Origin of the sequence: Pasteurella testudinis DSM 23072 (assembly GCF_900176075.1) — a bacterium.
Lineage (GTDB): Bacteria > Pseudomonadota > Gammaproteobacteria > Enterobacterales > Pasteurellaceae > Chelonobacter > Chelonobacter testudinis.
Genome location: NZ_FWWV01000002.1, coordinates 1 through 115,343 on the forward strand (window position 1 = coordinate 1; position 115,343 = coordinate 115,343).

A 115,343-nucleotide genomic window follows, 5' to 3' on the forward strand; every position below is an offset into this window, starting at 1 on the left:
CCCGTCCGCCGCTCGTCGGCAGAGTAGCAAGCTACCCCCCGTTACCGCTCGACTTGCATGTGTTAAGCCTGCCGCCAGCGTTCAATCTGAGCCATGATCAAACTCTTCAATTCAAGTTCAATCGCTCAACGAATCTCTGACTATAATTTTTGAAACTCCAAAAAGTTTCAATTATGAATTTACTATCAGCACTCATTAAGACTTTAGTTTTTAAATCTTTTTTAATTACCAATGCCTTGCACAAGTGCCCACACAGATTGTCTGATATATTGTTAAAGAACAGCTTCCTTGTTTTCAAGGAAAGGATTGTTATTCTACACAATCCCAGTTTTTCGTCAAGCAATTTTTATCTTAACCGCTTCACTTTCACCAACTCGCCAAGCTGTTTTGCTTTGTCGTCGTCAGTGGAAGCGCATTATAGGGCGGCAAAATTTTTTGGCAAGATCTTTTTTAAAAAAAGATCGTTATTTTTGAGGAAAAAAGAACGATTGCTAGTTTCTTAAGCGAAATGCCGATTTAACCGACTTTTTAGGCTTAAAATTTCAACATCAGGTCGGCTTATCTTCGCTTAACAGTTTCCACTCACTAAAGCCGTAACGCTGCATCATACTTTGGAAACCAAAAATATGATTAATCGCCGCAGTAGAAAAAATCCGTTTTTCAGCTGCTTGCAATCGGCTATGCTCTGCAGGGTACAGCCGTTTTTCCTGTAACAAATGTTTAACCCGTTTTGCTACCGCTTTACCGGAATCGACAAAATACTTCACATGCGGCAAGCAAAGTTTGAGTTCATTTTCCAGTAGTGGGAAATGCGTGCAGCCCCAAATGACCGTATCCAACGTTTTCAATTCGACCCAAGGCTTGACGATATTGTGCAACCGCCCCAAATCCACCGAGTCGCCGCGCATTTTCTTTTCTGCCAGTTCGGCTAATTCTGTTGTACCGATTTTCTCGACAATACAATCGGCAGCATAATTTTGGATTAATTCTTCGGTATAAGCCCGTTTCACCGTACCTTTGGTTGCCAACAAACCAATATGTTTCGTTTGCGAAACCTGTGCCGCCGGTTTGATCGCCGGTACTGTACCGACAATGCCGATATGTGGCGGTAAATTTTCCCGCAGCGTCGGCAACACCACCGTACCAGCGGTATTACAAGCAATGACGATCAGATCGATCGGATATTGCGCCACCAACTGGCGACAAACGAGCAAAGTGCGGTCGATAATCTGTTGTTCGCTCTTTTCCGAATAAGGAAAAAAGGCGTTATCCAAGCAATAGAGGTAATGGCAATTTGGCAGTAATGCCTGAATTTCGGCATAGACCGTCAATCCGCCGACACCGGAATCAAACACCAGAATGGTCGGTAATTTTTCTTCTTTTTTCATGATAAATAACCAAAATCATCTAAAAACAGTTCGCAGACCAACAAGCCGCTGTCTTGCACTGTAAAAACAGAGCGTCTGGCGGCTAAGTCACCCATTTTACTCCATTCTAATTTACCGCGTGCGAATTTTTGTTCAAATAAAAATTCACCTAACGGCTTATTGCCTAATGCCAATAACTGCGGAAATTGTTGGCAAAGTTGCGCAGGTATCACCGTCCGTGCGAAGATCCAGCGCTGTTGATCACCGTATAAAAACACTTCGCGCAGCCAATACGTTTCATCTGCCGACAGAACCGCACTTTCATTGCCGAACAGCTCGTTTTGCCAACCTTGTTGCAACAACTCCACTTGAAACAGATTGCAGTGTTGCTTCAATTTTGCGGTTAAGGATTGCTCGCCCAGCAACCAATCCCGTTCCGGCGATGAAAGTGCGGTTGCCCCCTGTTGCCAAACCGCACTTTGCAATAAAGTGCGGTATTTTTTCACCATATCAAGCATGGCTATACATCGTCCGTTGATCGAGCCAGCGTTTAATCAAGCCGTCCACACAACTCGGATAGCGTTCAATAATTTGGCGTGCGTTGTGTTGTACCAAGGGGATCAACTTGCGATCACGCATTAAATTCGCAATTTTAAATTCGGCAATACCGGTCTGTTTTGTACCCAAAACTTCGCCCGGGCCGCGGATTTGCAGATCTTTTTCGGCGATCACAAAGCCGTCTTGGCTGTCGCGCAGCACTTGCAGGCGTTGGCGCGAAACCTTGCCGAGCGGCGGTTTATACAGTAGCACGCAGTAGGAATCAATGCTGCCACGCCCGACCCGCCCGCGCAGTTGGTGCAGTTGCGACAAGCCCAAGCGTTCGGCATTTTCGATGATCATCAAACTGGCATTCGGCACGTCCACGCCGACTTCAATCACCGTCGTCGCCACCAGTAAATTCAGATCACCGTCTTTGAAACGCTGCATAATCTGTTGTTTTTCTTGCGCTTTCATTCGTCCATGCACTAAGCCGATGGCGAGATTCGGTAACGCCCGTTGCAGATCCTGCATAATCGCTTCCGCCGCCTGCGCCTCCAGCACTTCCGACTCTTCGATTAAAGTGCAGACCCAATACGCCTGCCGTTTTTCATTGCTGCACGCCCGATTGACCCGTTGCACAATTTCATCACGCCGCTCTTCAGAAATCACGATGGTTTGAATCGGGGTGCGACCGGGCGGCAATTCGTCGATAATTGAAGTATCCAAATCGGCATACACCGTCATCGCCAAGGTGCGCGGAATCGGGGTTGCAGTCATAATCAGTTGGTGCGGATAAAATTCATTTTTTAGTCCTTTCTCACGCAACATCAAGCGCTGATGCACGCCAAAGCGGTGTTGCTCGTCGATGACCACCAATGATAAGTTGTCAAATTCGACATCTTCTTGAAACAAAGCATGTGTACCGACAATCATTTTCGCCTGACCGCACTTTATCCGTTCCAGCTCGGCTTGACGGGCTTTTCCTTTCACTTTGCCCGCTAACCAGCCGACCCCGATTCCCAGCGGCTCAAACCAGCGGCGGAAATTTTGCGCGTGCTGCTCGGCTAAGATTTCAGTCGGCGCCATTAACGCCACCTGCTTGCCTTGCCCAATCGCCACCAACGCTGCCAATGCCGCCACCAGCGTTTTGCCGGAACCGACATCGCCCTGTACCAAACGCATCATCGGCTCGTTTTTTGCCATATCCTGTCGAATCTCCGCTACCACGCGCTGTTGTGCTTTGGTCGGTTGAAACGGCAGTTGCGCCAGAAAAAGTGCGGTCAAGTGCGGATCAATCCGCAGGCTTTCCGCATTCAAGCGTTTGGTTTCCACCCGGCTTCGCTGCATAGCTAAATTGTGCGCCAATAACTCTTCATAAATCAGCCGTTGCTGCGCAGGATGATTGCCCTGTTCCAGTTGTGCAAAAGAAATATCCGGCGGTGGACGGTGCAGGCAGCTCAGAGCGTCTTTTAGGCTGATGCGGTGCGGATTAAATTCCAACGGCAACAGTTCGTTCACCGGCGTACTATGCAACAATTTTAACGCTTGTTCGGTCAAATTACGCAGTGCGGTTTGGCGCAAACCGTCGGTGGTTGGGTAAATCGGGGTAAGATTTTCTTCCAAGACAACCGGCTGATCGTTGCGGATAATTTGATATTGCGGGTGGTGCATTTCCGCCATAAAACGCCCACGTTTAATTTCGCCAAAGGCTTTTACGCGCGTGCCGGCTTGCAGACTATTTTTCATGCCAGCATTAAAATTAAAAAAGCGTAAGGAGATTTTACTGCTGCCGTCCGACAAGGTGACGCTTAAAATCGGACGTTTGCCGAATGTCACTTCGCAAGTCTGTACCACACCTTCAATAGTGGCGTAGCTGTCGGGACGAATATCACTTAATGGCGTAATGCGCGTGCGGTCTTCATAACGGCTCGGCAGGTGAAACAATAAATCCTGCACGTTGTTAATATTGATTTTGGCGAGCTTTGCCGCCACTGCCGCGCCCACGCCGGCAAGTGCGGTCAGCGGAATGGCGTCCAACAACTGCTCTTTCATTTCTCAACTCGGTTTATTCGTTGATGTTACGTACAATCTCAGTTACACCAGAAACCGAGCCGAGTTTTTTGATGACGCCATTCAATTGTTGTACATTGTGAGTCGCAATCAGCAAGGTGACGACATAAACCCGCCCCTCTTTTTCTTCAGTGGAAATACTCTTGATATTGCAGCCGGTTGCCGCAATCGCCGCCGTTAAATTCGCAAGAATCCCCTGCTTATTCACCATCTCAATCCGCAATTCGGCATCGAATTCGGCGCTGTTTTCACTCTTTTCCCACTCAACCGAAGTGAAATGTTCCGGTTGGTTTTGGCTTTCCCGCACGATATTGGAACAAGACGCATGGTGTACCACCAAGCCTTTGCCCGGGCTGACAAACGCGATAACCGGATCGCCCGGCACCGGATGGCAACATTTGGCGCAACTGATCAGCAAGCCCTCTGCGCCTTTGATAATCAAATTATTAGAATCTTTATGGTTATTCGGAATGCCGTCAGTATCAATCGCAATTTTTTCACCCAGCAAACTGTGCGCAATCACCGCACTCATTTGGTTACCCAAGCCGATCTCCGCCAAAAGATCGTCAAAATCACTCAGTTTTAACTCTGCCAATAAATGTTGCAAGCGCTGCTGATCAATATCTTCCAGTTTGTACGGTGAAAGTGAATGAATCAACTGGCGTTTGCCTAAAATAACCGATTCGTCACGACGTAAACTTTTGAGGGTTTGGCGGATTTTAGAACGCGCTTTGGCGGTGACCACAAAATTGAGCCAACCCGCACTTGGGCGTGCCGACGGCGCGGTGATCACTTCGACGGTTTGCCCGCTTTCCAACGGTTGCGACAACGGATACGGCACGCGATCAACACGTGCACCGATACAGGTTTGTCCAATGTCTGAATGCACCGCATAGGCAAAATCAATCGCGGTTGCGCTGGTCGGCAGCTCGACGATCCGCCCTTTCGGAGTGAAAACATAAATTTCATCCGGAAACATATCGGATTTCACGCTTTCGATAAACTCCAGCGAATTCCCCGAACTTTGTTGCAGTTCAATCAGACTTTGCAACCAGCGCTGCGCACGGATTTGCGCAGTGGTGTTTTTGACCTCGCTGCCTTGCTTATATGCCCAATGCGCAGCGACCCCCATTTCCGCCATTTGATCCATATCTTCGGTGCGGATTTGTACCTCGACCGGCACGCCGTGCGGTCCGATCATCGAAGTATGCAGCGATTGATAGCCATTGGCTTTCGGAATCGCGATATAATCTTTCACCCGACCCGGACGCGGTTTATACAGCCCGTGCATTTGCCCCAGCACGCGGTAGCAGGTATCGACATCATCGACAATCGCACGGAAGGCATAAATATCCATAATCGAATGGAAGCGCTGCTCTTTCAGGCGCATTTTTTGATAGATCGAATACAGATGTTTTTCCCGTCCAAAGACGCGCGAGTGGATACCGGCATCGTCCAACCGCCCTTTGATCTCATCGGCAATACGCTGAATCATCTCTTTCCGGTTGCCGCGTGCGGCTTGGATCACTTTTTGTAACACTTGATAACGGTTTGGGTGCAGGGCTTCAAAGCCCAAATCCTCCAACTCGTTCTTAATATGCTCAATCCCCAAACGGTGCGCCAACGGACTGTAAATTTCCAAGGTCTCTTTAGCGATCCGACGACGTTTGTCTGGACGTAGAGAACCAAGGGTGCGCATATTGTGCGTGCGATCTGCCAGCTTAATCAACACCACCCGAATATCTTTGGTCATCGCCAAAATCATCTTACGGAAATTCTCGGTCTCCGCTTCTTTGCGTGTTCTGAATTTCAATTTATCCAGTTTTGACACGCCTTCGACAATTTCGGCAACACTCTGCCCAAAGGCTTCAGTCAGTTGCTGTTCGGTGTAAGGCGTATCTTCGATGACGTCATGCAACAACGCCGCCATCACCGCTTCGTGATCCAGTTTCATCTCGGCGATAATCGACGCCACCGCCACCGGATGGGTGATATACGGCTCGCCGCTGGAACGGGTTACGCCTTCGTGGGCATCACGGGCGATCACATAGGCTTGCTTCACCAGTTCAATCTGTTCCGGCGGCAAATAGCCTTGGATAATGCGGTTTAGGCTCTCGAATAGATACAAATCACACCTGCCTGTTTTTGCTTATTGCTCTTCAGACAGCAGGGAAACGGCGTGAATTTCCGCAGTTTCTTGTTCCAATTGTTCGTAACGATCCTGTTTGTCCATGATCTCGTTGTTGATCAAGCCTTTTTCGATTTCACGCAACGCAATCACGGTCGGTTTGTCATTTTCCGGCTCGACTAACGGCTCGCGAACATTGGACTGCAATTGTCTTGCACGACGCGATGCGGTCAAAATCAAATCAAAACGGTTGCCGATTTTCTCTACGGCGTCCTGCACTGTAACTCGTGCCATATTTTTTCTCCACTAGACTAAATTGGTTCAAACTTTTTTACCACGTTTTTTGTTAAAAACATCGTATGATACTAAAGCTACCGCTATTTCGCCAGTAATTGCTGAATTAATAATTGACGCGCTCGTTTTTGCGCCTTCAACGTCACTTTCTCCGCGATTAAAATGGCATTGATTTCAGCCAACGACTGCTCGAAATTATCATTAATAATCAAATAATCATACTCGTCATAATGTTCCATCTCGCCAATCGCCTTTTCCATACGGGCAGCGATCACTTCGGCGGAATCCTGCCCGCGCCCGATTAAACGCCGTTCCAATTCGGCTAATGACGGCGGCAGAATAAAAATGCTTTTGCAGTCGGGCATCTTCAACCGCACTTGCTGCGCGCCCTGCCAGTCGATATCCAAAAAGACATCGATCCCCTGCGCCAAACTCTGTTCAATCATCGGAATCGACGTACCGTAATAGTTATCGAAAACTTTAGCGTATTCCAAAAATAATCCCCGTTCAATCAGGCTTTCAAACTCGGCGACACTGCTAAAATAGTAATGCACTCCGTGTTCTTCACTCGGACGTGGTTGGCGCGTGGTGTGGGAGATCGAGACTTGCGCCTTATTCGCCGTCACCTGTTTTAACAACGCCGCAATCAGCGAGGACTTACCCGCACCGCTCGGCGCGGAAACAATATAGAGTTGACCTTGTTGCATAATTTTCCTTATTGCTTGTTATCGTTTGATTATGTCGCAAAACGCAAAAAAAAGCAGTCGGAAAATACATTGTTTAGCAAGAAAATAGACAAGTGCGGTTCAAATAAACCGCACTTCGGTAAAATACGGCTAAATTACAACACCTGCCGTTGCAATTGTCCGATAATTTGCGGGTTTTCCAGCGTGGAAATATCTTGGGTGATCATTTCGTTTTTGGCAATCGAACGCAATAAACGGCGCATGATTTTGCCGGAACGGGTTTTCGGTAGGTTTTCGGCAAAGCGAATGTCTTCCGGTCGCGCGATTTTGCCGATCTCTTTCGACACCCACTGTTTCAACTCGTCGGCTAAGGCTTTGGCTTCTTCGCCCTCAGGTAGCGGCGTGTTCAGCACCACGAACGCTACCACCGCCTCACCTTTGATTTCGTCCGGTTTGCCGACTACCGCCGCTTCCGCCACCTGCGGATTGGCGACCAACGCCGATTCGATTTCCATCGTGCCTAAACGGTGTCCCGACACGTTCAGCACATCATCGGTGCGCCCCAGAATCCAGAAATAACCGTCTTCATCGCGGTGCGCCGAATCGCCGGCAACATAATATTTGCCGCCGAGTTCCGTCGGGAAATAGGTGGATTGATAACGCTGATCATCATTCCAAATCGTACGCAACATTGATGGAAACGGACGCTTGATCACCAATATTCCGCCGCTTTGATCGCGAATTTTCTGCCCCTGCTCATCAACCACATCCGCCATAATGCCCGGTAGCGGCAAGGTACAAGAACCCGGTTTCATTGAGTTAATCCCCGGCAGCGGCGACAACATGATTGAGCCGGTTTCGGTTTGCCACCAAGTATCGACAATCGGGCAACGTGCTTTACCAATCACATCGTACAGCCACATCCATGCCGATGGGTTAATCGGTTCACCGACACTGCCCAGCAAGCGCAACGAAGAGAGATCGTATTTGTGCGGAATCCAATCGCCGACGCGAGTCAAAGAGCGGATCAAGGTCGGCGAAGTATAAAACACGCTGATTTTATGGCGCTGAATAGTCCGCCAAATCCGTCCCGGATCAGGATAACTCGGCACGCCTTCATAAATCACCTGCGTGGCGCCGTTCGCCAATGGGCCGTAACAAACATACGAATGTCCGGTAATCCAACCCACATCGGCGGTGCACCAATAAATATCGTCCGGTTTATTATCAAACACATTGCGGAAAGTATTGAGCGCGCCTAACAAATAGCCTGCCGTGCTGTGCACAATTCCCTTTGGTTTGCCGGTCGAACCGGAAGTGTAAAGAATAAACAGCGGATCTTCCGAATTCATCCATTCCGGTTCGCAAAAATCCGGTTGGTGTTTTGATAATTCATGCCACCAAAGGTCACGTCCGTTTTTCCACGGCGTATCAATATTCAAACGATAATAGACCACCACGTTTTGTATGGTCGGGCAACCCATCTCCAAAGCTTCGTCCACGGTCTCTTTCAACGGAATAATTTTGCCGCCGCGCAAGCCGCCATTGGCAGTGATCACCAATTTGGCTTCGGCATCTTCGATCCGATCTTTCAAAGCACCGGCGGAAAAACCGCCGAATACCACCGAATGAATCGCACCGATTCTGGCACACGCCTGCATAGCGATCACCGCTTCCACCAACATCGGCATATAAATCACCACCCGATCACCTTTACCGATGCCCAGTTCGCGCAAGGCATTGCCGAAACGGCAAACCCGATTATGCAATTGACTGTAGGTGAAACTGTTGACCTGCCCGAAGTCGGACTCAAAGATAAGTGCGGTTTTGTTGCCTTTGTCCGGCAAATGCCGATCGAGACAGTTATAGGAGGCATTGAGTTTACCGTCCGGAAACCATTTGTAGAACGGTGCATTGCTGTCATCAAAAATGGTCATAAACGGCTTTTTCCAACTGATTAACTCGCGCGCCAAATCCGCCCAGTACTGCAAATAGTCTTTATCGGCGAACTCCCACAAGTCTTGATACGTTTCCAGCTGCCCGATATTGGCGGCTTGGCGGAAATCATCACTCGGTTTGAAAATACGGTTCTCTTTTAATACGGAGTCAAGGTGTTGCATATCGGCGTTCCTCTTAACGAAGTTACAGGAAGCGAAAGAAAGCAAACGATCGCTATATATGAGACAAGCTACCGTTTACCCTATATGAAGTTAAAAAAATGAGCAAGAGTTGTTAATAATTTGTTTCAAGACTTAGATCACAAAATCGAGGAATTTATCGCGGTGTCGTATGCAAAATGATACCTTGATCACAAATAAAACGGCATGGAGTATTAACTGATCGCCATGCCGAATTCTGATTAAACTATGCCGATACTCGCCAAGCCAATAACAGTGATTAACGAAATCGTAGGAATGATTAAAGACACCATCGCAATATCAAAGTAACTCTGGCGATGACTCATGCCCGTTATCACTAAGAGGGTTAATACCGCCCCGTTATGCGGCAAGGTGTCCAATCCGCCGGAAGCAATGGCGGCAACACGGTGAAAATGTTCAATATTCAACCCTTGTGCCATTGCCAATTCATAATATTTCTGCCCCAAACTTTCCAGCGCAATCCCCATGCCTCCGCTGGCGGAACCGGTTGCACCGGCTAAAGCGGTGACGGATATGGCTTCTGAAATAAGCGGCGAACCTTTGATATTTAAAAGAAAATCAGATAACAGCGCAAATCCGGGAACCGCTTTGACCACCGTGCCGAAACCAACTGCGGCCGAAGTGTTCATGATTGCCAAGACCGAGCCGTTTGCCCCTTCATTAATCGCCTTGATAAACGTTTTATAACGCGGCACACTCAGCACTAAAATCAACATGATCCCGATCAGCAGTGCAATGATAATCGACAGTTTGGTCACATTCAGCGCCACGACAACGGAAACCAGCGGTAACATCGAAAACCAGAAATTCGGGTTTTTATTTTCAATCGGCTGCATTGCCTTTTCCGTCTGTTCTGAGGCTTTTTCCAAATTTTCTTCATCTCCGCTTTGCACCGGTTGTTTCGCTTCAAGCTCGATAAATACCTGCCCTTTGGCGCGAAGTGCGGTTTCACGATAAACCAACCAATAATAACCCAATACCGCCATAATCAAAGCGGATACGATCCCCATCAACGGCGCTGCCGCCGGTGTAGTATGAAAATAGTTGGTCGGGATTAAATTTTGAATTTGCGGCGTGCCGGGAATAGCCGTCATGGTGTAGGTGAATGCCCCCAGCGCAATCGCGCCCGGCAAGAGCCGACGGGAAATATTCGCCTGACGGAACAGCGACACACCAAGCGGATAGACGGCAAAAACCACCACGAACAGGCTTACGCCGCCATAAGTTAAAATCGAGCAGGCGACAACGACGGCTAAAATTGCCCGTTTTGCACCAAGCCATCGGCTGATCGTTGCGGCAATGGCATTCGCCATTGCGGTGACTTCCATCAACTTGCCGAAAATAGCGCCCAACATAAAAATCGGAAACCATGTTTTGGCAAAACCGACAAAACCGCTCATATAATCACCGGTATAAGCGGTCAATAAATCCAAGCCGCCAAACAACGCAACGACACCGGCGGCTATCGGTGCGACCCAAATAATCGACCAACCGAGAAAAGCCAAAACAATAATGATAGTAAGACCAAGCAAAATACCCAACATATTACTTCTCCTATAAATGAATCGATTCTTGGCGCTAAACGCAACAAACCGACTGCATATTGCAACATCTTGTGGGGTCAAAAAAAGCGGGTTTCGTCCTTGAAACCTGCTTTTGATCTGTCCTGTTCAGGGGCAGTGTGCAGAAAAATGCCCGACTCTGCCCTGAGGTTCTTGTTATTGCGCGGTATAACCGGCATCGATCACCAAGTTGGTTCCGGTAATATGCTTCGCACAAGGGCTGGAAGCAAAGAGCACTAAACTGGCGATATCATCAATATCAATTAAGGTTTTTTGCGGAATTAACGGATAGAGCACCTCTTCCAACACATTTTCAAGGCTGACATTGCGTGTTTTCGCCAAATCTTTCATTTGATTCAACACTAACGGCGTTTCAATATAACCCGGGCAAATCGCATTAACGGTAACGCCGTCTTTGGCGCACTCTAAAGCGGCAACCCGTGTAATCCCGATAATCCCGTGCTTAGCGGCGTTATAGGCGACTTTACCGGCAAAACCGACCAACCCGTTAATCGACGAAATATTGATAATCCGTCCGAATTTCTGCGCTTTCATGAGCGGCAAACAGTGCTTTATACTCAAAAAAGAGGCTCGCAACATAATCTGCAACATCAGATCGAATTTTTCAGTAGGAAAATCCTCTATCGGTGCAACATGTTGAATACCGGCGTTATTGACAAAAATATCCAATCTGCCGAAGTGGCGTTGTGCCGTCGCAATCAAATTTTCAATCTCTGCTTCTTTGGTCACATCGGTTTTAACCGCCAATACATTCGGGTGATCAAATTCTTTCAACCGTGCTGTCAATGCTTCCTCATTGACATCGCTGATCACGACTTTCGCTCCGTTTGCTAAAAATTTCTTCGCCATATGCAAGCCGATACCGCTGGCTGAACCTGTAATCACAGCGACTTTTCCATTTACATCAATCATCTTTAACCTCTACTTGTTATTATTAATCGGACTGTTACCACTAAAAGAGAAAATCTACACCCGTTCAAGAACCATCGAAATGCCCTGACCTCCTCCGATACACAATGTTGCCAAACCCAATTTCGCGCCTCTTGCCCTCATACCGTACAATAACGTCACCAAAATACGCGCGCCACTTGCGCCGATCGGATGTCCAAGCGCAATTGCCCCGCCATGGACATTGGTTTTATTCATATCAAAATGCAACGCTTTCCCCACGCCCAAAAACTGAGCGGCAAAGGCTTCGTTTGCCTCGATCAGATCCATATCGTCTAAGTTTAAATTAGCTTTTTGCAAGGCGTTTTGCGTTGCTTGAATCGGCCCCAGCCCCATGACGGCAGGATCGTTGCCTGCACTGGCATAGCTTCTAATCCGCGCCAACGGTTGCAAGCCCGCTGCAAGCGCTTGACTTTCCCGCATTAACAACAGTGCCGCAGCGCCGTCATTAATTCCGGAAGCATTGCCTGCCGTGACCGTTCCCTCTTTTTTAAATGCCGGTTTCAATGCCGCAAGTTGTTCGAGCGTGCTATCAAATTTCGGATGTTCGTCACGACTGAAGAGTGTTTCGCCTTTTCGTGTTTTCACCGGCACCGGAATAATTTCCGCATCAAATACGCCCGATCGCACCGCTTGCGCAGCAAGTGTTTGCGAACGCAGGGCAAACTCGTCTTGCTGTTGCCGGCTAAGCGCGTAGTGCTCAGCGATATTTTCAGCGGTAATCCCCATGTGATAATGGTTAATGGCACAAGTCAGACCGTCTTCAATCATGGTATCCTGCAAGGTTAAATTACCCATTCTTGCCCCTAACCGCACTTTACTGCTCAGCAGATACGGCGCTTGGCTCATATTTTCCATGCCGCCGACCACCACCACATCTGCATCACCGCTGCGAATGGCTTGTGCGCCCAACACCACGCTTTTCAGTCCCGAACCGCACACTTTATTAATCGTCAATGCGGCAGCTTGCTGTTGAATACCGGCTTTTAACGCCGCTTGCCGCGCCGGATTTTGCCCCAGACCGGCTTGCAGCACATTGCCCATGATCACTTCGTCAACCTGATCCGCTGCAACATTTGCCCGTTTTAAAACCTCTTCGATCACTAACGCACCGAGATCAACCGCACTTACCGTCGCAAGCGCACCGTTAAAACTGCCGATCGGCGTTCTGACGGCGCTGACAATAACAATATTTTCCATACCTGTTTCCTTTTATATGACTATCGGTTACATAGATTGACGGCTGATCACCATCTCTTTAAAATCGTCCGCCACAATAAAATCAGCGTCGGTTTTGGCTTTAATCGTCTCCAAATCGACGTTTGGCGCGTGTTCTTGCAAAATTAATCTGCCGTCAACAAAACTAAATACCGCTAATTCGGTCACCACCATATGTACTTTATTTCTGGCTGTTAAAGGCAAAGTACATTTTTTCAGAATTTTTGACGAACCCGATTTGGCACAATGTTCCATACCAATAATGACCTTGCGTGAACCCGTAACCAAATCCATCGCCCCCCCCATACCCGGCACCATTTTGCCCGGCACCATCCAATTCGCCAGATTTGCTTCCTGATCGACTTCCAACCCGCCCAAAACACAGGCATCAACATGTCCTCCGCGAATAAGCGCAAAGGAAAACCCACTGTCAAAAAACGCGCCGTCAGCCTTAATTGAGCAAGGCTGTCCGCCTGCGTTAACAATATTCGGATTCGCCGTTTCACTATCCAAAGCGGTCAATCCCAAAAAGCCGTTTTCAGACTGCAACGTGATGTTCACATCATCAGGCAGATAATTTGCCACCATTGTCGGCAAACCGATTCCCAAATTGACGACATCCCCGTTTTTAAGTTCCATTGCAATACGGCGCGCAATTAATTCTTTTGCATTCATATATTTTTCCTTCTGATTGCTTCACTTAACTGATCAAAGTGCGGTTTTCAACACAATATGGTCTACCAACGTTGCCGGCGTGATCACCTGATTCGGCTCTAATTCCCCTGCCTCAACCAAATAATCCGCCTCGACAATCACTGTTTTACAAGCCAACGCCATTAACGGATTAAAATTTCGGGCGGCACCGTCATAGATCAAATTGCCGCAAGTATCCGCCGTATGCGCTTTAATCAACGCCAAATCGGCTTTCAACGGCAGTTCTAATAGATAATCGACCTGATCAATTCGTATCTTTTGTTTTCCCTCTTCCACCACCGTTCCTACTCCGGTTGGCGTTAGAATTCCGCCCAAACCGGCACCACCGGCACGAATACGCTCTGCAAAAGTGCCTTGCGGCACCAACTCCACCTCAATTTCTCCGGCAATCATTTTTTTGCCGGTTTCCGGATTAGTGCCGATATGGGAAGCAATCACTTTTTTAACCCGATTATTCACAATAAGCGGCCCTACGCCGCTATCAACCAATGCGGTATCGCTACTAATCAGCGTAATATCTTTAGTGCCGGCCTCTAAAATCGCCTGCACCAGCGTTTCCGCCGAACCGATCCCCATAAAGCCGCCGGACATAATCGTCATACCGTCAAACAGATAATTTTTAATCTCGGCAATAGCAATAACTTTAGACATAATGACTCTCCAAATGATATATATTTTATTTATACATAATTAATTGCACGCTTAATCCGTAGAAAATAGAACAAGCTACTTCTAAATCTTTTATATTTTTCACATTTCTTTTTTATTTAAAAAAATTCATAATTTTAATTATTTTTCATAAAGTTATAAGAAACCCCTCTATTGCCGTTATGATTTGAATTGAGCATAACAAGAAAAAAACAGAAAAAGAAATACCGATTTTTTAGACATCTATCAATTTTATTTATAGATTTTTAAGATAAAATGGGAATCGTCAAGCACGTTAACGGGAGAATGATATGGATATTCGACATCTGCGCTATTTCATCGCGATTGTGGATAACGATTTTAATTTAAGCCGCACTTCACAACATCTGTATATTTCACAGCCGGCACTCAGTATGATGATTAACGACTTTGAAAAACGGGAAGCCATTCAATTATTCAAGCGCGCACAGGGAAAAATAATCGGTTTGACTTACGTTGGAGAAAATTATTATCACGATGCAAAAGAGATTATCGAAAAATATAATAATATGAATCACAATCTCCGCAAAATCACTAATAAAATTATCGGAAATATTACTATCGGCATTCCGCCATTGGTTCTATCCGTTGTATTTTCTGAAATTATGCCGCATTTAATTCTTAATAATCCGACCATTAACTTCAGTATTAAAGAACAAGGCGCATATGTATTAAAAAATGAATTATTAATGGAAAATATTGATTTGGCCGTGTTGCTTTATCCGGAAGGTATTTCTAAAAATATCATTGATTCTTTTGAAATTTCACATTCCGAACTGGCGGTTTTCTTCTCGCCACAACACCATCTGGCACAAAAATCAATCTTAACATGGCAGGATTTGCATAATGAAAAAATGGCGATCTTTGACAAAACGTTTATGATTTATCACCAGCTAAGTGAACATTTCGAACGGCACAATAGTTATCCGAATATTATTTTAGAATCCAGCTCTTGGGACTTTTTATTAAACTCAACCAAAATCAATAAAGAATTATTCACAATTTTACCATTCCCGATTGCGGAAATTTACCCTGCAAGCGATTATGTCTGCCGAAGAATTAAAGATCCGGTGCCTTGGCGAGTAACATTATGTCGATTGCGAAAAAATAATTACAGTAATATTGAAAGTTATATTTTAGATTCGCTACTTAACGCATTTAAATCTTAAAGGATAATATGCAAAAAAGAGGAAAAGTTAAACCGCACTTTTGGATCGGATCAACCCTAAAAGTGCGGTTTGGAGATTTAACATAAATCAAGCGGCATTCTGCGTTTCAATTTGATCTTGTGCCCGACACATCGTGCCGTCATCTTCCATTTGTTTGAACGTGCCGACGACTTCATGGATTTTTTCGCCGTCTTTGAACATCACGCAGCCGCCGTGTTCCATTTTGACCCACTCTTCGTTTTTGGTCAGCGGAAAGGTCGAGATGATGTTCACCCGATCATTCGGTTGGGCGAAGTCGTTAAAGTCAATCACACCGTCGTCGTCAATACGGAACGCTTTGCCGAACGGCGCTTTGCGCATCACATAGTGCAGGTTGGTCGAGCAGTGCGCCAGCATGATTTGTCCGTTGGAGAGGATAAAATTAAACGTACCCAATTCCGCCAATTCGCTTGAAATATCACGCACTGCATCAAAGATCGCCTGATCGTCCGGCTTCTTGTGATAGCGCACTTTAAGTTTTTCCACCATGTAACAGAACGCCGCTTCCGAATCGGTGCTGCCAATCGGTTGCGCGCGGCTTTCGGACAGATCCGGCATGGTTTTCAAATTGCCGTTGTGGGCAAACACCCAGTTTTCGCCCCAAATTTCGCGCATAAACGGGTGGGTGTTTTCCAGATTCACCAAGCCTTGCGTTGCTTTGCGGATATGGGCGATCACGTTCAGCGATTTGATATGATATTGCTTGACGCAATCGGCGATCGGCGATGAACTGCACGGTTTATCATCACGAAAAACACGCACGCCTTTACCTTCAAAAAAGGCGATACCGAAGCCGTCGGAATGGTGGTCGGTGATCCCCGCACGGCGGCGGAAACCCTCAAATGAAAAAACAATATCGGTCGGGCTGTTACAGTTCATGCCCAAAAGTTGACACATAAAATGCGATCCTGCAAAACTCAAAAATAATGCTTCTTTAAAGAAGCGAAAAGATAAGTGAATGGTGCAGAATTATACGCTTTTTTTATCAATATAAAATAGGGGGATATTCTTTTTCGCAGATTTTTTATCCGTTTTCACGCTGCCAGCGCAAAATCGGCCAACCGCACTTTTCCGCGTACTGGCGCAAAGTGCGGTCAGGATTGACCACTTTCGGACAACCCACTTCGTTCAGCAGCGGCAAATCGTTACGCGAATCGGAATAAAACGTTGCTGTGCGCATTAAATCAGGGTAATCCTCGCCTAAATAATCCTGCAAACGGGTGACTTTGCCCTGTTGATAACTTAACACGCCAACGGTGTTACCGGTGTAATGTCCGTCCACCAACTCGGTTTGAATGGCAATCACCTCACGGATTCCCAAACGTTTCGCCGCCGCCTGCACCACAAAATCGGCAGTCGCCGAAATCACGATCAACCGTTGTCCGGCAAGTTGCGCCTGTTTGACGGTCTCTTTTGCCGCCGGATAAACACGCGGCTCAATCTCATTCAAGGCAAAAAGTGCGGTCTGTTTGGCAATCTCCGTTTGCGACATTCCCCGCAGCGGCGCGAGGGTGAATGCCATATAATCATCCATCGACATCTCACCGGCGGCATATTTCTGCATCATCGCCTGTTCCTGCTCGACAAAATCCTGATCCGCCAAACCGCGATGCAACATAAATTCGCTCCACAAAGAAGCGCTGTCGCCGTCGATCAGCGTATCGTCCAGATCAAATAGCACTAAACTCATTGCAACTCCCTGATTTGCCCCTGTTCAAAACTGACACTGACCGGCGTGCCCAACGGAAAAAAATGTTCGCGCGACAAATTGAGTTTATCCACCGTCAGATCCACGCCGTCCAACCGCACTTTATAACGGATAATATTGCCTAACAGACTACGCTCGACAATCACGCCGCGGCCATGCTCGCGATCAGCCTCCAGACTGATGGATTCGGGACGGATCGCAATGTCGGACCGCACTTCGCACCCCAGAAGCCGAGCCGCATCTGCGGCACTGAGAATATTGTAACTGCCGATAAAACCGGCGCTGAAATGGGTTTGCGGCGCGAGATACAAGGTTTCGGCATCGCTGTGTTGCTCGATCCGCCCCTGATTCATCAACACGATTCGATCCGACATAGTCAAGGCTTCTTCCTGATCATGAGTGACGAAAATCGTGGTTAAATTCAGTTCCTGCTGAATTTGGCGGATTTGTTGACGCAGGTGTTTGCGAATCCGTGCGTCCAGCGCCGACAGCGGTTCGTCCAACAACAGCAGATCAGGCCGCGTGACCAACGAACGCGCCAGTGCCACCCGCTGGCATTGTCCGCCGGACAGTTGTTGCGGATAACGATCGCGGTATTTTTCCAGTTCGACCAGTTCCAAAATCTGCCCGACCCGCTGTCTGATCTCTTCCGACCGCACTTTACGCATTTTCAACCCGAACGCCACGTTGTCATACACCGTCATATTCGGAAACAGCGCATAGCTTTGGAACACCATCGCGATATTGCGTTTTTGCGGCGCGGCGTGGGTAATCTCCTGCCCATTGAGCACGATCTGTCCGCTGTCAATCTCGGTCAAACCGGCGATACAGCGCAATAAGGTGGATTTGCCGCAGCCGCTCGGTCCTAACAAAGTGACGAATTCCCCTTGATCGGCATGAAAACGGATATTTTCGAAAATCGTGTTTTCGCCGTATTTTTTATCCAAATCAATTACGTTCAAATAAGACATCAGCTTTTCCTTTTCTCTCGGCTCAAGGTGTTCGCCAGCAAGGTGGCGATTAAAATCAGTAAAAAATAGGACACCACCAGCGCACTGGAATAGTGACCGCTGCGGTTACGGATATTGTATAAATAGACCTGCAACGTTTCGTATTGTCCGCCGACCAACATATTGGCAAACAGAAATTCGCCGATCAGGAAGGAAAAAGAGAGGAAAATTGCCGATAACATGCCGTTTTTCAGATTGGGCAAAATAATCTGCCATACCGCCTGCAAAGTGCTTGCGCCCAACAAATGGGCGGTATCGACCAGATCGCGCAGGTTAATCGCACTTAAATTATTTTCAATCGCCCGATAGATAAACGGCAAGGCGATCATGAAATAGCAACCGATTAAAATCCACGGCGTGCCGGTGATCGCAAAAGGCTCATCGGAATAGAGCTGCAACAGCCCGACCGACGACACCACCGGCGGAATGGCAAACGGCAAAATCACCACCAGATTCATCAACGGTTTCAGTTTCGGGAAGTAATAATCCACCACAAAAATCACCGGAAAGGTGAGCACAATCGCCACCAAAAGTGCGGTAAAACAGATCCACAGCGAGCGGAAAAGTGCGGTCAGGAAACGTTCATCAGTCCAGAGCTGGACATACCAATCAAACGTCAGTCCGTCCGGCAGCAAGGTCGCGCCCCAACTGGTGGAGAGCGAATAAAGTGCGGTTGCTAAAATCGGCGCCGCCAAAATTACCATCAGCAATGCCAACACCAGATAATGATAAAGGCGATCGATTTTTATCTTTTTCATCATATTATCCCTTATCTTGGTAGTTGTAGCGTTTGCTCAACCAACGGTGAATAACCGTCACCAGCAACATCAAGCCGATGAGGAACAGCGATAGTGCGCTCGCCAAATACGGATTGAGGAAAATATCGCCCGACACCAGCGCCCCGATCCGGATCGGTACTACGTTGAAATTGCCGCTAGTTAAGGCATAAATCGTGGCGTAAGCGCCAATGGCATTGGCAAACAGAATCACCAGCGTGCCGAGCAACGCCGGCATCAGCACTGGCACGGCAATGCGGCACCAATACGCCGCCACATTCGCCCCCAATAACGCCGCCGCTTCCTGCCACTCTTTTTTCAAGCCTTCGAACGCCGGATACAACAGCAACACCGCCAGTGGAATCTGGAAATAGGTGTAGATGATGATAATCCCGACTTTGGAATAAATATCAATCGTTTCAAACTGATAGTGGCGCAACAGCAGGTTAACCGCACCGTTCGCCCCTAACAGGATAATGAAAGCAAACGCCAACGGAATGCCGGAAAAGTTACTGGTCATGCTATTAAACGACAAAATAAAATCGCCTATGCGCGAGGGGCGCACCGCACTTAACGAATAGCTGCCGAACAGCGCGATAACCAGCCCGAACAGGCTTGACCAGATCGCGATTTCAAGGGAATAACGAATCGCCTGCAAGTAAAACGAGGAATTTAAAATTTCACTGAAATTTTGCAGCCCCCAGCCGCCGTCTTCAATTTGGAAACTGTTCAACACAATCCAAATCAACGGCACGATTTGAAATGCAAAGAAAAAAAGCAAAAACGGTAGTGTTACTGATACGGCGAGCCACTTACCTTTCATACAAGCCTCTTAGTTTAATCATTCCGTTATTTTAATAATGCGGCACAAAACGGTTTGTCGTGTTCAACCGCTAAAATTTGGCAAATCGTGCCGCAAATTTCGGTTTGTAAAAGTGCGGTATCCGCCAAGCTAAACGCCTCGCCGAATACATAAAACGGCACTCTTGCCTCCGTTTCGGAATCGGCACAATGGTTGCCGTCATCGTTCATGCCGTGATCGGCGGTGATAATCACCTGATAGCCCTCTTGCAACCAATTCGCCAGATAATCAGACAGAATATTATCGGCACGACGGGCGGCGTCACGGTACTGCTTGCTGTCCTGACCGAATTTATGTCCGATATCATCAATATTCATCGAGTGAAACAGGATAAAATCCGGCTGTTGATGGTGACGCAAGCTGTCGCCGTCGGCGAACAAATGCGAATCGGGGTAATCGTCTTCATAATAAAAATGGGCGTGCTGAATCGGCAAATGCGGTTCATGCACATGGCGATCCAGCACCGGATTAAACGGGGTGCGGTTATACAACTCACTCACCCAATGGTAAGCCGCAGCCGCCGTTTTCAAACCGGCAGCCGAAGCATAATGAAAAATACTCCGATTATGCGACAAGCGGGTGATGCGATTATTCACCACGCCGCTGTCAATCGGCGCAACACCGGTGAGCAGACACTCGTACAATGGACGCGACAGCGCCGGCAGTTCGCTTTGCACTTGATACAATTTGCCCATGCCGCGCCGACATAACGCCTGTAAATGCCCCATGGTTTGCACGGCGGTGGCATAATTCAAGCCGTCTAAAATCACCAGAATTGCTTTCATTATCAAACCCTTATTTCATGTTAATAATGACTTTTTCCTGCCATAAACGCGGCAGCTGTTTCGAGGATTGTTCCCACGCTTTGGCGTCTTGGATCGGACGGGCGTTTTGATACTGCTCCGCCGGCAACAGTTTCGCCACCACATCTTGCGGCAATGTGAGTTTTTCGGCGCGGATCGGGCGGGCGTAGCCGCGTGCCAAGTTGATTTGTCCTTCGTCAGACAAGATATATTCGCGAGCCAACTTCGCCGCATTCGGGTGTTTGGCATATTTATTGATGATGGTGGTGTAACCGGAAACCACCGAGCCGTCGGACGGAATCAGCACTTCAAAGCGGTTCGGATCGATTTGATCACGGTAGTTCAAGCCGTTGAAATCCCAGACCACGCCGACTTCCACTTCGCCTTTTTCCAAGTTGGCAATGCTTGGATCAACCATACCCAAACGGCCTTGTTTCGCCAGTTCGGCAAAGAAATCCAGCGCCGGCGTTAAATCTTTTTCATCGCCGCCGCGCGCAAAGTTCGCCGCCAGCACGCCGTTCACCGCTTGCGCCGCCACGCTGACATCACCGACCGTCACTTTGTAGTTGCCTTGCAACAAATCGTTCCAGCTGCGCGGACTCTCTTTCACCGTATCCTTATTGATGATAAACGCGATTGTGCCGGTATACGCCAACATCCAGTGGCCGTCTTCATCTTTCGCCCATGCCGGAATGTCGTCCCAATAGCTGGTTTTATACGGCTGGGTCACGCCTTTTTGCACTGCAATCGGTCCGAAAGACGCACCGACATCACCGATATCCGCAGTGGCATTTTTCTTCTCCGCATCAAACTTGGCGATTTCCTGCGCCGAGCTCATATCGGTATCAGTGTGTTTCAAACCGTATTTTTCGCCCAACTGCACCCAAGTATCTTTCCAGTTCGCCCAAGTGTCCGGCATACCGACACTGTTGACTGTCCCCTCTTGTTTCGCTGCCGCTTCCAACGCCGCCAAATCCCCTGCGGCATACGCAGATGACAAGCCGACGCTAAGTGCGGTTAAAGCAATGGCTAAACTTTTTTTATTAAAATATGACAAGCCCATTTGAGTCTCCTTTTGTGTTTGACGTAATCTTCACCTTGAAGAGACATGAGTATAGCGAGGGAATGTTACAGAATGATGACAGCTACTTCTAATCATCTTTTTTATTTAAGTATAAACACTATGGTTTTTTATAGTATAATTCGACAATTTTATTTAAAAATATGTCGAGTAATTATTATGTATAAAGTTATTGATTTATTCGCTGGTGCTGGAGGATTGAGTCTAGGTGCGGCAAGAGCTGGATTTAAAATCCAAGCAGCAATAGAAATCGATAGTATCGCGCTAGAAACTCATTCAAATAATTTTTTAGAAACATTGCATTTTCAAAAAGATATAAGCGAACTATCAGGCGATGAGCTACTAAAAATGAGCAATCTAAAATCTGGAGATTTAAGTGGATTGATCGGTGGCCCACCTTGCCAAGGCTTTAGCACCATAGGAAAAGGAAACGTTGCTGACTCAAGGAATACTTTATTTCAACATTTTTTTAGATTAGTGGATGAAATAAAACCTGAGTTCTTTGTTGCTGAAAATGTTGTAGGTATTTTAAATCCGAAATACGATTCCATTCGTATAGCTGCATTAGAAAAAATAAAAAATGAATATACAATATTAAACCCAATTAAAATTAAAGCAAGTGAATTAGGGGCCCCCACAACTCGGACTCGAATTTTCTTTATTGGTTATAAAAAAAATACAAAAAACAATTTATCAGTCAAAGATTTTAGCTATAAAGAAACTGAAATAATCAATGTGGAAAATGCATTATTTGGACTGCCAATTAATATAAATCCAAACTGGCAAACCCCTGAGAAAAGTTGGCAAAAAATCAAATTATCTGAATTTCCAAACAATAAATTTTTTGATAATGTAATTGGCAATATCCCAAGTGGAATTGGAAATCCAATGTATATAAAACGTTATTTAGAACAAGAAGAGGTGTCAGGTTGCTCTGGAACAAGACATTCAAAAATAGTTGAGCACAGATATAAGCAGCTCAAATATGGGCAACAAGATAAAATATCTAAATCACAACGGTTAAATCCTAAAGGATTTTGCCCAACATTACGGGCTGGCACCGGCAGTGACAAAGGGAGTTTCCAAGCAGTTAGACCTATACACTATAGCCAACCTAGAGTTATAACACCTCGTGAAGCTGCTCGTTTACAAGGCTTTCCTGACTGGTTTGTATTTCATAATACAAAATGGCATAGTTTTCGCCAAATTGGCAATAGTGTTAGCCCTATTGTAGCTGAAAAAATATTATCAACTATTATGAACAAATTATTAATAGGAAACATTTATGACTAAAGTACAATTAATACCAACAAAAAGATTTTTTGTAGAAATGCTTACAAGAGATATTGAATTAGAAGATGCAATTCTAGATCTATTAGATAATTGTTTAGACGGAGTAATTCGACAGGGAGAAAAAAATGATATTAGCAAACCATATGATGGATATTGGGCTGAAATAACTTTTGATAAAAATCATTTTAAAATTAAAGATAATTGCGGAGGAATAGAAAAAAAACTTGCTACTGAATATGCATTTAGGATGGGAAGACCTGAAAAATATGATGATCAAGATAAAAACTTACCTACCGTTGGTGTCTATGGAATCGGAATGAAAAGATCTATTTTTAAAATGGGGAATAATGCAAAAGTAGAGAGTTATACCAAAACCGATGGCACTTTTAAGGTCGTAATTGATGAACCCTGGATGAAAAATGATACTGAGTGGCAATTAGATCTAATTGAACTAAATAGCTCTAACGACCTAAAAGGAAATCAATATGGAACTATGATCTATATTGATAATTTGCATGAAGGAATTTCAAAACAGTTTGATAAAACCAGTAACAGCACCTTTGAACAATTATTAAAAGACATAATTTCTACCCATTATTCTTATATTATAAGAAAAGGATTTAGCGTAAAATTGAATGGATTAGATATTCAACCTCAAATCACTCAAATAGTTTACCAAGAGGATTTTGCAACTTTATCTAACACAGATAAAGTTATTGCACCATATATATATAAATCAGTTAAAAATGATGTGGAAATATCAGTAATTGTGGGGTTTTATAGAGACTTATCGACAGAAAAAGAAGAAAATGACGCCTTATCCGGTAAACCAAATGCAAGTTCTAAAAATGCAGGCTGGTCTATTATTTGTAATGATAGAGTAGTTGTGTTTAATGACAAAAGTATATTAACAGGTTGGGGAGAAGCAGGTGTCCCTCAATATCACACTCAATTTATTTCAATAGCAGGAATTGTAAATTTCAAAAGTAATGACCCTTCTAAGTTACCACTAAAAACAACAAAACGTGGAGTTGATGCTAATTCACCTTTATATATGGAAATTAAAGCAAGAATGAGAGAAGGCCTGAAAATATTTACTGATTTTACAAATAAATGGAAGTCAAAAACTCAACGCAATATTATTTCATCATTAGATAATAAAAAAATTACTGATACAATTGATTTTCTTATTGAAAATCCCAATATTAAATTTAGCAAATCGAGAAATCATGATAACGGAGAAATTTACAAACCAACCTTACCAAAACCAAGCGGAATATCCTCTCTTAAACAAATTACATTTCACAAAGAGAGCTCTGATATTAGAATGATTTCTGAATACTTCTTTGAAGAAGAAAGATCACCTAAAGATATTGGAGAAAAATGTTTTGATGAAATATTAAAAAAAGTTAAGGAGTAAATTAAATGAGCTCAGGTGGGACATTACCTTATCACTTAAGGCAAAATAAGGCTATAGATAGAATTTTATTTATTGACATTTTAAATAAAATTAATAATTATAAGAACATTTCTGATTATGAATATATTGGATTTGGAGGACCTTTCCTTGAAGATTTTAAGATTATTCATAGAGAGCTAAAAATTAAGAATATGATTTCTATCGAAGAAGACATCAATGTCCATAGGCGACAACTTTTCAATAAACCTCTATCATGTATAAGATTTGAACACAAATCTTCAGCTGATTTTATCAGTAGCCATGATTTCGATCAAAAAAATAGTGCATTAATAATCTGGTTAGATTATACAAAACCAGATTATGGCAATCAGTTAATTGAAATTCAAAATCTTATTGAGAAACTCAGCCCAAATGATATTTTTAAAATAACCCTAAATGCTCATGTAAGTAATTTAGGAAAACCATCAAACCAAGAAGCTAATGATGATCTACAAGAGTACCGACTCAAAGAATTTAAAGAAAAAATAAATGAAGCTGAATTTCTACCATCCAACCTTTCACCACAAGATATGACTACCAAATACTTTCCTAGTTGTATTTTGAAAATTTGTGAAAATGCTATTAAGAAAGGTTGCCAAGCTCATGATCTCAATCCTCACATTATTTTATATTGTAGTTATAAAGATGGACAAGAAATGGTTTCTTTAACAGGAATATTATTAGAAAATAACAGCAATAAACTAAATAATTTTAAAGAAAGAAGTAGATTACCTCACTGGAAGTTCTATGCTGAAGGAAAATCTATCAATGATCCAAACTATACGAATGAAGTGCTGCACAATATTAACTTACCTGTTTTATCCATCAAAGAAAGGTTATTAATTGAAGAAAACTTACCCGAATGTGGTGATCCCAAAAAAATTATTGAAAAATTAAAATTTCAAATACTTTCGAATCAAACTGAAAATGAGCAACAAATTCAGAATTTTCTCGATTACTATAGAACTTTTCCATGGTTTGCTAAAATTTCATTATAACAGAGGTATTATAGTAGTTTTTCATATAAATCTTATAGGGCCGAATCTCAAAAATACCAATAATTTTGTCTACTACGCCTAAAAAACCGAAAGACAAATGCCTTTCGGTTTTGATTAGAAGATAAAAGTGCGGTCTTAATGCTTAGAACACACCTTGCGCGAGCATCGCGTCAGCCACTTTGACGAAACCGGCAACGTTGGCACCGACCACATAGTTGATATTGGCTTGACCTTCGCTTGTGCCGTATTTTTTACAGTTGGCGTGGATATCCAACATAATCCGTTTTAATTGCGCATCAACTTCTTCACGCGTCCAGTATAAACGCTGTGAGCTTTGCGCCATTTCCAAACCGGAAGTTGCCACGCCGCCGGCGTTGGCGGCTTTGCCCGGTCCGAACAACACATTTGCCTCTAAGAAACGGTCGGTCGCTTCAATCGTGGTCGGCATGTTTGCGCCTTCCGCCACTAATTGTACGCCGTTGGCAATTAAGGTTTCCGCGTCGGCTAACTCTAATTCGTTTTGCGTGGCGCACGGCAGGGCGATATCCGCTTTCACGCCCCAAGGACGCTGACCGGCGTGGTATTCCAAGCCAAATTGTTCGGCATAATCTTTCACGCGACCACGTTTCACTTCTTTGATCTCTTGCAATGCCGCTAATTTTTCCGTGGTAAAACCGTCTTTGTCATACACATAACCTGCGCTGTCGGAACAAGTCACCACTTTCGCACCCAATTCCAACGCTTTTTCAATTGCATATTGCGCTACGTTGCCCGAGCCGGAAACGGAAACGGTTTTACCGGCAAAGGATTGTCCTTTTTCTTCCAACATCGCTTGGGCGAAGTAAACCAAGCCGTAGCCTGTCGCTTCAGGGCGAATCAATGAACCGCCGAAAGACAAACCGCGGCCGGTGAATACGCAGGCGGCTTGGTTGGATAATTTTTTCATATAACCCGCCAAGTAACCGACTTCACGTCCGCCTACGCCGATGTCGCCTGCCGGTACGTCGGTGTCCGGTCCGATATGACGGTATAATTCGGTAATTAACGCTTGGCAGAAACGCATCACTTCTGCGTCGGATTTGCCTTTCGGATCGAAGTCGGAACCGCCTTTACCACCGCCCATCGGCAAGGTAGTTAACGCATTTTTGAAGATTTGTTCGAAGCCTAAGAATTTTAAGATTGACAGGTTGACTGAAGGGTGGAAACGCATGCCGCCTTTGTACGGTCCGATCGCGCTATTGAATTGTACACGGAAAGCACGGTTGACTTGCACTTGTCCGTTGTCGTCCGTCCACGCCACTCGGAACTGGAACGCACGCTCCGGCTCAACCAAGCGCTCCAATAAACCTTGCGAAGCATATTTCGGGTTCGCTTGGATAAATGGCCATACTGAAGTGAAAACTTCTTTTGCCGCCTGCAAAAATTCCGGTTGGTGTCCGTCGCGTTTCGCCAGTTGTGCCAAAAAATCGTCAAGGGAGATTAAATTGCTCATGGGTTTTCCTTCTTTGTTTCAATATGTGTTGTGTGTGTTTTATGAATATTATAGTTGTAATAAAAAATCCTCTATGGTCTTTTTGCCGTAGAGGATTTTTATTCTAAACTATATTTTTTCTAAAGAATAGCCAAATCTTCCCATATTTCGTCTATTTTTTTCACAATATCTTGATTTTTTGTGATTGGATTGCCCCATTCTCTGTTAGTTTCACCTTGCCACTTGTTGGTGGCGTCAATACCCATCTTCGATCCCAAGCCGGCGATCGGAGAAGCAAAATCCAGATAATCAATCGGCGTGTGCTCGATAATGGTGCAATCGCGCGCCGGATCGCTGCGGGTGGTGATCGCCCAGATCACGTCTTTCCAGTCACGCGCGTTAATATCGTCATCGCACACAATCACGAATTTGGTGTACATAAATTGGCGTAAAAACGACCAAATCCCCATCATCACCCGTTTGGCATGTCCCGGATATTGTTTTTTGATGGTCACCACTGCCAAGCGGTAAGAGCAGCCTTCCGGCGGCAGATAGAAATCGACGATTTCCGGAAACTGTTTTTGCAAAATCGGGATAAACACTTCATTCAACGCCTCGCCCAGCACCGCCGGTTCATCAGGCGGACGGCCGGTGTAGGTGGAGTGGTAAATCGGATTTTGCCGCATGGTGATATGGGTGACGGTGAACACCGGAAAATATTCCTGCTCGTTGTAATAACCGGTGTGATCGCCGTAAGGACCTTCAAGTGCGGTTTCGTCCGGATCAATATAGCCCTCCAGCACCATTTCCGCCCCCGCTGGTACTTCCAAGTCATTGGAAAGTGATTTCACCACTTCGCTTTTATTGCCGCGTAATAAACCGGCGAAGGCATATTCCGACAAGCTGTCGGGAATCGGTGTGACCGCACTTAAGATAGTCGCCGGATCGGCGCCCAATGCCACCGACACCGGAAACGGCTCGTTCGGGTGCGCCTCTTTCCACTCGTGGAAATCCAACGCGCCGCCGCGATGGGACAACCAACGCATAATTAATTTGTTTTTAGCGATTAATTGCTGACGATAAATGCCCAAATTCTGCCGTTTTTTATACGGACCCTTGGTCACGGTTAAGCCCCACGTCACAAGCGGCGCGATATCCTCCGGCCAGCAATGCATAATCGGCAGTTTATATAGATCGACATCTTCTCCCTGCCAAACCACCTGCTGACAATCAGCTTTGCTCAGCACTTTAGTCGGCATATTCAACACCTGTTTGAACTGCGGCAGTTTGTCGATCAGATCTTTAAAGCCTTTCGGCGGATCCGGCTCTTTTAAAAAAGCCAGCAGTTTACCGACATCACGCAAGGCGGTGACATCTTCCTGTCCCATGCCCAGCGCCACCCGCCGTGCCGTGCCGAACAGGTTGCACAACACCGGAATATCATAACCAACCGGATTTTCAAACAGCAGCGCCGGTCCGCCCAAGCGCAAAGTGCGGTCGGCAATTTCGGTCATTTCCAAATGCGGATCAATCGGATATGAAATGCGTTTCAACTCGCCCTGTTGTTCCAATAAATCAATAAAATCGCGTAGGTTTTTGTATTTCATAGTAAATCCTATTAATGCGCTTCGTCCCAATTATCACCGATACCGACTTCGGCAATCAGTGGCACGCTGAGTTCGGCGGCTTGTTCCATCAGGGTTTTAATCCGTTCGGCGTAGAAATCCACTTTATCCGACCGCACTTCGAACACCAGTTCATCGTGTACCTGCATGATCATTTTGATTTCGTCGCTGTGGCGGATTTCGTTGTCGATCAATAACATCGCCCGTTTGATAATGTCCGCCGCCGTACCTTGCATTGGGGCGTTGATCGCCACGCGCTCGGCTCCCTTGCGCCGCATAGCGTTGGACGATTTGATCTCCGGCAAGTATAAACGGCGTTTAAACAGGGTTTCGACAAAACCTTGCTCGCGCGCTTTTTGCTGAATCTCACTCATAAAGGTCTGCACGCCCGGATAACGCTGGAAATAGAGATCGATATATTGTTGTGCCTGTCCGCGCGCAATGCCCAGTTGGCGTGCCAAACCAAAGGCGCTCATGCCGTAAATCAAACCGAAATTTATCGCTTTGGCACTGCGGCGTTGTTCGCTTGTTACTTGCTCCAAAGGCACGCCGAAAATCTCGGCGGCAGTGGCACGGTGAATGTCTTTGCCTTCCGCAAACGCATTGTTTAAACCGGCATCGTCGGAAAGATGCGCCATAATGCGCAATTCGATTTGCGAATAGTCGGCGGCGATGATTTTATTGCCTTTGTCGGCGATAAACGCCTTGCGGATACGCCGTCCCTCTTCGGTGCGAATCGGGATATTTTGCAGATTCGGATCGCTCGACGACAAGCGTCCGGTGATCGTCACCGCTTGGTGATAAGAGGTGTGTACCCGTCCGCTGTCTTTGTCCACCATCAACGGCAATTTATCGGTGTAAGTCGATTTCAGCTTGCTCAAGCCGCGATGTTGCACCAAAATTTTCGGTAATTCATGTTCATACGCCAGCTCCTCCAACACCTCTTCGTTGGTTGACGGCGCGCCTTTCGGCGTTTTTTTCAGGATCGGCAGTCCCAATTTGCCAAACAGAATCTCTTGCAGCTGCTTGGTTGAAGCCAAATTGAAGCTCTGCCCCGCCAGTTCGTGCGCCTGTTGTTCCAGTTGGGTTAAGCGCGCGGCAATTTCATTCGATTGTTGGAACAATAAATCGCTGTCGAGCAACACGCCATTGCGCTCAATGCTGGACAACACCGACACCAGCGGCATTTCCAATTTTTCAAACAGCTCGACCAAGGTCGGCTCGGCTTGCACTTTTTGCCATAAGGTTTGGTGCAGTTTCATGGTGATGTCGGCATCTTCCGCCGCATATTCCGCCGCCTGTTCCAGCGGAATTTGATCGAACGTCAGCTGGTTTTTGCCTTTGCCCGCCAACATTTCAAAGGTAATGGTATCGTGTCCCAGATAACGTTTCGCCAAATCATCCATATTGTGCCGACCGGTGCTGTCGAGGGTGTAAGATTCGAGCATGGTGTCATAGGCGATCCCTTGCAGGCGGATACCATGACGATAGAAAATGGTTTCATCGTATTTGATATTCTGCCCGACTTTTTGAATCTTCGGATTTTCTAAAATCGGTTTTAAGGCGGCAAGTGCGGTCTGCAAATCCAGCTGTGGCGGTGCGTCTAAATAACGGTGCTGCAACGGTAAATACGCCGCCTCGCCGTTTGTCAGCGCAAAGGAAATGCCAACCAGATTGGCTTGCATATAATCCAAACTGTCGGTTTCGGTATCGATTGCAATCAAATCGGCTTGGTTTAATTTGTTTAGCCAAGTTTGCAATTCCGCTTCACTGAGCAGGGTTTGGTACAACGTGCGGTCGATTTCAATCGCTGGCGGCGCTTGCACCGCACTTTCGGCGGCTTTCGGCGTGGCTTGGTAGCCGTTGAATTTGCCTGTCGGCGCTTCCGCCGCAGTCACCGAGCTGCTGCCGTTTTGCAGAATATCATTCAGCCAACGCTTAAATTCATAACGCCCGAAGGCTTCGATCAGCTCGTCGGTTTGCGCCGCTTGCATGGTCAATTGGTCGTAAGACAGCGCCAATTCAACGTCGGTTTTAATCGTGGCAAGCAGATAGGATAACTCCGCCATCTCTTTGGCTTCGGCTAATTTATCGCCCAATTTTTTCGCACCGCGAATCGGCAGATCGGCGACTTTATCCAAGTTGGCATAAATCTGCTGCATACTGCCGATGCCTTGTAGCAGCCCAAGTGCGGTTTTTTCGCCCACGCCGGCAACACCCGGAATATTGTCCGAACTGTCGCCGCGCAACGCCAGATAATCAATGATCAATTCCGGCGGAATGCCATATTTTTCGATCACGCCGTCGCGATCCAACAACGTGTTGTTCATGGTGTTGATCAACATAATGTTGTCGTCCACCAACTGCGCCATATCTTTATCGCCAGTGCTGATCAACACTTTCTGACCGCACTTTGACGCGCGCAACGCCAGCGTGCCGATCACATCATCGGCTTCCACGCCGTCGATCACCAGCAACGGAATGCCCAACGCTTTGATAATGCCGTGCAGCGGTTGAATCTGTTTACGCAAATCGTCCGGCATCGGCGGACGGTGCGATTTATACTGTTCGAACAGATCATCGCGGAAGGTTTTGCCTTTGGCATCAAACACCACCGCCAGATAACGCGGATTGGCTTGTGAAATCAGGCTTTTCAGCATATTCAACACGCCGTACATCGCCCCCGTCGGCTCGCCGAGCGAGTTGGTCAACGGCGGAAAGGCGTGAAAGGCACGGTAGAGATAAGAAGAACCGTCGACTAAAATAAACGGATTTTCGGCAATTTTGGCTGTCATAAATGATCACTTTTCTATTTGATGAATTTGAACGGTATTGTAGCAAAAGTGCGGTTGAAGTGCGGATTAAATTATCACTCGCTGCAATCAAACCGCTCTTCGCCGCAATACACCGTGGCGCGATTTTCACGGGCGAAGCCGATCAGGGAAAGGTTGTGTTGTTCGGCGAGGTTGACAGCGAAGTCGGTGGCGGCAGAGACGGCGACTAAGATTTCGATGCCGCAGGCGACGCTTTTTTGTACCATTTCGTAACTGGCACGGCTAGTCACCAGAACAATACCTTGCAGCTGACCGCACTTTTGTTTTTGTTGCGCGTGCCAACCGAGCAGTTTATCCAACGCCACATGTCTGCCGACATCTTCACGGATTGCCAGTAATTCGCCGTTTAAGTTAAAGAAGGCGGCGGCATGAGTAGCGCCGCTTTGTTGTGCCAGTCGTTGCGCTTGTTGCAGCTGTTGCAGACAGTCGTTGAGTTTAGTCGGATCAAACTGCAAAGTGCGGTCAAGCGCCGGCAATGGACGGGTGACGTGCTGCAACTGCTCCACACCACACAAGCCGCAGCCGGTGCGTCCGGCAAGGGTGCGGCGTTTTTCTTTCAGTTGTACGAAACAGCGGCTTGCCATCTCGATTTGCACTTCAATGCCGTTGCTGACAGTCTTGACTTCTATTGAATAAATCTCACTCGGTTTTTCGACAATGCCTTCCGCCAGCGAAAAGCCTAAGGCAAAATCCGCCAAATCCGCTGGGCTGCACAGCATTACGGTATGGGCAATACCGTTATACACCAAGGCAACCGGCACTTCCGTTGCCAAGCAATCTGTCTTGTCCTCAAAGTGCGGTTTTCGTTCGTCGGACTCCCCGTTCGGCATGAAAACACTTACGTTTCTTGTTTTTAATGTTAACAACGTCTTTCCCTTAATCAAAAATAGGTAAATTTTTATCATTCTGACGCAGTTCACAAAAATAGCGGAATATCTTCTTGATCTAGATTACATAAAATACGTTTGCCTGTTGCGTCAGATTTTGAACAGGAGTAAGCTAGCAGATGAATGTAACGTATTTTACATTTTTATTACAACCTTAAAACGAACTTTTTTTATTTTACTCTAAATCTCACAATCTTGAGAGGTTCTTATGCAACTCAGCAGAAGAAAATTCTTTAAAGTTTGTGCAAGTGGGATGGCGGGAACCACCGCTGCCGCATTGGGTTTTGCTCCGGCTAGCGCCTTGGCTGCGCCCCGTTCATATAAACTCTTGCGCGCGCGTGAAACACGCAACACCTGTACTTACTGTGCCGTTGGCTGCGGCATGTTGCTCTACAGCGTAGGCGACGGGGCGATGAATGCCCGCGAAAAATTGATCCATATCGAAGGCGACGCCGACCATCCGGTCAGCCGTGGTGCTCTTTGTCCGAAAGGTGCGGGCGCACTGGATTATGTGAATAGTGAACGTCGCGTTCAATATCCGGAATACCGTGCACCCGGTTCCAAAGAGTGGAAACGTATCAGTTGGCACGAAGCCTATGAGCGTATTGCCCGCTTGATGAAAGATGACCGCGACGCCAATTTTATTCCGACCAACGCCGACGGCTTGCCGGTCAATCGCTGGCTGACCACCGGAATGCTGATGGCTTCCGCCTCCAGTAATGAGACCGGATTGTTAAGCCAAAAATGGGCGCGTGCGCTCGGCATGATTTCAATCAATAACCAGGCGAGTATCTGACACGGACCAACGGTAGCAAGTCTTGCTCCATCATTTGGTCGCGGTGCGATGACAAACCATTGGGCGGATATCGCCAATGCGGATTTAGTGATTGTAATGGGCGGTAACGCCGCCGAAGCACACCCTGTCGGTTTCCGCTGGGTTATCGAAGCGAAAAAACGCCGCGGCGCGAAGCTGATGGTGATCGATCCCCGTTTTAACCGGACTGCTGCGGTTGCGGATTTCTATTCGCCGATCCGTTCTGGTACCGATATCGCCTTCCTGTCAGGTGTGATTAAGTATTTGTTGGACAACGATAAAATCCAGCATGAATATGTACAGCACTACACCAACGCCAGTTATTTGGTCGATGAGGGATTTGCCTTTGAAGACGGGCTGTTTAGCGGCTATGACGAAGACAAACATCAATACAATAAATCCACTTGGAACTATCAGTTTGACGAAAACGGCTTCGCCAAACAGGATCCGACATTACAAGATCCGCGTTGTGTGATTAATCTGTTGAAAGAACACGTTTCCCGCTATACACCGGAAATGGTAGAACGGATTTGCGGCACGAAGCAGAAGGATTTCCTACATTTCTGTGAAGAGATTGCCAAAACCTCTGCTCGGAATAAAAACGCCACCTTCTTATATGCGTTAGGTTGGACCCAACATACCGTCGGTTCACAAAATATCCGTACCATGGCGATGATCCAACTGTTGTTGGGTAATATCGGCGTTGCCGGCGGCGGCGTGAATGCGTTGCGCGGTCACTCCAACGTGCAGGGTATCACCGATTTGGGTTTATTTCCGCATATGCTAACCGGTTATATGCCGTTGCCGACCGATAAAGATACCTCCTTAGACGTGTTCTTAAATCGGATCACGCCAAAAATGACCCAGAAAGACCAAGTCAACTATTGGAAAAACACGCCGAAATTCTTTATCAGCCTGCTAAAAACGTTCTTTGGTGACAAAGCGACCAAAGATAATGAATTCGGCTATCACTACCTGCCGAAAATCGACGGCGCTTACGACCACTTCCGCTACATCGATATGATGTTTGAGGGCAAAGTCAACGGCTATCTGTGCCAAGGTTTCAACCCGATTGCCTCTTATCCGAATCGGGCGAAAATGATGACCGCACTTAGCAAATTGAAATATTTGGTGATTTTCGATCCGTTGAAAACCGATACCTCGGATTTCTGGCAGAACTACGGCGAATATAACGATGTCGACACCGAATCGATTCAAACCGAAGTGTTCCGTTTGCCGACCACCTGTTTCACCGAAGAAGACGGTTCGATTGCCAACTCCGGCCGCTGGCTGCAATGGCACTGGAAAGGCAGTGATCAACCGCAAGAAGCCAAGCCGGACGTTGAAATTCTCTCCGAATTGCGCGAATACCTGCTGCACTTATATCAAAAAGAGGGCGGTCAGGGCATCGAACAGCTTAATGCCATGCAGTGGAGCTATCTCAATCCGCTAGAGCCGCGTGCAGAAGAGCTGGCAAAAGAGAACAACGGTTATGCGCTGGAAGATCTGAAAGACGAAAACGGCAACGTGCTGGTCAAAAAAGGCGAACTGCTTTCCAGTTTTGCCCAACTGCGTGACGACGGCACAACCTCGTCCGGCTGTTGGATCTATACCGGACAATGGACGGAACAAGGCAATATGATGGCGCGGCGTGACAACTCCGATCCGTCGGGCTTGGGCAATACCTTAGGTTGGGCGTTCGCATGGCCGCTGAACCGTCGGGTGATCTATAACCGCGCTTCTGCCGACCGTCAGGGTAATCCGTGGGATCCGACCCGCCAATTGGTGAAATGGAACGGCAAAAACTGGAACTATACCGATATTGCCGACTATACCACCGCTCCGCCGGGCAGCAATGTCACGCCGTTTATCATGCAACCGGAAGGTGTCAGCCGTCTGTTTGCGATTGACAAAATGGCGGAAGGCCCGTTCCCTGAGCATTACGAACCGATTGAGAGCCCGATCGGCACCAATCCGTTGCACCCGAATGTGATTCACAATCCGGCGGCGCGAATTCTGCCGAACGATCAGAAAACGATGGGTGATGCCGGTGAATTCCCTTATGTGGCAACGACTTACCGTTTAACCGAACACTTCCACTATTGGACCAAAAATGCGCTGTTAAACGTAATCGCCCAACCGGAGCAGTTTATCGAAATGGGTGAAGTCTTGGCGGCTGAAAAAGGCATCAAGCACGGCGATGAGGTGAAAGTGTTCTCCAAACGCGGCTATATCAAGGCGGTGGCTGTTGTCACCAAGCGGATCAAAGAGCTGCAAGTGGACGGCAAAACCATTCACACCATCGGTATACCGATTCACTGGGGCTTTGCCGGCGTGGGTAAAAAAGGCTTCTTTGCCAATAACCTGACCCCAAGTGTCGGTGATGCCAATACGCAAACACCGGAATTTAAAACGTTCCTGGTCAACATTGAAAAAGTAACGGGGGCTTAATATGGCAGTTCAAACCCAAGATATTATTAACGCCTCTGCGACTTCAACCTTAACCCCGCCGCCACACACGCGGAATCATAAGGTCGAAGTCGCCAAGCTGATTGATGTCAGTGCCTGTATCGGCTGTAAAGCCTGTCAGGTCGCCTGTTCCGAATGGAACGACTTGCGCGACACACCGGGAATTTGTACCGGCGTGTACGACAATCCGATTGACTTGACCGCCAAATCGTGGACGGTAATGAAGTTTAACGAGGTGGAAGAAGACGATCGTCTGGAATGGCTGATCCGCAAAGACGGTTGTATGCACTGTGCCGAGCCGGGCTGTTTAAAAGCCTGCCCTGCACCGGGGGCGATTATCCAATATGCCAACGGTATCGTCGATTTCCAATCGGATAAATGTATCGGCTGCGGTTACTGTATCGCCGGTTGCCCGTTCAACATTCCGCGTATTAATCCGGAAGACAACCGCGCTTACAAATGCACCTTATGCTCTGATCGCGTCAATGTCGGTCAAGAGCCGGCGTGCGTGAAAACCTGTCCGACCGGTGCGATTCATTTCGGTAGCAAGGAAGCCATGAAACAGTACGCCGAAACCCGCATCGAGGATCTGAAAGCACGCGGCTATGAAAATGCCGGCTTGTACGATCCACAAGGCGTGGGCGGAACCCATGTGATGTATGTACTGCACCATGCGGACAAACCGACATTGTATTCAGGCTTACCGCAGGATCCGTCGATCAGTCCGGTCGTCAGCTTATGGAAAGGCATTTTGAAACCACTCGCCGGTATGGCAATGGGAGCATTGGCAATCGCCTCCGCCGCCCACTATATCGGCATCGGTCCAAACACCGAAGAAGACGATGATGAGATTCAAAAACCGCTTGATCCACATGGAAAAGGAGAATAATGATGGTTGATTTAAACAGAAAAGTTATTCGCCACAACCTGAAAGAGCGGTTGAGCCACTGGCTGTTAGTGCTGTGCTTTTTTATGACCGCACTTTCCGGCTTGTCGTTTTTCTTTGCTGATTTCGCCTGGATTGCCGAAGTATTGGGCACGCCGCAACTGGCGCGGGTTTTGCACCCGTTCACCGGTTTGATTATGATCGTCGCGTTCAGTATTTTGGCAAAACACTACTGGCGCGATAACCTGATCGAAAAAGGCGACTGGCAATGGCTGTTCAATGTGGTGGAAGTATTGAAAGGCAACGAACATCACGTTGCCGATGTCGGCCACTACAATATGGGACAGAAATTGCTGTTCTGGACACTGATTATGGCGTTGCTGATTTTATTAGTCACCGGCATCATCATCTGGCGACCGTATTTTGCCGAAAACTTCCCGATTCCGGTGATTCGGATTGCTCTCTTGTTGCACGCCACCAGTGCCATTGCTCTGATTCTGGGGATTATGGTGCATATTTATATGGCGATTTGGGTCAGAGGTTCGATTACCGGCATGGTTGAAGGCTGGGTTACCGCACGCTGGGCGAAAAAACACCACCCGCGTTGGTTCCGTGAATCCATTCTGCCGGAATTGGAAAAAGAAGAACGCCAATCTTCCAAACCAAATAAAGAAAAACAAGAGCATAAAGAATGAGTATTCGCATCTTAGCGGAAAGCGAAATCAAACAGGCAGCGGCGGGGTTCTTTGCCCCACCGCTACTTTTCGCCAACCCGAAAAACCTTTACCAACGCCGCGCCGCACGTTTGCGCAAACTGAGTGAAAACCACCCGTTGCAAAATTATCTGCGTTTTTGCGCCAACATCGCCGATGCCCAATTGGCGTTGTTACAAAATGCGCCGATTGCAGCGGACGATCGCCTAAGTGCGGTCAAAGACAACGCCGATCTACTCAGCCGACAGCCGCTACACTGGAAAAACTGGCAGCGCGATCCGATTTGGATAGACCTGTTACAACAACTGTTACAACAGATCAAACCGCACGCCAACGACACCATTCTCGCCACTATCGAATGGCTGGAAAAAGCCTCGAACAACGAGTTAAACGACTTGGCGGATCAGCTGTTACGCGATAACTGCTTGCCGAATCAAAGCGATAAGGCAATTTTTCTGTGGGCGGCGCTGTCACTGTATTGGACACAGCTAGTGCAGCAAATTCCGCACCATGCCAAAACCGAACTGGGCGAAAACCGCCAATTCTGTCCGGTTTGCAGTTCGGCGCCCGTCGCCAGTATGATCCATATCGGCGAAGCGCAAGGCACGCGCTATCTGCACTGTTCGTTATGCGAAAGCGAATGGCATATGGTACGGGTGAAATGCAGCAACTGCGAACAGGGCGGCAAACTGAACTACTGGACACTTGATTCCGACAACGCGGTAAAAAGCGAAAGTTGCGACGATTGCCACAGTTATCTCAAGGCGCTGTACCAGGATAAAAATCCTGATGTGGAAGCGGTTGCCGATGATCTGGCCAGCCTGTTTCTTGATGATGAAATGGAAAAAATGGGTTACGCCAAAAGTGCGGTCAATCCGTTTTTATTCCCGCCGGAATAGCGTTCGGCTTGAAACAAGCAAGGGTGGTATTAATCCACCCTTGTTTATTTTGGCTACGCTTTGCTTTTCAGAAAACGCTGCGCACATTCCGATGCGGCAATCAATCCGCCTGCCATCATAATAATATCTTTCAAAATCAAGCGCCCTGCCCCCGATAAATACGGAAAGCCGTAATTCGGCGTCGGCAAATCTCCGCCCAAATTCAGCACATAAGTCTCCGGCGTGGTAATCAAAAATGAAAGCGTAACTATCGACATGCCGAACGTCAGCAAACCGCCGAGCATGCCGGTCGTCGAATTCCAAATACCCGATAAAGTCAGCAAGCCGATGGTGACAATCACCGCACCAAGCCCATAGGAGAACGGATAAGTACCGTTTTCTTTATGCCAGTCGATGTTTTTCTGCACCATTTTGCCTTCCGGATTTTTGTACAGCGTATATTCTTTGACCAATTCCCCTTTATCATTTTCTACCATATTTTGACTGTTATTATAGAAAAAACTCATAAAAGGACTGTTGGAAACGAAATGGACAATGCCGTCCGCTTCATATTGAAAAGCCTTCAGCCCGCCGATCCACAGCATCACGATACAAATTGCAATACGGATAAAATTGATAAATACACGCTGTTTACCGGCAAGAAATTCTGCCGCCATTTTGATGATATTAACACTCATGTTGACCTCATTATTAAACCAATAATTAAAAAATGCCCCTAAAAAGACTCGGCAAAGCGGTATGATTGCCATCGCTATACGACACCGATTCGCAATTGAATATTATTCTCATTTAATAAGCGGAAATAGGTCAAATAATCGCAACTAGCCGATTGCAAAATCTCAAGTGAAATAAAATATGATCTAACGCATAAAAAGCAGACAAGTGGGGAATAGACAGGATAAGCAGGAAAAGTGCGGTTTGGGCGGATCGTCATTGATCCGCCCGCTGTTCAAAACTTATTTTCTACCAATTTCGTCAGTGACCTGACCGTAAATCATAATGGTAAAGACGACGGTTCCGCCAAGAATATTGCCCAGCGCCGTCGGACCTAAAAAGGTGACGAAATAGTCGTACAGGTTGGCATCGCCTTGAATCACCAGATACGCCATTTCCGCCGAACCGACCACCACATGAGTGAAATCGCCCAGCGCAATCAGGTAAATAAAGAAGAAAATCATGATGAATTTGCCGTTGCCGACGGTCGGCATCATCCACACCACCGAAGCAATCAAAATGCCGGCCGGAATACCGCGCAGAATATTGTCGCTCACCGACATCGAAGCGACGTGGTGGGCTATTTCATTCATCGCCACCACAAATTCCGGATTGAAAACATGGTGATTCTGTAAAAAAAACGCCGCCAAGGTCGTACCGATTAAATTCGCGCCGAACACCGTCGCCCATAATTTCGCCACCGCCAGCAACTTCTTAATACTCAACGGATTAAACAGTGGCACCACCGTTGTAATCGTGTTTTCGGTAAACAACTGCATACGCCCTAAAATCACCAGCAAAAAGCCGACGGTGTAGCCCATATTGGTAATCAACGGTGCCCAAGGTTCGTCCGGCGTATAGGCAGTGAACACCGCTTTGAAAATAAAAGAAAACGTAATCACCAAACCGGCGGTAATACCGGAAAAGAGCAACGCTTTGGTCGGACGCGACAACTCTTCAATCCCGTCTTGGCGGATAATTTCATACAACAAGCGCGGACTTAAACGCTCGTGCTCCTCCACCGCCATACGATCGCGATAGGATAATTTGCTGCTGTTTAATTCTGACTTCATTGTTCCTCCTGTACAGAAATTAGGGCTTGTTGACCTTTGTTTATAATTTATACAAAATGTTAAAAAACGCTGCAACTATAACATAAACCGTTAACAAATAAAAAATGGCGTCGCCAACCGACCAAACCGCACTTAAGCGCGACAAACGGAATTGCACCTGTTAAATCGTCGCCAAATATCATATAATTCGCCCTTTTATAGTCAATTTATAATCGGTTATTTAGAATGTTTGAAATTAATCCCGTAAAAAACCAAATCAGCGATCTCAGCCAACGCACCGATATTCTTCGGGGGTATCTTTGACTTCGACGGAAAAGTCGAACGATTGGAAGAGGTTAACGCCGAATTAGAACAGCCCGACGTGTGGAACGAGCCGGAAAAAGCGCAAGCGTTAGGCAAAGAACGCTCGGCGCTGGAAGCGGTGGTGGAAACAATCCGCACTTTGGATCAAGGCTTGCAAGATGCCGAAGGGCTGTTGGAATTGGCGATCGAAGCCGACGACCAAGATACCTTTGACGAAGCGGTTGCCGAGCTGCAAGAGTTGGAAGCCAAATTGGCACAACTGGAGTTCCGCCGTATGTTCAGTGGTGAGCACGACAGCGCCGATTGCTATGTCGATTTGCAGGCCGGTTCGGGGGGTACGGAAGCGCAGGACTGGACCGAAATGCTAGTGCGTATGTACCTGCGTTGGGCGGAAAGCAAAGGCTTTAAAACCGAATTGATGGAAGCCTCCGACGGCGATGTCGCCGGAATCAAATCCGCCACCATTCGGGTCAGCGGCGAATACGCCTTCGGCTGGTTACGCACCGAAACCGGCATTCACCGCTTAGTGCGCAAAAGCCCGTTTGACTCCAACAACCGCCGCCATACTTCGTTCAGTGCGGTGTTCGTCTATCCCGAAATCGATGACGATATTGACATCGAGATCAATCCGGCGGATTTGCGCATTGACGTTTACCGCGCCTCCGGTGCCGGCGGACAGCACGTCAACCGTACCGAAAGTGCGGTGCGGATCACCCACATTCCGAGCGGAATCGTGGTGCAGTGCCAAAACGACCGTTCGCAGCACAAAAATAAAGATCAGTGTATGAAGCAGTTGAAAGCCAAGTTGTACGAAATGGAACTGCAAAAGAAAAACGCCGAAAAACAAGCGTTGGAAGACAGCAAATCCGACATCGGCTGGGGCAGCCAAATCCGCTCGTATGTATTGGACGACGCGCGTATCAAAGACTTGCGCACCGGCGTTGAAAATCGCAATACCCAAGCGGTGTTGGACGGCGATTTGGATAAATTTATCGAAGCCAGCTTAAAAGCCGGTTTGTAACCGAATATTGAAATAAACCTAAGGGATACACATTATGTCAGAACAACAACTTCCGGAACTGGATCTGCACGGTGAAATGCTGGTGCGTCGTGAAAAACTGACCGCACTTCGCCAACAAGGCAATCCGTTCCCTAACGATTTTCGTCGTGAGCATTTGGCGCAAGAGCTGCACAGCCAATATGAAAGCCAAGACGGCGACACATTAAAAGCGCAAGAAATTGCAGTCAGCGTTGCCGGACGAATCATGACCCGCCGCAAAATGGGCAAAGCCAGTTTTATCACCCTGCAAGATATGAGCGGTAAAATCCAGCTGTATGTGGCGCGCGATCTGCTGGCGGAAGGCGAATATGAAAACTTGATGTCGCTGTTGGATTTGGGCGATATCGTCGGCGCCAAAGGTACGCTGTTCAAAACCAAAACCGGCGAGCTGACCGTGCGCTGCACCGCACTTGAGCTGCTGACCAAAGCCCTGCGCCCGTTGCCGGACAAATTCCACGGCTTGAGCGATCAGGAAACTCGTTACCGCCAACGTTATTTGGATTTAATCAGCAACGACGATTCGCGTCGTGCCTTTGTGATTCGTTCCAAAGTGATCAGCGGTATCCGCCAATTCTTCCTCGATAAAGGCTTTATGGAAGTGGAAACGCCGATGTTGCAAGTGATCCCCGGCGGTGCGGCGGCGCGTCCGTTTGTGACCCATCACAACGCCTTAGATATTGATATGTACCTGCGGATTGCACCGGAGTTGTATTTGAAACGCTTAGTTGTCGGCGGCTTCGAGCGGGTGTTTGAGCTGAACCGCAACTTCCGCAACGAGGGCGTGTCGGTACGCCACAACCCGGAATTCACCATGTTGGAGTACTACCAAGCCTACGCTGATTACCACGATTTGATGGACAACACCGAAGAATTGCTGCGCAAACTGGCGCTGGATATTTTAGGCACAACCACCGTACCGTACGGCGAATACACCTTTGATTTCGGCAAACCGTTCGAACGTTTGACCATGACCGACGCCATTCTGAAATACGGCGACAATATCCAACCTGAGCAGTTGCAAGATTTCGCCCAAGCCAAAGCTCTGGCGGCAACATTGGGCATCGAAGTGCAAAAATCATGGGGCTTAGGCGGTATTATCAATGCGATTTTCGAAGAAGTGGCGGAACACCATTTGATTCAGCCGACTTTCTTAATGGCACACCCGGCAGAAATTTCGCCGTTGGCACGGCGTAATGATGAAAATCCGGAGGTGACCGATCGCTTCGAACTGTTTATCGGCGGACGCGAAATCGGCAACGGTTTCTCGGAACTCAACGACGCCGAAGATCAAAACGCCCGCTTTGACGCACAGGTCGCCGCCAAAGAAGCCGGCGATGACGAAGCGATGTTCAAAGACGAAGATTTCGTGGTCGCACTGGAACACGGCTTGCCACCGACCGCCGGCGAAGGCTTGGGCATCGACCGCTTGGCGATGATCTTCTCCAACTCACCGTCAATTCGTGATGTGATTTTGTTCCCAGCAATGCGCCAGCATAAAGACTAACCGCACTTTTATCGCACAACCGCGGTCAGATTCAATCCGATCGCGGTTTTTTTAGCGAAGGCGAAACGGTTGTCGTCAAACTCCAGATTGAGAAACAGCACTTTGCCGATAGTTCCTTGTTGAATTAACGATTTTGCATGCTGAGCCCCATGTAAGAAATTTATGATATGTCCAGCCATAAAAATCACGCCGTTTTCCCCGCAAGCACGCACCATCTCATCATATTATTTTTCTACTGTTTAAAAAATAATTATGTTAAAACGCATTCAGTCGGTATAACATAATCAATAAAATAATAATCTGCAAACGCCGTCTTTAAAATAAAACAAAAATAAAGCCGGACTTTTATAACACCTAATCAAAAGAAGTGGCATAGTGGAAAAACAATGGAAAATGAATATCGAATTCGGATAATCTATATTTTATTAATGGGCTTCGGTTTTCCTATTATGCGCTATATGAGTCTGCATTTCGATACGTTAAATAATAATGCCGTGCGCTTTATTTGCGGCGGATTGTTTTTATTGCTCATCTGCCTGTTCAAATTTAGAATAGCCTTAAAAAACAGCTTGAGCGATCCGATTTTAATTTTAAAATTAAGCGCACTCGGATTATTCATGACCGCCAATATGTACTGTTTTATAAACGGATTACGCCATACCAGTGCTCTAACCGGCAGTATTTTCGGTATTTTGGCGATGCCGCTCGGCATTCTCATCATCGCCCTGTTTTATCCGGACGAACGGCGCAACATTCAACACCGCACTTTTTATCTCGGCGGATTGTCAGCCGTCATCGGCTCGCTACTTTTCGTTTTCTACGGCAATCAAGCCGGCAGCGGAAGCCAAAGTGCGGATTTTATTTCCGGCGCACTATTTCTCACCGGTGCGATTTTGATTCAATCCTTACAAAATGTCATTGTCAAAGATATCGCCGCCAAATTGAACGTCATTATTATCAGCACCACAACCGCCACCATCGCCGGATTTATTTTCTTAAGCATAGCAATCGCCGACGGAAAAATAAATCAATTAAGCACAGTTAGCGACGGCTTATTAATTGCCCTAGCCCTCTCCGGTATTTATGGCATGTTAAGCGGAATGCTACTGGCGTTTTATATTGTGCAAAAACAAGGGGTGGTGGCATTTAATTTAATCCAACTGCTTGTCCCGCTCGCCACCGCCGTGGTCGGCTATTTTACGTTAGGGGAAAAAATAACGATACCGCAAGCAATTGGAGCGATGATTGTCCTGGGCGGCTGTTTGTTGGCGTTGAAAAAATGTACTATAAATAGCAAAACAGAATAACGTTCCCCCCAACCGCACTTTTTAGTAAAATAACCTCTCACCCGCAAACAGGACAAACATTATCGAAACATGGCAACGAGGGTTTGTGTTACACCGCAGACCCTATAATGAAACCAGTCTGTTAGTCGATCTTTTCACCGAAGAGAGCGGACGTTTGACCGTGCTGGCGAAAGGGGCGCGGGCGAAGCGTTCGGCGTTGAAAAGCCTGTTGCAGCCGTTTACACCGTTGTTGCTGCGTTGGACGGGCAAAGGTGATTTGAAAATTCTGACCAAAGCCGAAGCGGTTTCGCTGGCGTTGCCGTTGGAGCATACCGCACTTTACAGCGCTTTTTATATCAATGAGTTAGTCTGCCGTGTGATCGAAAATGAAACGCCCTATCCGCAACTGTTTCAGGATTACCTGCACTGCCTGACCGCACTTGCCGCCTCGCAAAGTACGCTAACAGGGCAAAATACGCAAGCCAAAAGTGTCGAACCGTTTTTGCGCAAATTCGAGTTTCAGCTGCTACAAACGCTCGGTTACGGTGTGGATTTTCTGCATTGCGCCGGTTCGGGCTTGCCGGTTGAGCCGCAGATGAGCTATCAGTACCGTGCCGAACAGGGCTTTATTGCCTCGCTGCTCAAAAACAACCAAACCTTTTACGGCGACGAACTGCTGATCTTCGCCAGCTTAGCATTCGACAAATTGGGTGCCGAACAAAAACATATCCTGCAAGCCGCCAAACGCTTTACCCGTATGGCGCTGAAACCTTATCTCGGCAGCCAACCCTTGAAAAGCCGTGAGCTGTTCCAAGGGATTTTACCGGGTAAAATGAAAGGCTAAGCTAGCCCTTCGAACGCAGGTTAAACTCTACCAACGCTTGGTCAAATTGTTCGGCGACTGCGCTATCTTCCGTAGAAAACAGCGATGAGGTAATGGTGATGAAAGAGCAGATTAAAAAGCCCGGAATAATTTCATACAGTTTCGCCAAATCCGTCCAACCGAGATACTGCATTAACGGACTCCAAGCCACCACCGTCACCGCGCCGCAAATCATGCCCCACAAGGCGGCCGACGAGGTGATATTGCGGTTAAACAGCGATAAAATCACCACCGGTCCGAACGCGGCGCCGAACCCTGCCCACGCATAAGACACCAGCTTCATCACGCCGGAAGAGGGATCTTGGGCGATAAGAATTGCAACGGCGGAAATCACCAAAACCATAAAGCGCCCGACCCAGACCAGCTCATTGCTGGAGGCGGTTTTGCGCAGAAAACCTTTATAGAAATCTTCCGTTACTGCAGCGGAACACATCAGTAATTGTGCGGATAAGGTGCTCATCACCGCCGCCAAAATAGCGGACAGTACAATGCCGACGATCCAAGGATTAAACATCAAACGGGATAATTCAATAAACACCGATTCGGCGTTATCTAACGGGATTTGATTGGCGCTAAAATAGGCCAAGCCGAAATAACCGACCGCCACCGCGCCGCCAAGACATAAAAACATCCAAGTAATCCCGATTCTGCGCGCATTTTGCAACGATTGCACCGAGTCCGCCGCCATGAAACGGGCTAAAATATGCGGCTGTCCGAAATAGCCCAACCCCCAAGCCAGCGCCGAGATCACGCCGATGCCGGATACATTGTGCAGCCAGTTGGCGTATGGAATACCGGTCATTTCCGATTTTGCGGTTAATGCCAAATTGATATCTTCCCAGGTTAAATGCAGCAACACCATCACCGGCGCCAGCAATAGGGCAAAAATCATTAGCGTGGCTTGAATGGTATCGCTCCAAGAGACCGCCAGATAGCCGCCGATAAAGGTGTAGGTGATGGTTGCCAGCGCGCCCAGCCAAAGTGCGGTCGAATAATCCAGCCCCAGCAGGCTTTGAAACAATTTTGCGCCAGCAACGACACCGGAAGCGCAATAGATGGTGAAGAAAAACAGAATAATCGAAGAAGAGATGATTTTCAGCGCTTTCTTTTGTTGCGGAAAACGCTGCGCAAAAAATTCCGGTAAGGTGAGCGCATTTTTATATTTTTCGGTAAAAATCCGCAAGCGGGCTGCCACCACCCGATAATTCAAATAAGCGCCGATCGTCAAGCCGACGGCGATCCAAGCCTCCGACAGTCCGGATAAAAAGATCGCCCCCGGCAAGCCCATCAGCAACCAGCCGGACATATCGGAAGCGCCGGCGGACATTGCCGTGACGAAGCTGCCCATTTTGCGCCCGCCTAAAATGTAGTCGTCAAAATTTTGTGTGGAGCGGTAAGCATAAACGCCTATCCCCAAAATAATCAGCAGATATAACCCGAATGTAATATAAATTTGATAGTTTTGCATGGTTCTTCCTATTAAGATTATTGTTCTTGTGTTGCCATTAAAGAGGCATTTCCGCCGGCTGCGGTGGTGTTTTCACTGCGCGAAAATTCATCGTAAAGCGGCATAATGTCCTGTGTTTGCCGCCAATCATAATATTTAAAAATAGCGTCACGGCTTTGCTGTAAAGCCAAACGCTGCGCTGCGCTCAACGGCGCTAAAAACACGCCTTTTTGGCAATCTTGCAACTGCGCGGCAATCCGTACGCCGCTTGCTTGCGATTGCGCCAATGGGTGCGACGGTTCGACCACAACCGAGAACCCGTGCGCACGCAATCTCGCCGCCGCCTGTTGCGCCGGTTGAAGATCGCCGTTTAAAATCGCCACCTCGCCGCTAAAATAAGCCAGCGTATTTTCTTCGCCGGTAATACTGTCGAGTTGCGGTTTAGCATTATGCAAGGTTTTTTCGTCACCGAAACGGCTGTAGTAATCGGTTGTGCGGGTCAGACGCTGCAAGTAAAATTCGCCGCCGGCTTTCGGACCGGTGCCGGACAAGCCGTGTCCGCCGAACGGCTGCACGCCGACCACCGCACCGACAATGTTACGGTTGACATAAAAATTACCGCACTTGAGATGACTTTCGACAAAATCAATCTGCTTGCGGATCCGGCTATGGCAACCGCCGGTCAACGCATATCCTTTTGCGTTCACCGCCTGCAACTGCTGTGCCAACTGTTCTTTGCGGTAAGGCACGATATGTAAAATCGGTCCGAACACTTCCCGTTGCAACTGCTGCAAATTATCCAGCAGGTAAATCGCCGGCGCGACATAGTGGCCCTGTGCCTGCTCTTCGATATTATCCGCACTTTCCAATTCGATATAACGACGCGCAAGCTCGCGCATTTTGGCTTTGTGCGCCAACAGATTTTGCTTGGCTTCCTCATCGATCACCGGTCCGATATCGGTCGCCAAAAAGGCAGGATTGCCCAGTTTCAGTTCTTGCAATGCCTGTGCCAACATAGTATAGAGTTTGTCCGCCACTTCTTGCTGTAACAACAACACGCGCAATGCGGAGCAACGCTGCCCTGCGGAATCGAAAGCCGAACTCAGCACGTCCGCCACCACTTGCTCCGATAACGCCGACGAATCCACCACCAGAACATTTTGTCCGCCGGTTTCGGCGATTAACACCGGTTCGTTTTCGGCTTGTGCGCACTGTTCGGCAATCAGTTTGGCGACTTCGGTCGAACCGGTGAAGACGATCGCATCAAACGGCAGCTTAACCAACGCCGCACCGACATCGCCTGCGCCCAAGATCAGCTGTAAGGCATTGCGTGGCAAACCGGCTTGATAGAACAAATTGACCGCGGCATACGCAATCAAAGACGTCTGCTCCGCCGGTTTGGCGATCACTGCGTTACCGGCGGCAAGGGCGGCGGCAATTTGTCCAGTAAAAATAGCCAGCGGAAAATTCCACGGCGAAATACAAAGTGCGGTTCCCCTTGCCGGCGCCAGTCTGCCGCGTTGCTGCAAATCGTCTAACTGGGCAGCGTAATAACGCAGAAAATCAACCGCTTCACGCAGTTCGGCAATGGCATTCGGCAAGGTTTTGCCTGCCTCCAAAACCGCCAGTTTCATTAATAAAGCGTGATGTTGTTGATATAAATCCGCCGTTTTGCGCAAAATCTGCGCACGCCGTACCGCACTTTGCCCTTGCCATTCGCTCTGGCAGGCGGCGCTGAAGACCGGTTCGAGATGATCGGGGGCGAAAAACGCCACCTCGGCAACCACCTGATTCAGATCCGCCGGATTGCGCACCTGATGCGGCGTTAAATGGCAGGCTTCGCTGTCCACCGCCGATAACGATCTTGCGTTGGCAATCTGCGCTTGATTAAGCGCCTGCTCCAACTTATCCAATTCCAATTCATTGGTGAGATCAAAACCCGACGAGTTGAGCCGATCGTCAAACAGCGCCGACGGCGCACGCACCGCCCTGTTTTCCTCTCCTTGCGAAACGGCGTAATGTTGCCAAGGCGGTGTCATCAATTGTGCCGCCGGTATGCTTTCGTCGACCAATTGGTGCACAAACGAGGAATTCGCCCCGTTTTCCAACAAACGGCGCACCAAATACGCCAGTAAGGTTTCGTGCGTGCCGACCGGTGCATAAACCCGAACCAGCCGGTTGAAATCCTGTCCGTCGATCAGTTGGTCATATAACGTTTCGCCCATGCCGTGCAGACATTGAAATTCATACCGCTTGTCGCGTCCCAATTCATAAATCGTACACAGCGTTTGCACGTTGTGGGTCGCAAACTGCGGATAAACCACATCTTGCGCCGCCAGCAATTTCTGCGCACAAGCCAAATAGGCAATATCGGTGTGGTTTTTTCGGGTATAAAGCGGAAAGCCGTCCAAGCCGTCGGCTTGCGCCCATTTAATTTCACTGTCCCAATACGCCCCTTTTACCAGACGGATCATTAAATAAGCCGATTTTTCCCTCGCCAGCGCAATCAGATAATCGATCACATAAGGGCAACGTTTAGAATATGCCTGCACCACAAAACCGATGCCGCGATAGCCTTTCAACTCCGGTTCGTCGAGTAGTTTTTCGACCAAATCCAGTGACAGCTCCAGCCGGCTTGCCTCTTCCGCATCAATATTCACGCTGATATTGTACTGCTTTGCCAACAGGTACAGCCGTTTCAGTTTGGGATAAAGCTCCGTCATCACCCGATCATATTGCGCGCGGCTGTAACGCGGATGAATCGCCGATAACTTAACCGAAACGCTGTTTGCCCGATAAATATCGCTATGTGCTTCTTTGCCAACGGTTTCAATCGCGGTTAAATAGTCTTGAAAATAGCGCTCCGCATCCGCTTGGGTCAGCGCCGCTTCGCCCAACATATCGAAAGAGAAGCTGTATCCTTTCTCCGTGCGCTTTTTCGTGCGGTTTAACGCCTCTTGAATATTAATACCGGTGACAAACTGCTCCCCCAGCACTTTCATCGCCTGCACCATCGCCAATCTCATCACCGGCGCAGAAAAACGGGCGAAGCTGCGGGTCAACGCGCTGGACAACGTCTCCGGATCAAAAGAGCGGCTCAAATTTTTACCGAGCAACAGCCCGTAACTGGCGGCATTGATAAAAAAAGAAGAGGATTTACCGATATGCGCACGCCAATCGCCCTCTTTTAACTTATCGTGAATCAATTCGTCACGCGTTTGATTGTCGGGAATCCGCAGCAAGGCTTCCGCCAGACACATCAACGCAATCCCCTCTTCGTCACCTAACGAAAACTCTTTCATCAGCGCATCTACGCCGTACTCTTTTTTCTTGATATTACGCACACGGTTGATCAAATCGATGCCGTTTTGCGTGATCCGCTCTTGCTGTTCGGCACTGAAAATCAAGGTTTTTTGTAACACATCGACGGCGTCTTTTTCATTAATTCGATAGTGTTTGCTGATATTTTGACGTGACGGGTGGTAATGTTTGGCGAGATGAAATTGCATGGCAAAGCCTCTTTGTTAAATAATTATTAAAAATTAGCAAAAAAAACGTTACCCGCAAATAGCATAATCTTCGTTTTGTGAAACCAATCACTGTTTTCTCGGCAATTCTATCCCTGCCGAGATCCTAAGTTAAACAGCCCGCCACAAATTCGACAAAACTTCTGACCGTCGGCACAAAACCGCGATTTTTGTAGTAAATTGCATACAACGGCACGGAATCGAGTGTCCAATCGGGTAATAGGCGGATCCAGTCAGGGTTGATCAAGCTGCCGATTTCCGGTAAAAGGGCGATGCCGCTATGCCCGTTGACTAGTGCCGCCAGCAGCTCGGCATCATTGCTATTCACCCGTTTGGCGGCGCTGATTTTTTCGCTTTTGCCGTTTTTATGTAACAGCCATTCCCGTCCGTCGCTTTTGTGCAACAAAGTGTGTTGCGCCAGATCCGCCGGACTTTGCGGCGTGCCGTGCTGCGCCAAATAGTGCCGGCTGGCGTACACGCCCAAATTCATCTGCCCCACCAACTTCGCCACCAAATCCTCTTGCTGCGGCGTCCCCACGCGCAGGGCGATGTCGATGCCGTCCTGAATCATATTAATCCGCCGATTATCCATTTGCATATCCAGCGACACCTCCGGATATTGGCGTAAGTACGCCGCCAAGTGCGGTGCGATACAGTGGTGCAGCACTTCGCTCGACACCGAAACCCGCAACAAACCGCGCGGCGTGCTTAAACTCTGCGCCACGCTGCTGACCGCATTGTCGGCACACTCCAACATCATAAGCGCGTGGCGGTAAAACGGTTCGCCCAACTCGTTCAGGCGCACGCCGTTGCGCCCGCGATCAAGCAGTTTACTGCCAAGTGCGGTTTCCAGTTCGGTTAAACGGCGGCTTAAGCGCGACTTCGGCAAATTCAACAGCTCCGCTGCCCGACTCAAACTGCCGGCTTGCACCGTAGCCACAAAAAAGCGCATATCGTTCAGATCAATTCGTTCCATTTATGCAACCTTAGGTTTGTTTTTTGTATCTTGTTCATTATGCGCAACGATCATACACTGTGCAACATCTATTCAGCAATGCGTTAAGCAGGAGGAAACATGCGAATCCCTGAACTGAATCGAATTAACGAATTGGCACGCAAAGCCAAACACACCGCACTTTCCGCCGCCGAATTAAACGAGCGTGCTGAGTTAAGGCAACGCTACTTGGCGGCGATTCGCGGGCAGATGAACACTATTTTAGCGACCGTCAGCGTGGTCGATCCGCTCGGCAATGATGTCACCCCAGCCAAACTGCGCCACGCACAGCGTCACGGCATGATAATTTAAGGAGCACGACAATGCGTTCGATTGATAAAATTTACAGCGCACCGCGCAAACATTGGGTCGGTGACGGTTTTTACGTTTCGCCGCTGTTTTCCCATATGGCAAACGACAAATTCACCAGCCCGTTTTTGATGTTGGATTATGCGATGCCGCAACATTTTGCGCCGAATGAAGCCGATCCGCGCGGTGTCGGTTCGCATCCGCACGCCGGATTCGAAACCGTCACCATCGCCCTGCAAGGCGAAGTGGAACACCGTGACAGCGCCGGCAACGGCGGCGTGATCGGCACCGGCGATGTGCAATGGATGACCGCCGGACGCGGCATTGTGCATCAAGAGTTCCACAGCGAACGCTTCAGCCGTGAAGGCGGCATGTTTGAAATGGTGCAGCTGTGGGTCAATTTGCCGGCAAAAGACAAAAACAGCGCCGCAGGTTATCAAAGCCTGCCGGCAGCGGTTATTCCACGCTGCGAGCTTGCCGACAACGCCGGTAGCGTGCGGGTGATTGCCGGCGATTACGACGGCTGCAAAGGGGCGGCACGCACGTTCAGCGAGTTGAATATGTGGGAAATCGACCTGAATCCACAAGGCAAAACCACGCTAGACATTCCGCCGCCCCATAACCTGATGTTAGTGGCATTGCGCGGCAACGCTTTGATTAATGATGAAAAAGTTGCACGCCCGACCGAATTGGTGACATTCAAACAAGAAGGCGGTGAAATCACATTAGCCGCCGACGACGAAGGTGTGAAGCTGCTGTTGCTGAGCGGCGTACCGATTGACGAACCGATCGCCGCCCACGGCCCGTTTGTGATGAACACCCGTGCTGAGTTGGTTGAAAAATTCAATGCATTTAATCGCGGCGAGTTCGGCGATCTGTAACGTTGTCCCGCCCCAAAGTCTAAAGTGCGGTTGGCGTACCCTCTTGCCAACCGCACTTTTGCTGGCCGCAAATGAGGAGTGGCGAATCTTAACCGGCCTTTAAAATTGATATAAAACAAACATCTCCCATTCTGAACCAACAATAAATTTACTTACTATAACGATAAACATACAATACATAACCTTCAAACGATAAAAACAGTTCAGGTGGAGTTATGCAAAAACAAAAATTAAACACAACATTAAGCCTCGCCGCCGTTTTGGTCGCCTTGGCATGTTCTGCCACAGCGGCGACGGAACCCGTCAGTTGCAGTTATAACGGTTGCCAGATCAGTAGCAATGGCACTGGCGCATGGGATATTATCCAACGCGATAGCGGCATACAACAAAGCCTCAGCGCAGATGCGCTGGAAATTACCCTTCCGGCCGGCAATTACCTGAATATTCCTAAAAGCGAAAGCGGATACAACGCATATTCCGCGTTTGAGCCGGAACGGAAAGTCCAAACCGTAGAACCGCTCTTTAGCATATTAGCATACAGCGGTAAGGCGGAAAACAGCCGGATCACCCTAAAAAGCGGCGTGAACGCCACCATCAAAGGCGCATTTGACGGCAGCTCGCTGCTTGCCGTGCATGGAATTGATACCGACATAGAAAAAGGCGTAACCCTGACTGTCGAAAACAGCTACTCCGCCTTGAATAATATACCGACCGAACATGACGATGCGATCGGCGGCAGGGCAATAGAAATCCGTGGCGGTGCGACCTTAAACACACAAGCCGACATTATTTTAAATGCGGAAGATGCTATGGGCATTCAAAGTTATGATGATGAAACCGTAGTCAATGCCAGCAATCACTCGCTTACCATGAATGCGCGGGGTAACTCTGCTTTTTCTTTGGTCGATAACGGTGTGATGAATCTTGATAATATCATCATTAACGGCCGGGCCGATAACCAACTGGCGATTGATATCAGTGGCTATGGCGACAGAAGCAACCCGACAACCGTTAACATGAATAACAGTAACATTACGTTAAACGATAACAGTTTCATCTATTTTCCGAGCGAGCAAGGCGGTGTGTTGAATTTAAGCAACAGTTCGGCAACCGCCGGTTATGGCGCAATAATGTTTAACGACACTGACAATATGCACGGCGTACTGAATCTGAACGGCGGATCGCTCAGCGCAAGCAAGGCGCTGATTTCCATCAATCCGGATAATCCGCTGTTTACTATCGAGCCCGAAGAGATTGCCGCGGCAAGCGCAAGCGCTTCCTTTACCTTAAATGCCGCCAAAAGCGCCAAATTAAGCGGTATAAGCGTGATTAACCCTCATGTTGCGCATGCGCAAACAGATATGAATTTGAGCGGCGGCAGCCACTGGACTTTTAACGGCAACAGCGAATTGGATAATCTGAACGTCAGCGATTCCGATATCAACTTTGAAAAAGGTACTGCCTTTCATACACTTACAATCAACGGCAACTTGGGCGGCAATAACGGCACTTTTCATCTGAACACCGATTTGGCATCGCAGCAAGCCGATCAAATAATCGTCAACGGCGAAGTGTCCGGCGCGCATAACATCAGTGTCAGCGACTCACGCAACGAACCAAACCACGCCAACGGTAAAGTCACGCTGGTACAAAGCAACGGCGGTTCCGGCAGTTTTAGTCTGGTGCAACCTTATGTCGATGCCGGTGCGTACCGCTATTATTTTGCCAAAGAGCAAAATAATTGGGTGTTGCAACATTCCAGCGCATCGGCGGAGATTACGGACAATACCAATACCAATACCAATACCAATACCAATACCAATACCAATACCAATACCAATACCAATAATGGTAATTCTGCCAATGCTGCGGTAAACAAAGCGTTAAGCACCTATGCCAACTCGCTGATCGCCATGCGCCAAGCCGCCCGTGCTTATTTGTACAGTGCGGATCACGCGTTGCAAACACGGCTGACGGCGCTGCAGCACGCCGAAAAAAGCAACGGCGTTTGGTTGTTGGCAAGTTATGCCGAAGATAAAATTGACGGCTATCGCACCATTGATGCCGACACTTCGGGCTTTAAACAAGACAACAAACATCTGACCTTAGGCTATGATCGCCGTATCAACGGCGATGGCGCGCACTATGTCGTCGGGCTGCTGGCGAGCAAAGGCAGCGCCGATATTGATTTCAATCACGCTTATGGAAACGGCGATATTTCCGCCTACGGCGTGGGCGTTTACGGCGCTGCGGTTTGGAATAGCGGCATTTTTGCCGATCTGGATTACCGCTACAGCCGTTTAAAAGTGACGGCAAGCAACACCGATGACGTTCGCTGGAACGCACATCAGGTCAATTTAGGCGGCGGTATCCGTGTGGCGCTGAATCCCGCTTGGGCGCTAATCCCGCAAGCCAAAATTACCGTCGGACACCTTTCTGCCGATCAGCACGCTAAATCCGATACTTATTACCGCACTTCCGTCGGCGCACGTTTGCAAGGCAGTTTTGCGCTGAATCCTGCCACGCTGAAACCGTTTATCGGCGCTTATTGGGTTAAAGATTATACGGATAACGCACTGTCGATTAATCAATATACGGCGCAAGCCCGAAACTTCGGCAGCCGAATACTGGCAGAAGCCGGTGTTGCCGCACAAACCGCCGTCGGGGAGTTTAGCCTATCCGCCCAAACCGAACACGGCGCACGCTATCAACGCAATGCACAAGTGACGCTGGGCTATGCTTACCAATGGTAAGCCGCCCGTTGCCTTAAACTTTGTTGGATAACCGGATCAAGCCATTGAACGCACGCCGTCCAATGGCTTGTTTTTTATCAGTGACCGCACTTTTACAATCCGCTAATCGTTTTATCCTGCGGATATTCCAGCGTGAACACTTTTTTCACGGTTTGTTTGCCGTGCGGCGGCAGGCTGATTTTCTGCTGGTAACGGCCGCTGTCGTCAACGCTGACGGTGTTGAGTTCCGGCTGTAAGATTTTCACCGTAATCTCTTGATTGACCGCTTGCGGCAGGCGATCGTACACCACCACGTCCACTGCTTGCGCACGGTTATTTTGCAAGGTGTAGGCGGTTTCAAGGCGCACTTTTTTCGTTTTATTGATTAAACCGCCGCGCTCTTCCGTGCGTTTCGGCGCTTCGGCTGTAACGCTGATGGTTTGATCCTCGCCGATCAGCTGTTTAAACTCGTCGTCCGGCAGTAAGGTCGGCAGATAGCCCGAACCAATCACATCGCCGTCATAAGCGGTGCGCAAATTGCCGGCTAACAGCGGATAATCATGGTTGTTTTTGCCGCTGACGGTCAACAGAACGGTTTGTTGATAATCGGGATAAAAGGCATATTCGGCACTCGCCGGCTGCTCCAGTTGCGAAATCACCACATTTTGTTCGCTGCGGCTGCTGACCAGATTCACCGTGCCTGCAATCTCAAAACGGGAAGCGACAATGCCGCTTTGTACCAGCGCCTGTTGCGGCTCGGACTGCACGCTGTCCATGACCGCACTTTCCGCCATTGCACTTTTGCCAGCTGCCATCGGTGCTGCCATTTGCAACTGCCTGTCGAATCCGCCCCGTGCGCCGAACTGCGGCGGTTGGTAAAAATCAATCACCCACGGCGTCACTTCCGGCGCTTCACCGACCTGAATCGGGTTGGCACTGGATAAAATCAGTTTGACATTATGCCAATCTTCGTTGCTGCTTTGCCGGATTTTCGCACCGTACTGCAAACTGACACGGTTATCGGCGCTGTTATAATTCAGTTGGTATTGCGGTCGCCACGAGGCGTTCGGCGTGGTATAACTCAGGTTCACTGTTTGCTTAACCGGCTCGGCGACCTGCACCTGCACACGCACCACCCGTTGTTGCAAGCCTTGATCTCCGCCCAAGCGCTGATATTGCCGTTGCAGATCGTCCAGCCCCTGCTGCTGACGCTGTATTTTTTCGCTTAACGTGCGGCGCTCGCTCGCCAACTCGTTAAAAGTGCGGTTGGAGAATTGCTGTAAACGGCTGAAATCCTCAAAGGTGGCAGCCGAATCGCTATTCTCCCGATTTAAATGCCCATGTTGCAACCACTGCAACAGTTGGAATTGGTTTTCCACCGCCGCGATTTGATCTTGCGTTTGTTTTAACGCCGCCTCTTGGTTGCGGATTTGCTGTTGCAGCTCGCGTAATAAACTTGCCGAATGTTGCTCCTCCGACCGCACTTCGCTGTCGAGCGACAACACGGTTAATCCGTGCGTGCCCTGCGCGCTGAATTGTAACGAATTCGCTTCCAGACTAAGCGGCAAATGCTCGAAAACCAGTTCGTGCGTGCCGGCGCTCAACTGCACCTCGGCAGTGCGCTCCACTTTGGCTTGGTTCTGATACAGCACCACCTGCCGAATCGCCGAGTCAAGCGTGGTTGTGGCGGACATCGCCTGTGCGGCGCAAAGTGCGGTCATCGCCGCAATCAAAGTCAAGATCGTTTTTTTCATATTTGCACCCTATCTGGCAGAGGGTTTGAATTGTTGATTCAAGAAGTCGATCACAACCTGCATCACTTGCGGCTGTGCCCAGTAAATACCGGCATGATCGGCATTTTTCACCACATAACGCTGTGCGGAAACACCTTTTTCCACCAAGGCTTCAAACAAAATTTTGGTTTGGCTTGGCGAAACCAACACATCGGCATCGCCGTGCAGCAACAAAAACGGCGGGGTGTTATTGGAAATATGCGTGATCGGGTTGGCTTGCGCCGCCAGTTCCGGATTGGCTTTGACCGCTCCGCCGGCGGCAAACGGCGGAATGCCGTTTAGCATCAAGGCTTCGGAGGCGTTATCACCGTCGTGCATCGCCTGTACTTCCGGCGAATAATCGGCGCCGATTTGGGTTAAATCGGACAGCCCGTAAAGATCAATCGCCGCCTGCACACTGCTGCTTTGATCAAGATTTTCGCCCAGATCAAATTGGCGATCGCCGTTGGTGGTTGCCGCCAATGCGGCAAAATAGCCACCTGCCGACTCGCCCATAATCGCGATTTTATCTTTATCAATCCCGAATTCTTCGGCGTGCGCACGCAAATAGCGCACCGCACTTTTCACGTCCAACAACGGATCGGGAAACTTGCCTTGCGGAATATGGCGGTATTCGATGCTCGCCACCACATAACCGGCTTCAGCAATCGCCAAGCGCTGCTGAATATAATTGGCTTTGGGCGACATCAAAAATCCGCCGCCGGTGACAAACAGCACCGCCGGCAGCTTGCTCTCGCTTCGCGGTTGCAAAATATCCATTTTCAGATTCAACGGCCGCCCCATCACACGCGGCTGGGCATAAGTAATATCTTGCCACGCATTGACCAGCGGTTTCTGCACCGCCACTTCCAGCAACGTGCTTTGCGGCGGAGCGGGATTCAAATTTGCCATGCTTGCGAACGGCATTGCCAACAACGCGGCACCCGCCAATTTCACCAATTGTTTTTTCATTATGATCTCCGAGTTATCTCCGATTGAAAAATCCTGCGCCAAAACGGTCAGTTACTCTGTTTTGACCGCACTTTGGGTAAAAAGTGCGGTATTTGCCGACAAAATCACCTACTGCATTCTGGGGAGTCCTGTAAATCGAATCGTCAGGAAGCCCTAGTGACCCGTTTGCCTTTCATGCTAGAATTAACTGACTATTATTATTTGCCCAGCCCGAAAAATCTACACGAGAGCCTATGCTGAAAATTAAAAAAATTTTTAATAATAATGCCGTGCTTGCCGAAACCCAAGCTGCCGGCGAGGTGGTGGCGTTAGGCAAAGGCATCGCATTCGGCAAAAAGAGCGGTGACACCGTCGATGAAACACTGGTGGAAAAAACGTTCAGCCTGAATAAAAGCGCGTTTGCCGCCCGTTTAACCGAAATTCTGGGCGAAATTCCGCCGGACTATTTCCGCCTGACCAATCGGATCGTGAACCATGCCAATCAACAGTTGAATTGTACCCTGTCGAATAATATTTATGTCAGCCTGACCGATCACTTGTATCATGCGGTACAGCGCCTGCAAAACCACCAGTCGCTCAACAACGGTTTGCTGTTTGAAATCAAACGTTTGTATAAAAACGAATATTTGATCGGCAAATATGCGGTCGACTTGATCTAACGCGAATTGCTGCCGAATTTGAGCGAAGACGAGGGCGAAAACGAAGCCGGTTTTATTGCGCTGCACATTTTTAATGCGCGCACCGATAACGACAATATGGCAGACACCATGCGCAGCACCCAAATCGTGAAAGATATTCTCACGTTGATCGGCTACCATTTCGGGCAGGCACTGGACGAAAACAGTTTGGACTATTCGCGTTTTGTGACCCATTTGCACTATTTCGCCCAGCGCCTGTTCAAGCCGCAAAGTGCGGTCGGCGGCGACGATTTTCTGTATCAACAAACCCGCAAAGCCTATCCGCGCGCCTATCAATGCGTGGAAAAAATCGATCACTATCTGCAAAGCCATTTTCAGAAACAGTTAAGCGATGACGAGAGCCTGTATCTGACGATTCACATTCAACGGATTATTCGTTAGCCGCTCACCACCGCACTTTTTTATGAGCGCGATCACATTTTTGCAAGCGGCGGTTTGCAAAAGCCGAAACGGTTGTTTATATTTTTGCCCGTACAAGGTTGTAACCGCACTTTTCGTCACCGAAAAGCGTAAATACGGGCAAGGCTTGAACGGTTTGTTGCATTCATGCGAATAAACAAACCGTTCAGGCTTTTTTTATGCCTTTTTAATACGATATGACACAAATGATACAGCGGACGCTTCCGCTGCGACCACTTAGGGTGTGACTTTCAGTAGGCAAGCCTAAGCAAAACCGTTCCGTGCTTGCGCACGCGGTTTTGCTTGGGCTTTTTTATTTTATATTTTTCAGCAAGTAAGGATTAAAGTATGGCAAAAGATTTCAGCAAATTGGCGTCCGAAATCGTGTGCTTGGTCGGAGGTGAACAAAATATCCACTCCGTTGTGCATTGCGCCACCCGTTTACGCTTTGTGTTAAAAGACCAAGCCGCTGCCGACAAAGTGCGGTTGAACCAGACCGCCGGCGTGATCAGTGTGATTGAAAGCGGCGGACAGTTTCAGGTGGTGATCGGCAACAATGTGTCGAAAGTCTATGCCGAAATTGTCAAGCAAACCGATATTCAGCAAGGCAACGCCGCCGATCTGCCGAAACCGTCGTTGCTCAACCGTGCCATTGATTTTCTTGCCAGCACCTTCACCCCGTTAATCGGTGTGATGGCGGGCGCCGGTATTTTGAAAGGCTTGGTGGCGCTGTTGACGATTTCCGGGCTGTTTGCTGCGGATTCGGGCACGTTGTTGGTGCTGGACGCCACCGCCAGCAGCACCTTCTATTTTCTGCCGATTTTATTGGCGATTACCGCCGCGAAAAAAATGTGCACCAATCCCTATATTGCCGTCGCCGTCGCTGCCGCGCTGGTCTATCCAACGATCGTCAGTGCAACCGCCAGCGGCAATCCGATTGATTTTTTAGGCATCGAACTGTCGCTGATGACCTATACCTACAGCGTGCTGCCGATTTTGTTGGCGGTCTGGCTGCAAAGCTATGTGTTGCGCTTTTTTGAACAGATTCTGCATGAAACCGTGCGCACCTTTTTCGCACCGGCATTGACCCTGCTGGTGGTCGTGCCGTTGACCTTTTTAGTCATCGGCCCGATCGGGGCGGGCTTCGGCAATGTGCTTGCCGCCGGCTTGTCTTGGCTCTATCAAAGCAGTCCGATTTTAACCGGTATCGTTGTCGGCGCATTATGGCAGGTGTTGGTAATCTTTGGGCTCCACTGGAGCATTGCGCCGATTATAATTAATAATATGGCGGTGATCGGTTTTGATGTATTGCTCCCAATGACTGGCGCCGCCGTATTGGGGCAAGTCGGTGCGACCGTCGGCGTGTTATTGAAAACCCACAATAAAGAATTGAAATCCCTTGCCGGTTCCACCGCGTTCAGTGGGTTTTTGTGCGTGACCGAACCGCTGATTTACGGCGTCACCCTACGTTTCAAAAAACCGTTTATTTGCGGCGTGATCGGCGGTGCCATCGGCGGCGCGGTGATGGCTGTCGGCGGCACGAAAGCATTTGCTTTCGGTTTCAGCGGCTTGTTGGCGTATCCGGTGTTAATCGGGCCGGGAAGCAATCTGCTTGCCTACAGTTTAGGTATGCTGGTCGCCTTGATCAGCGCCGCGATCTTAACCTACGGTTTCGGCTTTAAAGATACCATGTTAGCCCCTGCCGCCGAGCAAACCGCGGCAAATGCCGAAAGTGCGGTCACGGCGCAACACACGTCGTCCGCCCGCCCGCCGTTAAGCGGCTTGCAGTTAGTCAGTCCGTTAAAAGGCGAAATTCACCGCTTGAACAGCATTGACGATCCGCTCTTTTCTTCCGAATCACTAGGCAAGGGCGTGGCGATTTTGCCGAGCGCAGGCGAGCTGTCGGCGCCGGTCAGCGGCACGATCATTTCGGTATTCCCGACCAAACACGCCATTACTATTGAATCCGATGACGGCTTGCAGGTGCTGATTCATGTCGGCATGGATACGGTGCAGCTCAACGGGCGCTATTTTGAACAGTTGGTGCAAGAGGGCGATCACGTCAGCGCCGGACAGCCGCTGTTAACCTTCGATCTGGCGAAAATCAAGCAAGCCGGTTATTCGCTGATGACCCCGATCATCATCAATAACAGCGAAGATTATCTGGATATTATCGCCACCCAAGCGCCGCATATCGAACAAGGGCAACCGCTGTTGTCGGTTATATTGAACCAATCAGGAGAAGATGACAAAATTAACCCATGACATTGCATAAGATTTAGCAAAACATCAAAACACAGAGAAAAACCGATAGTTTCAATTTCATCACAGCAAAGAGGAAAACAAAATGAGTGATTTAAAACCCTTTCCACACGATTTTTTATGGGGCGGCGCAACCGCAGCCAACCAGATCGAGGGCGGCTTTGATGCCGACGGCAAAGGCCTATCCAGTGCGGATGTGGTGGCGTATGTGCCGAAAGCCGAGCGTGGTGCGCACAGCGCCTCAATCGAGATCAGCTCGCAAGAGTTAGCTGATGTTTTAAGCGGCAAAAAACAAGCCCGTTTTCCAAAACGCGACGGCATCGATTTTTATCATCGCTATAAAGAGGACATTGCGCTGTTTGCCGAAATGGGCTTCAAAATGTTGCGGATTTCGATTCACTGGGCGCGGATTTTCCCCAACGGCTATGACGAACAGCCGAACGAAGCCGGTTTAGCATATTACGAAGAGATGTTCAAGGAAATGCACAAACACGGCATTGAGCCGATGGTGACCCTGTGCCATTACGAAACACCACTCGGCTTAACCGAAAAATATAACGGTTGGCTAGGGCGCGAAGTGGTCGGGCATTTCTTGCGTTATGTCGAAACTGTGTTCACCCGCTATAAAGACTTGGTGAAATATTGGCTGAGCTTTAACGAAATCAATATGATCACCATGCACAGCCCGTTTACCGGCGGCGGGGTGGTGATTGACCGCGTGCCGCAAGCCGAACAGGAAAATGCCAAATATCAGGCGCTGCACCACCAATTCATCGCCAGCAGCCTTGCCACCAAAGCGTTGCACGAGATTATTCCGGACGGCAAAATGGGCTGTATGCTGGCGCGCTTACCGCACTACGCCTATACCGCCGATCCGCAAGATCAACGCTTGGCGCAATGGTTAAACCAGCAAAACCTGTATTTCACCGATGTGCACGCTCGCGGCGAATACCCGAAATATATGCTGCGCCACTGGGCAGAAAACAATGTGCGTATTCACAAAGAGCCGGGCGATGATGCGATTTTAAAACAATATCCGGTGGATTTTATCTCCTTCAGCTATTACGTTTCCCTGACCGCCACCACTCACGACAATGCGGAGAGGGTGGGGGGCAATCTGATGGGCGGAGTGAAAAATCCGTATCTGCAAGCCTCCGATTGGGGCTGGCAGATCGATCCGGTCGGTTTGCGCATTACGTTAAACGATATGTATGACCGTTACCAAAAACCGCTCTTTATCGTGGAAAACGGCTTGGGCGCATACGATCAGGTGGAAGCGGACGGCAGCATTCACGACGATTACCGCATTGCCTACCACCGTGCCCACATTCAACAAATGCAGGAAGCGATCAACGACGGCGTGGATTTGCGCGGTTATTTAAGCTGGGGGCCGATCGATCTGGTCAGCATGTCCACTTCGGAAATGTCGAAACGCTACGGTTTTATCTACGTTGACATCGACGATGACGGCAACGGCAGCAAAGCCCGTTCGCGCAAAGATTCGTTCTTCTGGTATAAAAACGTGATCGCCAGCAACGGCACAGAGCTGTAAATAGGCAAAACCGCACTTTGATGCGAATGTCAAAGTGCGGTTACGGTATCAGGTGGGAATAAAATTATTCTTTATTCTCGACCGGTTTCTTCGCCAGATAATTATACGCCACCAGCAGTACGAAAATACCGGTAATGGTGGCGGTGATCATATTCAACGACAGATATTGCGCCATGTAGCCCAACGCAATGCCGACGCCGCCGAAATCGGTATCGGAGAAGGTGGTGTTGGCAAAACCGAGCGAGCCCAACACCGGTAACAAGAATACCGGCAGGAAGGTGATCAGCACCCCGTGACAGAATGCACCCAGCATGGCGCCGCGACGACCACCGGTCGCATTACCGAACACACCGGCAGTTGCGCCGCAGAAAAAGTGCGGTACGACCCCCGGCAAAATCAACACCCAGCTTAGTTGTCCTAAAATAAACAAGCCGACGATGCCGCCCAAGAAGCTGAACAGGAAGCCGATTAACACCGCGTTCGGCGCATACGGAAAGACAATCGGGCAGTCCAGTGCCGGACGGGCGTTCGGTACCAATTTTTCCGAAATTCCGGTAAATGCCGGTACGATTTCCGCCAGAATCAAGCGTACGCCTGCCAAGATGATATACACACCGGCGGCGAAGGTGATGCCTTGAATAATCGCATATACCAGATAGTTTTGTCCGCCGCTCAGGTTTTGTTCGATATAATCGCTACCGGAAGAGAGCGCCAAAATCAGATAGATCACCATCATGGTCAGGGAAATCGAAATTGAGCTGTCGCGCAAGAAACTGAGGTTTTTCGGCAGATTGATCTCTTCGGTCGATTTCGAACCCTTGCCCGCCACTTCGCCAATCGCACCGGACAGCACATAACCGATAGTGCCGAAATGACCGAAACCGACTTCATCACTGCCAGTGATCCGTTTCATATAACGGTGCGCAATCGCCGGAAAGAACGCCATAATCAAACCCAGCGTCAACGAACCGACAAACACCAGTTGCACACCTTCAAAACCGGCAACGGTTAAAATCACCCCGATCATACACGCCATATAGAAAGTGTGGTGTCCGGTCAAGAAAATAAATTTCAGACGGGTAAAGCGCGCCACCACGATATTCGCCACCATACCGAACGCCATGATCAGTGCGGTTGCCGTACCGTATTTTTCCAATGCCATCGACACAATCGCTTCGTTATTCGGAATAATGCCCTGCACGTTAAAGGCAAACTCAAACATATTACCGAGCGGATTCAATGAACCGACCAACACGCCGGCACCGCCGCCCAGTACAATAAAGCCCAAAATGGTTTTAATCGTGCCTTTGATCACATCGGGAAACGATTTTTTCTGTAACAATAAACCGACCAGTGCGATCACCCCCACCAAAATGGACGGCACTTTCAGAATATCAAGGATAAAAAACAGGATAGATTCCATAATATGGCTCCCTAGTCAGCAAGATTAGCGGTTAAAATACTCGCCCAATTTTTGTTCAAATTCGGCGGCACTGACAATATTGGTGACCACCACGATTTTATCCGGCGAAACGCTGCTGCTTTCGGCGATATCGCGCGCCATCACGAAAACATCGGCTTCATCCGGCGTGACCGACGCCAAATCGGTATGCCCGACTTCCGCTTCAATCCCCAATTTTACCAACGCTTTTTTGATGTTCATTTCCATCATAAAACTGCTGCCCAATCCGTGTCCGCAGACTGCCATAATTTTCATACTGTTGCTCCTTTCGTTTTAATACCGGTTGTTAAATAAAGTTAATAACGATGTACCACTGCGGCGATATGCTCGATATCCGCCGCTCCGATCATTTCCTCGACCGCACTTTCATCAGCCAACAATTCGGCGACCGCCGCCAACATATCCAAATGGGAGGAATTGTCCTTCGCCGCCAATAAAATCAACAGCTTAACCGGATCATTTTCCGATCCGAAATCAATTCCTTGTTTGATCACCAACAGCGAGAGCGCTTGATCCAACGCCCCGTCTTCCGGTCGGGCGTGCGGCATGGCAATCTGCGGCGCAATCACAAAATAAGGTCCGATTTCCTCATACAACTGAAAAATACGATCCAGATAACGCGGCTCGATCAACTGCTCGCCCAACAACGGTTGTGCGCACTGTTTGACCGCTTGTTGCCAGTCGGAAACCGACTCGACCAATTGGATATGCGCAAGGGGAAGATAAGATTTCAGCATAGTGAGTTCTCCAGATGATGACAATGTACAAAGTGTAAACATCAATGTTAGCGCTATCAATCAAATAAATCCGATTTTGTGATAGCGCTAACATTTTTCAGCTAAAAATCTTTTTTCAACGATTTGTTTGTTATACTTTAAATAAAAACCCATAAGGTCAATTCATGTCTTCCAACACACCTTCAACACGAACCCGACGCACCACCGGCAGAGTCACGCTGGCAGATGTCGCCAAACAGGTCGGCGTGGGGCCAATGACGGTGTCGCGCGCCCTGCGCACCCCCGAACGGGTTTCGGAAAGCCTGCGCCAAAAAATCGAAAGTGCGGTCAAACAATTGGGCTATGTACCCAACTCTGCCGCGCGCGCGCTGGCGTCGCTTTCGTCACGCAACGTGGTTGTAGTCACTTCTTCGCTCACCTCAAGCGAAAACTGCCTGATTTTATCCGCTCTGCAACAAAGTTTAAAAATGCAGAATCTTCAATTGGTTATCTTAATTGCCAACGGCACGAGCTGGTTCAAGGAATTAATCAATAATGCGCCGGCGGCGATTATTTTATTGAATTTGCGTTGTCCGCCCGAAGAGCGCAAATGGATTGAGAACAGTACCATTCCGACGATCGAAATCGGCATTATTCAACATCAACCGTTAGGCATCAACATCGGCATCGACAGCAGAACCGCTATGCAAACCCTGATCCCGTATTTGTTGAAAAAAGGCTATCGTACCATCGGGCTGCTCTCCGCTATGCAAGACATCGCCGCTTTTCAGCAATATCTGGAGAGCTGGCAAAGTGCATTGTTAAGCCGCCATATCAGCCCGCATTTGGTGCTGCACCGCCCGAGCGAAGTCAATTTTTCGACCGGCGCCGCCTTATTGAATGACGCCTTGTTGGAGTGGGGACAAATCGACGCCTGCGTATTTCTCTCCGACGAACTGGCATGTGGTGCGCTATGCGAACTTGCCCGCAAACATATCGCCGTGCCGCACGACATCGCCATTGTCGGCATGGGCGGCTTGGACATCGGCAACGTCATTCACCCGCGCCTGACCACCCTGCAAATTCCCTACGAAAAAATGGGCGAACTCGCCGGTAAAAAACTGCAAGCCCTGCTACAGCAAGAAGACACCGCACTTTCCCCCGAAGTGATCAGCGTACCGATTAAATTGTTGGAGAGGAGCAGTGCTTGATGATTTTTTAGCATTAGAGCGACTTCTCTTTCACCATCAAAAATATTGATCTATATCACAAATTTATCACTGAAATGCTACTCAGATCACAAATCTGTCTATTTCTTAATTAATGGAACCAGTTCCATGATAATTTTTTACCAGCTAAAATCCTTTTTAGTGAATGCCAAGATGAGCAGAAATCATAAGTTAACGGAGTTATTTATGAAAAAAGTATTAATGTTGTTAATGTCAATCGCCATTATCGGGTGTGGAGAAGCAGAGAACGCAAACAATAATGGCGATAAACCGATAAAATTGGTTGCCGCACATAACCAAACCAATATGACCAGTCCATACCAAACCGGCATGCTAAAACTGAAAGAGACCGCCGAGCAATCCGGAAAATTTGATATCGAAGTCCATGCCGGAACCATCGGTACGAACGAAAACGAGCTAGTTGAAAAATTAGTCTTGGGCGGTGCAGATATCGTGTTGGTTTCGCCTGGATTTATGACTTCCGCCGGTATCGATGAAGTGGATCTATTTTCTTTACTCTACCTGTTCAATAACTATAACCACTGGGAGAAGGTGGTTGACAGTGATATCGGCAAGAAAATCGCCGATATCATTTATCAAAAATCAGGGAATAAATACTATGTCGTCGCCTACTGGACTGCCGGTGTGCGCCATTGGTACGGTAAAAAACCGATTAATACGCCTGATGATGCCAAAGGATTAAAAATCAGAACGCAAACCGCCGGTGTGGTGTCCGATTTTTGGACCTCAATCGGGGCGATTCCTACTTCCGTAGCCTGGGCGGAGCTATATCAAGCCTTAGCCAGCAATGTGGTGGACGGTTCTGAAAATGCTTATCCATATCTTGTACCGATGGAGCACCACAAAACCGCTAACGGAAAATATATTTCCGAAACCGCCCATGATTACACCACCCGTCTTTTGTTAATGAAAGCGAATGTTTGGGACAACATGAGTGAAAAGCAAAAAACAATATTAGAAACCGCAATCAAAGAAGCGACACAGGCTGAGCGCAATGCTATTTACCGTGAAGAAAATCAGTATAAAGACAAAGCGATTGCAGACGGCGCCGTGATTAATAGCGTGGATACGCAACCGTTCAGTGCCGCCGCACAAACCATTCAAAATCAATGGGCAGAAAAACACGGCATGGCTGACACACTACAACAAATCAGAAACACAAAATAAATTCAATTGCTTACGTTATTAGAATTTAGTTTGTTATGACCTTGGATCAGGGGGATATATGCAAAAACTGACTGATTATTTGGAAAAAATACAACTGTGGCTCGGTACGCTGCTTTTGGTGATTTTTGTCATCACTACCCTGCTTCAGGTCGGCACTCGTTATTTAGGCATTAGCGCCACATGGACCGAAGAAATCTCGGTTAACGCGTTTATCTGGTCTATGTTGCTGGGTGCGGCGGTGATGGCCAAACGCAAACAACATTTCAGCTTCACACTGTTGAACGGCCAGTTTTCACCGCAGAAAAAACCGATTCTGCTTATTGTACAAGATGTCATTATCATCGTTTTCTGTGCTTTTTGCTTTGTCTACAGTGCAGAAATCACCAGCACTTTCTGGAACTCGCGTTGGATTAGCATTCCGAGTTTAAAACAGGGCTATGTCTGGCTGATTCTGCCGATTACCTTTATCAGTATCGTGATCTATTTGGTTGAAGATGTGATTAAACAGATCACCGCACTTAAAAATGGTACGCCGCTATCTGATGATACCGATGACACATTAGGAGAAAAATCATGACACTATTATTGGTAACAATCCTGTTTATCGTGCTGATTCTTATCGGTATTCCGATTGCATTTTCCATTGCCATCGCCGCGTTAATCGGTATCGCGACAATCAGCGGCGTGCCCAATACCATGATTCCGATGAAAATGTTTTACGGTTTGAACTCTTATGTGTTGTTGGCTGTACCGCTCTTTGTATTAACCGCCACCATTATGAACCAAGGCAATATTTCAAGAAAGCTGATTGATTTTTCCTTAGGAATCGTCGGGCGTTGCCCAGGCGGCTTAGGACATGCCAATGTGATGGTTTCCATGTTGTTTGCCGGTGTGAGCGGTTCTTCACAAGCCGATACCGCCGGAGTGGGGAAAATTTTAATTCCGAATATGCTTGAAAAAGGCTACAGCCGTGAAATGGCGGTGGGAGTGACCGCCGCCTCTTCTACCATCGGCAGCATTATTCCGCCGAGTATCACGATGGTGATCTACGGCGGATTAACCAACACCTCCGTCGGCAAACTATTTATCGGCGGCATTTTACCCGGTATTGCCATTGGTCTCGGCATGATGTTTTTTATCTATTATGTTGCGGTTCGTAGTGCACTGCCGAGCGAAGCAAAAATGCCGTGGAACGTTTTTCTGCAACTCTTTAAAAACTCGATTCCGGCATTGATCACGCCGCTGATTATTATCGGCGGTATCGTTTTCGGCGTGTTCACACCGACCGAAGCTGCGGCATTTTCTGCCTTATATGCTTACTTTGTCAGTGCTTATTTCTATAAAACGATTACCTTCCGAGATTTGCCGAAAATTTTAATCGAAACCTTAAAATTAAGTTGCTTATCTTTATTCGCCTTGGCCGCAGCTTCTGCTTTAGGTGAGTTTTTAGGTTATTTCAGAATCAATACCTTAGTTGCCGGTTTCTTCAATGATATCGGTGGCAGCCAATATGTATTCCTATTACTGATTATTTTATTCTTCCTGTTTATCGGTACTTTTATGGACGCTATCCCTGCAATGGTCTTATTCGTACCGGTAATTTATCCGGTGGCGCAAGCGATAGGCGTTGATCCGATACAGCTAGGTATCGTTATCATTATTACCCTGTCAGTAGGATTGGTCACGCCGCCTTACGGATTGTGTTTATTAATTGCCAGTGTGATTGGTAATCTGCCCATTGACAAATCCTTTAAAGCAGTGATGCCGTATATTGCAATTATTTTAATTGTATTGGCTATTGTTATTTTCATGCCGGTCATTTTATTGAATAATGTCTTTTTATAATCATTAGGCCTGCATAATATGAAAACAGCTTCGAGAAATAAAAAAGCCACGATTAGCGATGTGGCAGCTTTGGCAAAAGTGGGGAAAACCAGCGTATCGCGTTATCTGAACGGCGAATTTAATGTGCTGTCGGATAATATGCAAAAGAAAATTGCAGGTGCCATCGAAACGCTGAAATACCAGCCCAGCCAAATCGCTCGAAGTATGAAACGCGGACGCACCCGACTGATTGCCTTGATCTTTGCCGATATCAATAATCCCTATTCCATTGATGTCATGCAGGGGATCGAGGCCGCCAGCCGCGAATACGGCTATACCTTGCTGGTTTTTAACACCAATAATCAGCTTGAACAAGAAAAACAGATTTTACAGTTGATGTTCAGCTATCAGGTTGAAGGTGTCATTATCCATGCGCTACGCACTCATGACGATAATTTTAAACAATTTTCTCTCCCGATTGTCTCTATCGACCGGCAAATTCATGCGCTGAATTGCGATGTCGTAGGGCTGGATAACGAACAAGCCTCGACATTAGTGACGGAACATCTCATTGGTAGCGGTTTTGAAGCGATTTTGTTTATCACAGAAACGATCAACGATATTCAACCGCGCCAAAAACGCACCGACACTTTCAAACAAATAATTGTAGCGAACCAACACTGTAGCGGTGAAATTGCCGAATTAGTCAGCAGCAAAGATCAACAAAAAATGGATAGCGTCATTACCGAATTCTGCGCCAAAAACCGCGGCATGCGCAAAGCGATTATCTCGGTTAACGGCGCCGTTACGCTGGATATATCGCTTTCTCTAAAACGCTTGAAATTGGAATGGGGCAAAGATATCGGATTAATCGGTTTTGACGATCCGATTTGGGCGGCGCTGGTCGGTGGCGGAATCACGACCCTGAAGCAACCGACGTTCCAAATAGGCTTTAACGCTTTCGAATTGCTATATCAACGCATGAACAGCGATACTTCAGATTTTCAAAATGTGTTCTATCCGGGGGAATTAATCATCAGAGAATCGGCTTAAGCCAAAAGGGAGTCACCGTCGCTTTTTAACAAAAAATGGTATCGGTTCCAAAAGGCTAAATTAGAGAGAAAAATAAAAATGAAGGAATGCATGTTATGCCTAGAAAAATAATTATCGTCACTTCCGCTTATGGATCCGACTACATTAAGAACATCGGCGGACAGGGAGAAATTCTCACCGTCATCAAAGCCTCAGGCGCAGATGGGGTTGAAATTCGTCGGGAATTATTTTCAGATGACGCATTATCACAACTCCCCCGACTGGCGAACAAGATCAAACAAGCCCAATTAGCCTGCTTCTATTCGGTTCCTTTCCCATTGTGGATATCGCCGGAAAAAATCAATCCGCAGCTGCGACAATATTTCGCTGAAGCGAGGCAACTTAATGCCGAACTTCTCAAATTCTCACTTGGTGATTTTCAGCCTGATACGCCAGCGGCATTAGCCTATACGTTAAAGCAAATTATGGATATGTATCCTGAAATTCAGTGTGTCATCGAAAATGATCAAGCAAAAAAGAGCGGTAACTTGAATAGCATGTCGGCGTTTACCCAATGGCTGGCACAACACCATGTGCCGTTGCGACTGGCTTTTGACTGTGGTAATTGGGCATGGGTGGAACAGGATCCGCAACTTGCAGCCCAACAGCTGGCAGCTTATGTCGGCTATATCCATATTAAATCAACCGCACTGGATACCACCGGAAAACGAATAACCGTTCCGCCCAAAAACCAAGAGGATCGCTATTTACAAATCGCGCAACGATATTTACCGCAAAATGTCGCACGCGGAATTGAGTTTCCGTTAGCCGGCAGAGATTTAGTCGCCGTATCGCGATACTTTGTCGAACTGTTAAGAGGATAAGCCTATGTCAAAACAATCTATTTTAGATGTGATTACCTATGGTGAAGCCATGGCAATGTTTGTCGCGGCTGAAAGCGGAAACTTATCTGAAATCACGCATTTCACCAAACGTGCTGCCGGTGCGGAACTCAATGTCGCCACCGGTTTGGCTCGTCTCGGGTTCAACGTGGCATGGTTAAGTCGGGTTGGTAATGACTCTTTCGGACAATTTATTTTGCAACAACTGGCTAAAGAAAATATTCAGCGTGATTGGGTCAGCGTTGATCCGCACCATCCTACCGGTTTTCAACTGAAAGCCAAAGCGGAGCAAGGGGCTGATCCTGCGGTAGAATATTTCCGCAAAGGCTCGGCAGCCAGTTATCTATCGCTTGCCGATTTCACACCTGCGCCGTTCCTGAATGCTCGCCACCTGCATTTAAGCGGGGTTGCCACCGCCTTATCCGACAGCAGCTACCGTTTATCATTACATTTAATCGATTTTATGCGAACGGCAGGCAAAACCATCTCCTTTGATCCCAATTTGCGCCCGACACTTTGGAAAAGCGAACAAGAGATGATACGCAGTTTGAACCGGCTCGCCGGCAAAGCCGACTGGGTACTGCCGGGCATTAAAGAGGGACGTATTTTAACCGGTTTAAGCTCTGCCGAAGCGATTGCCGATTTTTATCTGGAAAAAGGGGTGAAAGCCGTCATTATTAAGCTGGGCGAACAAGGCGCTTATTTCAAGGATCAGCTGGGAAATCAAGATACCATTCCACCTTGCCCTGTGGAGAACGTCGTTGATACGGTCGGTGCCGGCGACGGTTTTGCGGTGGGGGTAATCAGTGCCTTGCTGGAAGGAAAAACATTGGCGCAAGCTGCTAAACGCGGAAATCGTATCGGCTCTCTTGCCATACAAGTGATTGGTGACAGTGAAGGCTTGCCGACTCGAGAACAGTTAGGTGATTTTTAATGAACCGCACCGCACTTTAAGGATAAAACGATGAAAAAAACCGTTATTCTCTATAAAAAAATACCAAATGAGCAAAAAGCCCGTTTAGCTTCTCACTTTAATCTCATCACTTTTGACGGTATTACAGCGGATAACCGCAATGAAGTGATCACCGCCTTAGCACAGGCTGACGGCTTAATCGGCGCCAGCGTGCCAATCAAACAGGAATTGCTACAATTTGCACCGAAACTAAAAGCCATTTCAACCATCTCCGTCGGTTATGATCAATTTGACGTTGATGATTTAACCCGACGGGGTATCCGTTTAATGCACACTCCCAATGTCTTGACCGATACAACCGCCGATACGATTTTCACCTTAATGTTGGCGACGGCACGCCGTGCAGTAGAGCTATCAATACTGGTCCGTGCCGGTCAATGGCAAGGCAGTATCGGTTCCGAATATTATGGAACGGACGTACATCATAAAACTATCGGTATTCTGGGAATGGGGCGGATTGGAAGTGCGGTCGCCAAAAGAGCATATTGCGGTTTTGATATGAAAGTGTTGTACACCGGCAAGCAAGCAAACGAGCAGGTTGAACGCCAATATCAAGCCGAACGGTGCTCGTTAGATGATTTGTTACAGCGCGCTGATTTTGTTTGTATCACACTGCCGCTACTCCCGACAACGGAAAAATTGATATCGAAAGAAAAACTGGCGTTAATGAAGCCGTCCGCTATTCTGATTAATGCTGCGCGTGGTAAAATTGTCGATCAACAAGCGCTGATAGCAGCCCTGCAAAACGGCGGTATTAAGGCTGCCGGACTGGACGTATTTGAAGTTGAACCGCTGCCGCCCGACTCGCCGTTAATGACCCTGCAAAATGTCGTTCTGCTGCCACACATCGGTTCGGCTACCACTGAAACCCGCGATAATATGGCTCGCTGTGCAGTAGATAATTTAATTGCTGCATTCAAATCCGAAAAACCAACCCAAAATTGGGTCAATCCGGCTGTAGGATAATCGACTAACCGCACTTTAACGATGTATCCAACCTCTTAAATCCGAGCCGACGAATGTCAGGCGTACCGCACTTGGCGGCTCGGTGAAAGTGTAGTGGATCGGTTCGGGCAGATTTTTGATGACAGCATAAGGCAAAATGCCGCGTACTTCGGTAACGCTTTCCGAGCTGCCGTATTTGACGGTTTCATAAATTAGCGGGCGCTTTCCGTTATTAATGACACTGGCTTTGCGCCAGCCGAATTGATAAGACAGTGTAAGCTGCTGCCGGTTGCTCAACTGATAGTGTTGTGGGTAAAACAATGCGTATTCTTGCGCCGAATCATCATCGGTTACAACTACCACTTGATTTGCTGTTCCCCACAGCAAACCGGCCAGCGCTGCCAAGCCCAGTGCCAGATAACGGTTGATTTTCAGTGAATTTTTATAGCGGCTGAAGCGGAAAGCGATTAACGGCAACAAGATTAATAGGATCAACAAGCCATAAAACAGATTAATCGGTAACATAGCATATCCCTCTTTGTAAGGCGGCGAATAGCAAAAAGGGCGAACCAACGTTCACCCTTTTCAGTTCAGCTTGAAGCCAAATTATTTGATAATTTTAGCCACAACGCCCGCACCAACGGTACGGCCACCTTCACGAATCGCAAAGCGTAAGCCTTGGTCCATCGCGATTGGGTGAATCAGGCTGACAACCATTTTGATGTTGTCGCCAGGCATTACCATTTCCACGCCTTCCGGTAACTCGATAGTGCCGGTTACGTCTGTGGTACGGAAATAGAATTGTGGACGGTAGCCTTTGAAGAACGGAGTATGACGACCACCTTCATCTTTAGACAATACGTACACTTCTGATTCGAAATCAGTATGCGGAGTGATTGAAGCCGGTTTCGCCAATACTTGACCACGTTCGATTTCTTCACGTTTAGTACCACGCAACAACGCACCGATGTTCTCACCTGCACGACCTTCGTCTAACAGTTTACGGAACATTTCAACACCGGTAACGGTGGTTTTGGTGGTTTCTTTGATACCGACGATTTCAACTTCGTCACCGGTACGCACGATACCGCGCTCAACACGACCGGTAACAACGGTACCACGACCGGAGATGGAGAATACGTCTTCGATTGGTAACAGGAACGGTTGGTCAATCGCACGCTCTGGCTCAGGGATATAAGTATCCAAGTGCTCAGCCAATTCGATGATTTTCGCTTCCCACTCAGCGTCGCCTTCCAACGCTTTCAGCGCAGAACCGCGTACGATTGGGGTGTCATCGCCCGGGAAGTCGTATTGAGACAGAAGTTCACGCACTTCCATTTCAACCAGTTCCAGCAACTCTTCGTCATCAACCATGTCGCATTTGTTTAAGAATACGATGATGTAAGGTACACCTACTTGGCGACCTAACAGGATGTGCTCACGGGTTTGTGGCATCGGGCCGTCGGTTGCCGCAACCACTAAGATAGCACCGTCCATTTGCGCTGCACCGGTAATCATGTTTTTAACATAGTCGGCGTGTCCCGGGCAGTCAACGTGTGCATAGTGACGGGTTGGGGTGTCGTATTCAACGTGTGAGGTGTTGATGGTGATACCGCGTGCTTTTTCTTCCGGCGCGTTATCGATTTGATCGAATGCACGCGCAGCTCCGCCGTAGGTTTTTGCCAATACGGTGGTGATAGCAGCGGTTAAAGTTGTTTTACCATGGTCAACGTGGCCGATTGTTCCCACGTTAACGTGCGGTTTTGTACGTTCAAATTTTTCTTTAGACATTTTAGTCCCTCTAAACAAACACGGTTATCGATGGTTCAGTTACCACATTAACCTAATGTAGAAATTGATTGCAACTAAAATGATGGAAGTGACGAGAAAAGAGTGGTGCTGATAGGCAGATTCGAACTGCCGACCTCACCCTTACCAAGGGTGTGCTCTACCAACTGAGCTATATCAGCGCTTTGGAGCGGGCAGCGGGAATCGAACCCGCGTCATCAGCTTGGAAGGCTGAGGTAATAGCCATTATACGATGCCCGCGTTCTTATTCATCTACCCCAATCATTTGGTTTTAGAATTTGAAAATGGTGGAGGGAGAAGGATTCGAACCTTCGAAGGCTGAGCCGGCAGATTTACAGTCTGCTCCCTTTGGCCGCTCGGGAATCCCTCCACACGATACTTGCTTAATGGTGCCGACTACCGGAATCGAACTGGTGACCTACTGATTACAAGTCAGTTGCTCTACCTACTGAGCTAAGTCGGCGACGCAAACAAGTGAGGCGTATTATAGGGATATAAATTTCCCTGACAAGTATTTTTTGCAAAAAAATGGCAAAAATTCGTTGTTCGATTGCTTTTTAAACAAGATGTGGAAGATTTGAACCGTTTCACCGTTTAAAGTGCGGTTTTCCGCTTTCGATGTCGTTGCAATCACGCTCAATTTGCACTCCCCAGACGCGCCAATAACCGATCCATCGCTCGATATCCCAAGGCTTCGGTCAAGTGTTGCCGTTCGATATGGTCACAGCCGTCCAAATCGGCAATCGTGCGGGAAACTTTCAAAATCCGGTGATACGCCCGTACCGATAGGCCTAATTTTAATAGTGCGTTCTCTAAAAATAGTGAATCTTCAGAACGTAAAGCGCAATGCTGTTCCAATAATTTACCGCTCAAGTGCGCATTAATCTTTCCGCTCCGTGCCAGCTGTTTCTCTTGCACCGCAACGACTTTTGACCGCACTTGCGAACTGGTTTCGCCGCGCTCACCGCCCTGTTGCAGACTGCCGGCCGGTAATAACGGCACTTCGATCGACAAATCGAAACGATCAAGAAATGGCCCCGACAAGCGGTTAAGATAACGCATCACCTGTTGCATTGAAGTGCGGTTGTGCATGCCTTGATAGTGTCCGGTCGGGCTGGGGTTCATCGCCGCAATCAACTGAAACTTCGCCGGAAACCGCACTTTGGCATTAGCACGCGAAATCACGATTTCGCCCGATTCCAACGGTTCGCGCAGTGCGTCCAGCACCTTACGTTCGAATTCAGGCAGTTCATCTAAAAACAGCACGCCATTGTGCGCCAACGAAATTTCCCCCGGTTTCGGGTTGGAACCGCCGCCGACCAGCGCCGCCAACGACGCGCTGTGGTGTGGTGTACGAAACGGGCGTTGCCGCCAATATTGACTATGCAAACGGCTTTGCACCAAACTGGCGACTGCCGCACTCTCGATCGCCTCCTGATCGTTCATTTCCGGCAAAAGTGCGGTCAACCGGCTGGCCAGCATGGTTTTACCGGTGCCAGGCGGTCCTAAAAACAGCAGATTATGCTGTCCGGCAGCGGCAATGGTCAATGCCCGTTTAGCATGTTGCTGCCCGATAATGTCGGTCAAACAGCGGCTTTCCTGCGGCGGCGCCTGACTCGGAAACGAAGTGAGTTGCGCCAGCGGCAATTCGTCCTGATCCTGTAAAAACGCCGCAATTTGCAATAACGAATCGGCAAAATAGGTATGATGATCGCTCAACAGACCGGCTTGCTCGGCATTTTCGGCGGCAACCACCAATTTACGTTTGACTTTTTTGGCTTCAATCACCGCCGGAATCACACCCTGCGTTCCGCGCAACTCGCCCGTCAATGCCAGCTCGCCCAAAAACTCATAGCGCCCCAATTTCTCGGCGGAAATCTGCCCCGAAGCGGCTAAAATGCCAAGCGCAATCGCCAAATCATAACGTCCGCCCTCTTTCGGTAAATCCGCCGGCGCAAGATTAATTGTCATTCGATAAAGCGGATATTCGAACCGCGCATTAATCAAGGCGCTGCGCACCCGATCACGCGCCTCTTTCACCGCCGTTTCCGGCAACCCGACCAGCGTTAATCCCGGTTTGCCGCGGCTCATATGCACTTCAATCGTCACCAACGGCGCCTGCACCCCGATACACGCCCGACTATAAACAATCGCTAATGACATTCTGCTTTCTCTCTTAATAAATAAGTCGCAGTATAGAAAAGTGCGGTCGGGAGAAAAGGCTAGCAGAAAATTTTTGCGATCCGGATTCCAAAAAAGTAATAAATCATCTAAAAAATACCATGCCCTCCCAGCTGCTGCTGCACAATATCAAGCCACACCCGCACTTTGGCGGATTGTACCCGATAAGGCAATACGGCATAGAGGTTAATGGTCGGTAATTTCCATTCGGGCAACACGGTTTGCAGTAAGCCTTTTCTAAGCAGACCGCTGATTTCCAAATCGGTTTGAATTGATAACCCCAAACCGGCAAGCGAACAGTTACGCAAGCCGGATAATTGATTGCAATACAGATAATCGGTCGGCTGTAACATAAAAATTTGATCGCCCCGTTGCAGGCTTTGATTAATCCTAAAGCTACTGATCCAACGATGTTGCAGTAAATCCAGCGGTTGTGTGATCGGTTCGGCATTCGCCAGATAATCCGGAGCGGCACAAATCGTCCATTGCGCCGTTGCCAAGCGTTTTGCCACCAAGTCACCTTGATTCAACGCGCCTTCGCCGGCGCGAAACGCCACATCAATCCGTTCCTGCTTCAAATCGATCACACTGTCGCCGATAAACAGTTGCGGCACGACATTCGGATAGGTTTGCACCAGTTCTCGCAACGCCGCCTGAAACCACTCCGCGTCAAGCAGGCCGCTAATCATGGCGATACGCAATGTGCCCGACACCTCGCTTTTCAAACTCTCCAATGCATTTTGCGCATAAAGTGCGGATTGTTGCAGCTGAATGGCATATTGTGCCAATTGATTGCCGGCTTCCGTCGGCTGCATACTGCGCGTGTTGCGGTACAATAATTTAACCCCGTATAAACGCTCCAAACGGCTGATATGCTGGCTGACCGCCGACGGACTGATTCCCAGCTTGTCTCCAGCGGCATTCATGCTGCCGTATTTGATTACGGCGGCGAAAGCCAATAGTGGTTTTAAATCGTCCATAAAAACACTCCCAAACAGATTTTTATTAAGTTTAACTTAACAATTGATACAGTTAAAGCGGGATTATCATACCGCTCGATTTCCCTTATACTGATCACAACTTAAAACGTTATATACTTTCACTTATACGCTTTTACTTATACACTTTTGCTTAGGAGAACAACATGAAAATAGCCATTATCGGTGCAACAGGATATGTTGGCAATGCGGTCTTAAACGAAGCCTTGAACCGTGGTCATCAAGTGACCGCACTTGTGCGTAATATCGCGAAATTGCCACAACACGACAATCTAAGTGCGGTCGCGGCAGATGTTTATGACAGCGAAGCCTTGGCGCAAAAATTAGCGGGTTTTGACGCAGTGATCAGCGCCTTTAATCCGGGCTGGGAAAATCCGCAAATCGGCGAGCAGTTCACGCAAGGTTTCAGTGCAATTACCCGTGCGGTAAAAGCGGCGCAAGTGCCGTATTTAATCCACGTCGGCGGCGCCGGCAGTTTGTATATTGCGCCAAATTTGCAACTGATCGATACGCCGGAATTCCCGCGTGAAATTTATGACGGTGCCAATGCCGCACGCCACGCACTGACGCAAATCCAGCAAGAACAGGATTTGGCTTGGTCGTTTATTTCGCCGCCGGTCGGTTTGGGCGAAGTGGAAGAAAAACGCAGCGGACAATACCGGTTGGGGAAAGACGACGTGCTAATGGACGGCGACGCGCCTGCTGGTATCAGTGTTGCCGATTTGGCGGTGGCCATCGTGGACGAAGCGGAACAGCAAAAACATTTGCGCCAACGTTTCACCGTTGCCGCAGCTTGATTCGATAGATAAACGAAAACGGCACGGTGCTGAATCGCCATGCCGTTTTGTTTTTAATCAAAGGCATAAACACTCAAATCAACGCTGTGGTCGGCAAACTGCTGTAATGTTTGCTGGTGCGAAATATAAACCACTGTCGTATTCGGCAAACGCGCTTTGATGAGCCGCATTAAATCTTGTGCGGTGGTTTCATCTAAGTTGGACGTGGCTTCATCGAGATAGAGCAGTTCCGGCTTGTTCAATAACACGCGCGCAAAAGCAACGCGCTGCTGCTCTCCGCCCGAGAAAAGCGTCTGCCAATTATGGATTTCCTCTAGCCGGTTTTGCCAAGCATTCAGCCCTACCAGCGCCAACACCTGATTTAATTCATCTATGGTATAACGGTTGACCTCCGGATAACTCAATACATCGGCTAAATTGCCGCCGCTGAAATAACTGCGTTGCGGCACCAGCAGCGTGGTTTTATCCGGCTGCTTGTAGTCGCCCTGATAATAATCCCAGATGCCGCTCAACACGCGCAGCAACGTCGATTTGCCCAAACCGCTCTTGCCTTGTAGATGAATCCATTGATTCGCTTGGATTTTTAAGGATAAATCACGCAATAACACGTTGTTTTGCGGTGTAAAAACCGATAGCCGCTCGGTATCGATCGCCAGTTCGGTAGGTTGCGCCGCTGTCGGTCGTCCGGCTTGCAACGCGTCCATTTCTTCCTTTAACTGGCTTAAACGGGAAATCGCCGCCGACCATTTCGGTAAAATCGAATAGGCGAAAATGAACCAGCTCAAGGCATTAATCACCACGCTAAACGCACTGCGAATCTGCATGATACCACCGAAGGTAATGATTTTTGCCAACAACAGCGGAATGGAAAAAATCACCGGCAGTAGATTGGCAAAACGATCGTAACCCACGGTGAAAAACCCCAGATTGCGCTCGCGATTCATTAGCAAGCGCCAATTTTGCACAATCTGCCGAAATTCGTTTTTCAATGTGATGCGTTCGACCTGTTCACCTCGATATAGGGCGATTTGCTCCGCATTGTCTTGTTTACGGATCAGCCCGCTACGGAAATTGGCTTCAAAAACCTGTTGGTGGTAATTCAGCGTATGTAATTTTCGCCCGATTAAATGGGTGATTGCCGTGCCTAAAACGGAATAAATAAGCGCTACCCACACCAAATAGCCTTTTATGACAAAAGTATGCCCGAAAAAAGTAAATTCAGGCGCGCCGGACAGCCCCCACAAAATCATCAGAAATGAATATAGCTGGATCATGTTGAATAAAAAAGAAACCGTCAGCTCAATACTGTATTCGATAAAAATACGAATATCTTCCGCAATCCGCTGATCGGGGTTATCCATTTTTTTACGCTGTGCCAATTTATAGAAAATCCGGTCAGACAACCACTGATTGACGAAACGCTCGGTCATCGCTTCCCGCCAGCGGATAATCAGTAATTTGCGTAACCAAGTGCGGTAAACGTTAATGACGATAAAAATCAGCAAATAGAGGCTGTATTCCTGCAATAACAAATAAATTTTTTCCGTTTCCAACGCCGTCAAGGTGTCGTAAAAGACCTTGCTCCACTCGTTAATTTGGATATTGATCCAAGCAATGACCGAACCGATAGCAATCACCAGCCCGAGCAATAACCATGCCAGCCAGTTGCTTTTTTTGCCCCAAAACGGTTTACACAATACAAAAAGACGCACAAAAAATTGTTTCATGATTGATTTCCATTTCACACCGCCGATCCTGTCGGGGCGGATTATTCCTTGTCATTATTTTTTTGGGTTGTCACAAACACTTTTTGATTTTGTTCGCTATACAGATTGGCTGCCATCGCTTTGATTTTCGGCAGATCAATTTCAACGCCCAACTGCTGCATATCGCTTAAATACTGCGGATTGGCAAATTGGTTTTCGCTTAAAACTAAACGGTTAAGCCAAGTATCCACCCGTTTCAACCGCTCTTTTTCCGCTTTCAGAAATTGGCTTTTTGCCAATTTGACATCTTCTTCGCTGATTTGCGCCGGCAATGCTTGCAACACTTGATTAGCCAGCGTGATCAAACTGTCCGTCATCGCCGGATTTGCCGTAAAGCTCAGTTCACTTTCGATCCGATGGGTTTCAGGATTCAATTTGCTTTCAAAGCGCAGGCTGTAAACGCCCAAATGCTCGTCACGCAAGGACAGTTTCAATTTCTGCGTGGCGATATTTTGCAGCAGGGAAACCAATACGGCATCTTTGCCCTGCCATTGGTAAGGGGTGAAGTACCATATTTTCACGTCCTCTTTGGGGGCGAGATTCATCGCAAAAGCGGCTCGCTGTTTACCTTCCGTCGGCAAAATGCGTGTGGACGGCAACGCTTGTCGGCGCGGAATGCCGGCTAGATAGGTTGTTACCCATTGCTGCATTTCCTGTTTGGCGAGATCATTGACAAAAAAATAGGTGGTCGGCGCCGACACCATTTTGCGCCACACCTGATCCAAATCCTGCGGCGAGAGTGAATCCAAGGCGTCTTTCTGCGGCAACACCGCCGGATCGTCACTGCCGAAACGTAATCGGCTGAGTGCGGACAGCCGCAGATGCTCCGTGCTTTGCTGCGCCTGCATATCCAGTGAACGCCGTGTGGATTCCTTGCTTTCGTCCAAACCTTCTTTGATCGCGGTTTCCTGCTGATAAGCGTAAAACAAACGCAGCATATCGGCGATTTTGCTGTTTTCTACCTGAGCGGAAAAGGTGAGGTATTGCTCGCTCTGTTTTGCCGACAAATTCACCTTATTGACACTTTTCCAGCGTTCCAACTGGGCAGCTTCCCAATCCAGCGGTGCATTTTGCAACACGAGCTGGGTGGCAAACTGGCTCTGCCAACGCCCCAAACCTTCGCCTTGAAAACCAGCACTGCTTTGGCTTTGGAACCAAGTTCTATCTTGCGCCAACGGGGTCTTGAGCCACACCACTTTATCCCCATTGGATAACGACCAGTGAATGACATTTTGCGCGGCGAAAACCTGTTCGGATACGATTGAACCCGATTGTTCGAGCTTGTCCAACGCCATCGGTTCAATCACTTTTTCCTGTTGCGGTGCGGCGACCGCACTTTGCTCAATCTCCGCCTGCAACTGCCGCACCCAATCCGCATCAATCGGTTCGATTTTGCTCAGGCGCGGCGCTTGGTACTGCACAATTCGGTCAGTGGCGCCGAACCAATTTTGAATATGGCGATTAACCTCTTCAAGCGTGATCCGTTGCAGCATAGGCTCGCTAAGTGCGGCAATTTCAGGTTGGGTCAAATAAGACTTGTCCACCAGCACCGAATCCACCATCGCCTGCACCCAGCCGCGAAAATCGCGATCATTTTTATGCTGTTTGGCATGATCAATTTGCGCCTGATATTTCGCTTTTTGCGCGTTCAGCTCCTCTTGCGTAATCGGGTAGCGCTTCAGCCGTTCCATCTCGCTGAAAATCTGTGCCAACCCTGCCCTGTGGGCATCTGCGGCGACACTGCTGAACACGCCTAAGGCAACGGTTTTTTGCCCGATATCCGATTTTCGCAACACAATACTGTTCACGCCTTGCGGCAAGGTTTCGCTCTGATTTCTGAACCGCTGCGTCACCACGGCAAGCGCCAAACGATCCAGCCACCGTTGATAGCGCGCCGCTTCGGTCTGCTCACGCATGTCGCTTTCGTCGAAACGGACGATATAGGCGATTTGGCTGACCGCACTTTGCGCATCTTGCAGTTGTGTGGTGCGTAAAATATCGCTCAATTTCGGTTCCAGATAATCACGCGGCGGTACGGTTTTACTCTCCGCCTTGCCAAAATAGGTTTGAATCAGCTTTTCCGTCGCTTGCGGTTCCAGATCGCCGACAATCAGCAGCTGCATATTATTCGGTGCATACCAAGTGCGGTAAAACGCCTGTAACTGACCGGCCGGCATGGACTCGATACTGTGTGGCGTACCGATCACCGGCGCGCGGGTATAACGGGAATCAACCCGCACCGATTCGGTGCGCAAACGTGCCATTCTTGCACCGACGCCTTGTCCAGCACGCCACTCTTCAAGAATGATTTTACGTTCGTCGTCCAAATCCGCTTGGGTCAGCTTGGCATGAAACAGCATCTGCGAAAGTGCGGTCAATGCCTGTTGCAAATTACCGTCGGGCGGCGTGAACAGGTAAGTGGTGCTGTCATTGGTGGTCACTGCGTTATAGTTCCGCCCGCGTACCCAGTGATGTTCATGCAAAAAATTCATCACACTGGGAAACTGTTCGCTCTGCCGGAAAACCAAGTGCTCCAGCATATGCGCCACACCTGCCTGATCATCATTTTCGTCCACCGCACCGGCATAAACCTTGACTCGGATTTCAATATGTCCGGGTTCTGAATGCAGCGGAAGCAAGGTGTAACGTAACCCGTTTTGCAAACGGCCAAAGAGCGGTTCACTGACTTCGGCGAAGCTGAATGTTGAAATCAGGCACAAAAAAAGCGTAAAGAGTAATCGCATAATAGAGAACTTCTTAAAAAGTAAAGCCTCTCGCTGCCGACAGCGAGAGGGAATTGATCAATCAAAAAATTTGTTCAACTTACCAGTTATAACTTACGCCTAACCAGAAGTTACGGCCCATTTTGTAGGTGCTGGAACCGGAAGAGGAAGACGCGGCAATAACACGGCGATTCAATACGTTATTAATATCTACCGTAAATTCTAAAAATTGCGTTTTAAACGTCGGCTGTTTGTATGCGAAGTGCCAATCCCACATAAAATAACTCCCCTGTTTATATTCATCATAAACCAAGACATCACCGACATAATTACCGCATACGCTGTAATCAGTCGGGCAAACACCGGAGGAAGTGGTGTAACCTCGATAACCGGCAGAATAGCTAAAACGTTGCGACCAATCCAATCTCAAATCAGGGAAATGGGTATCCAACGTAAAGAAAGCAGACCACGGCGTGTTATAATCCGTTGTCGGTAATTGCGTGATATCTTTCAAAGTACCGTTCACAATGGCTTTATCGTAATCATAGCCGGTTTCTCTGACGGCATAGGTAGAAAAGTTGCTTTCCGAATCAGAAATTTGCGCTCCTAATGACCAATTTATTGTCGCATATTTAAATTGATAAGCCTGTTCCGGTTTAATATTGAGTGTGAACGTATCCGTTTTGCTGCGCCCCAAATTTGTCATATAGTAAGTGTTTACACCATCAGCATTTTTAGCCGTTGAGCCTGTACGAACAAATTGGTCTTTACTATGACGGTTTACCCATTTCAATGTTAAGCGCGTATCGTATAACTTTTGTGAAAAACCTAAAACGTACTCATCACTATAGGGGGTTTTCAAGTCCGAGACATCATAGCTTGTGCCTGTAGCGGGAGTACAATTATAAGTGCCGGTAGCTCTGGTGTCTGTACAAGTTGTTCTTGTGCCAATTAAATTGCGTAATTTATAGGTTAAGACACTGCCGGAATAATAACGGTTGACGCCCCCGAACAGTTGGGTTGAATCATCGCCGAATACGTCATAAGACGTAGAAAAACGCGGTGCTAAATTGTTATTTCCCAAAAATGCACTACGATCAAGACGTAATCCGATAGTGGCACTTAGGTTTTTCCATTTCATACTATCTTCAATATACACTGCGTAGTTGTCATCATTTGCCGAAACGTTACGCGCCGGATGCAAGGTGTAAGATGTTAAATAACCGTTAGCGTTATAAACATTAAGATAGCTGTCACTGTCACGTTTATATTTTGCTCCGGCACTGATATATTCCCAGCCGGCTTTCAAATCATGCTCGATAGCTGCTGTAGCCAACGTATTAAAACTAAAATCTTGTTTAAAGGTTACACTCTCTCTTTCCGTACTAAATTGACCGTACCCGCCAAATTGAGATGAAGAACAAGCGGCGTTAGTACACCAATCGTAAGCACCTCTGGTATTATTATAGTTATAATAATTTTGCTCCTCATGCTTAACGCTATTGCCTGATTTTTTATAGGCCATCACCGATGACATTTTTCCCCAATCAAACTCCTTATCCCACTGCAGGCTAGCCTGGAAACCGCCCCCCGTATTGGTAAACCCACCGTTTTTAATATTTTTCTTAAAATATTCCGAACGGTGCGGAGAATACATGAGAGTGGCTTTCCATAAATCACCGTTATCCGGCAAATAGACGCCTTTTAACAAATAACTCTCATTAATACGGCGTTGTGTATCCCATTGATCTAAATAGGCATGGTGATATGGAATCTTAGACTCTGAACGATTATAAGAAAATAAAAGGCTGGCTTTTTCACTTAAAGGCTGGCTGACATGAATGCCGTATTGTTGCTTTGTAAATTGTGGTTGATCACCTAAATTTTCCGCTTTATTGTAAGATTCTTCCGTCCCTTCCTGTAAATAGAAACTCGCCCAAGTATCACGGGTAGTGCGGTAGAATAGTTTACCGGAGGATTTATCCAAACGCGGATCGATCAATTCCGCATTAATCACACCACCGGTAAAGCGTCCGTATTTAGCGGAAATATTGCTGTCAAATACTTCCACATTTTTCAACAAACTGGTATCAACCCAGAAAGATTGAGTACCGCCGGAAGGTAAATCGGTAGGGCTATAACCTTCTACGTCGTTACCGCCGCTGGTTAAAGCATTATTAGCCGCCGGATTTAAATTATCATTATTGGATAAGCCATCAATGGTGTAGTTATTGTTATAGTATTTTTCACCGTTAATGGAAACTTCATTTGGGGCTATTTCACCGGCTGCTGTTGATTTATCCGCCGTATTGGAAAACTGGATATTCGGGTTGTTTCGCAATAATTCAGTAATATTGCCGTCTCTTAACGGACGATTGTTAATCTGCTCTTCAGTAATCTTTTGTGTACCGACTTGTTGGCTAAATGGCGTTCCTGAAACATGAATCGTTTCAAGTGTTGTAGACGAATCGTCCACCGCCAACGCTTCTTCGATTTCAGTCAGACTTGTTTGCGTTGCATTTTCCTCGGCATACGCCCCAAAAGAGGCATTGCCAAGCAAAATCCCCGTGACAAATAATGCAATTTTGGTTCGCTGCATAACGAGGTTCCTATCAAAAATAAGGTTAATTAGAGTAAAAAAAGTTGCTGATTCTTGCCTTAACGAGAAGACTTCGAGCATGGAGAAAAAATCGCATAGCATAATTAATTTCAACTAAAACGATTTAGCCTGTCCTTCTTTATTCTAGCACTAAAAATATATCTTTGAAAAGAGAATAAGAATAATTACTAATAATAAAATAATTTAAGATTGATCGGGATCAAGATCAACCTTAAACTATTTTTTCAGATGGAGTGATATCGGGGATTATTGGGCTTCGATTGCGTGGTCGGTATCAACAAAATTCGGCGCAAACCAGCTGTCCAGTTTTGCCGCCAGTTTGTCGATGCCGATTTTATTCAGCGCGGAAAAGGCTTCGACTTGAATATCACCTTGGAACGGTAGAATGGCTTCACGCACCAGCTTCAGTTGTTTGCTGCGCGCGCTTTGGCTGAGTTTGTCGGCTTTGGTCAGCAGCAGCAAGAGCGGTAATTTCGAGGCAACCGCCCATTCGATCATCTGTTGATCCAAATCTTTTAACGGGTGGCGGATATCCATCAAGATCACCACGCCGCCCAAACATTCGCGTTTTTGCAGGTATTCGCCCAACGCCTGCTGCCATTTGATTTTCATCTGTTCCGGTACGGCGGCGTAGCCATAACCGGGTAAATCGACGATTTTACAATTTTCTTCCACGGCAAACAGATTGATTAACTGGGTGCGTCCCGGCGTTTTCGAGGTGCGTGCCAGACTTTTTTGGTTGGTCAGGCTGTTAAGTGCGGTCGATTTTCCGGCGTTGGAGCGGCCGGCAAAAGCGATTTCGATGCCGTCGTCTTGCGGCATATGGCGAATATCCGGTGCACTGGTTAAAAAATGGGTTTTATGATAATTCAATTTAATTTCTGACACGCTGTTATTCCTAATGTTGGTGACAAATTACCTTGTCTAAAAATGAGTGGATTTTACGGGCGCTGCCCTGTAGCAATTCCGTATAATCCTGTGCGCCGTCGGGTACGGTTCGTGTGGCATTCAGCTTGATCAGCGCTTGTTTATAATTGAGGGAAAAATCCGAGATCACGCCGAACATGCGCGGCTGTCCCTGCGGATTTTGCTGATAAAAGGTCACTGCATGCGAAACGCTCAGCGCTTGATTGCGCATAAAACGGCGGCAAATATCTTCGCTGTGCAGCCGATAAACATCGACAAACCCGCCCTGCCCCAATTCGTACAGTTCCAACTCGCGAATATCATGTCGGATATGCCGATTGAGCGGCTGATCCTGTCGGTTCAACGCCAACAACAGCTTACGCTCTTCCCGCTGCTGCAACAACAAAGTGCGGTCGCCGATCGTCGCCACAGGTTGTTGGCGGTCTGCCGATGTCGAAAATGTCATCTGCCGTATCTGACCTTGCGGATCAAAAAACGACAACGTGCGGTTCGGGCTGCTGCACGCCGCTGACAAAACGGCACATATCAAGATAATAATTTGTTTTTTCAGCATATTTTATTTCAGCCTTAACGCCAATCCTCGTTCGCCGTAACGGTTTGCTTCGGCTTGTCCGCGAAAGACTCCCCAATCCAGTAACAGCAACACCGCGAAAAACAGCGGTAAAAATTTGCCCAACGCCCACGCCATCATGCCCTCGCTATAATTGGCGATAACATAACACAGCACGGGAAAAATGACGATCGTGACCGCACTTCCACTGCGTCCGCGGTCGTGCAAGCGTTTCACCACCACTGCCAGAAAACACCAGCCCACCAGCAACAGTAAGGCAGAAGCCAAAAGTGCGGTCGGCGTTTGTTGAAACAGTTGTTGCGTTGGCAGCACGTTGGCAAGCAGCAACAGCAGCGCAAAACAAATCGCGGATCCTTGCCAAAATCCTTTGCGGTTTAACCGCCCTTTAAAGCCAAATAAGAGTTGCAACCATGACATAGCGTAAAAATCCTGTCGCCCGGATTATTCAAAGTGCGGTCATTATAGCGTGATTTTCGCCGGAATTCTGCATTAACGCTGAATTTCGGTTGTCAAATAACGCATGCGTCCATCGGCGGCCGGAATAAAATTTTTTACTTTGTCGGAAACGCCGTAAATCGCATCTTCGGCAAATAACGGTAGGTAATACGCCTGTTGATGAGCCAAATCAGCGATTTCGCGTAAAATATTGAGCCGTTGTTGCGAATCGCGTAAACCCCGTTGTTGATCCAACAGTGCGTCTAATTCCGGCGAGTGAATCAGCGGATTCCACGCTTGTCCGCTGTGAAACAGCAAATAGGCGCTATCACCAAAATCCAACGTCCAACCATTCCAGCCGAATTGGAAGATTTCATCGTTTTTATTGGCCGGCATCAAGCTACTGCGCAAATAAGTCTCTTGTGTGATCGGCTTCAATTCCACCTTGAAATCCAGATCTTTGAAAAACACCGCCACTGCACGCGCCATTTCATACAGGCTGTAATTGCTACTGCGATAGTTAATCACCAACTTCTCGCCGGCTTTCACTCCCGCTTGCTGTAGCAATGCTTTGGCTTTTGCCGGATCATACGGATAAATCTTCAAATCAGGGTCATAACCAAACGTCATTTCAGTTTGTAAACCGGCAACCGGACGACCATAACCGTTCAACAGCATATTGATCAACGCCTGTTTATCCACCGCCAGATTCAGTGCCTGACGCACGCGCACATCCTGCATCAGCGGCTCGATCAAATTAAATTGCAAGGTCTGCACGGTCAAGCCTTTCACCGCCACCACATCCACCCCTTTAACGTTTTTCACGCGCGGCACATCGGAAAACGGCAAGTCTTGCAACACATCCAGCCGCCCCTCCAAAAATTCGCGCACCCGCACTTTTTCATCGGCGATAAAACGAAACACTAAATGCTCTACTTTCGCTTGTCCGGCAAAATAGTCTGGATTGGCGCGCAAATGCAAAATGTCATTGTCTTTCGAAGCAACGAATTTAAACGGACCTGTGCCGACCGGATTTTTATCAAAGTGGCTTTCGCCATAGGTTTTAATATAATTCGGCGGCACAATCATACCGCCGTAGCCTGCCAATTTGGTCAGGAAAGACGGGTCATGGCGGTGAAGTACAAAATCGATGGTGTAAGGATCGATAACGTTAACTTGTTTAATCGAATCATATAACGCCAGTTGTAATGCGCTGTTACCTTCGTTGCGCAACAAGCGCTCAAAGCTAAATTTAACCGATTCGGCATCAAAATGTTCGCCGTTATGGAATCTGACATCTTGACGCAGTTGGAAACGGAAACGCAGCCCGTCATCAAGAATTTGCCAGCTTTGCGCCAGCCCGGGTTTCAGCTCAAACGTTTCAGTTCTCAGCACTAAGCCATCATATAGATTAGAGGCGACAGCGCCCCAGAACATAGTATAACTATCAATCGGATCCCAACTTAACGGGGCATGGCGTTTGCCGATAAACAGAGTTTCCGCTTGCACCAACCCACTGAACAATAACAGAAAGATCAAAAATTTTTTCATCACTTAATTGTCTCTGATGTTTATCTAATGTTATGAGTTTACAAAAAACAACAAAAACATACCATAACATATGGTAAAACAACTACATCAAAAAACAAACTGTCATTTGGTTAATTTGTGATCAGCGACAAATAAAAAAGAGCCGATATTTACGGCTCCCCTGATTTTTATTGTACTGATTTAAACTGACGATAAAAATGCCAATACCTGATCTTTTGCCAACATCTGCTTATCGCCTGTTTTGCGGTTTTTATATTCCACTTCGCCGTTGAGCAGATTTTTCTCGCCGATCACGATGGTGTGCGGCACACCGATTAATTCCATATCGGCAAACATCACGCCCGGGCGCTCTTTGCGATCATCAAAAATCACCTCCACCCCTTGCTGCTGCAAAGTGCGGTACAGCTCTTCGGCGTACTGTTGCACCGCTTCGGATTTGTGCATATTCATCGGCACAATCGCCACTTGGAACGGGGCGATTTGCGCCGGCCAAATGATGCCACGATCATCATGGTTTTGTTCGATCGCCGCCGCCACCACACGGCTCACGCCGATACCGTAACAACCCATGCTCATCACTTGCGGACGGCCGTCTTCGCCCTGCACGGTGGCGTTCATCGCTTGCGAATATTTATCGCCCAGTTGGAAAATATGCCCGACTTCAATTCCACGTTTGATTTGCAGCGTACCTTTGCCGCACGGACTTGGGTCGCCCTCGACCACGTTACGCAAATCGGCGACTTGTGCCAACGGTAAATCACGTTGCCAGTTAATGCCGAAATAGTGTTTATCATCAATATTCGCCCCGGCGCCGAAATCGCTCATATTGGCCACGGTACGGTCAATAATCAGCGGAATCGGCAGGTTAATCGGCCCCAATGAACCGACCCCAGCGCCAATTACGGCACGGATTTCCGCTTCGTCAGCAAACACTAACGGACTGGCAACTTCAGCCAATTTCTCCGCTTTGACTTCGTTCAGTTCATGATCGCCACGCACCATCAACGCCACCAACTTATGGCCGCTCTCTTCGCTGGCGTGTACGATCAGGGTTTTCACGGTTTTCTCAATTGCCAAGCCGAATTGTTCCACCAATGCGGCAATGGTTTTGCAGTTCGGCGTGTCGACTAAACGCAGTTCTTCCGTTGGCTCGGCACGTTCGCCTAAGGCGACCGCTTCCGCCAGTTCGATATTGGCGGCGTAGTCCGATTCAGTGGAAAACACGATATCGTCTTCGCCGCTGGCGGCAAGCACCTGAAATTCATGGGAGGCACTGCCGCCGATTGATCCTGTGTCCGCCTGTACTGCACGGAAATCCAAGCCTAAGCGGGTGAAAATATTGCTGTAAGTTTGATACATCAGATCATAAGTCTGCTGCAAACTCTCTTGGCTCAGGTGGAAAGAGTAGGCGTCTTTCATCAAAAATTCGCGCGAGCGCATCACGCCGAAACGCGGACGCACTTCGTCACGGAATTTAGTTTGGATTTGGTATAGATTAATCGGCAGCTGTTTGTAAGAGCTCAGCTCACGCCGCGCCAAATCGGTGATCACTTCCTCATGGGTCGGTCCTAATACAAAAGGGCGGTCGCCACGGTCGGTGAAACGCAACAGCTCAGGCCCGTATTGCTCCCAACGTTCGGATTCCACCCACAAATCACCCGGCTGCACCACCGGCATCGACACTTCCAGCGCACCGCTCTTGTCCATTTCCTCACGCACGATTTTTTCCACTTTGCGTAACACTTTCAAGCCGGTCGGGGTCCAGATATACAGCCCTGACGCCAACGGACGAATCATGCCGGCGCGCAGCATTAATTGGTGGCTGACCACTTCCGCATTGTTCGGCGTTTCTTTGAGGGTGGAGAGTAAGTAGTGTGATGTACGCATGGCATTTCCTATAAGTTATTCAATCTTGAAAAATTGGCGATATTCTAGCACCAGAGCAGGCTATACGAAACAAAAATAGCCGTGTCGGACAGGTCTGTTTGCCAATGAAGTCCATCGGACGCTGCGGTTAGCACCCGACGGGGGTAAAGTGCGGTGTCAAACAACCTTAAAAACGTTTATTAACTTCCAGATAAACCCGATTTTTGTCATAAGTATAAAACGGATTGTTACTGCTGACTTTGTTATACGCCCAAGTAATGCGCGGCGTTATGCCCCAAAGATGCCAGTCTCGGTGCCACAGGCTGAGTTGTGCGCCGTACTCGTGGTTTTTTTGCCGAATACCGAACACCGCCACCTCTTTTTTATATTCGCGACGGGCGTAATTCAACGCAACCCGGCTGGAAATCCCCCACGACCACTCCTGCCCCCAACCGATACGCACGCCTTTGCGCTGATAGGCATCGCTTTTATCACGCGCATTGTCACGGCTGTAATCGCTGCCGACAAACCAATATTGGTTGCTGTTCGGCATATACAACAGCGTGTTTGACCATAAATAGTTGTTACCGTTTAAGTGCTTACGCGTGGTGTAACGCTGTTCGCCGTACTCAAGTGCGGTTGAAAGCTGCCAACGCGGCGCCAACCAATAGCTGATATCCAAACGCAAACCGGAATTTTGCGAGAAACGCTTTAAGCTGTCGCTGCCGGACGAACCGCCGCCGTACCAACGACGTTCGGTGAACGGCATTAAACTGACTTCGGTTTGCGCAGTTTGATAACCCAAACCGGCGCTGATTCGCACATTCAATTCGTTATATTTTTTGTTGTCCCAATAATAGCGCCCGTAGCCCGCTAAATTCAGCTTGCTGAAAAATCCGTCGCTCAACGACCATTTTTTATCGGCGCTTAAATTATAACCTACGCCCTCGGCGGCTTCTGACTGCCACGCCTTCCATGTTCCGACTTCCGTACCGGCTTTCGGCGCATTATTGACATTACGTTCGTTGAGATAACTCAAACCGCCGTGAAACGACCACTCGTCACGTTTGTTAAGTGCGGTCAGATATTGATTGATATGCGCTAACGATTCCGCCGACAGATTTTCCGTGCGCAATTTCTCAAATTGATCCCGTGCCGCTTCATTATCGTTATTCAAAAACAGCACCTGCGCCATTTGATAGCGTACCGGAATAAACGCCGGATTTTTGGCGAACAAGGTGCGGTATAACGTCAACGCGCGGCGATAGTCGTTTTGCTGGCGTGCCAAGATCGCCTCACCCCACGTCAACAAATCAGGATCGGTCTGTTTTTGCTGACGGTAAATCGGCAGCAACAGCGCCACACCTTCGGTATTATTTTGCATCAGCGCCGGAATCAAAGCCCGCACCACCAATTCGGGATATTGCGCCAACTGCTCTTTGGTCATGCTGACCGATTGCGCCGATTGGCTATCCTGTACTTGCACCCTCGGCTTAGGCAATTCCGGTTTCGCCACCTGAATCCGCTCGTCCGGCAGATCCATGCGTGACAGTTGTTCGGGTGTGACGGTTTCGGCATAGGCAACCGCACTTAAACCGCTTGATAACGCTAATGTCAGCGTTGAAAACATATAAAAAGAATGGGTTATCTTCATTTTTCTTCTCAAAAAATAGGGCCATCTAAATTAGACAGCCCTGATTATAAGCTATTTTTTAACTGGCGCCATTTTTATTGCTTCCCAGCGGCAAACACCACACCCCATTTACCGTTATGCGCTTCACCGGCAATTTCTTTTGCATTCTCACCGAAGAAAGCACCGGTGAGCGGAGCGGTCAGTCGATCTCCTACTTGCCATGTCTCTATCTCTCTTTCATTAACATTAAGTACCGATGTACCTACAATATCAACACCTCTGATATCGCCGGTAAGCAGTACCAGTGGGAGATCATTACCTTTTTGGTATAATCCGCCATCAATCGTCTTATTGCCAAAATCAGCCACAATTTCAACATTTCCTGTTGCATAACGTATTACATCAGGGTTTTGAGGATTTTCATAATAAATTGGTCCTTGAAGCCCATCACTTAACGTATATAGCTGTGCTGTGTCATTACCTTTATAAATTGCCGTTCCTGTTTTCGGCATCTCGTTTTCAAGCGTTTTTAGGCCATGATAGAATGCATAGGCAATTTCTCCATCTAAAACAAAACCTGTTTTCACAGAATCAATATTCTCTTTCGTGCCGCAACAAACCATCACTTTACCATCACTTTGCCAAAGCGTACTTAGGTTAATATTTGGACTAATAAGCCCGTAAGTGTTCGGTATAATGCTTAATGTTTTACCGTCTACCTGAATCTTTTGAATATTGCCAGCGGTTGTAATAGCTTGCACATCTGTTGCTTTTGAGTGATTAAAATTATATTTAAATCCACCACCATTCGCTGCCGGAAGTGTAAACGTATCTTCCGGCTTTTCCGGTGCCGGAGTACTCGGCGTTTCTACAGCCGGTGTTGTCGTTGCCGGATTTATCGGCGCCGCTTGATTGTTATCTGCCGAACCTCCACCACCACCACCACCACCACCACCACCACACGCAGTTAATACCAAAAGGCTCAATGTAGTTAGTCCTAATTTTATTGCTTGTTGTTTTTTCATACGCCACCTAATTTTTTATTATTTAAAAATGGATATCATTGTTATCGTATAACCTTACAAAGACACATATATTGTCAATAAAATTCAAATAAACTAAAGTGTTAAATACGATTTCACCAAAGAAATCTTCAATTTTTTGATCTACATCTTGTTTTATTAAGACTCAATATTTTTTAGTCATCTCTTTAGTTCTGAAAATTTATTTCACTGCTTTACAAATTTGTCATTGTTCTGTCATGAAAATATGCTAGTATCGCAATCAATTCTCATTTGCAGTTCAATAAATGAGAATCAACAATTCACATGATTGATAATTGAAGAGGGTAAAATTGATGAAAAAAGTTCTGTTGACCGCACTTTGTGCCGTATCCGCCAGTTCATTAACCCAAGCCCATGATTTGTGGGTGTATGCGCAAGAGGCCGAACAAGGAAAGCCGTTACTGGCGGTGTTGGGCTACGGCGATAATTTCCCGGCCGGCGATCCGATTCCGGAAAAACGCCTGAGCATTTTCCCACCGTTGGAGTTGGTTACGCCAAGCAAAACCGAGGCGCTGCAACAGCAGGGGGAAAACTATCACTATGTCACGCCAAAAGCATTGAGCGCAGGCGAATATAAAATCAGTTCAACCTATCGCCCGACCTTCTGGTCAAAAAATGCCGACGGTTGGAAAATGCAAAGTATGAACGAAGTGCCTGATGCAAATTACTGTGAGCAATCCAGCATGTATGCCACCACTTACTTTAATCTTGGCGATGCTAAAGCCACGGACTTTGCGCAAAAACCGATTGGGTTAGAGCTGGAAATCGTGCCATTGATCGACCCAAGCCAAATCAAACCGATGCAGGTAGTGCCGGTGCAAGTGTTGTATAACGGCGAGCCGGTGAAGGGCGCAACCATTATCGGCACCACCGACACCCTGACCAAATTGGATTGGGACGCGGTGATGGATCATCGTGAACCGCAAGCCTTTTCCGGCAAAACCGATAAGAAAGGAATCATGAATTTTATTCCGACATTACAAGGCAACTGGAAACTGAAAACCAGCCATGAAGCCGAATTCCCGGATCAAAAAGTGTGTCAGAAGAAAAAAATGTATAGCACCTATATGTTCAGCGTGAAATAGTCTGATTTGGTGCAAAAAGAATAGAAAAAAAGCGATAGGGTAGACAATACCTTATCGCTTCTTTTATGGCAAAATGACGACAAATCCGCGGTTTATACCGTCGGTTCCAGCGGCGCTTGCACCATCAGTTCGTTAGCCTCGCTGTTGAGCAGCACCAAATAACGCTGGTACTGTTTCAACACATCGGCGATCAGCTCTTCCGTGGTCATATATTGCACATCGTAGCCAATCCGTCCGTCACCAAAATAGGTCACCGGCTCAAACACCTGTTCATGCTTCATACTCGGCACGCTCTGCTCTTCCTGCATCGAAAGTGCGGTATCGGTGCGCTGAATCATCACCCCGTAGATAAAGTCACGCATCACGCCTTTATGGATCACCAGTTCGACACTGCGTTGCGGTTCATCCGTTTCGTTAATTTCCACCTGTAGCTGATGTTTATTGACCAATTCGTCACGCAATTGACTAAACGCCGGTTTGACCACTTGCGCTAAAAATTGTTGAATATCCGCTTCTTGGGTCTGTTTCAAAATCTGTCCCAAGCGTTTTTTCCATTTGTCGCCGCTCCAAAATACGGTGGATTGGTTCAAGCGGGTGTTGAAATAGTTTTTATCCACCCGCAAGCCTTGTAACAGGCTGAAGCACATCAGCACCGTAATCACGGCAAACGGCAGCGCCACCACCAGCGTCATCGCCTGCACCGCCCCCAAACCGCCGGAATTGAGCAAGCCGATTGAGAGGATCATCATAATCACACCCCACAACACGCTTTGCCACTTCGGCATATCGGTGATTTTACCGCTGGACGCAATATTGTTTAACACGAAGATCCCCGAATCCGCCGAGGTAATAAAGAACAGCGACAGAATCAACAGCGCCAACAAACCGCTCAAGGTCGGCAGCGGAAAATAGTCTAAAAAGGCAAACAGCAGGGTTTCCGGCGCCGAGGTCAGCGCACTCAATGCCCCATTATGCTGGACATCTTGCAAAATAGCGCTGTCACCGAAAATAGTAAACCATAACAAATTAAAGGTGGAAGGAATAATCAGCACGCCGAGAATAAACTCACGAATGGTTCTGCCGCGTGAAATTCGGGCGATAAACAAGCCGACAAACGGCGCCCACGAAAACCACCACGCCCAATACAACACTGTCCAACCGCTGAACCAGTCGGTGTGCTGCGGATCATAACTAAACGTGCGGAAACTGATTTCGACTAAATTACTCAGGTAATAACCGATATTTTCCGAAAAAACCGATAGCAGGTAAATGGTTGAGCCGCTAAACAGCACGAATAACATCAGCGTCAACGCTAATCCCAAATTGATTTCACTCAGACGGCGCACACCTTTGCCCACACCGGAAATCGCCGACAGCACCGCAATACTGACCACCACGATAATCACCATCGAGTTACTGAAAAAACTGTTTTCGCTTAAAATGCCCACTGCCTGTAAACCGGCGTTCAGCTGTGACGAACCGTAACCCAGCGTGGTAATAATCCCGAACAGGGTGGCGATCAGCGCCAAGGCATCAATAATATGCCCGTACACGTCGTGGATTTTATCGCGTAATAACGGATAAAACGCCGAACGTATCGACAGCGGCATACGGTAACGAAAACCAAAGTAAGCCAGCGCCAATGCAATCGTGCCGTAAATCGCCCAAGGGTGCACGCCCCAGTGGAAAAAGGTATAAAGCATCGCGTTTTTCTGCGGGTTATCTTGGGTAATCGGTGCAACCGAATGCATCAGCGGCTCCGCCACGCCGAAATACATCAAGCCAACCCCCATGCCGGCGGCGAACAACATGGCAATCCAAGATAAAAACGGATATTCCGCTTCCTCATCATCACTGCCCAAGCGAATATCGCCCAAACTGCTCATCGCCAACAGCAGTAAAAACAGGATAAAACAGCTGACCGACAGAATGTAAAACCAACTGAAATAGTCAAACGCATAATTTTTTGCCGTATTCAGCCATTGCTGTATCGCTTGCGGAAAGGCGATACAGGCGACGGCAACCATTAATACAAATAAAAAACTCGGAATAAAAACCGGCAAACTAAACGTTGACCGCTTTTTTAATAAAGAAAACAAAACGTTAACTCCTTAGGTAGGATTAAAAATCATTCTTCAATTTCACTTATCAGAATAAAAACCGCATTTATAATAATTTATTGGAATAAATAAATCAAATTTTAATCATAAAAAGGAATAAACAGAGATAATGACAGACATTAAAAGCATAAAAAAACCTGCTTAATTCAGCAGGTTCGTTTTGTGGTGGCACTAATCCTATTTAAGAAAATACTGATACGAATCCGAATCGGTAATATCCTGATAGGCATAGCCCAGCTCTTGCAAATGGTGGTTAAACACCTGTTCGGTGGCTTCGCTCAGTTGGAAAGCGCATAGAATATCGCCGTAGTCCGCGCCGTGGTTGCGATAGTGGAACAGTGAAATATTCCATTGCGTACCCAACGTTTGCAGAAATTTGACCAACGCACCTTTTTGTTCGGGGAACACAAAACTGTAAAGCCGCTCTGGCTGCGAGCTGGTACTGTGGCCGCCGATCATATAACGGATATGGGTTTTCGCCACCTCATCGTCGGACAGATCTTTTACGTCATAGCCGTTAACCCGCAGTTGGCTGATAATCTCTTGTTTCTCCGCTTCGCCGCCACTGATTCGCACCCCGACAAAAATACAGGCTTGCTTATTGTCGGCATAACGGTAGTTGAATTCGGTAACCGCCCGATCGCCCAACAGATGGCAGAATTTGAGGAAACTGCCTTTTTGTTCCGGAATCGTCACCGCCAACAACGCCTCATGTTTTTCACCGATTTCACAACGTTCGGAGACATAGCGCAAGCTGTGGAAATTCAAGTTAGCGCCGGACAAAATATTCACCAGCGTTTCGCCTTGAATATTATGCAATTTGGCGTATTTTTTCAGACCGGCAAGCGACAGTGCCCCTGACGGCTCGGAAATGGCACGCACATTTTCAAAAATATCTTTCACCGCAGCACAGATTTCATCGCTGTCAACGGTGATCACTTCGTCTAAATACTGCTGGCAGACGCGGAAAGTTTCATCGCCGATACGCTTCACCGCCACCCCGTCGGCAAATAACCCGACCCGATCCAGATCGACCGGCTCACCGGCTGCCAAAGCGGCTTGCAAACAGGCGGAATCTTTCGATTCCACCCCGATCACTTTCACGTTCGGCATTAATTGTTTGATCAACACCGCCACACCGGCGACTAAACCGCCGCCGCCGACCGGCACAAAAATGCGATCGATGTGTTGCGATTGTTGAATCAATTCCATTGCCAACGAACCTTGTCCGGCAATCACCGACGGGTGATCGAACGGCGGAATAAAGGTCATGTTTTTGCTGCGCGACAGCTCAATCGCTTTGGCTTTGGCTTCGTCAAAATTTGCGCCGTGCAACAGCACTTCGCCGCCGAAGCCACGCACCGCATCGACTTTAATCGACGGTGTATTTTGCGGCATCACGATCAGTGCCTTTAAGCCCAATTTTTGTGCCGATAACGCCACCCCTTGCGCGTGGTTGCCTGCCGAGGCGGCAATCACGCCGGCGGCTTTTTGTTCGTTGCTCAAACCGGCGATCATGGCGTAAGCACCGCGAATTTTAAAGCTGTTCACCGGCTGGCGATCTTCGCGCTTAATATAAATATTATTGCCAAACCGTTGCGATAATTTTTCCATTTTCTGCAACGGCGTGACTTCGACCACATCATAAATATTCGAGGTTAGCACCGCGCGCAGGTATTCATTGCCGTTCGGTTGTGCGGAAATAGTCATCATTTCACTCACTTAGTCTTGCAATTTGCTACGATCACGCACTGCGCCTTTGTCGGCACTGGTCGCCAACATCGCATAGGCTTTCAGCGCAAGCGACACTTGGCGTTGGCGGTTTTTCGGTTTCCAGCCCAGTTTCTCTTGTTCTGCACGGCGCGCGCTCAATACGCTGTCGTCCACCAACAGTTCGATTTTACGCTCGGGAATATCAATCGAGATCAAATCACCGTCCTGCACCAAACCGATTGTGCCGCCGTTCGCCGCTTCCGGCGAAACGTGACCGATTGATAAGCCTGACGTGCCGCCGGAAAAACGACCGTCGGTCAGCAACGCACAGGCTTTACCCAAGCCCATGGATTTGAGGTAACTGGTCGGATAGAGCATTTCTTGCATGCCCGGTCCGCCTTTCGGCCCTTCGTAGCGGATCACCACCACATCACCGGCGACGATTTTGCCGCCTAAAATTGCCGCCACCGCATCATCTTGGCTTTCAAACACTTTCGCCTTGCCTTGGAATTTCAAGATCGATTCATCGACACCGGCAGTTTTAACGATACAGCCGTTTTCTGCCAAATTACCGGATAACATCGCCAAACCGCCGTCTTGGCTGTAAGCATTGGCTTTATTGCGGATACAACCGGAAGTGCGGTCATCGTCCAGCGTATCCCAACGGCAATCTTGCGAAAACGCTTGGGTTGTGCGGATTCCGGCAGGGCCGGCGCGGAAGAATGACCGCACTTTTTCATCATCGGTACGGATAATGTCGTAGCGATCTAACTGCTCTGACATGGAATAGCCTAACACGGTACGGGTTTGGTTATTGAGTAAACCGGCACGATCCAATTCGCCCAAAATCCCCATTACGCCGCCGGCGCGATGTACGTCTTCCATATGGTATTTATTGGTGTTCGGCGCAACTTTGCTCAAACACGGCACCACGCGCGACAGGCGGTCAATGTCGTCCATATTGAAATCCACTTCCGCTTCCTGCGCCGCTGCCAGTAAATGCAGTACGGTGTTGGTCGAGCCACCCATGGCAATATCAAGGCTCATGGCGTTGTCAAATGCCGCTTTGGTGGCAATTGAACGTGGTAAGACGCTGTCGTCGTCTTGTTCGTAATAGCGCTTGCACAATTCTAAAATTTGCGTTCCGGCTTGCAAGAATAGCTGTTTACGATCGGCATGGGTTGCCAAACAAGAACCGTTACCCGGCAGGCTCAAGCCCAAGGCTTCGGTCAAGCAGTTCATCGAGTTGGCGGTGAACATACCGGAACACGAACCGCAGGTCGGACAAGCGGAACGTTCTATCGCTTCGCTGTCGGCATCGCTGACATTCGGATCGGCACTTTGAATCATGGCATCGACCAAATCCAGTTTAATCAACTGGTTAGACAGTTTGGTTTTGCCCGCTTCCATCGGACCGCCAGAGACGAAAATCACCGGAATATTCAGGCGCAATGCCGCCATTAACATGCCCGGGGTGATTTTGTCACAGTTGGAAATACACACCATCGCATCGGCGCAATGGGCATTCACCATATATTCAACCGAATCCGCGATCAGCTCGCGCGACGGCAACGAATACAGCATGCCGCCGTGCCCCATCGCAATGCCGTCATCGACCGCAATGGTGTTGAACTCTTTGGCAATGCCGCCATGCGCTTCGATTTCACGCGCCACCAGTTGCCCCATATCTTTCAAATGCACATGCCCCGGCACAAACTGGGTAAAGGAGTTGACCACCGCAATAATCGGTTTGCCGAAGTCCTGATCTTTCACGCCGGTCGCTCGCCACAACGCACGCGCCCCTGCCATATTGCGACCTTGGGTGCTGGTCGCCGAACGTAATTTAGGCATACTGTTTTCCTCTGTTTAATCACTCAATTCTGTATTATTGTAGGGACGGATTAGCTATCCGCCCGAACCGCACTTTTCTGTTGATAACGTTATTCTTTTACTGCCACATTTTGCACGTCAAACAGCTTGCTTAACTGATTGACCAACGCATCGATCGGGCGCTCGCTGCTGACGCTGAATGCCAAATTGATCTGCTGCCCGCTTGACGTCATCTGCAATTGGCGCAAACGGTAGCCGCGATGGCGCACCACACGCAGCACCCGTTCCAACACTTCCGGTCGCCATTGGGCTTGTAGGGTTAATTGATACTCTTTCATATTCTGTCTCTTTAATAGGTCAAACCGCACTTTGGCTCAGATTAATCATTAAACATCGAGCATTAAACGCCAATGTCTTCCAACATCGTTTCGTTGCTGGCGCCCGGCGGCACCAACGGCCAAACATTTTCATCGGAATCAATACAAACGTGCAGTAGATAAGCGCCTTCGCTATGCAGCAGGCGTTGTAAGGCATCGTGCACCTGATAACCGTGTTCGATCCGTTCACCGGCAATATCGAACGCCGCCGCCAGAGTAACGAAATCCGGATTATCGTCCAAAATCGTTTCGCTGTGGCGACCTTTGAAAAACAGCGACTGCCATTGGCGCACCATGCCTAAGCGTTGATTATCCAACAATAAAATTTTGATCGGCAAGTTGCCACGCTTAATTGAGCCCAGTTCCTGCACATTCATCATAAACGAACCGTCACCGCTGATTAAAATCACACAATCGTCCGGACGTGCTTTCTGCGCACCGACCGCTGCCGGCAAACCGAAGCCCATCGTACCGAGACCGGCAGAGGTGAGGTAATTTTCCGGCAAGTTATGCTGCATATGTTGCGCCGACCACATTTGGTGCTGCCCGACATCGGTGGTGATCACCGCACTTTGCGGCTGCATTGCCGATAAGGTTTTCAACAACGTCCACGGGTGAATGGTATCCTGATGTTCGTTCGGCGGATAGACAAACGAAAAATCGGTGATTAAGCGTTGAATATCCTGCTGCCAATCAGCGATTGAAAGTGCGGTCGCAAGTGCATCAAACGCCTGCGATAAATCGCCGCGCAACACCACGTCTGCCTTACGCAGCTTGTTAATTTCCGCCGCATCAATATCAGCATGAATCACTTTGGCGTGCGGCGCAAACGTATCCAATTTGCCGGTCACGCGATCATCAAAACGCGCACCGAACACCAGCAATAAATCGCTTTCCTGCACCGCATAGTTAGCGGCTTTGGTGCCGTGCATACCGACCATACCCATATAATACGGGGTATCGGCGGCAATCGCGCCCAAACCTTTGATGGTCGAAACCGACGGCATTTGGGTCGTTTGCAAGAAACAGCGCAAGGCAGGCACGGCATTTGCCATGCCGACACCGCCACCGATATACAGCACCGGACGTTTGGCTTGTTGTAATAAGGTTTGGGCGTGTTGCAGGTTGTCGGCTTGCTGCGCCGGGGCGTTCTCCAGCGGTAACACCATCGGTTGTGCGGAAGTCGGGGCAAATTGCACATCTTTCGGAATATCAACCAACACCGGCCCCGGCCGCCCGCTTTGCGCCACTTGGAAGGCTTGCGCTAAAATCAACGGCAATTCTTCAATATTTTGCACGATAAAACTCTGCTTGGTGCAAGCCAGTGACAAACCCAACACATCAATTTCCTGAAACGCATCGGTGCCGATAAACGGCGTTGCCACCTGTCCGGTGATCGCTACAATCGGCACCGAGTCCAGCAGGGCATCTGCCAAACCGGTAATCAGGTTAGTCGCGCCCGGCCCAGAAGTGGCGATACACACCCCGACTTTTTTACTGGCGCGGGCATAACCGATCGCCGCCATTGCCGCCCCTTGCTCATTGCGACAGAGCAGGTGATCCAGCCCCGAATCGTAAATCGCGTCATACACCGGCATAATCGCCCCACCGGGATAACCGAAAATCACCTCTACCTGATGAGCCTTCAAGCTCTCCGTGACTAATCTTGCTCCGTTCATTTCTTCCTCATTTACCGCACTTTTTATTGATAAACCGTTTCAAACCCACAAAAAAACCCTCAGCGGTTAGCGAGGGTTTACTGGTAAAGACTGGTACAGACCAATTAGCAACACCGCTCGCTGTCGGTGATAATAATAATCACCAACCCGAGAAGAGTGCTAATAATTCGGCTTACTTGCCCATTCTGCTGCATTTATTGTTCCAATCTGCTTTAACTGCTTTAAATTCATTCATCTGTCTACATAAATACCATATTTTTCCGGCGCTGCAAAACGTTTTTTTACTTTGCGGCTAAATCTGTTTTCCGCCGCTCTGAAGCTGTTTATTTTAAAATAAAGCGTATAGACTAGGACGCTATTGATCACACAATTAAGGAAAATCGCATGACGTCCTATAATCAAAAACAAAGCACCTTAATCCAGCAGTTGAAAAAAATTGTCGGTGAGCAACACCTGCTTACCGATCCGAACCGCACTTTGCCTTATCGGCAAGGCTTCCGCTTCGGCAAAGGCAAAGCACTGGCGGTCGCCATTCCAAGTTCTTTGCTGGAGCAGTGGCGCATTTTACAGGCGTGTGTCAAAGCCGATGTGATTGTGATTACTCAAGCCGCCAATACCGGTTTGACCGGCGGTTCCACCCCCGACGGCAACGATTATGATCGCGATGTGGTGATTATCAATACCATGCGCATCGATCAAATTCAGCTGATCAATAATGCCGAACAAGTGGTTTGCCTGCCGGGCAGCACGCTGTTTAAACTGGAAGCCGAATTGCTGAAACACGGGAGAGAAGCACACTCGGTTATCGGTTCGTCTTGCCTCGGCGCATCGGTGTTGGGCGGTATTTGCAATAACTCCGGTGGCGCATTGGTACAGCGCGGTCCGGCTTATACCGAAATGGCACTATTCGCCCAAATCGACAGCGACGGCAAACTGCATTTAGTCAACCATTTAGGCATTGATTTGGGCGATGACGCGGAAGAGATGCTATCACGCTTGGAGAAAAAACGTTATCGCGAATCGGATATTCAAAACGATGAACGCCGCGGACACGATCACCACTATTGCGACCATGTGCGTCAGGTCGATGCCGACAGCGCCGCCCGTTTCAACGCTGATCCGCGCCGTTTACACGAGGCTTCGGGCTGCGCCGGAAAACTCATGGTATTTGCCGTGCGTCTGGACACTTTCCCGTTAGAAAAAAATACGCAGGTTTTCTATATCGGCAGCAACGACACCGCCGAATTAGACGATATCCGCCGTCATATTTTGAGCCAATTCGAATCCCTGCCGGTATCAGGCGAATACATTCACCGTGAAGCCTTTGATGTGGCAACGATTTACGGCAAAGATACGTTTTGGGCGATTAAAAAGTTAGGCACCAATAATCTGCCGAAACTCTTCGGTTTGAAAAATAAAGTGGACAGACTGTGTAGCAAAGTGCGGTTTCTACCGCAACATATCGCCGATAAAAGTCTGCAACTGTTCAGCAAAATTCTGCCGCAGCACTTGCCGAAAAAGATGTTGGAATACCGTGATCAATATGAACACCATTTGATCTTAAAAATGGCGGGCAGCGGCATTGAAGAAGCGAAGACGTTCTTGCAGCGCTATTTTGCCGAGCACAGCGGCAATTTCTTCGTTTGCAACGCCGAAGAATCGCAAGCCGCTATGCTGCACCGCTTTGCCGTCGCCGGTGCCGCCGTGCGCTACCGGATCATCAACCATAAAGCCGTCGAAGATATTGTGGCATTGGACGTGGCACTGCGCCGCAACGATCGTAATTGGTTTGAAACGCTGCCGACGGAAATTGATCAAAAATGTATCCATAAACTCTATTACGGTCATTTTATGTGCCATGTTTTCCACCAAGACTACATCATCAAAAAAGGCACTGATCCGCATACGTTGGAAGAAGAGATGCTGACATTGCTCGATCAACGCGGTGCACAATATCCGGCGGAACATAATGTCGGGCATTTGTATCACGCCAAACCGGAACTAAAAAAATTCTACCACGATCTGGATCCGACCAACAGTTTCAATCCTGGCATCGGCAAAACTTCAAAATTGAAACACTGGCAATAATTTTCGATCTAAAGTGCGGTTGTGATATGAACCGCACTTCTCTTTTTTCTTTTTAGTACGCAAGGGAAGACTCGGTAATTCCGTCGGCATGAGGAATACTGCTCATTTATTTTGGCATAACTTATCCCAACAGACTATTTCGCTTTCCGCCGTTTCGCTTTTATAATAACGCCTAATTTGGATTAACCTGAAAACATTCCGCGATGGCACTTTTTTATACTGAACGCAAAAAAACCACCCAACCGAAAAAAATGATACTGACGATTGACCGTCTGGATTATCAAGGCTTGGGGGTTGCCCGTGCGCAGGGCAAAACCTGGTTTGTGGAAAATGCGCTGCCGCAGGAACAAGTGGAAGTGCGGGTGCTGGAGGATAAAAAACAGTACGGCCACGCCCTGACCGAGAAAATCCTGCAAGCCTCCGCGCAACGCCGGCAGCCAAAGTGCGGTTATTATGCCGACTGCGGCGGTTGTCAAATGCAGCATATTCCGTTGGCGCTGCAACAGCAGGTGAAACAACAGGCGTTACAACAACGCTTAACTCGTTTGCAGCCGGAAATTGCCTTTCAGCCGATGTTGACCGGCGACGAATGGCACTATCGCCGCCGTTTGCGCCTGAGTATTTTGTTCGATAAAAAAAGCAAAACCCTGACACTCGGTTTGCGCCGACGCCGTTCGAAAGCAATTGTTAATCTTGATCACTGCGCCGTTGCCGAACCGCACTTGAACGCGGTGTTGGCGGCATTACAAACATGGCTGCCGCAATGGCGCAGCAAAGCGCAATTGGGACATATCGAACTGGTGGCGGCAGACAACGGCGCGGCGATGTTGTTGCGCCATTTAGGCGAAATCCACGCCGACGACAAAGTGCGGTTATTGCGGTTTGCCGCCGATCATCAATTGCAACTGTTTGTTTGCGAACAAGAAAATCAAATTCAGCATTGGCACGGCGATACTCCGTATTATCAATTGGATAACCGGCAAAAACTGGCGTTTGCAGTGCGTGATTTTATTCAGGTCAACCGCACTTTAAATCAGAAAATGATCGACACCGCCCTTGACTGGCTCGATTTGCAGCCGCAAGATCGGGTGCTGGATTTATTTTGCGGAATGGGAAACTTTACCCTGCCGTTGGCCTCTAAAGTAGCAAGTGCGGTCGGGATTGAGGGCGTAGCGGAGATGGTCGCACAGGCACAAGCCAACGCCGCCGCCAATCAAGTGCAAAACGTTGAATTTTACCAAAGCGATTTAGACCGCACTTTTGCCTATCAAGCCTGGGCGACACGCCGTTTTAACAAAGTGCTGCTTGATCCGCCGCGCAGCGGGGCACTGTTTGCGCTACCGCACTTGTGCGCATTGCAAGCAGAAAAAATATTGTATGTTTCCTGCAATCCTGCCACTTTGGTGCGTGACAGTGAATATCTGTTGCAACACGGCTATAAAATTGAAAAAAGCGCGGCGATTGATATGTTTCCGCACACCGCCCATTTGGAATCGATCACCTTATTTAGCAAGTAACGAAAAAGGGAAAAAAATGGTTGCTATACGAGCCTCACATTTGCTGACACCGGCGCAATTTGTGGTTGAAGATTGGAGCGAACGCCTGCCGCTCGCTCCTGCCGTTCGTCAAACGTTAATCGAAACTTGGCATTATAACGACGCAAAATTGCAAAATCTCGAAACCAAAGAGCGGCAATATTTGCTGTATGCCGCCAGTGAAATGGTCGAGGTGTTGAGCGGGCTGAATATGGATCAAGACAGTCTGCTGGCGGCGATGTTGTTCCCGTTGGTGCGCCGCCGCGTGTTGAACTACGAACAAATCAAAGAGGATTTCGGCAACGACATTCGCAAACTGGTGAAAGGCGTGGTCGATATGGACGGCATCCGCCAACTGAGCGCCAGTCAGTCGGGCAGCCATTTGCAGGTGGATAACGTGCGCCGTATGCTGCTGGCGATGGTCGATGATTTCCGTTGTGTGGTGATCAAACTGGCGGAACGGGTGGCGTTTCTGCGTGAAGAGAATAATTTTATTTCCGAGCCGGAAAAAATACTGGCGGCGCGCGAATGCAGCAATATCTATGCTCCGCTTGCCAACCGCTTGGGGATCGGGCAGTTGAAATGGGAACTGGAAGACTACTGTTTCCGCTATCTTGATCCCGATAATTACCGCAAAATCGCGAAACTGTTGCATGAAAAACGGCGTGATCGCGAAGCTTATATCCATGATTTCGTTGCCGTCATCGAACGCGATCTGCAAGCCGAGCTGCCGGTCGCGGCGCAAGTGTACGGTCGACCGAAACATATCTACAGCATTTGGAAAAAAATGCAAAAGAAAAACCTGCCGTTCGAGCAACTGTTTGATATTCGGGCGGTGCGGATTATTGTGGATAAGCTGGAAGATTGTTATACCGCACTTGGCATTGTCCACAGCCATTTCAAACATATCGCCGCCGAATTTGACGATTACGTCGCCCACCCGAAACCGAACGGCTATCAGTCGATTCACACCGTCGTGCTCGGTGAGGGCGGCAAAGCGATTGAGGTGCAGATCCGCACCCAACAAATGCACGATAATGCCGAATTGGGCGTGGCGGCGCACTGGAAATACAAAGAAGGCAGCACCGGCGGACGGGCGGGTTACGAACAGAAAATCACTTGGTTGCGCCAAGTGTTGGCGTGGCAGCATGACCTCAGCCAGTCCGGCGATGTGATGGAAGAGACCCGCAGCAAAATTTTTGATGACCGGATTTACGTCTTCACGCCGCAAGGCGATATTGTTGATCTACCGGTCGGCTCAACCCCGCTGGATTTTGCTTACACCATTCACAGCGAAGTCGGTCACCGTTGCGTCGGCGCGAAAGTGGCGGATAAAATCGTGCCGTTCACTTACAAATTGCAAATGGGCGATAAAGTTGAAATTCTGACCCAAAAGAATCCGAATCCAAGCCGCGACTGGCTGAATCCGAACACCGGTTTTGTCACCATCAATCGGGTGCGCTCCAAAATTCAGGCATGGTTTAAACGGCAGGATCGTGAGAAAAATATTCCGCTCGGCAAAGAGCTGTTGGAAGCGGAAATGGCAAAACTGGGACTGAATTACAAGCAAATTGAAGAATATGCCCTGCCGCGCCACAACCTGAAACAGCTTGAGGATTTATATGCCGGCATCGGCAACGGCGACATTCGCCTCAACCAGCTGAGTAACTACTTACAAGGCAAATTACTGCGGCCGACGGCGGAAGAGGTCGATGAGCATATTCTGCGCCAAGTGGAAAATAAGCAACAGCATAAAGCCAGTAGCAATAAAGGGCAGATCGTCATCGAAGGGGTCGGCAACTTAATGCACCATATTGCGCGCTGCTGCCAGCCGATTCCGGGCGATCACATTTTGGGCTACATCACCCAAGGGCGCGGCATTTCGATTCACCGTGCCGATTGCGAACAGGTGCTGAACCTACAAGAAGCCTGTCCGGAACGGGTGGTGGAAGCGATTTGGGGCGAAAGTTACCACACCAAATTTAACTTGGTCATCCGCGTGGTCGCCAACGACCGCACCGGCTTGCTGCGCGACATCACCACCGTGCTTGCCAATGAAAAAGTCAGTGTGCTGCGGGTCTCCAGTAAAAGCGATGTGAAAAACATGACCGCCACCATTGATATGGAAATCGAACTGGGCAATGTCAGCATGCTGGCACGTATTCTGTCTTCACTGCTGCGGATTAACGATGTGGTTGAGGCGCGACGGTTGTCGAGTTAAATTATATTTTTGATATATAGAACAAAAGAAATAACTGAAATGGAGAATAAACCTAAAACTGGTGAAGAAATCGCTGCTGAAGCTATTCAACGGATAACGACGCGCATTAATAGTTTCCCACGATCTAAAGTTCACCTTGTTGGCAAACGGGAAAATATCGCTCCGTTCACACGAGTTGGTGATACAATCAAGCATAAAAGCCTTCTAGGAGCAACTACTGGAGCAATTGTAGGTGGCATTATTTCATCTTCGCCTTATATTCTCGCAGGCTTTCTAGGTCCATTTGGAGCCGCTGCTCGTATCGGTTTTATGCTATTTGAAGCAAGCCGATCTCTTAATACGAAAACATCGCAAACCCGTGAACCAGATTGGGCTGAAAAAGCTGCAGAAGCAACACGTAAATTCGTAGACAACTGTTTATCTGGTGAGGACGGATATATTACACAAGGTTCAAATTCAATCTTTATCAATGGTAAACCAGCTGCATTTGCTGGTTTAAATAATTCCATAAACTGCAATAACCACAGTCTTAAAGTCATCGCCTCAGGTAGTGAAACAGTGTTCCTACACAATCAATCTGCAGCACGGGAAGGTGATTGTACAAGCTGTGGTGCAAAAATTATGACCGGCTCACCCAATGTCTTCATTGGTTCAGGTAATGCTATTGTAACTGATATTGAAGAAGAGTTTTCACCTCGAGAGAAAGCTCTTCTTGTGGCTATAGAAATGTCTTCTCCTCCTTCAATATCTTCAATGAGAAAAGGATTAGGAAAGATTCAACTAGGATTAAATGATATAAAAGCAGAAGCTAAAAATTTTATTAAATCTGAGCTTTCAACTGAAAAACTAAACTTAGCAAAAATTAATGATAAGAAAAGAATGACACTAAAGAATAATTCAAAAAGAGGAAAAAAAAGAGAACATGAAGTAAAAAGGGAATTACTCAAAGAAGGATATAACATTCTAGGTAGTCAAGTATCAGTTAAAACTGAATATTCTAGAAGGGTTATAGATCATATGGTTAAAAAAGATGATATTATTTCTGCGATTGAAGTGAAAAGTGGTAATGCAAAAAGAAGCAGCCTACAAATTTTAAAAGATAATTCAATGGCTAAAACTGGAGCTAAAGTTATTGGAAAAAATGCACCAGACAACCTAAAAAATAAAGTAATAACAATAGAAACAACTGTAAGGAATTAATATGAAATATGATGATATAAAATGGCATCTTAATGAGGATTATCCAAATGATTTGCCTGTTAACAATGCTTTAACTCATATGGGATTATTTATGCATTGGATTATTAATAATGATTTAACAAGCTGTTTATTAAAGGAAAATTTTCAAAGAGAAATCGAACAAGTTAAAAGCAACCAAATCACTGGCTCTGAATTTATTCAAAAATGTTGTGATGAAAAACTGACGTCAGACGACTTTAATACTAATGGAAATGAATTTGCACAATATTATTATTCTTCCGATAAATATTTTGATGATTATGTTGATCACTCAAACCCTAACTTACCGACAATATTTCATGAGCCAAACAACCTAGAAAAATATAATGAAATTTCAAATATTATATCTAAAAGATATAATGAATTTTTAAATAAAAATTTAAAAATGTAAAAGCAAATATTTTACCACTAGCTATTAGGCAAAAAGGAACAAACGTGCAAAAACATAAGGGCTTCACCCATTTAGTCAAAGCCACCGGCTATTCGATTAAAGGCTTAAAACAAGCCGTAACCGAAACCGCATTTCAACATGAATTGATTATGGCGGTGGTGCTGATTCCGGCGGCATTCTGGCTGGGCGAAAGTGCGGTCGAATGGGCATTGATGATCGGCTCGGTATTGTTAGTACTGATTGTCGAATTGCTCAACAGCGCGATTGAATCAGTGGTCGATCGGGTCGGCACGGAATACCACGAACTGTCCGGCAGAGCCAAAGATCTCGGCTCGGCGGCGGTGACAATGGCGTTAGCGATCATGACCATAACCTGGTTGTTACTTATTTTCGCTTGAGACCACCCATGCTGACGATCCAATTGCAACAGCAATCTTATTCCTTGCCGCTAGCCGAAGGCTTGTTGTCCGGTTATTTTACCTTGGACGAGAATTGGCGCGATTTGGATTATGCCAACGGTGGCAACGCGCTTTTCCTTGACCTTGTGCTGACCTATCGTGTACCACGCCAATATATTGATGATTTTTATCGGCTTTATTTTATTGATTTGGAAGAACGCAGCGACGGTTATGTGATTGATGAAGATAATCTGCCGTTATTGCGGTTGGAAATCCCTATCAATCGTACCGAGTTCGATTTCGAGCATAATAAAACGATCATACTTGGCAATTTGCCCCGTTTTCCACAACTGACCGATCTGGCACATCAAAAACTGGATAATACTATTTTAGAAAAATCCGGTTTTTTCTTCTCGTCTTTTGCCAATGCGCAACTGGCACAGTTTGAGTTTGGGCAAGCCGGTGCGCAGGCAGTTGATTTGACACTCAGCGGCAAAGCCAGCGACGGGCGCGGCGAGCTGCATTTCCAGCTGACGGAAAGCCAAATTCCGTTTAAACTGGCTGCCAAAATAATCGGCTATGCCGATCAATTTGTCGGCAAAGACATCGAGGCGCGGGCAGCTGAAATCCGCGCTTGCTTTGCCGACATTTACGATCAGCAACACTATATCGCCGAAAGCGTACAAGTGTCCGACCAGCAATATTTAGGTATAGAAATCACCTTCCGGCAAAAACATAACGTCTGCGGCATCACGCCCTAACCGGCTGTTAGATCAAGCATAATGGCGCTGTTCCCAAGCCGGCAACCGCAGCCGAACGCCATTTCTGCCGTCACTGTCATAAAACTGTCATATTTCTTTGCTACACTTTGCACGATTTTAAACAGATTGAAGATGACAACCTATGAATACCGTTCAAACCGCACCGCATACGTTACCCGGCGCCTCTTCCAAAAACTGGCAAGCCTGGTTATTGGTCGCTATCCTAATTTACCTGCTTTTAGCCGCCGTCGGCGCAATCGGCAACGGCTTTAAAATCGCCACCGGCAGCAACGCCAAAGAATTATTCAGTTTTGCCTCGAATCCGTTCGTTGCGCTGATTGTCGGTATCGTTACCACCGCATTGATTCAAAGCTCCAGCACCGTAACCTCGATTATCGTCGGTATGGTGGCAGGCGGCTTACCGGTCAGCATGGCGATTCCTATGGTGATGGGAGCGAATATCGGCACTTCGCTGACCAGCACCATCGTCAGCCTCGGACATATTAAAAGCCCCGACGAATTCCGCCGCGCCTTCTCCGCCGCCACGGTACACGACAGTTTTAACATTCTCGCCGTGGCGATTTTGCTACCGCTGGAATTGCTGTTCCAACCGTTGCAAAAAGCCTCTGCCTATCTGGCGCAACTGTTTGTTTCCGACAGCAACATGAGCATGAGCGGCATGAATTTTATGAAAACCTTGCTGGCACCTGCCGATAACCTGTTAAAACTGCTGACCGGCTGGTTGCCCGGAATCTGGTCCGGATTATTGCTGATTGTGCTGGGCGTGGTGCTGATTCTATTTGTCGTCAGCCAAATCGGTAAAGTCTTGCGCAAAGTGATGGTCGGCAAGGCAAAAGACGTATTGAATGCCGCAGTTGGTCGCGGACCGGTTTCCGGTATGTTGTCGGGCACGTTAATCACCGTGATGGTGCAATCCTCTTCCACCACCACCGCCCTGATCGTACCGATGGCAGGCACCGGCGTGTTCACTCTGAAACAGGTCTATCCGTTCACCCTCGGTACCAATATCGGCACCACCGTGACCGCACTTTTGGCAGCCACTGCCATTTCCGGCCCTGCGGCACAAGTCGCCTTGCAGATCGCGTTGGTACATCTGCTGTTCAATGTGTTCGGTATCGGGCTGATTTACGTTTTGCCGTTATTGCGACAAGTTCCGGTTATTATGGCCACCACCCTCGCCGAATGGGGTTTAAAAAATAAAATGTATGTGTTTGCTTATATGTTTGGTGTTTTCTTTGCTATTCCACTCCTGATCATCGCTATCGGACAACTTTTATAAGGAAACAGATTATGACACTGCAAACCATTCGTGAAAAAGAACAGAAAATTCAGGAATTAAAACAAGCTCTGGCGGATTTGGAAAGCAAATTGCAAGCGGATATCGAAGACAGCCAGCATGAAATCATCGACGAGGTCGAAACCTATTTCAATGCGGTCGAAACCAAATACAGCAGCCTGAAAACCTTTTGGGAAAGTTTTATGGCTGAAAAAAGAAAAAAAGGCTAAACGAGGTTTGTTATGCGTAAAAGCAACGTATTCACGGTATTCACCCTTGCCGCCGCCGTATTGGCAAGCGTCGGCTGCGACAATGATAAAACCAGCAATGTGGAAATTAGCGCCGATACGCTGATTATCGACGGTTCCAGCACGGTTTATCCCATCAGTAAAGAGGCCGCCGAACGTTTCTTGCGCCGCAACAAAAACGCCAGTATCTCGGTCAAATTCTCCGGCAGCGGCGCAGGTTTCCAGCTGTTTTGCAGCGGGCAAAGCGATATTAACGACGCTTCACGCCCGATGAACGACAAAGAAAAAGCCTTATGCGCCCAAAACGGCATTGCCTATACCGCACTTCCGCTTGCGGTCGATACTATTGCCGTGGTCACGCATCTGAAGAACGATTGGGCAAACGACCTCAGCGTTGCCGAATTAAAAACGATTTGGCAGAAAGCCGCCGAAGGCAAGATAACCCACTGGAACCAAGTGCGGTCAGGTTTTCCGGACAAACCGCTGGCGTTATATGGTCGCGGACAGGCTTCCGGCACTTACGACTATTTCACCGATAAAATCAACGGTGAAGCCGGCGTCAGCCGCAGCGACTACACCGCGTCGGAAAACGAAGAAGAGTTGGTGGAAAAAATCGCCAACGAGCCGAATGCGCTCGCGTTCTTCGGCATCGGCGCCTATCACCGCCATTGGCAAGAATTGAAACTGCTGGCAATCGACAACGGTAACGGTGCGGTCGCCCCGTCGCTGCAAACCGCCGCCGACGGCAGTTACCAACCGCTCACCCGTAAGTTGTATTTGTATGTCAACAATGCGTCGTTAGAGGATAAGCAAGATCTTAAACCGTTCTTGCAACACTACTACGGCAACTTGCGTACTTGGCTGCACTTCACCGGCTATATGCCGCTGCACAACAGCGATTATCAAGCGGTGCTGCAACAGTTGCAATAACCGCACTTTACCCTTGCATTAAAACCCCCACCGCCACTGAGAAATATCGAAGTGCGGTGGGGTTGCGTTTCTACGCCACCGTTGGCAACGACTGATATAGCGACACTGAAGTACGGTTTGCCATTGCGCTGCAGAATCAGTAAACTCCGATAAATAGCAAAGAAACACCGGAGGAGAAGATGTCATATCATGCCGTGGAAGATTTTGTCGAGCAGTGCGTCCGGCTGGTCGCTGCCAGCGCACTGTCCGCCTGCGCTAAACGCCGCCTGTTTTATCATCTCTATCACCTGCAAAACAGCTTTGATTGCAGCTACACCGTATTGCGCTGCTTGCCCGAATTGATGCAATACGGTTTTATCCGCAAATTGCCGCTGGCGCAGCACCCTGATTTTCATCGCTATCCCGATTACTTTGCCGCACACGCTGCGGTCGACAGCACTTGGCTGGCTGCGGATGTCGCAAATCCCACTGATGAAGCGGTGTTTTCATTATTTGAAAACGGCGCACATTGGATCTTACCGCAATTCGGCAGCCACCTCTGGACGCGTTTGTATGCCGACGGCGTGATCGATGAGGCCGGCGAAACTCTCGCTACACTGCCGCTAGCCGAATTGATCTTGCAAATCGTACAACTCGCTCATTCCGCGCAGGATGAGATTCTGATGAAAGAAGCCTACCTGCTGTTTATCGAATGCTGGCAAGAAGGCATTACGTTGGATGCAAGCCCATTTTCCCGTCATTTTGACGATTGGTTAAACGACCCGACCTTGCTCGCTTTACGCGAATGGGCGGTGACGCACCAGCTGCTAAATATCCGCCGCCAAGACACCTCGCTCAACCGCACTTCGCTGTCTCATGAACTCAATTATGCCGACACGCCCGACGCTGAAGCCATTGTCCGCTGGTTACTGGATTTGAAAACAACACCCGCAGCCATCGCCGCCAAGCTGGCAAAAGCCCACCTCATGCAACAGCGGGTAGATGAAAATCTGACGCAAACCGCACATTTTCTCGAAAACCAAATGAATAAAAACGGCTGGCAGTTCGCCTCCGCCGGTTCTGACGCCGAAGGCAAATATTATGATTGGTTGTGGTATCGCGACAATGGCGAACAGCAGCGGATTTTGTTGAAGCTATCGCTTACCCGTCACCATAAGCAGCTGTATGCCCGTTTGTCTATGCAGCACCCGCTGTTATTGCAGTGGCAACAGCGCAGCCCAAGCACCGACAGTACCGATTTTCATTTCAAAAGCGACATCGACAGCCTGCTACCCGAGCAAACTAACCGCAATAAAGAAAAAGTCGCTTTCGGTTGGCACTACGATTTGAGTCGATCATGGTCTCTGTTACAGAAAAAACTGCTCGACAGCGTACTGGCTGATATCCACACCTGTTTGCCGCTCTTTGAAGCCAAAATCCGCCGCTATTTTCCACAAGACTTTTTTAGCAGAAGTGCCGCAGATTACATTGCGCTGTTTGATAGCGAGCAAGAAGCCATGCCGAATTGCCTGATTATTCATTCGCTGGAGAATATTTTATTGCTGCTGATGTTTCATGCCATGCAAACGGACGACCACATACAGGCACAAACCTTGGCAGCTGAATTTCAGCAACGTTATCCGCAATTAAAACTCAGCAGCCGTTGGGCGCAAATTCAGCCG

Annotated in this window: 94 protein-coding genes, 4 tRNA genes and 1 rRNA gene (1 of these 99 running past the window's edge); 41 read left to right on the top strand and 58 right to left on the bottom strand. The window is 48.0% G+C overall.

Going from position 1 to position 115,343, the window contains the following annotated elements; all coding sequences use genetic code 11:
- From B8880_RS01590 to atoD, 13 genes are all read right to left on the bottom strand, one after another.
- Positions 1-113: ribosomal RNA gene (locus tag B8880_RS01590) — 16S ribosomal RNA — on the bottom strand; the annotation flags it as partial.
- A gap of 435 nt (positions 114-548) precedes the next feature.
- Complete coding sequence (gene murI, locus B8880_RS01595) at positions 549-1,388, bottom strand: glutamate racemase (RefSeq protein WP_084255673.1); 840 nt, start codon at positions 1,386-1,388, stop codon at positions 549-551.
- On the bottom strand, positions 1,385-1,885 hold the full coding sequence (locus tag B8880_RS01600) for a chorismate--pyruvate lyase family protein (protein ID WP_084255674.1): 501 nt from the start codon (positions 1,883-1,885) through the stop codon (positions 1,385-1,387). Before B8880_RS01600 ends, murI begins: the two co-directional genes overlap by 4 nt.
- Positions 1,878-3,959, bottom strand: coding sequence for an ATP-dependent DNA helicase RecG (gene recG / locus B8880_RS01605; RefSeq protein ID WP_084255675.1), 2,082 nt, complete (start codon positions 3,957-3,959; stop codon positions 1,878-1,880). Before recG ends, B8880_RS01600 begins: the two co-directional genes overlap by 8 nt.
- Positions 3,960-3,972: 13 nt before the next feature.
- Positions 3,973-6,105 carry a bifunctional GTP diphosphokinase/guanosine-3',5'-bis pyrophosphate 3'-pyrophosphohydrolase gene (gene spoT / locus B8880_RS01610; protein WP_084255676.1) on the bottom strand — a complete coding sequence of 711 codons (2,133 nt, stop codon included), beginning with the start codon at positions 6,103-6,105 and terminating at the stop codon, positions 3,973-3,975.
- A 21-nt stretch (positions 6,106-6,126) separates the two neighbouring features.
- Positions 6,127-6,399, bottom strand: a complete 273-nt coding sequence (rpoZ, locus tag B8880_RS01615; RefSeq protein WP_084255677.1) for a DNA-directed RNA polymerase subunit omega — start codon at positions 6,397-6,399, stop codon at positions 6,127-6,129.
- 83 nt (positions 6,400-6,482) lie between these two features.
- Positions 6,483-7,106 carry a guanylate kinase gene (gene gmk, locus B8880_RS01620; protein ID WP_084255678.1) on the bottom strand — a complete coding sequence of 208 codons (624 nt, stop codon included), beginning with the start codon at positions 7,104-7,106 and terminating at the stop codon, positions 6,483-6,485.
- Positions 7,107-7,240: 134 nt separating this feature from the next.
- A complete protein-coding gene (gene acs / locus B8880_RS01625) occupies positions 7,241-9,205 on the bottom strand; it encodes an acetate--CoA ligase (RefSeq protein ID WP_084255679.1) in 1,965 nt (654 codons plus the stop codon).
- 239 nt (positions 9,206-9,444) lie between these two features.
- The gene (locus tag B8880_RS01630) at positions 9,445-10,788 is read right to left on the bottom strand and encodes a GntP family permease (RefSeq protein WP_084255680.1); all 1,344 of its coding nucleotides are present in this window, start codon (positions 10,786-10,788) and stop codon (positions 9,445-9,447) included.
- 174 nt (positions 10,789-10,962) lie between these two features.
- Entirely contained in the window at positions 10,963-11,739 is a 777-nt protein-coding gene (locus B8880_RS01635) for a 3-hydroxybutyrate dehydrogenase (RefSeq protein WP_084255681.1), read from the bottom strand.
- A 54-nt stretch (positions 11,740-11,793) separates the two neighbouring features.
- A complete protein-coding gene (locus tag B8880_RS01640) occupies positions 11,794-12,975 on the bottom strand; it encodes an acetyl-CoA C-acetyltransferase (protein ID WP_084255682.1) in 1,182 nt (393 codons plus the stop codon).
- A 27-nt stretch (positions 12,976-13,002) separates the two neighbouring features.
- Complete coding sequence (locus B8880_RS01645; RefSeq protein ID WP_084255683.1) at positions 13,003-13,668, bottom strand: 3-oxoacid CoA-transferase subunit B; 666 nt, start codon at positions 13,666-13,668, stop codon at positions 13,003-13,005.
- 33 nt (positions 13,669-13,701) lie between these two features.
- On the bottom strand, positions 13,702-14,358 hold the full coding sequence (gene atoD / locus B8880_RS01650; RefSeq protein WP_084255684.1) for an acetate CoA-transferase subunit alpha: 657 nt from the start codon (positions 14,356-14,358) through the stop codon (positions 13,702-13,704).
- A 308-nt stretch (positions 14,359-14,666) separates the two neighbouring features.
- Here atoD and B8880_RS01655 point away from each other — a divergent pair, with 308 nt between their 5' ends.
- Positions 14,667-15,563: a LysR family transcriptional regulator gene (locus B8880_RS01655; RefSeq protein WP_084255685.1), complete on the top strand. Its 897-nt coding sequence runs from the start codon at positions 14,667-14,669 to the stop codon at positions 15,561-15,563.
- Positions 15,564-15,650: 87 nt separating this feature from the next.
- Here B8880_RS01655 and B8880_RS01660 read toward each other — a convergent pair whose 3' ends face one another.
- The 7 genes from B8880_RS01660 to B8880_RS01690 form a co-directional block, all read right to left on the bottom strand.
- Positions 15,651-16,499, bottom strand: a complete 849-nt coding sequence (locus B8880_RS01660) for a class II glutamine amidotransferase (protein WP_084255686.1) — start codon at positions 16,497-16,499, stop codon at positions 15,651-15,653.
- A gap of 127 nt (positions 16,500-16,626) precedes the next feature.
- The gene (locus tag B8880_RS01665; protein ID WP_084255687.1) at positions 16,627-17,292 is read right to left on the bottom strand and encodes an HAD family hydrolase; all 666 of its coding nucleotides are present in this window, start codon (positions 17,290-17,292) and stop codon (positions 16,627-16,629) included.
- On the bottom strand, positions 17,289-18,281 hold the full coding sequence (locus B8880_RS01670; RefSeq protein WP_084255688.1) for an ABC transporter ATP-binding protein: 993 nt from the start codon (positions 18,279-18,281) through the stop codon (positions 17,289-17,291). The genes B8880_RS01665 and B8880_RS01670 overlap by 4 nt, the downstream gene beginning before the upstream one ends.
- A complete protein-coding gene (locus tag B8880_RS01675; protein WP_208610872.1) occupies positions 18,281-19,081 on the bottom strand; it encodes an ABC transporter permease in 801 nt (266 codons plus the stop codon). Before B8880_RS01675 ends, B8880_RS01670 begins: the two co-directional genes overlap by 1 nt.
- A 1-nt stretch (position 19,082) precedes the next feature.
- A complete protein-coding gene (locus tag B8880_RS01680) occupies positions 19,083-19,919 on the bottom strand; it encodes an ABC transporter permease (RefSeq protein WP_084255689.1) in 837 nt (278 codons plus the stop codon).
- Positions 19,920-19,945: 26 nt separating this feature from the next.
- Positions 19,946-20,743 (bottom strand): alkaline phosphatase family protein, encoded by a 798-nt coding sequence (locus tag B8880_RS01685; RefSeq protein WP_084255690.1) that lies wholly within the window; start codon positions 20,741-20,743, stop codon positions 19,946-19,948.
- 10 nt (positions 20,744-20,753) lie between these two features.
- The gene (locus tag B8880_RS01690; protein ID WP_084255691.1) at positions 20,754-21,824 is read right to left on the bottom strand and encodes an extracellular solute-binding protein; all 1,071 of its coding nucleotides are present in this window, start codon (positions 21,822-21,824) and stop codon (positions 20,754-20,756) included.
- Between the two features lie 72 nt (positions 21,825-21,896).
- Between B8880_RS01690 and B8880_RS01695 the strand changes: the two genes are divergently transcribed.
- From B8880_RS01695 to B8880_RS01705, 3 genes are read left to right on the top strand one after another with little or no spacing between them, the layout of a single operon-like run.
- Complete coding sequence (locus B8880_RS01695) at positions 21,897-23,135, top strand: DNA cytosine methyltransferase (RefSeq protein ID WP_159460705.1); 1,239 nt, start codon at positions 21,897-21,899, stop codon at positions 23,133-23,135.
- Positions 23,128-24,555 (top strand): ATP-binding protein, encoded by a 1,428-nt coding sequence (locus B8880_RS01700; protein ID WP_084255693.1) that lies wholly within the window; start codon positions 23,128-23,130, stop codon positions 24,553-24,555. The genes B8880_RS01695 and B8880_RS01700 overlap by 8 nt, the downstream gene beginning before the upstream one ends.
- A 5-nt stretch (positions 24,556-24,560) precedes the next feature.
- A complete protein-coding gene (locus B8880_RS01705) occupies positions 24,561-25,592 on the top strand; it encodes an O-methyltransferase (RefSeq protein ID WP_084255694.1) in 1,032 nt (343 codons plus the stop codon).
- Between the two features lie 142 nt (positions 25,593-25,734).
- On the opposite strand, the gene gdhA is transcribed toward B8880_RS01705, so the two are convergent.
- From gdhA to fdhD, 4 genes are all read right to left on the bottom strand, one after another.
- The gene (gdhA, locus tag B8880_RS01710) at positions 25,735-27,084 is read right to left on the bottom strand and encodes an NADP-specific glutamate dehydrogenase (protein ID WP_084255695.1); all 1,350 of its coding nucleotides are present in this window, start codon (positions 27,082-27,084) and stop codon (positions 25,735-25,737) included.
- A gap of 119 nt (positions 27,085-27,203) precedes the next feature.
- Positions 27,204-28,670, bottom strand: coding sequence for a 4-hydroxy-3-polyprenylbenzoate decarboxylase (gene ubiD / locus B8880_RS01715; RefSeq protein WP_084255696.1), 1,467 nt, complete (start codon positions 28,668-28,670; stop codon positions 27,204-27,206).
- Positions 28,671-28,681: 11 nt separating this feature from the next.
- Positions 28,682-31,483, bottom strand: coding sequence for a DNA polymerase I (polA, locus tag B8880_RS01720; protein ID WP_084255697.1), 2,802 nt, complete (start codon positions 31,481-31,483; stop codon positions 28,682-28,684).
- Positions 31,484-31,557: 74 nt separating this feature from the next.
- On the bottom strand, positions 31,558-32,352 hold the full coding sequence (fdhD, locus tag B8880_RS01725) for a formate dehydrogenase accessory sulfurtransferase FdhD (RefSeq protein WP_084255698.1): 795 nt from the start codon (positions 32,350-32,352) through the stop codon (positions 31,558-31,560).
- Positions 32,353-32,617: 265 nt separating this feature from the next.
- Between fdhD and fdnG the strand changes: the two genes are divergently transcribed.
- Genes fdnG through fdhE form a run of 4 tightly spaced genes read left to right on the top strand, consistent with a single transcriptional unit; the run spans position 32,618 to position 38,190 of the window.
- Positions 32,618-35,674, top strand: coding sequence for a formate dehydrogenase-N subunit alpha (gene fdnG, locus B8880_RS01735; RefSeq protein ID WP_143933384.1), 3,057 nt, complete (start codon positions 32,618-32,620; stop codon positions 35,672-35,674).
- A 1-nt stretch (position 35,675) separates the two neighbouring features.
- The gene (fdxH, locus tag B8880_RS01740; RefSeq protein WP_084255701.1) at positions 35,676-36,581 is read left to right on the top strand and encodes a formate dehydrogenase subunit beta; all 906 of its coding nucleotides are present in this window, start codon (positions 35,676-35,678) and stop codon (positions 36,579-36,581) included.
- Positions 36,582-36,583: 2 nt separating this feature from the next.
- Positions 36,584-37,273, top strand: a complete 690-nt coding sequence (locus B8880_RS01745) for a formate dehydrogenase subunit gamma (protein ID WP_084255909.1) — start codon at positions 36,584-36,586, stop codon at positions 37,271-37,273.
- A complete protein-coding gene (gene fdhE / locus B8880_RS01750) occupies positions 37,270-38,190 on the top strand; it encodes a formate dehydrogenase accessory protein FdhE (RefSeq protein WP_084255702.1) in 921 nt (306 codons plus the stop codon). Before B8880_RS01745 ends, fdhE begins: the two co-directional genes overlap by 4 nt.
- Positions 38,191-38,243: 53 nt before the next feature.
- On the opposite strand, the gene B8880_RS01755 is transcribed toward fdhE, so the two are convergent.
- Positions 38,244-38,867 (bottom strand): DUF417 family protein, encoded by a 624-nt coding sequence (locus B8880_RS01755; protein WP_084255703.1) that lies wholly within the window; start codon positions 38,865-38,867, stop codon positions 38,244-38,246.
- A gap of 279 nt (positions 38,868-39,146) precedes the next feature.
- Positions 39,147-39,977: a formate/nitrite transporter family protein gene (locus B8880_RS01760; protein ID WP_084255704.1), complete on the bottom strand. Its 831-nt coding sequence runs from the start codon at positions 39,975-39,977 to the stop codon at positions 39,147-39,149.
- Between the two features lie 225 nt (positions 39,978-40,202).
- Between B8880_RS01760 and prfB the strand changes: the two genes are divergently transcribed.
- Together prfB and lysS are read left to right on the top strand one after the other, a co-directional pair.
- A protein-coding gene (gene prfB, locus B8880_RS01765; RefSeq protein ID WP_115306333.1) for a peptide chain release factor 2 occupies positions 40,203-41,301 on the top strand; the annotation gives its coding sequence in 2 pieces (ribosomal slippage) (positions 40,203-40,277 and positions 40,279-41,301; 1,098 coding nt in all).
- Positions 41,302-41,335: 34 nt separating this feature from the next.
- Entirely contained in the window at positions 41,336-42,844 is a 1,509-nt protein-coding gene (lysS, locus tag B8880_RS01770; protein ID WP_084255705.1) for a lysine--tRNA ligase, read from the top strand.
- 8 nt (positions 42,845-42,852) lie between these two features.
- On the opposite strand, the gene B8880_RS14815 is transcribed toward lysS, so the two are convergent.
- A complete protein-coding gene (locus tag B8880_RS14815) occupies positions 42,853-43,023 on the bottom strand; it encodes a hypothetical protein (protein WP_244165589.1) in 171 nt (56 codons plus the stop codon).
- Between the two features lie 207 nt (positions 43,024-43,230).
- On the opposite strand from B8880_RS14815, the gene B8880_RS01780 reads away from it, so the two are divergent.
- Positions 43,231-44,151, top strand: a complete 921-nt coding sequence (locus tag B8880_RS01780; RefSeq protein ID WP_084255707.1) for a DMT family transporter — start codon at positions 43,231-43,233, stop codon at positions 44,149-44,151.
- 58 nt (positions 44,152-44,209) lie between these two features.
- Complete coding sequence (gene recO, locus B8880_RS01785; protein ID WP_084255708.1) at positions 44,210-44,974, top strand: DNA repair protein RecO; 765 nt, start codon at positions 44,210-44,212, stop codon at positions 44,972-44,974.
- A gap of 1 nt (position 44,975) precedes the next feature.
- On the opposite strand, the gene putP is transcribed toward recO, so the two are convergent.
- The 3 genes from putP to B8880_RS01800 all read right to left on the bottom strand — a co-directional run bounded on the left by putP (position 44,976) and on the right by B8880_RS01800 (position 50,963).
- Positions 44,976-46,481, bottom strand: coding sequence for a sodium/proline symporter PutP (gene putP, locus B8880_RS01790; RefSeq protein WP_084255709.1), 1,506 nt, complete (start codon positions 46,479-46,481; stop codon positions 44,976-44,978).
- 17 nt (positions 46,482-46,498) lie between these two features.
- Positions 46,499-49,969, bottom strand: coding sequence for a bifunctional proline dehydrogenase/L-glutamate gamma-semialdehyde dehydrogenase PutA (putA, locus tag B8880_RS01795; protein ID WP_084255710.1), 3,471 nt, complete (start codon positions 49,967-49,969; stop codon positions 46,499-46,501).
- A gap of 124 nt (positions 49,970-50,093) precedes the next feature.
- Positions 50,094-50,963 (bottom strand): LysR family transcriptional regulator, encoded by an 870-nt coding sequence (locus B8880_RS01800; protein WP_084255711.1) that lies wholly within the window; start codon positions 50,961-50,963, stop codon positions 50,094-50,096.
- A gap of 99 nt (positions 50,964-51,062) precedes the next feature.
- Between B8880_RS01800 and B8880_RS01805 the strand changes: the two genes are divergently transcribed.
- From B8880_RS01805 to B8880_RS01815, 3 genes are all read left to right on the top strand, one after another.
- The gene (locus tag B8880_RS01805) at positions 51,063-51,293 is read left to right on the top strand and encodes a DUF896 domain-containing protein (protein ID WP_084255712.1); all 231 of its coding nucleotides are present in this window, start codon (positions 51,063-51,065) and stop codon (positions 51,291-51,293) included.
- 11 nt (positions 51,294-51,304) lie between these two features.
- A complete protein-coding gene (locus B8880_RS01810) occupies positions 51,305-52,171 on the top strand; it encodes a pirin family protein (RefSeq protein WP_084255713.1) in 867 nt (288 codons plus the stop codon).
- A 215-nt stretch (positions 52,172-52,386) separates the two neighbouring features.
- Positions 52,387-54,924, top strand: coding sequence for an autotransporter outer membrane beta-barrel domain-containing protein (locus tag B8880_RS01815; RefSeq protein WP_084255714.1), 2,538 nt, complete (start codon positions 52,387-52,389; stop codon positions 54,922-54,924).
- A gap of 92 nt (positions 54,925-55,016) precedes the next feature.
- Here B8880_RS01815 and B8880_RS01820 read toward each other — a convergent pair whose 3' ends face one another.
- Together B8880_RS01820 and B8880_RS01825 are read right to left on the bottom strand one after the other, a co-directional pair.
- On the bottom strand, positions 55,017-56,657 hold the full coding sequence (locus B8880_RS01820; protein WP_084255715.1) for a mucoidy inhibitor MuiA family protein: 1,641 nt from the start codon (positions 56,655-56,657) through the stop codon (positions 55,017-55,019).
- Between the two features lie 9 nt (positions 56,658-56,666).
- Positions 56,667-57,647, bottom strand: a complete 981-nt coding sequence (locus B8880_RS01825) for an alpha/beta hydrolase (RefSeq protein WP_084255716.1) — start codon at positions 57,645-57,647, stop codon at positions 56,667-56,669.
- Positions 57,648-57,880: 233 nt separating this feature from the next.
- On the opposite strand from B8880_RS01825, the gene B8880_RS14650 reads away from it, so the two are divergent.
- The 5 genes from B8880_RS14650 to B8880_RS01840 all read left to right on the top strand — a co-directional run bounded on the left by B8880_RS14650 (position 57,881) and on the right by B8880_RS01840 (position 62,558).
- Positions 57,881-58,306 carry a CAT RNA binding domain-containing protein gene (locus B8880_RS14650; protein ID WP_244165590.1) on the top strand — a complete coding sequence of 142 codons (426 nt, stop codon included), beginning with the start codon at positions 57,881-57,883 and terminating at the stop codon, positions 58,304-58,306.
- An 18-nt stretch (positions 58,307-58,324) separates the two neighbouring features.
- Positions 58,325-58,726: a PRD domain-containing protein gene (locus B8880_RS14655; protein ID WP_244165591.1), complete on the top strand. Its 402-nt coding sequence runs from the start codon at positions 58,325-58,327 to the stop codon at positions 58,724-58,726.
- 22 nt (positions 58,727-58,748) lie between these two features.
- The gene (locus tag B8880_RS14560) at positions 58,749-58,901 is read left to right on the top strand and encodes a hypothetical protein (RefSeq protein WP_208610873.1); all 153 of its coding nucleotides are present in this window, start codon (positions 58,749-58,751) and stop codon (positions 58,899-58,901) included.
- A 191-nt stretch (positions 58,902-59,092) separates the two neighbouring features.
- Entirely contained in the window at positions 59,093-61,009 is a 1,917-nt protein-coding gene (locus tag B8880_RS01835; RefSeq protein ID WP_084255717.1) for a beta-glucoside-specific PTS transporter subunit IIABC, read from the top strand.
- An 82-nt stretch (positions 61,010-61,091) separates the two neighbouring features.
- The gene (locus B8880_RS01840) at positions 61,092-62,558 is read left to right on the top strand and encodes a glycoside hydrolase family 1 protein (RefSeq protein ID WP_084255718.1); all 1,467 of its coding nucleotides are present in this window, start codon (positions 61,092-61,094) and stop codon (positions 62,556-62,558) included.
- 64 nt (positions 62,559-62,622) lie between these two features.
- Here the strand turns inward: B8880_RS01840 and B8880_RS01845 are convergent, their stop codons facing one another.
- The 3 genes from B8880_RS01845 to B8880_RS01855 are packed head-to-tail and all read right to left on the bottom strand — an operon-like array spanning position 62,623 to position 64,757.
- A complete protein-coding gene (locus B8880_RS01845; protein WP_084255719.1) occupies positions 62,623-63,981 on the bottom strand; it encodes a PTS ascorbate transporter subunit IIC in 1,359 nt (452 codons plus the stop codon).
- Between the two features lie 24 nt (positions 63,982-64,005).
- Positions 64,006-64,275: a PTS sugar transporter subunit IIB gene (locus B8880_RS01850; RefSeq protein WP_034618241.1), complete on the bottom strand. Its 270-nt coding sequence runs from the start codon at positions 64,273-64,275 to the stop codon at positions 64,006-64,008.
- 41 nt (positions 64,276-64,316) lie between these two features.
- Positions 64,317-64,757, bottom strand: a complete 441-nt coding sequence (locus B8880_RS01855) for a PTS sugar transporter subunit IIA (RefSeq protein ID WP_084255720.1) — start codon at positions 64,755-64,757, stop codon at positions 64,317-64,319.
- A 164-nt stretch (positions 64,758-64,921) separates the two neighbouring features.
- Here B8880_RS01855 and B8880_RS01860 point away from each other — a divergent pair, with 164 nt between their 5' ends.
- The 8 genes from B8880_RS01860 (at position 64,922) to B8880_RS01895 (ending at position 72,850) form a co-directional block, all read left to right on the top strand.
- Entirely contained in the window at positions 64,922-65,947 is a 1,026-nt protein-coding gene (locus B8880_RS01860) for a LacI family DNA-binding transcriptional regulator (RefSeq protein WP_084255721.1), read from the top strand.
- A gap of 204 nt (positions 65,948-66,151) precedes the next feature.
- Entirely contained in the window at positions 66,152-67,153 is a 1,002-nt protein-coding gene (locus tag B8880_RS01865) for a TRAP transporter substrate-binding protein (protein WP_084255722.1), read from the top strand.
- A gap of 58 nt (positions 67,154-67,211) precedes the next feature.
- Positions 67,212-67,730, top strand: coding sequence for a TRAP transporter small permease (locus B8880_RS01870; protein WP_084255723.1), 519 nt, complete (start codon positions 67,212-67,214; stop codon positions 67,728-67,730).
- Positions 67,727-68,998 (top strand): TRAP transporter large permease, encoded by a 1,272-nt coding sequence (locus B8880_RS01875; RefSeq protein ID WP_084255724.1) that lies wholly within the window; start codon positions 67,727-67,729, stop codon positions 68,996-68,998. The genes B8880_RS01870 and B8880_RS01875 overlap by 4 nt, the downstream gene beginning before the upstream one ends.
- An 18-nt stretch (positions 68,999-69,016) precedes the next feature.
- Positions 69,017-70,030 carry a LacI family DNA-binding transcriptional regulator gene (locus B8880_RS01880; RefSeq protein WP_084255725.1) on the top strand — a complete coding sequence of 338 codons (1,014 nt, stop codon included), beginning with the start codon at positions 69,017-69,019 and terminating at the stop codon, positions 70,028-70,030.
- Positions 70,031-70,125: 95 nt separating this feature from the next.
- Positions 70,126-70,893: a sugar phosphate isomerase/epimerase family protein gene (locus tag B8880_RS01885; RefSeq protein WP_084255726.1), complete on the top strand. Its 768-nt coding sequence runs from the start codon at positions 70,126-70,128 to the stop codon at positions 70,891-70,893.
- 4 nt (positions 70,894-70,897) lie between these two features.
- Positions 70,898-71,845 carry a sugar kinase gene (locus B8880_RS01890; protein ID WP_084255727.1) on the top strand — a complete coding sequence of 316 codons (948 nt, stop codon included), beginning with the start codon at positions 70,898-70,900 and terminating at the stop codon, positions 71,843-71,845.
- Positions 71,846-71,875: 30 nt separating this feature from the next.
- Positions 71,876-72,850, top strand: a complete 975-nt coding sequence (locus B8880_RS01895) for an NAD(P)-dependent oxidoreductase (RefSeq protein ID WP_084255728.1) — start codon at positions 71,876-71,878, stop codon at positions 72,848-72,850.
- 15 nt (positions 72,851-72,865) lie between these two features.
- On the opposite strand, the gene B8880_RS01900 is transcribed toward B8880_RS01895, so the two are convergent.
- The 8 genes from B8880_RS01900 to B8880_RS01935 form a co-directional block, all read right to left on the bottom strand.
- Positions 72,866-73,354, bottom strand: a complete 489-nt coding sequence (locus B8880_RS01900) for a hypothetical protein (protein ID WP_084255729.1) — start codon at positions 73,352-73,354, stop codon at positions 72,866-72,868.
- An 81-nt stretch (positions 73,355-73,435) separates the two neighbouring features.
- On the bottom strand, positions 73,436-74,620 hold the full coding sequence (tuf, locus tag B8880_RS01905; RefSeq protein WP_084255730.1) for an elongation factor Tu: 1,185 nt from the start codon (positions 74,618-74,620) through the stop codon (positions 73,436-73,438).
- Positions 74,621-74,723: 103 nt separating this feature from the next.
- Positions 74,724-74,799 (bottom strand) — tRNA-Thr (locus B8880_RS01910).
- Between the two features lie 4 nt (positions 74,800-74,803).
- Positions 74,804-74,878: transfer RNA gene (locus tag B8880_RS01915), tRNA-Gly, on the bottom strand.
- 45 nt (positions 74,879-74,923) lie between these two features.
- Positions 74,924-75,008, bottom strand: a tRNA-Tyr gene (locus B8880_RS01920).
- Positions 75,009-75,025: 17 nt separating this feature from the next.
- A tRNA-Thr gene (locus tag B8880_RS01925) sits at positions 75,026-75,101 on the bottom strand.
- Positions 75,102-75,274: 173 nt separating this feature from the next.
- The gene (locus tag B8880_RS01930; RefSeq protein WP_084255731.1) at positions 75,275-76,801 is read right to left on the bottom strand and encodes a YifB family Mg chelatase-like AAA ATPase; all 1,527 of its coding nucleotides are present in this window, start codon (positions 76,799-76,801) and stop codon (positions 75,275-75,277) included.
- A 107-nt stretch (positions 76,802-76,908) separates the two neighbouring features.
- The gene (locus B8880_RS01935; RefSeq protein ID WP_084255732.1) at positions 76,909-77,799 is read right to left on the bottom strand and encodes a LysR family transcriptional regulator; all 891 of its coding nucleotides are present in this window, start codon (positions 77,797-77,799) and stop codon (positions 76,909-76,911) included.
- 164 nt (positions 77,800-77,963) lie between these two features.
- Between B8880_RS01935 and B8880_RS01940 the strand changes: the two genes are divergently transcribed.
- Positions 77,964-78,614, top strand: a complete 651-nt coding sequence (locus tag B8880_RS01940; protein ID WP_084255733.1) for an NAD(P)-dependent oxidoreductase — start codon at positions 77,964-77,966, stop codon at positions 78,612-78,614.
- A 53-nt stretch (positions 78,615-78,667) separates the two neighbouring features.
- Here B8880_RS01940 and B8880_RS01945 read toward each other — a convergent pair whose 3' ends face one another.
- The 10 genes from B8880_RS01945 to B8880_RS01990 form a co-directional block, all read right to left on the bottom strand.
- Positions 78,668-80,341, bottom strand: coding sequence for an ABC transporter ATP-binding protein/permease (locus tag B8880_RS01945; RefSeq protein WP_084255734.1), 1,674 nt, complete (start codon positions 80,339-80,341; stop codon positions 78,668-78,670).
- A gap of 41 nt (positions 80,342-80,382) precedes the next feature.
- Positions 80,383-83,124 carry a M16 family metallopeptidase gene (locus B8880_RS01950; protein ID WP_084255735.1) on the bottom strand — a complete coding sequence of 914 codons (2,742 nt, stop codon included), beginning with the start codon at positions 83,122-83,124 and terminating at the stop codon, positions 80,383-80,385.
- Positions 83,125-83,203: 79 nt separating this feature from the next.
- Entirely contained in the window at positions 83,204-85,702 is a 2,499-nt protein-coding gene (locus tag B8880_RS01955; protein WP_084255736.1) for a TonB-dependent receptor plug domain-containing protein, read from the bottom strand.
- A gap of 267 nt (positions 85,703-85,969) precedes the next feature.
- Positions 85,970-86,611, bottom strand: a complete 642-nt coding sequence (gene yihA, locus B8880_RS01960) for a ribosome biogenesis GTP-binding protein YihA/YsxC (protein WP_084255737.1) — start codon at positions 86,609-86,611, stop codon at positions 85,970-85,972.
- Positions 86,612-86,621: 10 nt separating this feature from the next.
- On the bottom strand, positions 86,622-87,203 hold the full coding sequence (locus tag B8880_RS01965) for a hypothetical protein (RefSeq protein WP_084255738.1): 582 nt from the start codon (positions 87,201-87,203) through the stop codon (positions 86,622-86,624).
- A 3-nt stretch (positions 87,204-87,206) separates the two neighbouring features.
- Positions 87,207-87,638, bottom strand: coding sequence for a DUF805 domain-containing protein (locus tag B8880_RS01970; RefSeq protein WP_084255739.1), 432 nt, complete (start codon positions 87,636-87,638; stop codon positions 87,207-87,209).
- A gap of 72 nt (positions 87,639-87,710) precedes the next feature.
- Positions 87,711-89,207, bottom strand: a complete 1,497-nt coding sequence (locus tag B8880_RS01975) for an ABC transporter substrate-binding protein (RefSeq protein WP_084255740.1) — start codon at positions 89,205-89,207, stop codon at positions 87,711-87,713.
- A gap of 180 nt (positions 89,208-89,387) precedes the next feature.
- Positions 89,388-91,094, bottom strand: coding sequence for a proline--tRNA ligase (gene proS, locus B8880_RS01980; RefSeq protein ID WP_084255741.1), 1,707 nt, complete (start codon positions 91,092-91,094; stop codon positions 89,388-89,390).
- Positions 91,095-91,260: 166 nt separating this feature from the next.
- Complete coding sequence (locus B8880_RS01985; protein ID WP_084255742.1) at positions 91,261-92,727, bottom strand: surface lipoprotein assembly modifier; 1,467 nt, start codon at positions 92,725-92,727, stop codon at positions 91,261-91,263.
- Positions 92,728-92,801: 74 nt separating this feature from the next.
- Positions 92,802-93,731, bottom strand: a complete 930-nt coding sequence (locus tag B8880_RS01990) for a transferrin-binding protein-like solute binding protein (protein ID WP_084255743.1) — start codon at positions 93,729-93,731, stop codon at positions 92,802-92,804.
- A gap of 332 nt (positions 93,732-94,063) precedes the next feature.
- On the opposite strand from B8880_RS01990, the gene B8880_RS01995 reads away from it, so the two are divergent.
- Positions 94,064-94,855 (top strand): DUF4198 domain-containing protein, encoded by a 792-nt coding sequence (locus B8880_RS01995; protein ID WP_084255744.1) that lies wholly within the window; start codon positions 94,064-94,066, stop codon positions 94,853-94,855.
- A gap of 92 nt (positions 94,856-94,947) precedes the next feature.
- Here the strand turns inward: B8880_RS01995 and B8880_RS02000 are convergent, their stop codons facing one another.
- From B8880_RS02000 to ilvG, 5 genes are all read right to left on the bottom strand, one after another.
- On the bottom strand, positions 94,948-96,954 hold the full coding sequence (locus tag B8880_RS02000; RefSeq protein ID WP_260337732.1) for a BCCT family transporter: 2,007 nt from the start codon (positions 96,952-96,954) through the stop codon (positions 94,948-94,950).
- Between the two features lie 198 nt (positions 96,955-97,152).
- Positions 97,153-98,685: a threonine ammonia-lyase, biosynthetic gene (gene ilvA / locus B8880_RS02005; RefSeq protein ID WP_084255911.1), complete on the bottom strand. Its 1,533-nt coding sequence runs from the start codon at positions 98,683-98,685 to the stop codon at positions 97,153-97,155.
- Between the two features lie 12 nt (positions 98,686-98,697).
- The gene (ilvD, locus tag B8880_RS02010) at positions 98,698-100,539 is read right to left on the bottom strand and encodes a dihydroxy-acid dehydratase (protein WP_084255745.1); all 1,842 of its coding nucleotides are present in this window, start codon (positions 100,537-100,539) and stop codon (positions 98,698-98,700) included.
- Positions 100,540-100,628: 89 nt separating this feature from the next.
- A complete protein-coding gene (ilvM, locus tag B8880_RS02015; RefSeq protein ID WP_084255746.1) occupies positions 100,629-100,856 on the bottom strand; it encodes an acetolactate synthase 2 small subunit in 228 nt (75 codons plus the stop codon).
- 62 nt (positions 100,857-100,918) lie between these two features.
- Positions 100,919-102,574, bottom strand: a complete 1,656-nt coding sequence (gene ilvG / locus B8880_RS02020; RefSeq protein WP_084255747.1) for an acetolactate synthase 2 catalytic subunit — start codon at positions 102,572-102,574, stop codon at positions 100,919-100,921.
- Positions 102,575-102,958: 384 nt separating this feature from the next.
- Between ilvG and dld the strand changes: the two genes are divergently transcribed.
- From dld to B8880_RS02075, 11 genes are all read left to right on the top strand, one after another.
- Positions 102,959-104,662 carry a D-lactate dehydrogenase gene (dld, locus tag B8880_RS02025; protein ID WP_084255748.1) on the top strand — a complete coding sequence of 568 codons (1,704 nt, stop codon included), beginning with the start codon at positions 102,959-102,961 and terminating at the stop codon, positions 104,660-104,662.
- A 203-nt stretch (positions 104,663-104,865) separates the two neighbouring features.
- On the top strand, positions 104,866-106,179 hold the full coding sequence (gene rlmD, locus B8880_RS02030) for a 23S rRNA (uracil(1939)-C(5))-methyltransferase RlmD (protein ID WP_084255749.1): 1,314 nt from the start codon (positions 104,866-104,868) through the stop codon (positions 106,177-106,179).
- Between the two features lie 16 nt (positions 106,180-106,195).
- Positions 106,196-108,418 carry a GTP diphosphokinase gene (gene relA / locus B8880_RS02035; RefSeq protein ID WP_084255750.1) on the top strand — a complete coding sequence of 741 codons (2,223 nt, stop codon included), beginning with the start codon at positions 106,196-106,198 and terminating at the stop codon, positions 108,416-108,418.
- Positions 108,419-108,457: 39 nt separating this feature from the next.
- On the top strand, positions 108,458-109,618 hold the full coding sequence (locus B8880_RS02040; protein WP_084255751.1) for a PAAR domain-containing protein: 1,161 nt from the start codon (positions 108,458-108,460) through the stop codon (positions 109,616-109,618).
- Between the two features lies 1 nt (position 109,619).
- Positions 109,620-110,048, top strand: a complete 429-nt coding sequence (locus tag B8880_RS02045) for a DUF7832 domain-containing protein (protein WP_084255752.1) — start codon at positions 109,620-109,622, stop codon at positions 110,046-110,048.
- 44 nt (positions 110,049-110,092) lie between these two features.
- Positions 110,093-110,446, top strand: a complete 354-nt coding sequence (locus tag B8880_RS02050; protein WP_084255753.1) for a diacylglycerol kinase — start codon at positions 110,093-110,095, stop codon at positions 110,444-110,446.
- A gap of 8 nt (positions 110,447-110,454) precedes the next feature.
- A complete protein-coding gene (locus B8880_RS02055; protein ID WP_084255754.1) occupies positions 110,455-111,207 on the top strand; it encodes a hypothetical protein in 753 nt (250 codons plus the stop codon).
- Positions 111,208-111,349: 142 nt separating this feature from the next.
- A complete protein-coding gene (locus B8880_RS02060; protein WP_084255755.1) occupies positions 111,350-112,507 on the top strand; it encodes a Na/Pi symporter in 1,158 nt (385 codons plus the stop codon).
- Positions 112,508-112,518: 11 nt separating this feature from the next.
- Complete coding sequence (locus tag B8880_RS02065) at positions 112,519-112,734, top strand: hypothetical protein (protein WP_084255756.1); 216 nt, start codon at positions 112,519-112,521, stop codon at positions 112,732-112,734.
- A gap of 12 nt (positions 112,735-112,746) precedes the next feature.
- Entirely contained in the window at positions 112,747-113,682 is a 936-nt protein-coding gene (locus B8880_RS02070) for a PstS family phosphate ABC transporter substrate-binding protein (protein WP_084255757.1), read from the top strand.
- A gap of 179 nt (positions 113,683-113,861) precedes the next feature.
- On the top strand, positions 113,862-115,343 hold the 5' portion of the coding sequence (locus tag B8880_RS02075; protein ID WP_084255758.1) for a hypothetical protein. 75 nt of this gene lie beyond the right edge of the window; only the first 1,482 of its 1,557 coding nucleotides appear in the window; its start codon is at positions 113,862-113,864; its stop codon lies off the right edge, out of view.

Excerpts from the sequence above, each read along its gene's own strand:
- proS (WP_084255741.1), bottom strand. The coding sequence starts at position 91,094 with ATGCGTACATCACACTACTTACTCTCCACCCTCAAAGAAACGCCGAAC.
- B8880_RS01670 (WP_084255688.1), bottom strand. The coding sequence starts at position 18,281 with ATGTCTTATTTGAACGTAATTGATTTGGATAAAAAATACGGCGAAAAC.
- tuf (WP_084255730.1), bottom strand. The coding sequence starts at position 74,620 with ATGTCTAAAGAAAAATTTGAACGTACAAAACCGCACGTTAACGTGGGA.
- B8880_RS01805 (WP_084255712.1), top strand. The coding sequence starts at position 51,063 with ATGCGAATCCCTGAACTGAATCGAATTAACGAATTGGCACGCAAAGCC.
- B8880_RS01755 (WP_084255703.1), bottom strand. The coding sequence starts at position 38,867 with ATGAGTGTTAATATCATCAAAATGGCGGCAGAATTTCTTGCCGGTAAA.
- B8880_RS01875 (WP_084255724.1), top strand. The coding sequence starts at position 67,727 with ATGACACTATTATTGGTAACAATCCTGTTTATCGTGCTGATTCTTATC.
- B8880_RS14650 (WP_244165590.1), top strand. The coding sequence starts at position 57,881 with ATGCTGAAAATTAAAAAAATTTTTAATAATAATGCCGTGCTTGCCGAA.
- B8880_RS01645 (WP_084255683.1), bottom strand. The coding sequence starts at position 13,668 with ATGAATGCAAAAGAATTAATTGCGCGCCGTATTGCAATGGAACTTAAA.
- B8880_RS01930 (WP_084255731.1), bottom strand. The coding sequence starts at position 76,801 with ATGTCATTAGCGATTGTTTATAGTCGGGCGTGTATCGGGGTGCAGGCG.
- B8880_RS01945 (WP_084255734.1), bottom strand. The coding sequence starts at position 80,341 with ATGAAACAATTTTTTGTGCGTCTTTTTGTATTGTGTAAACCGTTTTGG.
- ilvD (WP_084255745.1), bottom strand. The coding sequence starts at position 100,539 with ATGCCTAAATTACGTTCGGCGACCAGCACCCAAGGTCGCAATATGGCA.
- B8880_RS01685 (WP_084255690.1), bottom strand. The coding sequence starts at position 20,743 with ATGAAAGCAATTCTGGTGATTTTAGACGGCTTGAATTATGCCACCGCC.
- B8880_RS01640 (WP_084255682.1), bottom strand. The coding sequence starts at position 12,975 with ATGGAAAATATTGTTATTGTCAGCGCCGTCAGAACGCCGATCGGCAGT.
- atoD (WP_084255684.1), bottom strand. The coding sequence starts at position 14,358 with ATGTCTAAAGTTATTGCTATTGCCGAGATTAAAAATTATCTGTTTGAC.
- B8880_RS01880 (WP_084255725.1), top strand. The coding sequence starts at position 69,017 with ATGAAAACAGCTTCGAGAAATAAAAAAGCCACGATTAGCGATGTGGCA.
- B8880_RS02065 (WP_084255756.1), top strand. The coding sequence starts at position 112,519 with ATGACACTGCAAACCATTCGTGAAAAAGAACAGAAAATTCAGGAATTA.
- B8880_RS01825 (WP_084255716.1), bottom strand. The coding sequence starts at position 57,647 with ATGAAAAAACAATTGGTGAAATTGGCGGGTGCCGCGTTGTTGGCAATG.
- B8880_RS02045 (WP_084255752.1), top strand. The coding sequence starts at position 109,620 with ATGAAATATGATGATATAAAATGGCATCTTAATGAGGATTATCCAAAT.
- putA (WP_084255710.1), bottom strand. The coding sequence starts at position 49,969 with ATGCAATTTCATCTCGCCAAACATTACCACCCGTCACGTCAAAATATC.
- B8880_RS01850 (WP_034618241.1), bottom strand. The coding sequence starts at position 64,275 with ATGAAAATTATGGCAGTCTGCGGACACGGATTGGGCAGCAGTTTTATG.
- B8880_RS02070 (WP_084255757.1), top strand. The coding sequence starts at position 112,747 with ATGCGTAAAAGCAACGTATTCACGGTATTCACCCTTGCCGCCGCCGTA.
- B8880_RS01870 (WP_084255723.1), top strand. The coding sequence starts at position 67,212 with ATGCAAAAACTGACTGATTATTTGGAAAAAATACAACTGTGGCTCGGT.
- B8880_RS14815 (WP_244165589.1), bottom strand. The coding sequence starts at position 43,023 with ATGGCTGGACATATCATAAATTTCTTACATGGGGCTCAGCATGCAAAA.
- B8880_RS01675 (WP_208610872.1), bottom strand. The coding sequence starts at position 19,081 with ATGATGAAAAAGATAAAAATCGATCGCCTTTATCATTATCTGGTGTTG.
- relA (WP_084255750.1), top strand. The coding sequence starts at position 106,196 with ATGGTTGCTATACGAGCCTCACATTTGCTGACACCGGCGCAATTTGTG.
- fdhE (WP_084255702.1), top strand. The coding sequence starts at position 37,270 with ATGAGTATTCGCATCTTAGCGGAAAGCGAAATCAAACAGGCAGCGGCG.
- fdhD (WP_084255698.1), bottom strand. The coding sequence starts at position 32,352 with ATGCCGAACGGGGAGTCCGACGAACGAAAACCGCACTTTGAGGACAAG.
- putP (WP_084255709.1), bottom strand. The coding sequence starts at position 46,481 with ATGCAAAACTATCAAATTTATATTACATTCGGGTTATATCTGCTGATT.
- B8880_RS01745 (WP_084255909.1), top strand. The coding sequence starts at position 36,584 with ATGGTTGATTTAAACAGAAAAGTTATTCGCCACAACCTGAAAGAGCGG.
- B8880_RS01700 (WP_084255693.1), top strand. The coding sequence starts at position 23,128 with ATGACTAAAGTACAATTAATACCAACAAAAAGATTTTTTGTAGAAATG.
- B8880_RS02040 (WP_084255751.1), top strand. The coding sequence starts at position 108,458 with ATGGAGAATAAACCTAAAACTGGTGAAGAAATCGCTGCTGAAGCTATT.
- B8880_RS01955 (WP_084255736.1), bottom strand. The coding sequence starts at position 85,702 with ATGCAGCGAACCAAAATTGCATTATTTGTCACGGGGATTTTGCTTGGC.
- fdxH (WP_084255701.1), top strand. The coding sequence starts at position 35,676 with ATGGCAGTTCAAACCCAAGATATTATTAACGCCTCTGCGACTTCAACC.
- B8880_RS01990 (WP_084255743.1), bottom strand. The coding sequence starts at position 93,731 with ATGAAAAAACAACAAGCAATAAAATTAGGACTAACTACATTGAGCCTT.
- polA (WP_084255697.1), bottom strand. The coding sequence starts at position 31,483 with ATGACAGCCAAAATTGCCGAAAATCCGTTTATTTTAGTCGACGGTTCT.
- B8880_RS01820 (WP_084255715.1), bottom strand. The coding sequence starts at position 56,657 with ATGAAAAAAACGATCTTGACTTTGATTGCGGCGATGACCGCACTTTGC.
- B8880_RS02055 (WP_084255754.1), top strand. The coding sequence starts at position 110,455 with ATGCTGACGATCCAATTGCAACAGCAATCTTATTCCTTGCCGCTAGCC.
- ilvA (WP_084255911.1), bottom strand. The coding sequence starts at position 98,685 with ATGACTATTTCCGCACAACCGAACGGCAATGAATACCTGCGCGCGGTG.
- B8880_RS01600 (WP_084255674.1), bottom strand. The coding sequence starts at position 1,885 with ATGCTTGATATGGTGAAAAAATACCGCACTTTATTGCAAAGTGCGGTT.
- B8880_RS01815 (WP_084255714.1), top strand. The coding sequence starts at position 52,387 with ATGCAAAAACAAAAATTAAACACAACATTAAGCCTCGCCGCCGTTTTG.
- rlmD (WP_084255749.1), top strand. The coding sequence starts at position 104,866 with ATGGCACTTTTTTATACTGAACGCAAAAAAACCACCCAACCGAAAAAA.
- B8880_RS01690 (WP_084255691.1), bottom strand. The coding sequence starts at position 21,824 with ATGGGCTTGTCATATTTTAATAAAAAAAGTTTAGCCATTGCTTTAACC.
- B8880_RS01995 (WP_084255744.1), top strand. The coding sequence starts at position 94,064 with ATGAAAAAAGTTCTGTTGACCGCACTTTGTGCCGTATCCGCCAGTTCA.
- B8880_RS01800 (WP_084255711.1), bottom strand. The coding sequence starts at position 50,963 with ATGGAACGAATTGATCTGAACGATATGCGCTTTTTTGTGGCTACGGTG.
- B8880_RS01935 (WP_084255732.1), bottom strand. The coding sequence starts at position 77,799 with ATGGACGATTTAAAACCACTATTGGCTTTCGCCGCCGTAATCAAATAC.
- B8880_RS01940 (WP_084255733.1), top strand. The coding sequence starts at position 77,964 with ATGAAAATAGCCATTATCGGTGCAACAGGATATGTTGGCAATGCGGTC.
- dld (WP_084255748.1), top strand. The coding sequence starts at position 102,959 with ATGACGTCCTATAATCAAAAACAAAGCACCTTAATCCAGCAGTTGAAA.
- ubiD (WP_084255696.1), bottom strand. The coding sequence starts at position 28,670 with ATGAAATACAAAAACCTACGCGATTTTATTGATTTATTGGAACAACAG.
- gdhA (WP_084255695.1), bottom strand. The coding sequence starts at position 27,084 with ATGAGCAATTTAATCTCCCTTGACGATTTTTTGGCACAACTGGCGAAA.
- B8880_RS01810 (WP_084255713.1), top strand. The coding sequence starts at position 51,305 with ATGCGTTCGATTGATAAAATTTACAGCGCACCGCGCAAACATTGGGTC.
- B8880_RS01855 (WP_084255720.1), bottom strand. The coding sequence starts at position 64,757 with ATGCTGAAATCTTATCTTCCCCTTGCGCATATCCAATTGGTCGAGTCG.
- recG (WP_084255675.1), bottom strand. The coding sequence starts at position 3,959 with ATGAAAGAGCAGTTGTTGGACGCCATTCCGCTGACCGCACTTGCCGGC.
- B8880_RS01970 (WP_084255739.1), bottom strand. The coding sequence starts at position 87,638 with ATGTCATGGTTGCAACTCTTATTTGGCTTTAAAGGGCGGTTAAACCGC.
- B8880_RS01835 (WP_084255717.1), top strand. The coding sequence starts at position 59,093 with ATGGCAAAAGATTTCAGCAAATTGGCGTCCGAAATCGTGTGCTTGGTC.
- B8880_RS02060 (WP_084255755.1), top strand. The coding sequence starts at position 111,350 with ATGAATACCGTTCAAACCGCACCGCATACGTTACCCGGCGCCTCTTCC.
- B8880_RS01680 (WP_084255689.1), bottom strand. The coding sequence starts at position 19,919 with ATGAAAGGTAAGTGGCTCGCCGTATCAGTAACACTACCGTTTTTGCTT.
- acs (WP_084255679.1), bottom strand. The coding sequence starts at position 9,205 with ATGCAACACCTTGACTCCGTATTAAAAGAGAACCGTATTTTCAAACCG.
- B8880_RS01900 (WP_084255729.1), bottom strand. The coding sequence starts at position 73,354 with ATGTTACCGATTAATCTGTTTTATGGCTTGTTGATCCTATTAATCTTG.
- B8880_RS01665 (WP_084255687.1), bottom strand. The coding sequence starts at position 17,292 with ATGAGTTTAGTGCTATTTGATCTGGACGATACGCTGATCGACGGCGAC.
- gmk (WP_084255678.1), bottom strand. The coding sequence starts at position 7,106 with ATGCAACAAGGTCAACTCTATATTGTTTCCGCGCCGAGCGGTGCGGGT.
- B8880_RS01985 (WP_084255742.1), bottom strand. The coding sequence starts at position 92,727 with ATGAAGATAACCCATTCTTTTTATATGTTTTCAACGCTGACATTAGCG.
- B8880_RS01860 (WP_084255721.1), top strand. The coding sequence starts at position 64,922 with ATGTCTTCCAACACACCTTCAACACGAACCCGACGCACCACCGGCAGA.
- B8880_RS01890 (WP_084255727.1), top strand. The coding sequence starts at position 70,898 with ATGTCAAAACAATCTATTTTAGATGTGATTACCTATGGTGAAGCCATG.
- ilvM (WP_084255746.1), bottom strand. The coding sequence starts at position 100,856 with ATGAAAGAGTATCAATTAACCCTACAAGCCCAATGGCGACCGGAAGTG.
- ilvG (WP_084255747.1), bottom strand. The coding sequence starts at position 102,574 with ATGAACGGAGCAAGATTAGTCACGGAGAGCTTGAAGGCTCATCAGGTA.
- B8880_RS14560 (WP_208610873.1), top strand. The coding sequence starts at position 58,749 with ATGAGCGCGATCACATTTTTGCAAGCGGCGGTTTGCAAAAGCCGAAAC.
- B8880_RS01630 (WP_084255680.1), bottom strand. The coding sequence starts at position 10,788 with ATGTTGGGTATTTTGCTTGGTCTTACTATCATTATTGTTTTGGCTTTT.
- B8880_RS01845 (WP_084255719.1), bottom strand. The coding sequence starts at position 63,981 with ATGGAATCTATCCTGTTTTTTATCCTTGATATTCTGAAAGTGCCGTCC.
- B8880_RS01660 (WP_084255686.1), bottom strand. The coding sequence starts at position 16,499 with ATGTGTCAACTTTTGGGCATGAACTGTAACAGCCCGACCGATATTGTT.
- murI (WP_084255673.1), bottom strand. The coding sequence starts at position 1,388 with ATGAAAAAAGAAGAAAAATTACCGACCATTCTGGTGTTTGATTCCGGT.
- B8880_RS01965 (WP_084255738.1), bottom strand. The coding sequence starts at position 87,203 with ATGCTGAAAAAACAAATTATTATCTTGATATGTGCCGTTTTGTCAGCG.
- rpoZ (WP_084255677.1), bottom strand. The coding sequence starts at position 6,399 with ATGGCACGAGTTACAGTGCAGGACGCCGTAGAGAAAATCGGCAACCGT.
- B8880_RS01780 (WP_084255707.1), top strand. The coding sequence starts at position 43,231 with ATGGAAAATGAATATCGAATTCGGATAATCTATATTTTATTAATGGGC.
- B8880_RS01950 (WP_084255735.1), bottom strand. The coding sequence starts at position 83,124 with ATGCGATTACTCTTTACGCTTTTTTTGTGCCTGATTTCAACATTCAGC.
- B8880_RS01895 (WP_084255728.1), top strand. The coding sequence starts at position 71,876 with ATGAAAAAAACCGTTATTCTCTATAAAAAAATACCAAATGAGCAAAAA.
- B8880_RS01695 (WP_159460705.1), top strand. The coding sequence starts at position 21,897 with ATGATGACAGCTACTTCTAATCATCTTTTTTATTTAAGTATAAACACT.
- B8880_RS01655 (WP_084255685.1), top strand. The coding sequence starts at position 14,667 with ATGGATATTCGACATCTGCGCTATTTCATCGCGATTGTGGATAACGAT.
- B8880_RS01885 (WP_084255726.1), top strand. The coding sequence starts at position 70,126 with ATGCCTAGAAAAATAATTATCGTCACTTCCGCTTATGGATCCGACTAC.
- B8880_RS01635 (WP_084255681.1), bottom strand. The coding sequence starts at position 11,739 with ATGATTGATGTAAATGGAAAAGTCGCTGTGATTACAGGTTCAGCCAGC.
- B8880_RS01975 (WP_084255740.1), bottom strand. The coding sequence starts at position 89,207 with ATGAAAAAATTTTTGATCTTTCTGTTATTGTTCAGTGGGTTGGTGCAA.
- lysS (WP_084255705.1), top strand. The coding sequence starts at position 41,336 with ATGTCAGAACAACAACTTCCGGAACTGGATCTGCACGGTGAAATGCTG.
- B8880_RS01840 (WP_084255718.1), top strand. The coding sequence starts at position 61,092 with ATGAGTGATTTAAAACCCTTTCCACACGATTTTTTATGGGGCGGCGCA.
- B8880_RS01705 (WP_084255694.1), top strand. The coding sequence starts at position 24,561 with ATGAGCTCAGGTGGGACATTACCTTATCACTTAAGGCAAAATAAGGCT.
- B8880_RS01865 (WP_084255722.1), top strand. The coding sequence starts at position 66,152 with ATGAAAAAAGTATTAATGTTGTTAATGTCAATCGCCATTATCGGGTGT.
- B8880_RS01760 (WP_084255704.1), bottom strand. The coding sequence starts at position 39,977 with ATGAAGTCAGAATTAAACAGCAGCAAATTATCCTATCGCGATCGTATG.